Below are 88,385 nucleotides of genomic sequence, written 5' to 3'. Positions count from 1 at the left end.
TCCTCCTCATCCTCATCGTCGGCATCGCCATCGACCTCCTCATCTTCAGCCCCCTCGAACGCCGCGTCCTGCGCACCCGCGGCCTGCTGGTCACGAGCTGACCGAACGACCCGCCGCACCCGCCGGGCGCCCGGCGGCCCCCACCTGACGGAGGCCGTCGGCACGGCGGTGCGCAGCGGGGAACGGGCAGGGCTCATACCGCCCCCGGGTACGGTTCGGGGCGGCTGGTAGCCTCGGGCTTCCCATGCTTTCCTCCCGTATCGACGGCACGGTGTCGGCCCATCTCACACGTTCCCTCATGGGCGCCCTGACCGGTGCCGGTGCGGGCAGGCTCGCCCGTGTGCCGGACCTCGCCGCCGGAGTACTGGGGAACGACCTGGCCAGAATCTCGACGGCGTCGCTGCTGCGGGTGTGGGAGAACCTGGTCCTGCTGGAACCGCACACGCTGATCGGGCCCCTGATCCTCGAAGACGCCCCGATCGGCACCTTCGGCACGTGGGACTACCTGATCACCTCCGGGCCCACGCTGCGCGAGTCGCTCACCCAGGCCGTGGACCTCATAGCCTCCCTCGGCGATCCGGCCGCGGAGAAGCTGATCGTGGAGGAGGACGGGCGTCACTTCACCGTCCGCCACGCGACGGGCACCTGGGGGCCGGACGTGGTGCAGGCGGTCGACCTCTTCGCCCTCTCCATCTTCCTGACGCGGGCCCGCGCCGCGGCCGGCCGCCGGCTCGTCCCCTCCCGCGTCACGATCACCCACCGCCCGCCGCAGCGAGCCCGGGAGCTGGCCCGGCTGTTCGGCACGGCCCGGATCCACTACGACGCGCCCCACAACTCGATCTCGTTCAGCGAGGACGACGTACACGCGCCGCTGCCCAAGGCGCAGCCGGGCATGGACCGGATCCTGGCCCACCACGCGCAGTTGGTCCTGGCGGCGTCCCAGCCCGTCCTCCAGTGGCACGACCACTTCCGGACGGTGCTGACCGCGGCGCTGCGGGAGGACTCCCTGACCCTCGAGACCGTGGCGGACCGTCTCGCGATGAGCCCCCGCACGCTCCAGCGCCGGCTGGCCGCGAACGGCACCACGTGGCGTGCGGAGGTGGAGTCCGTGCGCCACGAGCACACCATGGAGCTGCTGCACACCACCGATCTGCCCTTGCAATCGATCGCGGGCCGGGTCGGGTACAGCGACGTGCGGGCCCTTCGGCGTGCGGTGCACCGCTGGGAGGGGCGGGCGCCCGGCGAGGCGCGCAGGGCCGTGCACCGGGCGCGGTCCGCCGGCTGAGTGTCGCCGGGCGGGGCCCGTCGGCCACCGGTTACGCGAAGACGCCCGGCCGGAGAGGTCCGACCGAGCGTCTTCGTGCGGGGAGCAGCGCTCTCGGCGCGCGTTCCTAGTACCAGTGGTTGGCGGACCAGAACTTCCAGGCGCCGACGGGGCTGCCGTAGCGCTCGTTCATGTAGGTCAGGCCCCACTTGATCTGGGTGGCCGGGTTGGTCTTCCAGTCCGAGCCCGCCGAGGCCATCTTCGAGGCCGGCAGGGCCTGGACCAGGCCGTAGGCGCCGGAGGAGGAGTTCGTGGCGGTGTGGTTCCAGCCGCTCTCGCGCGAGATGATCTTGTCGAATGCGGCGAACTGGGCCGGGTCCTTGATCATCTGCCGGGCGATCGCCTTGGCGCTGGTGGGAGCGGCCTGCGCGGGGACGGCGGCCAGCATGGAGCCGGCGACGCCCAGGGCGAGGGCGCTGCCCGCGAGGGCCTTCTTCGAAGCGGCGATGCGGCGGATGACGGCGTGGGACACGGAGAGACCTTCCGAAGGGGACGGGGGCGGTCGCGGCACGCCGAGGCATGCGTGAGCCACTCACGCGAAGGAGAGGGGTTCGTCGGCGGGGAGTGGAGCACCCCGGCCGCCGTGCGACTCATCCAGTTCTACCGACCGCCCACCCCGCTGGCAACGAGGCCTGTTACTACCCGGCCTCGCAGGAGGGGGCCGATGGCCCCTCGGCGGGGAAGTCGATGCCGGGCAGACGGCGGGGCGTGCGCGGGGCCGGTGAGGGACCTGCCGCGGCTACTACCGCGGCTCGTATGTGACGTGGGTCCTGTGGGGCGGGTCACCGCTAGGCCGCCCCGATCTCACCCTATGTGTCCGGTTAATACCTTTTGTCAGTGTGGTGCGGGCCACCTTCCGCCCCCGAATCGAAGGAATCCGGCGCACGGAGGCGGTCCTCTCCAAGGGGCGCCGACCCGCCCCCGGGACACCGGCATCCCCGCGCAGAGGGACGCCCATGTGCCGGTGGCGCGGCATGGGTGTCAACACCGCGCGACGCCGCTCAGCCTTCCGTCCGATGCGATCCGGCCGGGCGGCCCTGGCCCGGCTGCGCCCTCCCCCACCCCGTGGAATCGGGCCCTGGACAGCCTTCCGGCGCGGACCGCGGGTGGTCCGGGGCCGCCCGGGTGCCGGCACGGGACGGCCCGCGTGTGCGAAGTGGATCTCTTTCGATGCCGGCATGCCTGGCGAAAAGGGGCCCGTGCGGTGCGACCGCACGGCGACGAGAGGGAGCACCGTGACGTCTCAGGTGGTCGAGGAAGCAGTCCCACCCATTCCGGGCCAGACCGGGCCGTCCGTCCGCGCGCTCGACGCCGCCTCCGGCCCCGGACCCGCGGGCGGAGCCGGCCGGGGACCTGACGCGGAGCTCCTGATCGCGGCGTCCGTCCTGCTGGCGGAGGCGGCCCTGACAGCGAAGCGGGCCGGTGCGGAACTGACCGGAGCGGTGAGCGGATGGCGGTTCGGGCTGGCCGCCCTGCGCCGGCCGGGGTGGGCACTGGGCACGGCAGTGTCGTGTGCGAGGGCGCTGACCAGCCCTTCAGGGCTGGGGTTCGGTCCGAACGGCGGACTGGTCGGTGAAGTGGCCCGGATGGCGGGAAACCTCACCTACCGCCGCCCGGCCGCGGTGGCCATGGCGGTGGACGCGCATGACGCACCTGCGCGGTGGCCGGCCCGGGCGACCGGTGCGGATGCGCACGCCGTCCGGGGCTTTCGTCGTACCGCTGACCCGCGCGGCCGCCGAAACCCTGTTGACCTGCGCCGACGGTGCGGGAGCGCTGGGAACCGCGACGCGTCTCGCCGCCGACGGCAGCCGGTACGCCCTGTCGCCGCACGTGGCACCGCCGGACGCGTGGGACGCGGCGACGCAGCACGGACTCGACGGCCCGGCAGGCCAGGTGGCCGAGCACCTGGTCCGGTTGCCGACTGCCCGGCGGCAGGACGGCACCCTGGACCGGGACCTCTGGCGCCACGGCATGCTGCGGCTGAGCCGGCTCGTCGTGCTGGGGGCGGGCGCCGCCGAGGACACCCTGCTGAGCGAACTGGTGACGGCGGCGGGCGCCTCGGGCGGCCGTGCGTACGAGGCGCGGGCGGCGGCGCGCTGCGGCGGCGCCTCGCGCCGTACGTGGCGGCCGCCGAACCCGGCTCGCTGGCCGGCCGGCTGGCGTCCGGGCGCCGGGATGCCGAGGAGACGTACCCGGCCGTCGCCCACGCTCTGGCCCTGGTGTCGACGGCCACCACCGCGTCGGCGCTCGACGCCCTCGCCCCGAGCGGCGCAGCTGCGGCCGAGGAGGCCGTGGAGTCGGCCCTGGACCGGCATCCGCCGCTGTCCGCCGTGGTGTACCCGGTGTGCGTGCCGGTCGAGGCCCACGGCACGGCCCTCGGAGCCGGTGACGAGATCCTCTACCTGCCGCAGCTGCTGGGGCCCCGCGCGGACGGGGAGCGGACGGATCCGTCCTGGTCGTTGTGCGGGAGCCCGTCCGGCTGCGCGGCCGCGCGGTTCGCCGCGCTCGTCTGCGGGGAAGTCGTCCGCTGCGTCACGGCCCACGGCGCGCCGTGGGCGGGCGACCCTGCGGCGGCCGGGCGGCTGGCCGGTCACGGCATGCGCGGGCAGGCCGCCGCGGACCGGCTGGACGGGCACGCGGAGACTCTGTCCGCGTGCCACCGACCCGGGCTGGAACGGCAGCGAGGCCGGCGAACGCTTCCGCATGGTCCTGCTGGCACACGCCGATCGCTGCTCCCGGGCGGCCACGGACGTGCGGCGCGCCGCCCGGCGGTTGTCGGACTGATCCCCGGGGCTGGGCGGGCACTGCCCCGCCCAGCCCCCCGGACGACGAGAATCACGCGGTCGTTTCCGGAACGGCCGTGATCAACAGGCCACGCCGCCGTTGAACCGGCGGAAGACCCGGGTCGCCGACAGCTGGTCGTCGACGTGCGATGTGACAGTGAGGTCCGATCGTGAAGGACAGCGTGGCCGAGATGATCAAAGCGACAGGGGCGGAACTCACGGCCGTCACACGGCTGCTCGGCGAGGCCGGAGGCGTGGCGTGGGACCGCCTCCTCGACTGGCTGGTCGACGACTACTTCCGGGTGGTCGCGCTGGGCCTGGAGAACATCCCCACCGAGGGCCCGGCCGTGATCGCGGTCAACCACTCCGGCGCGTGGGGCCTCGACGCGTTCGTGCTGGACAAGGTCCTGGGCCGGGCCCTGGACCGGCGCGTCCGCTTCCTCGCGGCCCCGTTCGTCTTCCGCACCCCCATCCTCGGGCGGCACGCGCGACGCAACGGCGCCCTCCCCATCGGTCCGACGGCCGGAGTCGACCACCTCAACGCCGGGCAGCTCGTCGGGGTGTACCCGGAGGGCATCGCGGGGCTGGAGAAACCGTTCACCGAGCGGTACCGGCTGCGCTCCTTCAGCCCCGGTTTCGCGGTCGCCGCCATCCGCTCGGGGGCGCCGGTGGTACCCGTGGGGATCGTCGGCGCGGAGGAGGCCTGCCCGAAGCTGGGCGAGGTGCCGACCCTCGCCCGGCTCCTCGGCGTGCCGTACTTCCCCGTGACCACGCCGTTCCCGCTGCCGTCCAACTGGACCATCACCATCGGCGAACCGATCCCGGCGCCCGCCCGTCCCGAGGGCCTGGCCGCCCGCCGGGACGCCGCCCGGGGACTGAGCGAGACCACGCGGACGGCCGTACAGGAGCTGATCGACCGCGAACTGGCCGAACGGGAGAACCTCTTCGACTGACTGCCGGGTCGGCGGTCGGTCACCCGGCTCCAGGTCCGTCGTCCATCCCGGCACGCGGGCCGTCCCCGGGCGGTCACGACGACCGGTCTGCGGTGTCGGTCGTGTCTGCGGTGTCGGTCGTGCCTGCGGTGCCTGTGGTGCCCGGGGTGTCGGTCGCGTCGGTCGTGCGGCAGTCACCGCGCCGGTCTTCGACGCGGAGGTGCAACTGCGGCCAGGCCGTGGCCAGGAGCGGGAGATCGACAACCGCCGGCATGCCCGCCGGCCCCACCGGACCGTCCGGCCTGAAGTGGACGAGCGTGCCGCTGGTGCCGTCGGGCCGGACGGGTTCGAGAGCGGTGACGGGCACTCCGTAACCGTACGTCTGCGTCCAGGCGCCGCCCGCGCGGCGGTTGGTGTGGACGAGCCATTCGCTGAGCGCGGCGACCACGGACATGCCGCGCCGGGGGTGGCCGTCGGGAAGCACCTCGGCGTGCGGGAGGTCGAAGAACCGGAGGTCCTTCGTCGCCATCACCGGCTTCCGCACGTTGCGGCCGTGCTCGTCCGGGCGGGTGTCGGTGCCCCGCCCGTCGTCCCGGACGGACACGGACCCGTCGGGGTGGAGTACGACGACGCACCGTCCCCCGCCGTTGCCCGCGGCTTCGTCGGCGGCGTAGGCGAGGACCTCCAGCACCAGGTGCCAGGGCCCGTCCGGGGCGAACTCCGCGGGGTTCCGCCGGATGTGTGCCAGATGCTCCCCGTCGACGACGGCGGACCAGTCATGGGTCGTGTTGGCCCAGGGGGGCTTCGGTGCGTCCACGGGACCGAGTATCCCAGGCCCCCGCCGCGGCGATCAGTCGTCCCACGGCCCGGGCCGTACGGCCGACCACCGCTCCTCCCCGACCGCCAGGAACTCCCGGAACACCTCCGCGGAGCGCGGGTTGTCGGCACACTGCCACACGCCGTGCGGGCAGTAGTCGGTGATGCTGTGGTATAGGGGCCGGTGGTCGGCGATCCATGCCAGCATGCTGCGCATGTAATCGGGGTTGTCGCCGTTGCGGAACAGCCCCCATTCCGGGTACGAGATGCGCTTGCCGTGCGCCTTCGCGAAGTCGACCTGCTGTTGCAGGCCGTACGGCTGGCTGACCTGCTCCTCGAAGGTGTGGCCGGGCGGCTGGTCGTAGGAGTCCATGCCAATGACGTCGACCACGTCGTCGCCCGGGTAGCACGTGGTCCAGGCGATCGCGTCTGCGCCGCGGTTGGGGGCGAAGTCGAAACGGAACCGCTGGCTGCGCACCGAGCGCATGGCGCCCACGATGCGCCGCCAGTACCGCTTCCAGCTCCCTGGGTCGGGCCGGCACCGGTGGGTGTAGTTGAAGCCGTTCATCTCCCAGCCGAGCACGATCACCGTGTCGGGCACTCCGAGGGCCACCAGACGTGTGGCCAGCCGCTGGAAGTGGTGGTCGTACGTGCCCTTCGCGCCGGAGCGCAGCAGCTCGGCGACCCGGGCGTCGGAGGCGCCGGTCTCGTTGCCCTCCAGCATGGGCACGTTGAGGACGAACAGCCGATCGGCCTCGGCGTTGCGCCACTGAGCCCAGCTGCGCAGGGAGTCGGGTGCCCCTTCTATGTTCGCCCAGGTGTCGCCGGGCAGGTACGTGTGCCCCGCGCGCAGTTCGGTACCGCCGAGCCAGTCCGAGAGTTCCCCCATCCGCTCGACGCCGGGCGAGCCGTAGTGGAGGTAGGCGCCCACCGCGACATCGGCCCCGGCTCCGCCGCCGGCGGTCTGCCGCGGAGGTGGGGCGAGGGCGCTGCCGGTGACGAGCAGGCCGACGGCGACCGTGCTCATACAGGCGCGCGTCAGCCTGCGACCTCGATGGGACATGGTGTCTCCACACGCCTCGCGGACGGATGTGTACGGCAGCGACGGTATGCGTCGCGTGCGGCCCACCGCCTGTTCGGTGTTCCGATCATCGGCCATTCGCGGCAGCGGGCGGCCTGCGCTTGACCCGCCCGGGTGACTCCGGACGGCGCGGCGCACGGGCCGTCGCGTGTCCGCTTGACGCGGCGGACCGGCGCACCCGGCCGGCGGCTCGTGGCGCCCGGCGGTAGCGGTCGGGTCGAGCCAGTCAGGACGCCGGGGCAGGGAGGTCCCTGGTGAGGGCGACATCCCCTATGTAATGTCACATCGCATGTTGCTCTTACGTCGTGCGGCAACGGCCGCCGCCCTCCTCGTCACCGTCCTCCCCTTGGCACTCGCCCCCTCCGCGCACGCCGCCGCCGGCGCCGTCGCCTGCCGGCCTCCGACGTCCGCGGCGCTCGACGCCGAGCAGGCGCGGCTCGCGGACGCGCGCACCACCGCCCTCGTCGAGCGCGCCGGATTCGGGGACTTCGTCCGCCGTCTTCCCGCCGCGCTGTGCGCGACCCGCGGTCCCGCCGAGGCCGGCCGGCTGGTCGACTCCTGGGGCGAGGCGCTGTGGCAGGCCGCCGTGCGACGGGCCCAGGGGCAGCGGCCGGGCGGCGACCTCGCCGTCGGGGACGACCGGCCGCTGTACTGGGCCCGCCTCGGCATGTCCGTCGAACTCGCGCGCTGGAACCCGGACTTCACGGTCGACCGCGCCGCACTGCGCGCCCGCTTCGAGGACGCCTCCCGCGGCCTGACGAACAACGCCTTCCGGACCGCGCCCGGCGTACGACGCGTCTTCATCAGCGGCTTCGACCCCTTCGGGCTCGACGCGGAGATACGCCGCGCCAATCCGTCCGGATCGGCGGCGCTCCAGCTCAACGGACGGCGCGTGACCCTCGCCGACGGCAGCCCGGCCGAGATCCGCGCGGTCGTCCTGCCCGTGCGGTACGCCGATTTCGACGCCGGCATGGTGGAGCGGGCCTTCGCTCCCCACCTGGTCGGTCCCGCCCGGGCCGACGTCATCACCAGCGTCAGCCAGGGCTACCCGGGCCTCTTCACCCTGGAGGACTGGGCGGGGCGGGCCCGTTCCGCCGACCCGTACCCGGACAACGTGCGCGCCCTCGCCGGTGGCACCCGCGAGCGCCCGGTGACGGCGCCCGGCCTCGGCCCGGGCCCGGAGTTCATCCGCACCACGCTGCCCGCCGCCGCGGTCACGGCCGCCGTGCAGACCCCGTACCCCGTCCTCCTCAACCCCGAGGTGACGGAGATCCCGGCGGGCGGCACCGCTCCGGTGGACCGGGCCGACGGCCCGACGCCGGGATCGCGGGCCGTGGCGGGCGGCGGGGGCGGCTACCTGTCCAACGAGGTCGCCTACCGCTCCAACCGGCTGCGCGCCCAACTCGCCCCGCACCTGCCCGGCGGGCACCTCCACACCCCGGTGCTCACCGGCCTGCCGGACGACCCCGGGCAGCTGACCGGGCCGGAGTTCGAACGCAACGAGAGCGCGATCACCTCCGAGGTGCGCGCGGTCCTGGAGCACGCCGCCGCGCGGCGGTGACGGCCGCCCCGCATGCGGTGCGTGCTGCTGCCATGGGGCAGGATGGGCAGCCCGTTACGGATGCGTCCACACGCCCGAACGCGGCCTACAGCACGACGAACTGACAGGTGACAAGGTGACGACACACCTCATACGACGGTCGGCGGCGGCCGCCGCCACTGCCCCGGGGCGGCGCCGAGCAACGGAGGGGGTCCGTTGAACCGGGACCTCGTCCTCCACGACTGGCTGGTCGCCGGGATCGCGCTGGCGGCGGGCGCCCTGGCCGGGCTGCTGCTGCGCGGGCTCCTGCGGTGGCTGGGCCGGCACGCCGAGCGGACGCGGTGGCGGGGGGATGACGTCATCGTCGACGCGCTGCGCACCATCGCCCCGGGTGCCGCCGTGATCGCGGGCGCCGCGGTGGCCGCCACGACACTGCCCCTGACCGCGCGGGTCTCGGGCTTCGTCAACCAGTCGCTGACCGCCGTGCTCGTCCTCATCGCCACGCTCAGCGCCGCACGGGTGGTGGCGGGGCTGGTCCAGTCCGTGGCGGGAGCGCGCACCGGGGTGGCGGGGTCGGCCTCCATCTTCGTCAACATCACGCGGATCGTGGTCCTCGTGATGGGTGTGCTCGTTGCCCTGGAGACCCTCGGCGTGTCCATCGCGCCGCTGGTCACCGCCCTCGGGGTGGGTGGTCTGGCGGTGGCCCTGGCCCTCCAGGACACTCTCGCCAACCTCTTCGCCGGGGTGCACATCCTCGCCTCGAAGACCGTGCAGCCGGGGGACTACATCCGGCTGACCAGCGGCGAGGAGGGGTACGTCGTCGACATCAACTGGCGCAACACGGTGGTGCGCAACCTGTCGAACAACCTGGTCATCATCCCCAACGGGCGCCTCGCGCGGACGAACATGACCAACTTCACCCAGCCGGAGGCCCGGTTCTCGATCCTGGTGCAGGCGGGCGTGGGGTACGAGAGCGATCTGGAGCACGTCGAGCGGGTCACCCTGGACACCGTCGACGGGGTGATGGCCGAGATCAACGGCGCGGTCCCGGATCACGAAGCGGCCGTCCGCTTCCACACGTTCGCCGATTCGCGGATCAACTTCACGGTGATCCTGGGCGTCGGCGAGTTCAGCGACCAGTACCGGATCAAGCACGAGTTCATCAAGCGCCTGCACCGGCGGTTCCGGGAGGAAGGCATCTCGATCCCGGCCCCGACCCGGACGGTCTCCCTCCACCGGGACGAACACCCGCCGTCCCCCTTCCCCCCGGTCCCCCACCAGCGCGAGGGGTCACCGTCCCTCCTCACGGAGAGCGGCCACTAGGCCCTGCCGTCGAAGTCCCGCCCGGCCCGCGGCCGGCGCGGGTCGCGGCCGGGCAGCGGGCTGGGCCCCGGGCCCTGGTCGGCCCCGGGGCGCCCGCGTGATCCCTCCCCGTCCTAGTGGTCGGACAGTCGCTGCCGCACCAGAAATTCGGCGTGGTCGGACAGCTCGGTGCGGCGGCTCTGCGCCCTCGCGATCTCCGCTTCCCGGCGCAGCGCCTGCTCGGTGCGCAGCACCGTGGGCCTGGGGACGGGGACGCGCTGGCCGGGTTTCTCCGTGAACGGCCTCAGCTCCTCGGCGACGGCCTGGGCACCGCCCGATGCCCCGCGCCGCAGGGCGAGGAAGACGCGGACCAGCCAGTCAGCGGGAATCTGCACCATGGAATCAGTCATGCCCGTGCAACGACGGGGCGCGCGTCGCGTGGCGCCGGACAGCTCATCCGGCCCAGCCCGGGTCCCGCCCGCTCAGCCCGACCGCCCGGTCGAGCAGCGGAGCCCCGTCCGGAACCGGCACGACGGGGCCGAAGATCTCGTCGCGTCCCTCGTCCCCCACCGACGCCAGCAGGAACGCGTGCGCGGCACGCAGCGCGGCCGGGTCGGGGGCGTACTCCTGCCCGGTGGCCCGGGCCAGGTCCCAGCCGTGGACGACCAGTTCGTCGAGGGCGACCGCGGCCGCGACGTCGCCGGGCAGGTCCACACCGCCCGCGCGGGTCATGCCGGTCCAGGCGGCCGGATCCTGCCAGGCCCCGGCCAGTTCGCCGAGGACGCGCGGCAGTCGTTCGCGCCAGTCGGCGGGCAGGTCCGGCGCGGCCTCGCCGGGCTCGGTGTCCGTCGTGGGTCCCAGGTCCTTGCGGGCGGCGTCACGGAAGGCGGTGGCCAGGCCGGTGAGGTGGCCCAGCAGATGGCCGACCGTGTAGGCGCGGCAGGGTGTCGGGTCGGAGAGCCGGGCGTCCGGCACGGCCGCCGCGAGACGGGCGACGATCCGGGTCTGCGGACCGAGGTCGAGAGGGGTCGTGTCGGTCATGTTCCGCTCCTCCGGGACGATGGGCCTGAAGGGTAGACCGGCGGCCGCGCCGGTTCTCATCGCCACACGGGCCGGAGATTCGCCCCGGCGGGTGGTCGGATGGCCGGCGGACGGGGGTATCCGCGAGTGGACGACGGACCCGGACGTGCTCGCCGCGTCCGGGCCAACTCGAACGGAGGGCCTACCACCGATGAGCCGGCACACCGCGATCACCGACGAGCCCCACGAGCCCACGCCGGGGGAACGGCGCGCCCGGGACCTGGTCCGCCGACGGGCCGGCGGCATGGCGCACCACGAGGCCGCCGAGGCCCTGGAGGCCGCCGAGGAGACCGCGGGCGACCTGGAGACGGCGGAGGCGGGGGCGCGGGCCGAGGTGGCGGAGTGGCGGCGCATCACCGACCTGCTCTTCGACCACGGCGGCCCGTACACACCGGAGACCGATGCCTACGTACAGGGGCAGCTCACGGCCCGCGAGAACCGGCGGGACCGGGCTGACCGGGGTGACCAGAGCTGAACGGCGGGGGTGAGCAGGGCTGAGCAGCCGGGTGAGCGGGGCTGAACGGCACGGAGCAGAGCGGAGTACCGGCCGGTGGGGCCGCCACCGGCCGGTGACGGCCCCACCCCCGGAAGGCCCTGCGGCACGCGTGACTCCTAGAGTCGGGTCCCCACGGCTCCCGCGGAGCGCTCGGCCGCTTCCGTGGAGCGCTCGGCCGCTTCGGAGGGCGCGGCCGCCTTGCGCAGGTCGTCGGCCTCGGGTCGACCGATGAACCAGGTCAGAAGGGGGCCCGCCATCGCGGTCGTGACCACGGCCATGACAACCATGAGCGAGTAGAGGCCCTGGGACAGGAAGCCCAGTTGCAGACCCACGTTGAGGACGATGAGCTCGGTCAGGCCCCGGGTGTTCATCAGCGCGGCGAGCGCGGCCGACTGCCGCACCGGCATCCGGTTCAACCGGGCGGCGACGAAGGCGCCCGTGAACTTGCCGCCCACGGCCACCAGGAGAATCAGCGCCAGAGCTCCGATGCCGCCCATGTCCAGTTCGGAGAGGTCGACCTTGAGGCCGGCGACAAGGAAGAACACCGGCAGCAACAGGGTGCCGTTCATCTCCCCGAGGCGGTCGTGCACCTCGGAGCGGAGCCGTTCGGTGCCGGTGCGCGGCAGGACCACGCCGAACAGGAACGCGCCGAAGATGTAGTGCAGTCCCACCCACTCGGTGGCGGCGGCGGACAGCAGCAGTCCCGCGACGACGCAGGCGAACACGGTCGGGGTGAGGCGGAGTTCGGGACGGCGGTCCGCATAGCGCTGCAGCAGGGGCCGCAGGACGAAGAGCATGCCGAGCAGGTACGGGAGGGCGAGCAGGATGCGCCACTCGTCCGCGCCGCCCGCGCCGCTGAGCACGACCACTCCGGCGAGCACGGTCCACGCGAGGACGTCGTCGATGGAGGCGCAGGCCAGCGCCACCACGCCCAGCGGGGAGCGCGTCATCTTGCGGTCGGTGAGGATGCGGGCCAGCACGGGGAACGCGGTGATCGACATGGCGATGCCCATGAAGAGCATGAAGCCGGTCTGGTCACCGGTGCCGTAATCCTCCATCAGGTAGAGCGCCAGCACCATGCCGAGGCCGAACGGCACGAGGATCGAGCTGAACGAGACGGAAGTGGCGAGGCTGCCGCTGCCGCGGATCAGCGTGGCGTCCCATTCCAGTCCGACTATGAACATGAAGACCGCGACGCCGACCGCGGCCAGCGCCCCCAGCAGGGGTCTGATGGATCCGGGGAAGAGGGCGTCGGAGATCGCCCCGTGGAAGAGGGTCGGTCCCAGCGCGATACCGGCGACGACCTCACCGATCACCGCGGGCTGGCCCAATCTCCGCGCCAGGGCTCCGAGTACGCGTGCCAGGATCACGATGGCGGCGAGGCCAAGGAGGAGTGAAGTGGTCTGATGCGTGTCCATACGGTCCGTCTCCGTGAGTCAGGGTCTGTCCTGCGACCCCGTGCGGGAAGCGCGGGCGGGCGGCCGGACCCCCGCAACCGCCGGGGCGGTCGCCGGACTCCGGTCGGCGTACCTTAGAGGGGCAGCGGTTCGCGGGACTGCCCGAGACTGTGCACCCTTGCGAAAGAGCCGTGGTGCAGTTCCACCGGAGCATGATCCGGAAGCCTTGCGCCGGACGGGCTCTGACACCGGAAGATCCGCAGGTCACATCGGGCGCGCACGCCCACCGCGAGGGTTTCGTCGGCCCATCGCGGGAGGACCGGGTCAGCCGTCTGGCGCACCCGCGGCGGAGGGGCGTCCGGGGCCCGCTCATGCGGAGCGGGTAGGGACCGCGCTGCGAAAGGAACACCTCGAGGCGGTGGCGCGGGGGAATCCGGGGCGTCCTGACGTCTTCTCAGAACATGAGGGGGAAGACGTTTGACGCAGGACAGCCCGGTTAGACGGGTGGATACCGGAAGCCGCCGCCCACGGGGCGGGGTCTTTCGGGAGCGGGCCTCGGCCGCAGGGCGTTCCTCCCCCGGCGTCGTGCGGCCGGCCCGCCCGCACGAGGGGCTGCCGCCCGGTTCCGTACGGAGCCGGCCGGTCCCGCGTTCCCGGCCCCTCCCGGCCGGGGCGCGGGGCCGTGCCCGGTGATCCCCCGACGACGGCGCTCGTACCGCCGCCCTCGGGCAACGGGCCGACGGCAGCAGCCCCACAGCCCCCCGCCGCGCCGCATCGCAGAGCGCCGGGCAGCACCGCAGAGCACTACGCACCCCATCGCACGACCGCGCGACGGGACTTCAGCGGGCGCGTCGAGGGCCACCGCGGTGCGGGCGGCGGCGGGCGACGACTTCGGGAGCGGCCTCCGGGGAGGAGAAGCCGCCGGCGACGGCCACTCGGCCCGGCGCCGGTGAGGCCGGTACGGGCCCGAGGGGGGCCGCCGCCGCGGAGGCGCGGGCGGACGACGGGTCCTGGGCGCGGCCGAGTACGGCGGTGTGGGAGATCAGGGGCGCGCAGGCCTGGCAGATCTCGGCGAGGGTCCAGACCTGGCCGATGGCCGGATTGTGGATGAGGACGAGCAGCGGGGCGCCCATGCAGGAGGCTCTGGTGTCCTCATGGAATCCGCATTCGGCGGCTCCGCAGGCGCACGTCGCGTGGGGGCGCACGGTGGCGAGCCGACCGTGTGCGCGCGCGTGCTCGGCGGCGAACCGCCGCATCGCCGATGTGTCCTTGGAGCGCGGCGGCATGCGGCACGCCTCGGTGCTGCAGGTGACGGAGACGGTGTGGTCGCCGTGGCCGGTCAGACGGACGGTCCAGGTCCGGCCCGGGACACGGGATCCGGGAATCATGGTCAAGGCAGAGTTGTCCGTTCACATACGCGGTGGTTGCCCGCTGTTCGGCGAGTCTCGGGTAGGGGGCGGTGACGGTCGCGCGACGCCGGCCCCTGGCCCGGCGAGGGCACCGGCAGGTACGGCGGCCCGGTCAAGAGGAGGAGCGCACCTCAGACGAGAGAGCGGGGGCGAACAGGCCCTGCAGTCTTTGTCGCACGCCGTCCAGCGGGTGTCAACAAGGGGCGCAGGCGTCCCCGGCTGTGGTGCGCCCGGGTTGACCGGCGCGGATCGGGGCCGGTGGCTCCCCCGGGCCCGGGTCAGCTCACTCCGTCCGGGTCGGCCCTCCTTCTCGCGCGGTCGAACGCCGCGCCGGGTCGCCTGGCCGGGGTGACCAGGAGGGCGTCCGCTCCTCGCCGCCCGGGACGAGCAACGGCGAACCCCGGCGAGGCGCCGCGAGGCGCCGGGCGGCTCGGCTGCGCAGTGGCCGCCGATCAGGGGGCCCGCGCGGAGCCGTCCGATACCGGACGGATAGGCTCCTCTCGGACGTCCCCGGCCGACACCGCCCCGGGCCGGCCCCGCCCCGGCACCACCCTCGCCCGGCGCTCCCCGCCCCGTCGGCCCGCCGGCCGTCCATCCCCGGAAATGTCGCACATGAGTACCCACGCGGCGCTGCGCCCGCAGCCCACCCCCGCCCCGGTCGACGCCGGCTCCCCGGACCACCCCGAGCCGCGCCGCCGCAAGGGATCCGTCCGGGCCCCGGCCAGGCCCAGCCCGGTCGCCGCCCTGCACAGCACCGGTGCGGCGACCGCCGTCCTGCTGGGCCTCGTCGCGATCGGCGCGATGATCCACGAACCGGTGCTGATACCCCCGCTGGCGGCCAGTGCCGCGCTGGTGCACAGCGCCCCGACCCTGCCGCTGGCCCAGCCGCGCAGCGTCGTCCTCGGCCATCTGGTGGGCAGCGCCGTCGGCTACGCCGTCCTCGCGGCGGCCGGCAGCAGTGCCTGGGCCGCGGCCGTGGCGGCCGGGCTCACGCTCGCGCTGAACATGGTCGCCCGTACCCCGCACTCCCCGGCCGTCGCCACCGCCGTGATCATCGTCCTGCAGACCCCGCTGCCCGGCCGCTTCATCCCGCTGCTCGTCGGTTCGACGGTGCTGCTCGTACTGACCGGCTACGCCGCCTCACGGGTGCGCCGCACGGCTCCGAGGTATCCCGCGTACTGGTGGTGAGGGGTCGGACGGCGCCGTCGCACCTACCCCGGCCGAACGCGCCGCTCCGCGGGAGCACTGCGCTCCCGGCGCCCGGGCCCCGGCGGGCGCCCGACGGTGGCGGCAACGCGGGAACCACGCGGGCCCGCGGGCCCGGACACGCGTCAGGCCGCCACGCGGCGTCGCGGGGCCGGCCGGGGACCGAGGATCGAGTCGTCGAAGGTGCGCGCGCCGGGAAGCCGGTAGCGGGCCGCGGCCAGGGCCGCGTGCACATCCGAGGTGCCGGTCGCGACGCACAGGGTGGCCGCCACGTCCTCCAGCCGGTCACGGGCCTCGGCGGTCCCGTGTTCGGCGCTGAGCACCGACAGGGCCCAGTAGCGGTCGACGAGGCCCGAGAGGACAGCCGGGTGAGCCATGAGCATGAGCGCTTCCTTCCACCGTTCCCGTTGCACGTGACAACCGGCTGCCCCTGATCCGCGCCCGTACACCCGATCGCCGTATCGCGCGCGTCGGCCCGCGCGGTACGGCGATCCGAGCGCGTCGGCCCGCGCGCGTCGGCCCTCGCGTCGATCGTTGCGCGGATGCGCGGCGGTACGGGTGCGCGCACCATGACGTGGGGTACACGCACCATGACCTTGACACCGGCCCCGAGCGCGTACGTCCGCACGGGCGCCCCCGGCAGGAGGAGTCCTCGTATGGCTGTCCGGCATCAGTTGATCCGCCGCCCCCCGCAGGCGGTGTGGGCGGTGCTCGCCGATCCGGGACGGTACGGGGAGTGGGTGGTGGGTCCGTCCGCGTCCGAGCCCCTCGACGACACCTGGCCGGAGGTCGGTTCCCGACTGCGCTACACGGTGGGGCTGGGCCCCTGGTCGACCGACGGGGTGACGACCGTGCGCCACGTGGAACCGGGCCGGGAGCTGGAATTGGAGGCGTACGCCAAGGCGCTGGGCACCGCGCGCATCTTCCTGCAGCTCCGGCCGTGGGGCGAGGAGACCCTCGTCGTCTGCGACGAGCATCCTCTGCGCGGGATCGGCGGGCTCCTGCACGGCCCCCCGACCGAGGTGGTCATCCAGCTCCGGCACCGCGGCATGCTCGCGCGCCTGGCCCGGGTCGTGGAGCAGGACCGCACCGGGGCCCGCCGTGCCTGACGCGGTGGTGATCGGCGCGGGCCCGAACGGGCTGGTGGCCGCCAACGTCCTGGTCGACGCCGGCTGGAGCGTGGAGGTCCTGGAGGCGCAGCCCGAGCCCGGCGGCGCCGTCCGCAGCGACCGGGGCGTCCACCCCGACTTCGTCTCGGACGTCTTCAGCGCCTTCTATCCGCTCGCCGCCGCGTCCCCCGTCCTGGCCGCGCTCGATCTCGCCGCCGAAGGACTGCGGTGGAGCCACGCCCCGGCCGTACTGGCCCACCCGCTGCGGGACGGAACGTGCGCGGTGCTGGAGCGCCGCGTGGAGGAGACGGCGGCCGGTCTGGCCGAGTTCGCCGGCGCGGACGGGGACGCCTGGCGGGACATGTACGACGTGTGGCGCCGGGTCGGCCCGGCCGTGGTGCAGGGCCTGTTCACCCCGTTCCCCCCGGTCCGTGCCGGCCTGCGGCTGGCGGCCCGGCTGCGCACCTCGGGCGGGCTGCGGCTGGCACGGAAACTGGCCCTGCCGGTGCGCCGCCTGGGCGAGGAGACGTTCACCGGTGAGGGCGGGCGGCTCCTGCTGGCCGGCAACGCCCTGCACGCCGACCTGGCACCCGAGGCCGCGGGCAGCGGCGGCTTCGGCTGGCTGATGTCGATGCTCGGGCAGAGCCACGGCTTCCCCGTGCCCGTCGGCGGGGCCGGCGCCCTGACGGATGCTCTTGTGCGCCGGCTGGAGGCGCGGGGCGGTGTCGTGCGCTGTGGGGAACGGGTCGCGTCCGTGGTCGTCCGGGGCGGCGCCGCGGTGGGCGTCCGGACCGCCGGCGGGGAGGGCGTCGCCGCGCGGCGCGCCGTGCTGGCGGACGTGTCGGCGCCGTCCTTGTACGGCGGCCTGGTGGGCGAGGAGCACCTTCCGTCCCGTCTCCTGCGTGACCTGAGGCTCTTTGAGTGGGACTTCGCGACGTTCAAGGTCGACTGGGCCCTGACCGGCCCGGTGCCGTGGTCGGCGCCGCAGGCCGCGGGGGCGGGGACCGTCCACCTGGCCGACGGCATGGACGGCCTGACCCGGTTCGCCGCGCAGATCGCCATGGGGCAGGTGCCCGACGAACCGTTCGTCCTGTTCGGGCAGATGACGACGGCGGACGCCAGCCGCTCACCGGCCGGCACGGAGTCGGCGTGGGCCTACACCCACCTCCCCCAGGACATCGCCTCCGACGCGGGCCCCGACGGCATCACCGGCTGCTGGGACGCGCGGGAGCAGGAGGCGATGGCCGACCGCGTGGAGGCACAGGTGGAACGGTTCGCGCCCGGGTTCCGCACGATGATCGGGGCTCGCCGCATCCTGGCGCCGCCGACGCTCCAGTCGATGGACGAGAACCTCCGCAACGGGGCGATCAACAACGGCACCACCGCCCTGCACCAGCAGTTGTTCTTCCGGCCGGTGCCCGGCACCGGTCGGCCGGAGACTCCCGTCAAGCACCTCTACCTGGCCTCCGCGGCCGCTCACCCCGGAGGCGGGGTCCACGGCGCCCCGGGCGCGAACGCCGCCCGGGCCGCCCTGCGCCGCCACGGGCTGCACACCCTGCTCCACCGCGCCCAGCGCGTCTGAGGACGCGCCGACGCCCCGGCCCGTCGGGGCCGGGGCGTCGGTCTGGGGCGGGGGGGCGGGGCGTCGGCGGCCCGTCCGACTGTCAGTCCTTCGAGGTGACCCGGATCCGCGCCCACAGGGGCAGCACGAACCAGCACAGCAGATACCACGTCAGCACACCGCCCACGAGCCACGGTACGACCGCGTTGTGCGTGGCGACCCTCAGCACGAGGAGCAGGGCCGCGGTGCAGGTGGCCAGCAGCAGGATGAGGCCCGTGAAGGTCAGGCGCGCCGCCCAGGTCACGGCCTGGGGCTTGATGCGGCGGCCCGAGACCATGCGGTGGAACGCGACCGGCCCTATGAGCGCGCCCGTCGCCAGCGAGCCCAGCACGACGGTGATGATGTAGATCGTCTTGTCGGTCTGGGCAAGCCCCTGGAAGGCGGGGGTGAAGGCGACCGTCAGCAGGAAGCCGAAGAGGATCTGGACGCCGGTCTGGGCGACGCGGATCTCCTGGATCAGCTCCACCCACTGCCGGTCCGCGCGTTCGGTCTCGGTCTCGTCCCGCCCGTCGCCGTTGCCGCCGGCAGCCCGCTCGGCACCTCGCCGGACGGGCCGGTCCGCGACCGGCTCCTCGCCTCTGGCGCCGTGCGACTCCGGCATGCTCATCGGGGTGTCCTCTCATTCGGGCCGACTCCGTCGGGTCGACCGGGTCCGTCGAGTCCGTCGGGTCCGTCCGGTGATGGGGACCGGACTCGACGGGGTAGTGGCCGGTTACCCGGCAACGGCCCGATCACGCGTGCGAGGTTCGCCGGCCCGTGCGCCGCCGGCACGTCCGAAAGGACCTAGCCCTCCCGGCTCGGCAGGACCTCCTTGATCTTGGCGATGGCGAAGCCCCAGCCCTGGCTCACGGTCGGCTTGCCGGGCACGGCCACCTCCTCGGGGTTGGTCAGGACGTCCAGCAGGACCGGGCCCGGGGTGTCGAACGCCCTGCGCACGCTGTCGTGCAGGTCGGCCGGGTCGGTGACGCGGATGCCCGTGAGGCCCAGAGCGGTGGCGACCGCCGCGAAATCGGGGTTGTCGAGCTCCGTGCCGAACTCGGGCAGGCCGGCCTGCTCCTGTTCGAGCTTGACCATGCCCAGGCGGCGGTTGTCGAAGACCACGAGTTTGACCGGCAGTTGGTACGTCTTGATCGTCATGAGGTCGCCCAGCAGCATGCTGAGCCCGCCGTCGCCGCAGAAGGCGACGATCTGCCGGTCGGGCGCCCAGAGCTGCGCTCCGAGGGCCTGGGGCATCGCGTTGGCCATCGAGCCGAGGTTGTACGAGCCGATGAGGCGCCGGCTGCCCCGCATGGTGACGAAGCGGGAGAGCCAGACGGTGGCCATACCGGTGTCGGAGGTGAACACCGCGTCGTCGGCGGCGTACTGGTCCACCGCCGCGGCGAGGGCTTCGGGGCGGATCTCGTGGTCCCTGTTGTCGAAAGCCGCCCGCAGCTTGCCGGTCCAGCGGTGTTCGTGCGCCGGGTCGGCGAGCCGCTGCTGGCCCTCCTGCCACTGCGTGAACCGTTCCCGGGCGTCCTCCAGGTGCGCCCGGTCGGGTGTCTCCTCCAGCAGGGGCAGCAGGGCCCGCAGCGTGGCCCCCACGTCGCCGGCCAGGCCCACGTCGACGGGCACCCGGCGGCCCAGGTTCTCCTCCCGGGTGTCGATCTGGACGACCTTGCAGTCCTTCGGGTACCAGTCGCGGTACGGGAAGTCGGTGCCCAGCATCAGCAGCGCCTCGCCGTGCTCCAGCGCGTGCGCGGCCGCGGGGTTGCCGATCAGACCGGTCTGGCCCACCTGGAAGGCGTTCGCGTCCTCGAAGCCCTCCTTCGCCTTGAGGGTGAGCACCATGGGCGCGGCGAGCCGGTCCGCGGTACGGAGCACTTCCGCGCGGGCGTCGCGGGCTCCCCGGCCGACGAGCAGCGTCACGCGGGAGGCGGAGTTGAGGAGTTCGGCGGCCTCGGCGAGGGCCGGGTCGTCGGGGCGGGTCACGGCGCGGTCGAGGGCGAACCGCGTGGGACGGTCGTCGGCCACCTCCTGGTCACCGAGGTCGCCGGGCACGGTCAGGACGGCAACGCCGCCCTGGCTGATGGCCGCGCGCACGGCGGACTCCAGCATCCGCGGCATCTGCTCCGGGGAGGTGACGGTGGCGCGGTAGACGGCCACGTCGCGGAAGAGCAGGTCGTTGTCGACTTCCTGGAAGTAGTCGCTGCCGATCTCGGCCAGGGGCACCTGTCCGCAGATGGCGAGGACGGGGGCGCGGCTCTTGGCCGCGTCGTAGAGCCCGTTGAGGAGGTGGACGGAGCCGGGCCCCACCGTCCCCATGCACACCCCGAGGGTTCCGGAGAGCTGCGACTGCGCCCCGGCGGCGAAGGCCGCCGCCTCCTCGTGCCGGCAGCCGACCCAGTCCACCCCGTCCGTGGTGCGGATCGCGTCGGTCAGCGGGTTCAAGGCGTCTCCGACGACTCCGAAGACGTGCTGGACTCCCAGCTCCTTCAGCGCGTCGACGACGACGTGGGCGACGGTGCGTGCCATGGGAGGGATCCCCTCGGTCGGTGCGGCCCGGCGGTGCGGATGCCAGGTTCAGCGGGTTGAGCGGTCCGGATCGGCCGCCTGCCAGTCGGATGCCCAGTCGGCGGGCGCCGATGCGAGCAATGGTCCGGAGTGGGCCATGTGCGCAGTTCGGCGTGAAAGCGGGCCGGCCGGTGTCACATGCCGAGGTCGAGGAGGGCGTTCTCGACGAGCTCGGTGGGCGCCGGGTGGATCCAGTACGGGGAGGTGGCGAGGGTGGACGCGTCGATGCCCAGCGTCATCGCCAGGACCAGGGGCTGGATGAGGCTGGGGGCCTGCGGGCCCATGATGTGGGCGCCGAGCAGGCGGCCGGTGCCCCGTTCGGCGAGCACCTTGCAGAAGCCGGTGGTGTCCTCCATCGCCCAGCCGTAGGCGACGTCCTCGTACCGGGCGCCGCCCACCACGAAATCCAGCCCGCGGTCGCGGCACTGCTGCTCCGTGGCGCCGACCGAGGCGATCTCCGGGCGGGTGAAGACGGCCGCCGGCACCAGATCGTGGTCGGCCTCGATCAGGTCGTCCGGGTGGCGGAGGTTGTGGGCGACGACCTGTGCCTCCCGGTTCGCGACGTGCTTGAGCGGCACCGGAGTGCAGACGTCCCCGAGTGCGAAGACGCCGTCGGCGGTGGTGCGCTGGTGGGCGTCGACGACGATGCGCCCGTCGTCGCCGGTCGCGATCCCGGCGGCCGCGACGTCCAGCCGGTCGCTGTTGGGCACGCGGCCCGCGGCGACCAGCAGCATGTCCGCCTCGACCGTCGAGCCGTCGTCGAGGCTCAGCCGCAGCGCGCCGGGGCGGCCGCCGACCTCGGTGACCTCGCGGCCCAGCCTGAGGTCGTAGCGGGAGCGGGCCAGTTCGGTGAACCGTTCGGCGACCGTTTCGTCCTGGGGGCCGAGCAGGCGCCGCTCCTTCTCGACGATGACGACGGAGCTGCCGGCCGCGTCGAACACCTCCGCCAGCTCCGCCGCGATGTACCCGCCGCCGAGGACGGCCAGGCGGCGGGGCGGGGCGTCGATCCGCATGACCGTGTCGGACGTTTCGTACGGCAGGCCGGATGCGAGGACGGGCGGGGGCACCGACGGGCGTCCCCCGACGGCGACGACGATTCTACGGGCGGTGATGTCGACGGCCCCGTCGGTGCCGTCGAGGCCCTCGATCCGCAGCTGCCGGGGGCCCGTGAAGCGCGCCGTCCCCTCGTACACGGTGACGGAGTCCGCCTCGCGGCGACTTCGGCGGCCCTCTTCGCGCTCGGCGTCCAGCCGGCCGAACACCCGGTCCCGCATCGCCCGCCAGCGCACGGCCACCAGTTCCGCGTCGATGTCGTAGGTGCCGGCCTCGGCGACCGTGCGGGCGACGCGGGCGGTGTGGACGAGCATCTTGCTCGGGATGCAGCCGGCGTTCAGGCACGTTCCGCCGAACCACCTCTCCTCGACGATCGCCACGTCGAGACCGGCGAAGGACTCGTCGATGACGGCGTTTCCGGACCCGGCTCCGATGACAAGAAGATCGTGTGCACGCATGCCGCCAGGCTACGACGGCAACGGGCGGGCGGGCGGGCGACGTACGCGAAGGCGGCGGTGTCGCGCTCCTTCCACGGAGGAAGGGGCCGGCCCGGCCCGCGCCGTCAGAAGCGGCCGAAGGTGCCGCCGAGACCGTAGTGGGAGCCCAGGAGCGCGCGGTACTCCGGGTCCTCAAGGTGCTTCTCCCGGTCGAACTCGGGCGCGTCCTTGATCTGGCCCCTGGTCTGGTCGACGTGGATCCGCCGCTCTTCGGGGTCGATGCTGACGACCGTGTTCGCGGGCAGCAGGACCTCCTTGCCGAAGATCCAGGTCCCGGTGTCCACCACCAGGTAGGCGTCGGTGACCTCGTTCGAGTGCGCGGCGACCTTGCCGACGCCGCCGTCCGTGGCCTCGACCTCGAAGCCGGTGAGGTCGATCCCGGCCTGCGGGCCGGCCGTCGACCTGTAACTCCACACGTACTCGGTCACGCGAGAACAACTCCTCCGCTGAAACGGTGAATCGGTGAATCGGTGGAACGCAGGACCGGGGACGGGCGAGCCCGCACGGCGGTCCTTGCGGCTGTCCCCGCCGCGCCTGCCCCGCGCGCGCACCGCGAACCGGTGCGCGGCGGCGCGGGGCAGGCGCGGCGGAGCACGGGGCTCAGGCGGGCCAGGTGCCGGTGAGGCGGCGCACGCCGGTGGCGCCGGCCCGGTCCACCGCGGCCTTGACGGCCGCGAAGACGGCGCCCTGGATGGCTGCGGCGATGAGGATCTCCCGCCAGGAGCGGTTCTCGTCCATGGCGTCCGGGGCGTCGCCCTGGTTCCCCACCAGCTTCCACGCCTGCTTGAAGACCAGGCCGGCGGCCATACCGCTGGCGGCGCCCAGGGCGAGCCCCACAGGCCGGTAGGCGAGTTTTGCGGTGTTCATATCAACCTCTTCCTGTGAGTCATCCGTGCTTCTGCCCCGTGAGGCGGCCCGTATGACCCCGACGCCCGCCGAAACCACTCCCCTGGCGCGCCAGGTGGCCGTGTAGGGAGCACCGCGGTCGCGAGGGTGCCGCTCCGCCGGTGCGGGCGTGACCTCGCGCCCCGCCGGTCGTTGGTCCTTGCGGTCAGCGAAGTGACAGTACGAGGCCCCGGGGACCCGTTCCCCGGGGCCTCGTGCTGTCCGCTGCCCGGCGGGACGCCGGCGGCCGGGGGCGGCGCCCGCTGTTCGGGCGCCTGATATTCACGTGCCGTCGCCGACGTGGCCGGGCAGACTCGCAGCATGGTCGACATGCAGGCGTTCCGCGACGAGGTCGTGCTCCAGGCGGCCGGCGGCCCCGGCGGGACGGCGGGGGGCCTGGCCGTGCGGCTGGGGGTACGGACGGCGGTCCTCCTGGAGGGAACGAGCGATCTCGCCGCGGTCGAGGCACTGGCCGCGCTCCGCGGGCGGGATCTCGCCGCCGAGGGCGTGTGCGTGGTGTCGATGGGCGGGGCGATGAGCGTCGGCCGCTACGCCGGCCTGCTCGGGCCGCCCGGTCTCGGCCTGCGGCTGGTCGGCCTGTGCGACGAGCGGGAGCGGCCGTTCTTCGACCGCGGCCTGCGGAGGGCGGGAGCGCCGCACGGGGACGTCTTCGTGTGCGTGGCAGACCTGGAGGAGGAGCTGATCCGTGTGCTGGGCACGGCGCGGGTCGAGGAGGTCATCCGGGCTGAGGGCGACTTCCGTGCGTGGCAGACCTTCCAGCGCCAGCCGGCGCAGCTCGGCCGTCCCGTGCACCAGCAGGTGCGGCGCTTCCTCGGTACGAAGAAGGGGCGCAAGATCCGCTACGGGCGCCTGCTGGTCGAGGCGCTGGACCCCGACACCGTACCGGCGCCCCTCGACGCCCTCTTCGGGAGCCTGTGACCGGTGCCCAGGCCCTCGGCCCCGGGGCCGAGGGCCGGGGTGACCGTCGGCGTCAGCGGCCGGCGCGGTGGTCGTAGACCGTGAGGGACAGGTCCTTCATCGCGGCGCGGGCCCGTTCGGCGTCCAGGCCCTGGTCGAGGGCTTCCAGCGCGGCCGCCGCCGACAGCCGTACCGCGAGGGGCAGGCCCTCGTAGGCGGAGACCCGGTAGGCGACCGTGCGGCGCGCGTCCCGTTCTTCCTCGCTCACGCCCTCCCGGGTCAGGGGGAAGACCGCGGCCTGGTAGGTCGCGATGCTCACGAGGACGGCGTCGGCGATCCCCTCCGCGTAGCCGTCGGCCCGTGCGACGCCCCGCTCGGGCTCGAAGAAGGCCGTCACGTGGCGGCGGGAGAGGAAGGAGCCGATCCCGGCGCCCAGGCCGGCCGCGCCGCCCGCGGCCAGAGCCGTCAGCCTGCCGCCCAGCAGCAGCCCGAAGCAGACCCCGGCGACCGCCCCGCACGTCACCAGGACGAAGGTGATCATCAGGTGCATGCGGGCGGCGATCGAGGACTTCATGCCCAGCAGTATGCACGGAACGGCTGGATGGCCGTGCGCGCCGGATCTTCGACGTGCCGGGGCCGGGCGGTTCCCGCATCATCGGTGCTGTGTGCGACACAGGCTCGGGACGCCGTTCGGAGGGACCGATCACGCTGTCGGTCGTGGTTCCCGTCTTCAACGAGGAGGAGGCCCTTCCCCTGCTGGCCGCGCGGCTGCGGCCGGTCCTCGACGGGGGCGGCGAACCGTACGAGGTCGTCGCGGTCGACGACGGCTCGACCGACGGGAGCGCGCTCCTCCTGGAGGACCTGCGGACCGGCTGGCCCCAGTTGCGGGTCGTGACCCTCCGCAGGAACAGCGGCCACCAGGCCGCCCTCACCGCCGGACTGCACCGCGCCCTCGGCTCGTACGTGGTCAGCATCGACGCGGACCTGCAGGATCCGCCGGAGCTCATCCCCGACATGCTCGCGCTCGCCCGGGCGGACGGCCTCGACATCGTCTACGGCGTCCGTGACGACCGGTCCACGGACAGCGCGTTCAAACGCCGCACGGCGGGCGTCTACTACCGGCTCATGCGCCGCCTGGCCGGCTCCTTCGTCCCCGCTCAGGCCGGCGACTTCCGCCTGCTGTCCCGCGCCGTCGTCGACACCCTCGCCTCGCTCCCCGACCAGCGGCAGGTCTACCGCCTGCTCATCCCGTGGCTGGGGTTCCCCGGCGGCCGGATCACCTACCAGCGCGCGGAACGGGTGGCCGGCCGCACCAAGTACCCGGTGCACAAGATGGTCCTGCTGGCCCTGGACAGCGTGACCAGCTTCTCGGCGCTCCCCCTGCGGCTGGCCACGGCGATCGGCGCGTTCAGTCTCCTCCTCTGCCTGGCCTTCCTCACCTGGGCCCTCACCGTGCACGCCATGGGCAGCGCCCTGCCGGGCTGGACGTCCCTGATCATCACCGTCCTGTTCTTCGGTGCCGTGCAGCTCTTCTGCCTCGGCATGCTCGGCGAGTACGTCGCCCGCATCTACACCGCGGTCCAGGCCCGGCCCACCTACTGCGTCGCCCGCGACACCCGCGAGGAGCGGCGGTAGCGCAGGGAGCCGACCGGGGCGGGACGGGCGCGCCGGCCCGGGCACCGCCTAGACCAGGACTCCGGCGAAGAACATCGCCCCCAGGAGGGCGTACTGCGCGGCGCAGAGGGCCAGCAGCGGTACCTGCACCGACCGGGGCATCCGCCTGACCAGGACGAGCCCGACGAACATCTGGGCGTGGTTGCGGTACCACGACATCTCCGCGCCGGCGAGGAACGGTGCGAGGAAGACCGCCGCCGTCAGGACGAGGGCGGCCCATTCCTCGACGTCGAGCCCGCGGTGGCGCACGAGCCGCACCGCGGCCGTCGCCAGCACCAGCAGCACGAACGCCGCGTTCAGCCAGAGCTGCGGCCGGTGTGCGGCGAGGGCGTGCTCGACCAGCCAGGGCAGCGGCCCCTCAGGCGTGTACCAGTGGCTGAACGGGAAGGCGTAGGCGCTGCGCATCTCGGCGAGGGGTTCGTGCACATCGCCCTGGCGGTAGCTGGACCGCTGGAGGGTCTCGTAGGCGTCCCACTGGCCGGTCGCCCGCCACATGAGCCATCTGGACCACAGCATGCCGCAGCCCGCGAGCGCCGCCGACGTCCCGGCCTTCGCGCACCGGACCGGCCAGGGGTCCGCGCGCCACGCGAAGAGGGCGCTCAGCATGAGCATGCCGACGGCGACGGCCCCGACCGGATGGCACGCGACGGCCACGAAGCCCCCGGCGGCCGCCGTCGCCCAGGAGCCGCGTTTCACTCCGGCGGTGCACAGCAGCAGCCCCAGTGTGCCGGTGGCGATCGGGAACATCGCGTGGAAGTAGACGCCGCCCGGGAACACCGTGCCGATGGCCAGGGTCAGGCCCGTGGCCCAGCTGAGCCGGGCGCCCAGCAGCCACCACAGCACCACGAACGCGGCGAGCAGGGACGCCTCGGTGACGACGACCGCCGCCGTCTCGTAGTCGAGTCCGGTGGCGGAGGTCGCGCGGACCGACATGGGATAGCCGGGGAACCAGGCGACGTTTCCGCACAGCACGTCCCGGAAGTCCGGATAGCGCTCCCGGCACCGGAACATCTCGTAGCCGGACCTGGCGATGGACAGGTAGTGCCCGGAGTCCCAGCGGTGGCGGCTGTCCGTGGACCAGTACGCCACCGCGGATCCGTCGCGGGCCACGGAGGCCCTCGCGACCAGCCAGGTGACGAGGTTGGCGACCAGCCAGGCGACGACCGGCGGCAGCAGCGGGTCCCGGCGCCCGCCTCGGTCCGTACGTGGGCCGAGGCCCGTACCGCCACCGCGGTCCGTGCGGGAGCGCACGGACAGGGGGAATTCCATCATCACCCGCTCCGCGGTCGTCTCGCCGGTGAGCCCCGATGACCGCGGGGCCGTCGTCGGCCTCCGGTACGGCGCCGTGCTTGCCGATCAGTCTGGCGAACGCCTCGCCGGGCTGCATCCGCAGGTGCCCGTCCGGCCGAGTCCGCGTCCCTCAGCCGATGCCCCGGCTGTGGCGGAACCGGCCGAGCCCGTCCGCCAGGTCCACGATCGGGTCCGGGTAGTCGATCGCGGAGCGCTCCGGACCGGACAGTTTCCACGGCTGGTGGACGTACGGGACGGAAAGGCCGGCGAGCTCGGGGACCCAGCGGCGCACGTAGGCGCCGTCCGGGTCGAACCGGCGGGCCTGGATCAGCGGGTTGAGCACCCGGTTGGGGCGGCTGTCGGTGCCGGTTCCGGCGACCCACTGCCAGTTGAGCTGGTTGTTGGCGATGTCGCCGTCGACGAGCAGGTCGAGGAAGTGCCGGGCTCCGATCCGCCAGTCCACGTACAGCGTCTTGGTCAGGAAGCTCGCGGTCAGCAGCCTCGCCCGGTTGTGCATCCAGCCCTCGTGGCGCAGCTGGCGCATGGCCGCGTCGATGACCGGGTAGCCCGTGCGGCCGTCGCGCCACGCCCGGATCTCCTCCTGCGCGTCGCGCTCGGTGCGCCACTGGTCGTGGCGGGTGCGGTAGTCCGCGGCGGCGGCCTCCGGCCGTGCGGCCAGCACCTGGTAGTGGAAGTCGCGCCAGCAGATCTGGCGTACGAACGCGGCGGCTCCGAGGCCGCCCCGCTGCCGGGCGCGCCGGAGGATCTCGGTGGCCGAGACGGTGCCGAAGTGCAGGTGCGGGGAGAGGCGCGAGGTCAGGTCGCCGGCCAGGTCGTCGTGCGTCTCGGCGTACTCCCGGATCCCGCCGTCCAGCCAGCGCGTGAGGAGCTCCCGGCCCTCCACCTCCCCGCCCCGCGCCACCCGCTCCGAGACACCCCGGACGGCGGTGCGCGCGGGCAGGGCCTCGGAGGCGATCCCCGCGGGGACGGGCACCCGGCGCGGCGGGGCGGGAAGCGTGCGCAGCGGCAGCTCCGCCCAGCGCCGGAAGTACGGGGTGAACACCGCGAAGTGGTCGGAGCCGGCCGGTGCCGGATCGCCGGGGGCGGCGACGGTGACGACCGCGTCGTGCACGTACAGCCGGCGGCCCTCGCCCTCCAGGGCGTCGCGCAGGCGTGCCTCGCGGGCGCGGGCGTACGCGCTCACGCCGGCGGCCATGTGGATCTCGTCGGCGTCCGCCTCCTGCGCCACCGCGGCCACCTCGGCCACGGGATCCCCCGAGCGCAGCACCAGCCGGCCCCCGCGGGCGCGGAGCCCGGCGTCGAGGTCGGCGAGGCAGTCGGCGAGGAATGCCCGCCGGTTGGGTGCGTCGAAGCCGGCCGCCGCGATGCGGCTGTCACGGACGAACAGCGGCACCACCTCCGCCGCGGACGAGAGGGCTGCGCGCAGGGGCGGGTGGTCGTGCAGGCGCAGGTCGGAGGTGTAGAGGACGATCGCGACGGACATGGGGGGCGCGCTCCGTATCGGTTGGGCGGATGCCGGCTGAGGGGTCTTCCCCAAGGCGGCCGTTCGCGGATGCGCTATCCGTCACCGGGCGGGGAAGCGGGGGACGGGGAGGAGCCGGGGAACGGGGAGGAGCCGCGGGACGGCGCGGCGGCGGCGTCGCGTTCGGCGGCGCCGTCGCGTTCGGCGGCGCGGGTGATGTTGCGGGCCATGCCGCCGAAGACCACGGCGTGGAAGGGGGCCACGCTCCACCAGTAGAGGTGGCCGAGGAGCCCCCGCGGGTGGAAGAGCGCGCGTTGGCGGTAGGTCGCGCCGCCCGGCCCGGCGGTCCCGGCACGGGGATCGGCGTACATCTCCAGCCAGGCCAGCCCCGGCAGCCGCATCTCCGCGCGCAGCCGCAGCAGGTGGCCGGGCTCGATCTCCTCGACCCGCCAGAAGTCCAGCGAGTCGCCCACCCGCAGCCGCGAGGCGTCGCGGCGGCCGCGCCGGATGCCGACTCCGCCGACGAGCCGGTCGAGCCAGCCCCGGATGGCCCACGCGAGGGGGAAGGAGTACCAGCCGTTGTCACCCCCGACCCCCTCGATGATCTTCCACAGCGCATGCGGGGAGGCGGTGGTGGCCCGGGTCCGGTCGTCGGTGTAGAGGCTGCCGCCGGCCCACGCCGGGTCCGTGGGCAGCGGATCGCTCGGTGCGCCGGGGACGGAGGCGTTGGACCAACGGGTGGTCACGTTGGCCTCGCGCACGCGCTCGAGGGCCAGGGCGAGCGCCCGGTCGAAGGGGACGGGGGTGCCCGGCGGGTCGGGTACGTAGCGGGCCACGTCGTGCTCGTCGCAGACCACCTCGTGGCGCAGCGATTCGGCGAGCGGCCGGGCCAGCCCGCGCGGAACCGGGGTGACCAGGCCGATCCAGTGGCTGGACAGGCGCGGGGTGAGCATGGGCACCCGAAGGATCAGCCGGTGTCGCAGACCCGCCACGGCGGCGTAGCGGCGCATCATCTCCTCGTACGTCAGGACGTCCGGCCCGCCGATGTCGAAGGCCCGGTTCACGTCGGCGGGCATGGTCGCGCTGCCGACGAGGTAGCGCAGCACGTCGCGGACCGCGATCGGCTGGACCCGGCTGCCGACCCAGCTCGGGGTGACCATGACCGGGAGCCGCTCGGTGAGGTAGCGCAGCATCTCGAAGGAGGCGGAGCCGGAACCGATGACGACCGCCGCACGCAGGACCGTCGCCGGCACCTCACCCTCCAGGAAGATCCGGCCGACTTCGGCGCGGGAGCGCAGGTGGGGGGAGAGACGGTGGTCGGGCACGTCGGCGGGCACCAGCCCGCCCAGGTACACGATGCGCCGCACACCCGCGATGCGGGCCTCCTCGGCGAACGTACGGGCCGCCTCCCGGTCGCGTTGCTCGAAGGCGCTGCCGGAGTTCAGCGAGTGCACGAGGTAGTAGGCGACGTCCACCCCGCGCAGCGCGTCGCCGGTCGACGCGGCGTCGGTGACGTCTCCCCGGACGATCTCGGCGCGCCCGGCCCAGGTGTGGTCGCGCAACCGCTCGGGCGACCTGGCCAGGCAGCGGACCGCGTGGCCCGCATCGAGCAGCTCGGGCACCAGACGGCCCCCGATGTAGCCGCCGGCTCCGGTGACCAGGCAGAGCAGCGGACCCCGCGGTTGCGGGGGTTCCGTCGTGGGCCCGGGTTCGTCGCTGGGTGCGGACATGGGTGCCTCCACTTCGAGCGGTTTCGTGCGAGGGAACGGCTGTTACCGCCTTGGATGCCTTCATTGCGGGGAGCCCGGGCGGATGCACCACCCGTACCGGGCAGGGGCGGAGCGGGCGGAGGCTGGCGCGTCGATATCGATGCAGAAACGCTGCAAGTTGCGGGCGGGGAGCGCCGGAAGCCACGCTCGTCGGGCTGCGGCACCACGCCCGCCTGCGTCACCCCGCCCGTTCTCGGCACGAGGAGCCGGACCCATGGTTCTCGCCAGCACCGCGACCCGTACACCGTCCGACGAGACGCGCGAGCTCGTCGAGCTCTCCAGGCGGTTCAAGGAGGGCGACGAGGAATCGTTCACCGACGCCTACCGGCGCTGGGGCGGCATGGTGCACACCATGGCCTGGCGCACGACGGGCGATCGGCACACCGCGGAGGACATCACCCAACAAGTGTTCTTCGACGCCTGGCGGGGCCGCCACCGCTACGACCCGCAGCGCGGCGATCTGGCGGCATGGCTCGCGGGCATCACCCGCCACAAGGCCATGGACGCACTGACCGTACGGACCCGGCTCACAGCCGCCGTACGCGCCGAGTGCACGGAGTCCGGCGACCGGCAGGACACGGCGCCCGGCGGGGGCCCCGAGGCGGCGCTGGACCGGGTGCTCCTTCTGGAGGCCCTGACGGGTCTGCCCGTGCACCAGCGCGAGGTGCTGTGCCTGGCCTTCTACGGAGGTCTGACGCAGGTGGCGATCTCCGAGTGGACCGGCATGCCGCTGGGCACGGTCAAGAGCCACATGCGCAGGGGTCTGCGGTCGCTGCGCCGGAGCCTGGACGGCCCGGGCGGGAACCGGGAGTCCTGAAACGGACCTCTCCGCTCCGCCGACCGGTCGGCCGTCGGAGGTCGACGGTCGGAGGCCGGAGGTCGGAGGCCGGAGGCCGGAGATCGGCGATCGGCGATCGGCCGTCGTGCAGGCGGCAGTCGTCGTCAACCGCCGTACTCCCCGGCGGGCGCGGGACCCACCAGGGCGCGGATCACCTCCAGGCCCGAGCCCAGTCCGGTGAGCCGCCGGCGTCCCGCCGCGCGCACGCCCGCCCAGCCCGGTCCGGCGAGCAGCAGCTCCGGCTGCGACCGCGCGCCCCTGACCCCCCACCGCGCGCCGGAGACGACCTCGACCACCCGGTCGAGGTCCACCCCGGCCGGTTTGACCTGCGCCCACAGCACGACGACCGAGGGGCCCACCCTCCGCACCGCCTCGCGCAGCGCGTCCACCGGCAGCGCCGGGCCGAACATCCGCCGGGGCAGACCGGCCTCCCCGAGGGCGGCGTACAGCGCTTCGAGGGGCAGGCTGTGCTGTTCGCCGGGCGCGCACGCGAGGAGTACGGGCGGCCCGCCGGCGCTCTCGGCACCCTGGCGGGCCTGCCGCAGGGCCGTCGACACGTGCCAGGACAGCAGGTGCTCGACCTCGACGTAGCGCTCCCCCGATGACGCCCACTTGCGGCCCACGGCGTGCAGCGCGGGCGCGATGATCTCCTCCCAGGTGACGACGCAGCCGTAGGTGTCGAGGGCGCGCGCGAGGAGTTCGGCGACGGCCACCGAGTCGAGCCGCACCGCCGCACGGCCCAGCCCGCGGCACTCCTGGCGCACGGCGCCCAGTGGCAGCGCGCCGCGCCCTCCGGGCGTGTGCGAGCCGGTGCCGGCGGGCGCCTGCTCCGCCGCCCGGGCTTGCTCTACGGGGCTCCCGGGGGGAAGGACCGTCGGGCTCGTCGAGCCCATCGCCGCCCGGGCCGCCTCCGCGGGCGGTACGCCCTGCGCGGTGAGCAGACACATCCGTTCGAGTCGGGAGACGTCCGGCGGGAACCACCGCCGGTGCCGGCCGTGCTCCCGGTCCGCCGGCCCGATGCCGTAACGCCGCTCCCAGGAGCGCAGGGTCGTCGGCGAGACCCCGAGCCGCCTCGCCACGGCTCCGGTGCTCAGGCCCACCCCGCCCGCGCGGGCAGCGGGGGTGTGCTCGTGGCCGCTCATCCCGTCAGCGTAATGCGGTGACGTGCCGTGGTCGGTGGCACGGCGGCGCCGGGGCGGCGGGCCGACGTGCTGTGCGCCGCGCGCACGCGATGGTGGTGCGGGCCCCCCACCCCCGTGGGGGGGCTCCGCTCACGATGTCCACACGGCAACTCCGAAGGGCTGGGCCGGGGACGCGCACACGCGTCGGCCGCCACCCGTCGCCAGGTGCTGGACCGTGCCGGCCGCACCGCGTGGGAACGATCACCACGCTACGGCCGGGAGGACCGGTCGCCCAGGACAGCACGCGCCAGCCAGGGGACCGTACGCGCCACGGGGGGACCGTACGCGCCGAGGTGGGGACACCGGGCGCCAGGATCCGGAGCCGGGCCGGCGGCTCACGCTCGTCTATGCTCGGCGCCTGTGGCCGCGCACGAACATCAGGGAACGACTTCCTCCGCTCTCACCCGACTGAGCGTCAAGGCCGCTCGGCTGCTCGATGTACCACCGCAGGACTACGCGCACCTGCCGGGCCTGGCGCCCGAGCACCTCGACGACGACCGGTGCCGGACTCCTTCCGCCACGGGGATCCGCATCGCGGAACTGACCACCGCCCGCGCCCCCTGGACCGAGCTCTCCCTGGTGCTGGCCCGGCAGTCGGACATCGGGACCTTCGGAGTGTGGGACTACCTGATCACCTCCGCGCCCACCCCGCTCGAAGGGATCCGGGACGCCGCCGCGTACATCGCCACCGTCGCCGACACCTCCACCGACACCCTCCGGGTCGCCGAGGACCGCGGACACGTCACGGTCAGCCACCTCAACCAGGCCGACCTGGCCCACGAAGCGGCCTGCGCCATCCGCGGCTACGCGCTCGGCCTCTACCAGCGGCGGCTGAGCGAGGCCGCGCAACGCCGCCTCGTACCCGTCCGGGTCACCCTGGCCGCCGAGGCGCCCCGCCGGCACGACAGGCTGATCGAGCTGTACGGCACGCGCGCCATCGAGTTCGGAGCACCGGACAGCGCGATCACCTTCCGGTCCGCCGATCTCCACGCCCCGGCGCCCCACGCCCAGCCGGGCCTGTCGGCCGTGCTGCGAAGACACGCCGAGCAGACGCTGGCCGCCGCGGTCCCGCTGTACGACTGGCTGGCCCTGTTCCGCGCCGCGTTGGCCTCCGCCCAGCAGGAGGCCACGCCGACGATGGCCCACGTGGCGCGGCGCATGGCCGTCAGTCCGAGGACCCTCCAGCGCCGCCTGGACGAACACGGCACCGGCTGGCACGACGAGCTCGAGGCCCTGCGGCGGGAGCGGATCACGCGGCTGCTCCACGACACCGACCTCGGGGTCGACGCGATCGCTGCGCGCGGCGGGTACGCCGACGCCCGCGCCCTGCGCCGCGCGGTCCGGCGCTGGTACGGCACCACGCCCGGGGCGCTGCGGCGCGCCGGCCGCCCGGTCGGGGAGGGTCGGCGCGCCGCCGCCGTCCGGTGATCGGCAGGTGCCCGGGCGGGCGATCGACAGGCGCGTGTCAGTGCCCGGTGCGACGCTGGGGATCCTGGACGGTCCATGAAAGGCACTCTCATGATCACCACTGACTTCCGCCCCGGTTCCCCCTGCTGGCTCGACCTCGGCGCTCCGGACGTCCGAGCCGCCGCCGCCTTCTACGGCGCGGTGTTCGGCTGGGAGTACGAGTCCATGGGCGGGGCGGGCGACACGGAAGGGGCCATGGCGGGGGGCGCGGACGGGGCCATGGCGGGGGGCGCGGACGGGGACATGGAGGGCGGCATGTTCCGGAAGGACGGCAAGATCGTCGCCGGACTCGGCAAGCTCACCGAGGAGGGCGCCCGCCCGGCCTGGATGATCTACTACAGCGTCGCCGACGCGACCGCCGCGACCCGGGCCGTCGAGAGCGCGGGCGGGACGGTGCGGGTGCCCCCGAGGGACCTCGACGAGTGGGGCCGGATGGCGCAGTACACCGACCCGCAGGGCGGCGAGTTCGCCGTCTGGCAGCCCGGCACCGACCAGGGCGTCGACCTGGTCGACGAACCGGGTTCGCTGTCGTGGACGGAGCTGTACACGACCGACGCCGAGGCCGCGAAGGAGTTCTACGGCGGTGTCTTCGGCTGGACCTTCAGCGGCATGGGGATGCCGGGCGGCTCGGGCACGTACCACCTCATCACCCCGGCCGGCCTGCCGGAGGAGCGCATGCACGGCGGCCTGATGCAACTCCCCGCGGAGCAGCTCGCGTTGACGAACGGACGGGCGTACTGGCACCCCGTGTTCCACGTCACCGACTGCGACGCGGCGGCGGCCCGGGTCACCGAGAGCGGGGGCAGCGTGCAGATGGGCCCGGAGGACGCCGAGGGCGTGGGCCGGCTGGCCGTCTGCCTCGACCCGTCGGGAGCGGACTTCGTGCTGCTGACCCCGGCTTCGCGCTAGGTCCTGTCGTCAGAGCAGGGCCAGGCGGGACTTTGACGACAGGGCCTGGACCGGACCGGCACGGTGGGCGGGGTCGGGAACATGACGAGCCATCACACACCCGGCGTCGTCAACCGGCACCTCGCGACGAACCCGCGGCACGCGGGCCCGATCTGCGAACCGGCCCTGCTGTGACGGACCCCTTCGGTACGGTCGGCACATGAGAGCTATGGCAACGTTCACCGTCAACACCTTCGTCCCGGCCGAGCTGAAGCCCGAACCCGCCGTGTCCACCGGCACACCGGTGGGTGTGGCGACGATGGAGAAACTCTTCCAGGGCGAGGTGGTGGGGCGCGCGGCGACCCTGTTCACCGCCGCGTTCGACGACGCGACCGGCGTCGGCACCTATGTGGCCATGGAGTCGTTCGAGGGCTCGGTGGGCGGTCGGGAGGGGTCCTTCAACTTCGTCCATTCCGCCTCCACGTCCGGCAACGACCGCACGGCGGAGTTCTTCACCATCGTGCCGTCGAGCGGCACCGGCGAGCTGACCGGCATCTCGGGTGCCGGGGGGCTGGCCGTCGACGACGACGGGACGCACCGCATCTGGTTCGACTACGAGATCGGCTGACCGAAGGTCCCCGAGCGGCAAGCACCGGCCCGCCGGCCGCGCCCGGCGGGCCGGTCGCCCGGCGCGAACCCCCCGTTGCTACGTTGCCTTTCTGACCTGAACAAGCAACCCATTGCAATGAACGGTCACCCAACGCTACGCTGGGCCCTCCGTCGACCACCGAAGGAGACCCCGCGATGCCGGGCGGCAGGCTCACCCAGCAGGAACGTCAGCAGATCTCCGCGGGACTGGCCGACGGCCTCGCCTACGCGGAGATCGCCCGACGCCTCGACCGTCCCACCTCGACGGTCACCCGCGAGGTGATGCGCAACGGCGGCCCGGCCTCCTACCGCGCCGACCTGGCCCACCGCGCCACCGAGCAGCGCGCCCACCGGCGCAGGCGCCCCGCCACCAGGGACGCGGACGCGCCGCCGCAGGCGCACGGGCGCGACGCGGAGGCGGTGCGTGCGTACGAAGAGGTGTTCGCCACCGTCTTCATGCAGTCGGGCCTGCCCAGGATGACCGCCAGGGTGCTGGCCTGCCTGTACACCACGGACGCCGGCAGCCTCACCGCCTCCGAACTCGCCGGGCGGCTGCGGATCAGCCCGGCGTCCGTCTCCAAGGCGATCGCGTTCCTCGAGAACCAGGGCCTCATCCGGCGGGAGCGCGACGAGCGCCGGCGCGAGCGCTATGTCGTGGACGACGACGTCCTCTACCAGTCGACGATGGCCGGCGCCCGCGCCACCGCCCACCTCGGCGAGATCGCCCGGCAGGGCGTGGACATCCTCGGCAGCGGCACGCCGGCCGCCGCCCGACTGGAGAACATCGCCCGCTTCGTCGACTTCATCTCCGAGAGCATCGCCCGCGCCGCGGACCAGGCGCGGGAGGTCCTCCACTCGAAGCCCGCGTAGGCGACGGCCCCTCCCGGCCCTCGGTGCCCCCTGCTACACGCGCCCCGTGGCGGAGGCGAAGCCCAGCCACGTGTGGCGGTTGCCCCACCAGCACCAGCCGACCTTCGGGGCGTCGCGCCGGTCGCGGCCGTCCCTCCCCAGGCCGTTGCTGATCCAGATGGCGGCGGTGCGCGCGTCGAGGGAGCCGTTCTCCTTGCGGAGCCGGGAGCCGATCGTCATGAAGCAGCGGTTGCGTTCGAGGACCGCCGGCTGCTGGAGCACCCACTGGATGCCCTCCGTCAGCAGGAGCGGGGTGCGGTGCGCTCCGGCGAGGGCGGGCAGCGCCTCGTCCGGGCTCCAGTTGGCCATGTCGTCGCCCCGGTCCAGGCCGGTGACCAGGTAGAAGGGAGCGTCCGGCAGGTCGACGGCACAGGGGGCGAACCGGTCCACGTCGGGCATGTCGGTGACGACGAAACCGGGCTTGCCCTGGCGGCGCAGCAGCGGCGCGAGGGCGGAGGCGGGGACGCGGTCCGGGTGGAGGGCGAGCAGGGCCCCGTCGTGCCCTCCGCCGGCCTCCTCGGCGCATGCGCGCAGCGCTTCGGCGGACACCCCGGCCAGAGCGTGCACGCCGAGTGCGATCAGGTGTTCCGCCTGGTCGGTCAGCGGCGGGAGGGCGGGAACGACGGCGGGGCACGAGGGCTGGGGCACGGTGGTCATCGGCTCACAATCCGCATCGAATCGGTGGACTCCACAGGAACGAGGCGGCCCGCCTGAGGGTTCCCGGTGTCCGGCGCAAACGCCACCTTGGCCGGGAACAGGGCGTCCAGAGGGGCGACCGCCACAGCCTGCCCGTCCGATGTGGTCACCCTCACCGTGCGTGCGGGACGCGGCGCGCAGCTAACGTCGCAGCCGTCCGGACCAGTGAGCTGTCCCACAGCGGTGGAGGGTGGATGTATCCAGTGATCGGAAGGCTCGGTGGGGCCGTGGCGGCCCTGGTGCTCGGCGTCGGCGCGCTCGTCGGCGGCTCGGGCCCTGCTGCCGCCGGCATCGCAGCGGCTGCCGTCCCGCCCGTGGCCGGCGAACTCAGGGCCTACAACGTCGACGGCGTCTACAGCGCGGGCGTGTCGTCCGGCGGGTACATGGCGACGCAGTTGCACGTGGCCCACTCCGCCACGTTCGACGGCTCGGCCGCCTTCGCCTCGGGGCCCCAGTACTGCGCGCAGAACGACCTGGGCAAGGCCCTGAACGCCTGCATGGAGGTCGTCCAGGACCTCCAGCTCGCCACTTTGAAGCAGATCACGTCGAACTGGTCGGCACAGGGCTCCGTCGACGACGTGGCCGGCCTGCGGGGCGACCCGGTCTACGTGTTCAGCGGGGCCAACGACTCGACCGTGGAACGCCCCGTGACCGCGGCGCTGGACGACTACTACCGGCACTTCGGCGCCGACGTGCTCTACAACAGGAGCACCGCCGCGGGTCACGCCTGGATCAGCCCGCTGGGTCCGAACGGGTGCACGGTCACCGCCACACCGTGGATCAACGACTGCGGGTTCGACGCCGAGCGCGAGTTCCTCGGGCACCTCCTGGGTTCGGTCAGCGAGCCCGCGGCCCGGCCCGGCGGCAGCCTGATCCGGTTCGACCAGAACCGCTACGCGCCCGGGGGCGCGGCGAAGCCGATCTCCATGGACGAGAACGGCTTCGTCTACGTCCCGGCGCCGTGTGCGGGCGGGGCCGCCTGCAAGGTGGTCGTCACGCTCCACGGCTGCAAGCAGGGCTACTCGTACCAGGGGTTCGGCACCCAATTCATCGACAAGGCCTACCTCAACGAGTACGCCGACACCAACGACCTGATCGTCCTGTACCCGCAAGCCGTCCCGACCACGACCCTCGACAACCCCAACGGCTGCTGGAACTGGTGGGGTTACCTCGGCGACTCCGCCTACGCCCGGCACGGCGGCAAGCAGATCGAGACGATCATGGGCATGGTCAAGGCGCTGCGCGGCACCGGCTCGACACCGCCGCCGACGGGCACCCTCACCCTGCCCAGCCTGGACGCCGAGGACGGCTATCTCAAGGCCGCGGGTGACGGCTCGGGGCCGGCCGTCGGCACTTTGGAAGGCGCGTACGGGCTGGCACTGGGGCGGGGCACCGACGGCAAGTACAACCGGGGCGTCCTGTCCTTCGACACCGGCGCCGTTCCCGCCGGGAGGGAGATCACCCGCGCCTGGGTGACCCTGACCAGGAGCAGCGGATCCGGTGACCCCTGGGCCGGGCCGGCCGGGAACCGCCTCCTCGTGGACGTCCACCGGGGCTGCCTCGGCGGTTGCGCGGTCGAGCCCTCCGACTGGGCCGCCGCCGCGACGGCCGCCGGCGCCGCGGACATCGGCCCTTTCACCTCGGGCAGCAAAGCCTCCGCTGACCTGTCCGCGGCGGGCCTGTCCGCGGTCAACCGTTCCGGACGCACCCAGGTCCGCCTTCGGTTCGAACAGAACCAGCCGGCCACGGCGTACCTCTTCGTCAACAGGGACACCCGGGCGACGCTGACGGTCGAGTACCGGTAGCCGGTGGCGGGCGGGCCGCGTCGCGCGGCGGTTCTCAGACCTCGCCGTCCTGTCCCGACCGCGGAGGAGGCTCGGGGGGCGCGGTGCCCGGCGAGCGGTCGGAGCCCGGCGTGCCGCCGGGGTCCAGCCCGGGACCGATGGCCGCCGGTCCCGACGGGTCGGGCCCCGGCCCCGGGAGCGGGTCGAGGCCCTTCTCCGCGCGCAGGTACTCCGCATCCGCCCGGCGGCGGTCGGCCTCCGCCCTGATCACCGCGGCGCGGCCGTCGTACTCGGCTGTGATCTGGGCGGCCCTGCCCTGCGATTCCGCCAGGATCGCCGCCGCCCGGCCCTCGTGCTCGGCCCGCGCGCCCTGCCCCCGAGCATGCCGCTGGGCGCCCTCCGCGCGCAGGATCCGCGACACGGCCAGGCTCACGGCCGTCAGGAACGCCGCCGGAATCCTGAAAGCCTGCAGCAGCGTCGACCGTTCGAGCGTGGGCATGCAGCGAGTATGCCGTCACGTCCACGGCCGGCGCTGCCCGGGCTGCCGGGGCCGGGCCTGGTTTCGGGGGTGCGGATGCCGTTGAATGCGGGCAACGGTCCCGTGCGATGGAGAGGACAGACGGTGGCGACGAAGAAACGGGGCGGCAGGAGGCTCGTCGGGATCCTGGTCCTCGCGACGCTGGCCCTGGGCGCCGGCCTCTACTGGTTCCAGCCCTGGAAGCTGTGGCAGGACGACACGGTCCGCGAAGCGCTCCCGGCAACGGCCCCGGCCGCGCCCCCGGCGGGCCCCTCCCCCGCCCCCGCGGCGCCGAAGACCGTCGCCGAGGGCACCTTCATCAGCCATGAGCACACCACCACGGGCACCGTGAAGCTGATCCGGCTCCCCGACGGCTCCCACACCCTGCGCCTGGAGGACCTGGACACGAGCAACGGACCCGACCTGCGCGTGCTGATCACCGACGCCCCCGTGCGCGAAGGCACCGCCGGATGGCACGTGTTCGACGACGGCAAGCACGTCAGCCTCGGCAAGCTCAAGGGCAACAAGGGGGACCAGAACTACGAGATCCCGGCCGCGGTGGACCCGGCCGCCTACTCCAGCGTCTCCGTCTGGTGCGACCGGTTCGACGTCTCCTTCGGAGCGGCCACCCTCAAGGCGGTCTGACCCGCCGCCCGTGCGGGGCGTGTTGCAAGAAGCACCGGCCGAAGCCGGTCACCGCGAGGACGGGAGTCCCGGAGATGCGCGTGGTGTTGTCGATGTACGGCTCGCGCGGCGATGTCGAGCCGGTGGTGGGGCTCGCCGTGCGGCTGCGGGGCCTCGGCGCGCGGGTGCGGGTCTGCGCGCCGCCGGACGAGGAGTTCGCGCGGCTGCTGGACGGCGCCGGCGTCGAACGGGTGCCTTTCGGCTTTCCGGTACGGGCGCTGGTGACCGGGGCGGTGGCCCCGGCGGCCGGGGACGCGCCCGGGCGTGCGGCCGAGCTGGTCTCCGCGCACTTCGACACCATCGCCGCCGCGGCCGAGGGGTGCGACGTCGTGGTGGCGTCCGGGCCGATGCCCGCCGGTGTGCGGTCGGTGGCCGAGAAGCTGGGGGTCCGCTACGTGTACGCGTGCTCCCACCCCTTCGAACTGCCGTCGCCGCACTACCGCCCGTCGCTGCGGCCCGGTCTGCCGCCCCCGCCCGGGGTGACCGGGCACCGTGACGCGTGGGACCTGGACGCCCGGCGGGTGAAGCGCTGTACGCGGAGCCGCTCAACACCCACCGGGCGTCGCTCGGCCTGCCTCCGGTGGACAACGTCCGCGACCACGTCTTCACCGCCCGGCCGTGGCCGGCGGCCGATCCGGTCCTCGGCCCGCGGCAGGCGATGACCGACCTCGATGTCGTCCGGACCGGGGCGTGGATCCTGCCGGACGAACGCCCCCTGCCGGCCGAGGTGGAGGCGTTCCTGGAGGCCGGCGCGGCGCCGGTGTACGTGGGCTTCGGCAGCTGCCGATGCGCGCCGTGCCGGACATCGCCCGGGTGGCCGTCGAAGCGGTCCGGGCGCGGGGCCGCCGCGTACTCGTCGGGCGCGGCTGGGCCGGGCTCGGTCCGTTCGACGGCCTGGACGACTGCCTCGCCGTCGGCGAGGTCAACCAGCAGGCGCTGTTCGGCCGGGTGGCCGCCGTGGTGCACCACGGCGGGGCGGGCACGACGACGACCGCCCGCGCCGGCGCGCCCCAGGTGGTGGTGCCGCAGATCGTGGACCAGCCGTACTGGGCGGCCCGGGTGGCCGAGCTGGGCATCGGCGCGGCGCACGACGGCCCGGCTCCGACCGTCGCGTCCCTGTCGTCGGCGCTCGGGACGGCGCTGGCGCCCGGCGTCCGCGCCCGGGCGCGGGCCGTGGCCGGCACGATCCGCACCGACGGGGCGGCGGTGGCCGCGCGGCTGCTCCTCGACGCGGTCCGCCGCTAGTGCTGCGGCCGGAAGGGTTTGCCGGGTCGCGGTGTCCGGTGCGGTGCATCGCAAGGCGGAGGGGCGCGGCTCGTACTGGACGTACGTGCGCGGTCCGACAACGCGGCGAGGTGCCGTGCCGGGCGCCGCGACGCGGTGAACCTTTCCGGTCACAGCACCAGGGTCAGGACTGCGGAGACGGCCGGGTGGTGCCGGGGCGGCAGTGCACGGTGGGGTTGTACGTCTCGAAGGTGCCCAGCGGGTTCTTCTTCCACAGCCACAGGTGCAGCGCGTAGTGGACCGGCTGGCCCGGGAAGTGGCCGCGCTGCGGGCCCTTGAACGCGGTGCCGAACAGCGCGGGCCGGTCGTCGTCCGTCGCCAGGTCCTGGTCCCGGTCGTAGACCAGCCACTGGACTCCGACCAGGCGCTTGCCGCCGCGCCCGTCGTCCTCGTAGAACAGCGCGGCCGGCTTCGCCGGGTCCACGGAGTTGTCGAGGGCGTGGTTGAAGTGCGGGTAGCCGAGCGCCCCCGGGCCCTCGCGGTTGACGACGCAGTACCGGTCCGGCACGTAGCCCGCCTCCACCGCGTTGGCGTGCACCTTGTAGCGGGCGGTCGCCTTGTAGGTGATCGCCTGGGCGGCCGCCGGGATCCGGCCGGAGTCGGCTCCCGCCCCGGGGGCGGCGACGAGCCCCAGGGTCAGCGAGGCGGCGATCGTGAGGACCGGGGTGAGGCTTCGGGCCATGTTCGGACTCCTTGGGAGGGCTGACGTCACGAGCAGCCTGTCCGGCGCCGCCCCGGCCCGCCACACGGCGCGACAGGTCGGCTGACCGCCGCCCGGGTGACGGCGGAGCGGGACGCGGGGCCCCGCCGGGCCCGGACGGCTCACCCCATCGACCCAACCGTGGTTTCGCGTCCGGCTCCGTCAGGGAACCGGTGTGTCCGCGGAAGTCGAGCGGCACGGAGGGTGCGGAACATGACGCAGGAGAACGCGGCACCGGGCGACCACGGTGCGCTGCACGACCTCGTGTCGGCCGTGTCCAGAGGCACGCCCGAGTTCCGGGCGTGCCCCCATCCCGTCTACGCGGCGCTGCGTGAGCAGGCGCCGGTGTGCCGGCTGACGCCCGCCCACGGGGTCGACACATACCTGATCACCCGTTACGACGACGCCCGGGACGCGCTTTCGGACCCGCGCTTCAGCAAGGACATGCGCGGCGCGATCGACACCTACCACGCCGTGTACGGCAGCTTCTTCGACGCGCTGGACGACAACGTCCTCAACTCGGACCCGCCGCGGCACACCCGGCTGCGCCGGGTGCTGCGGAGCGGTTTCACGCCCCGGCGGGTGGAGGAGATGCGGCCGAAGGTGACCGCGCTGGCGGAGCGGCTCCTCGGCGCGTGCCCCAAGGGCGACCCGGTCGACCTGATGTCGTCGTTCGCGTTCCCGCTCCCCATCGCGGTCCTGTGCGACCTGATGGGCATCCCCGAGGGGGACCGGCCCGAGATCCTCTCCCACTTCGCGGTGGTCTCGCGCGCCCGGTTCGACCCCCGGATGGGGGCGGAGCTGCAGGCGGCCGAGGAGTGGCTGCGGGACCGGCTGGCCCGGTTGATCGCGGACACCCGCGCACGCCCCTCGGACTCGTTCCTCACCGACCTCATCCGTGCCGAGGAGGGGTTGGACGACGCCGAACTGATCGCCTCGCTGTGGGTCCTGTTCTTCGCCGGCCACAAGACCACCGCGTTCCAGATCGGCAACTCCGTGCTGAACCTGCTCCTCCACCCGGAGCAGCTGGCCGCGCTCCGCCGGGACCCGCTGCTGGTCCCGCGGGCGGTGGAGGAGATCGTCCGCTTCGAGGGATCGGTGGAGTCGTCCACGTTCCGGTACGCGACGCAGGACGTGGAGGTCCGCGGCACGGTGATCCCCCAGGGGTCCCTGGTCCAGATCGCCCTCACCTCGGCCAACCGCGACCCCGGCAGGTTCGACTCCCCCGACGTCCTCGACGTGACGCGCGAGGGGCTCCAGAGCACACACCTGGGCTTCGGCCACGGTACGCACTACTGCCTGGGCGCGCCCTTGGCACGGCTCGAACTCGAGATCGCCCTCGGCTGCCTGCTGCGGGAGTTCCCGGAGATGGAGCTGGTGGACGCGGAGGCGAGCAAGGGGGCCTGGCTCAAGGGGCCGATGCCGGCGTTCCGGGGGCTGCAGGAGCTGCGGCTCGTCCTGGAGCCCTCCCGGCCGGCGGCGCGGGACGGCGTACCCCTGAAGTCCGTGCCCGCCGTGCCCGCCGTGGGGCCCGTCGCGCCCTTGGCTCCCTGACCCGCGCCGCGCCCGCGTGTTCCCGGCTATGCCCGGTCACCCCATCCAGCCCCGACGGACGGTGGATTTCGCATGACGGATTCCCTGAGCACCTCCCGGCTGCCCCTGCTCGGAGCGCCGACGGACGAGCCGCTGGGCTCCGCCCTCGGCGTCGAGGAGGCCGTCGGCGCTGAGGGAACCGTCGGCACGGCGCGCGTCCCGTCGGCCCCGGCCGGCACGGACGACCACGCGGCGACGTCGAAGATCGACATGCACCACCACTACTGCGCGCCGGAATGGAGGGAGTGGGCCGCGCGGCACGGGCTGGTCAAGCCCGAGAAGCTGCCTCCGTGGTCGCGGCTGGACACCGCTGCTGCGATCGCGTTCATGGACCGCGCGGGCATCTCCACGGCCGTGCTCAAGCCCATGCTGCCGGCGCGCTACCGCTCCACCGCGCAGCTGCGCGAGGCGATCAACATCACGCTCCAGTCGATGCTGGACGTGGCCAGCTCGCATCCGGGACGGTTCTCGTTCTACGTGCCGCTCTTCCTCGACGACCCCGACGCGTCGTCCTGGGCGGTACGCCGCGGGCTCGGCCGGCTCGGGGCGGTCGGTGTGAACGTGACGGCCAACCACGGTGGCGTCTACCTGGGCGATCCCTCCTACGACCGGGTGTTCCACGAGCTGAACGAGCACGCCGCCGTGGTCGACACCCACCCGCACAACCTGCCGGACGGCGCGCCGGGCGCGATGTCCGTTCCGGGGATCCCCAACTTCCTGTGCGACTTCCTGCTGGACACGACGCGGGCCGCAGTGAACATGATCGCCCATCGCACCCTCGACCGTTTCCCGGACATCTCGGTCATCCTGCCGCACGCCGGCGGCTTCGTCCCCTACATCGCGGGACGGCTGGAGGCGCTGGGCCGCTTCTGCGACCCGGCCGTCGAGCCCGCCGCGGTCCGCGACCACCTGCGCCGCTTCTACTACGACACCGCCGGTCCCATGGCCGGCGCCGCGACGCTCCTGGAGCACGTGCCCGCCGACCACCTCCTGTTCGGCACCGACTGGCCCGCGGCCCCCGCCGACACCGTGATGGACCTGGCGCTGCCCGCTCTGGAGGCGGATCCCGCCTTCACCCCGGACCAGCTGCGGGGCATCCACCACGACAACGCCCTGCGGCTGATCCCGCAGCTGGCGAGCGTCTGACCGGGGCCCCCGCACGGCCCGGAAGATGACCGGACCCCGCGCCACACGGTACGAAGTGTCCTGTGAACGCACAGAACCAGTCCGCGACCGTCCGGATATTCATCGCCCTCGCCCCGCCCGACGACGCGAAGGAGGAGCTCGCGAGGGAACTGCGCCCCGCCTACGAGGCGTACCCCGGCATGCGGTGGAACCGCATCGAGGACTGGCACATCACCCTGGCGTTCCTCGGGGAGCTCCCGGTCGGGACCGTTCCGCTGCTGCGGCCGCCGCTCGCGGCCCTCGCGGCCGCGCACCGGCCCGTACACCTGGCGCTGCACGGCGGCGGGCACTTCGACGACCGGGTGCTGTGGAGCGGGATCGGCGGGGATCTCGACGGGCTGCACCGGCTCGCCGGCGCGGTGCGGACGGTGGTCAGGGAGTGCGGCGTGCCCTTCGAGGACCGGCCGCTGCGCCCCCACCTGACGTTGGCACGGTCGCGCCGGACCGAACCGTCCTGCGCCGTGGAGGCGGCCGAGGCGCTCGACTCGTTCACCGGCCGCACCTGGCCGGCCGAGCGCCTGCACCTGGTCGGCAGCAACATCGGCCGCGGGCCGGGGCCGATCCACTACCGCGACATCGAGGCGTGGCGCTTCGGCGGCGGGGGCTGAGGCGCGTCGTACGGAGGGCTCCGCCGGTGCGCCGCACCGGCGGCGCCCGGAGTTCACCCGCGGGCACCGGCCGGGCCGGGCCCCTCGGGCGACGGGTGCGTCAGAGCGCGTTCTTCGAGGCGCTGGAGACGACGCATTCCTTGTACTCGCTGCCGTCGCCCTTGCCGGTGTACGTCGTGGTGGCCTCGGCCTGCTGGGAGGCGCCCGCCTTGACGGTGAGCCCGGTCACCCTGGCCGTGGCGGGGGTCGCGGTCGAGGCGGCGTCCCCGCGGAACTTCATGGTGATGTTGTAGGTGTAGCCGACCGAACCGCTGTTGGTGACGGTGATGCGGGCGACCAGGTTCTTGCGGGAGTCGTCCAGCTTGCAGCTTTCGATCTTGATGTCGCGCTCGGCCTTGTTGCTGCTGGAACCGCCGGTGGCGGAACCGCCGCTCGAACTGCCTCCGCTGCTCGTGCTGGAGCTGCCACCGTCGTTGCTGCCTCCGCCGGAGCTGCTCGAACTCGAGCCGGAACTGCTGCTGCTGTCGCAGCTGCCGCCGTGGGAGCCACGGGCTCCGGTGAGTGCGAACACGGCGATGCCGAAGACGGCGACTGCGCGGACATGGCGAAGCTTCACGTTCAACCCCGTTGGAATATCAGAGACCGAGACCGCCCATCTTGACGGGCGCACGTCACCCTAACAGCGAACTCCGCGTGCCCCGTCCGCCTTTGTCCTCCCCGCCGTGTCGCACTCGGCCGGGACCGGTGGGCGAAGGCGACGCCGCTCATCCCCCGTCGAGGACGAGGTCGGCCCGGTGGCGGCCGGCGGCGACGAGGCGGGCGTTCGGTTCGTCCGAGCGGGCCACCCAGGCCCGCGCGCGGGCCGGGTCCTTGCCGTGGCGGACGTGCCGGTCGACCAGGCGCCGCACCCGCTGCTCCTCGTCCGGGGCGAGGTACCAGACCTCGTCCAGCAGGGGCCGGACGGCCGCCCACTCCCCCGCGTCGTGCAGCAGGTAGTTGCCTTCGGTGATCACCAGCGGAACGGCCGGGGACACGGGGATGCTGCCCGCGACGGGTTCCTCGAGGGCGCGGTCGAAGGCGGGTGCGTACACCGTGCCGGCTGCGCATCCGCGCAGGCGGCGCAGCAGGCAGACGTACCCCGCGGCGTCGAAGGTGTCCGGGGCGCCCTTGCGGTCGGCCAGCCCCAGCCGGACCAGCTCGGCCTGGGCGAGGTGGAACCCGTCCATCGGGACCACCACGGCCGTCCGCGGCCCGAGGGCTGCGGCGAGCCGGGCGGCCAGCGTCGACTTCCCGGCCCCCGGCGGCCCGGCGATGCCGAGGATCCGCCGCCCGTCACCGGCGGCCAGCGCGGCCGCCCTCGCCACCAGTTCCGTCGTCGTGTGCACCCCGCCATCCTGCCCCGGCCTCCCCCGCCGCACGCGCGGGCCCGGGCCTGGCCGTCGTCAGCGGTGTGGCAGGGCGCCCTTCAGTTTGGCGTGCAGGTCCCGCGCGAGGCGGGCGTCCGTCGGCGGCTTGTCGGCGTACAGGCGGCGCAGTTCCGCGGTGAAGGTCTGGGTGAAGGCGCCGTACAGCGGGGTACGGGGGCGCTGGACGGCGTTCTCCAGCGCGGGCAGCAGCGTGTCGCGCGCGTACTTCGGCCGGCCCTGCCCGTCGCGCGGCATGCGGTCGGTGCCCTCGGCGTGGGGAGTGGCCGGGGCGGCGGCCTTGGCGACGCGGCACGTCAGGCCGTTCTCCTCGTACGCGGACCGTCTGGTGGCCGCGAAACCGGCGTCGAGCAGGCAGCGCTCGCTCTCCTTGCCGGTGAGGAACCTGATCAGCTCCTGCGCGGCCGGGCCGCGGTTCGATGCCCGGGTCACGGCGAGGTTCTGGCCGCCGAGGACGGCCCGGCCGGGCAGCGGGACCACCCCCAACTGCTCGGCGGCCAGGCTCTGGTGGAGGCTGCCGTAGGCGTAGGGCCAGTGGCGCAGGAACGCGGTGCGTCCGTCGGCGAAGTCACCGAGGGATCCGGCTTCGTCGGAGCGGGCCGCGTCGGCGAGCGTCAACGGGGCCTGGGTGCGGTTGCGCAGCTCCCCGATGCCCGCCGCCAGGGCCGCCTCGGAACCGGTGTACCGGCCGGCGCCGTCGGTGAGCGCCACCCCCTCACCGGCGGAGGCGAACGCCTCGATGCCGTTCACGGTCAGCCCCTCGTACGGGGCGAGTTGGGTGGTCCATCCCTTCTCGTAGCCGTCCGCCGCGCTCCGGCCGGTGTCCCCCACGGTGCCCATCAGCTGCTGGACGGTGGCCCAGTCGGTGTCCTTGCCGAGTTCGGTCTCCGTGACGCCCGCCTTCTTCAGGTAGTCACGGCGGTAGAAGAGCAGCCCGACGTCGCTGTTGAACGGGATGGCGTACAGCTTCCCCGCCCAGCGGGCGGTGGCCGCGACCGACGGGATCACATCCGCCTCCAGCAGCTCTTCGGGAAGGGACCGGACCAGGCCCGCGTCGGCGAACTCCGGTACCCAGGTGACGTCGAGGTTGACCACGTCGTACTCCGCGCTGCCGGACTGCAGCGCCCCCAGCAGCTGGCTGCGCTGCTGGTCCGCCGAACCGGGGAGTTCGACGAGCCGGGCGCGGAATGCGGTGCCCTTCTCCTCCTGCTGCCGGTTCCACTGCTCGATGAGCTGCTGCCGGATGCCGCCCTTGCCGGTGACATCCCGCCCGCTGGCCACCACGATCTCGCCCTCCGCGACGGCCGTGCCCGCGGGCCCGGCCGGGGGCCCGGAGGCCCGGCCGCCGCTCCCGCTGCACCCTCCCAGCGTGAGGCCCGCCACCAGCAGCGCGGCGCCGAGCCGGAGCCGGGCCCGGACGCGCCGGCCGGACCCCCCGCGCGGCACGGTGCCCCGTCTCATCCCTCGTCCCCCGTTCCCGCTCGGGCGACCTCGTCGCGCAGTCCGGCCACGAGATCGGTCCTGGTGTCGAGGCAGCGACCGCCGCTCGTCTCGGAGACGGCCGCCGCCGGCTTGCCCTGCTCGCAGCCACCGCCGTCCAGCATGGCCATGACCACCGGGACGCCCTTGTCCCGCGCGAGGGCGCGCAGGCCGTCGAGCCGTCCGCCCTCGGTCAGCCGGTCGTCGTCCTCGCCGTCGGTGATGAAGACGATCAGCTGCGGACGATCGTCGTCGGCGCCCCGCCGGGCCATGTCGTCCAGGGCGGCGGTCAGGGCCCGGTGCGGATCCGCCTCCACGTCCTTGACCTGGGCACGCTGGTCGACGGCGCGCTCGGCCTCCTCACGCCGGTAGCGGCCGAAGGGCAGCAGCTCCTGGTGGGCGAGCGTCGCACCGGGGGCGGCTCCCACCGCCCAGACGCCGTACTCGTCCTGCTCCCCCAGGCCGCCGAGCGACTGCTTGAGGATGCCGGGCGCTCCGCCGGGGCCCGCCCACAGGTCGCCCATGGAGCCGGAACTGTCGAGCAGGAACAGCACCCGGCCGGGTCCGTTCGCGTCGCGGTACTCCTTCAGGGCCTCGGCCATCGCGGTCTGGCGGGCCGGCGCGGGGAGGGCGCCGGGACCGGCGACGGCGCCGAACTCGCTGAAGGTGAGGTCGGGGGCGAGGGGCCGGTGTTCGCCCGTGGGGCTGCGGAAACCGTCCTTGCCGAACTCGGCCGGCCCGCCCTGGACCGCCTCCTCGTCGTTCCCCGTGCCGTTTCCTCCGGCCGTCCCGTCACCGCTACCGGTCAGCCAGGTGCGGAACCGCTCGACCGCGCCCTGCCGCGCGCCCTCGTCGCGCACGGCTCCGCTCCAGCGCACCCGTACGAAGGTGGGGTCCAGGCCCGGCACGTCGTCGGGGTAGGCGGCCAGCCGCACGGCGCGCGTCGTGCTGTCGCAGCCGACCCCGGACTTCAGCAGGAACTCCGGGACCAGGGCGGCGGTCCGGTCGTCGACGGCGTCGTCGTCCGGCAGGCTGCACAGCAGGCTGCCGCCGGTGGGCGAGGGCGGTCCGGGTTGCGCGACGCGGCCCTCGGCGCCGGCCGCGTTCGGCGTTCCGGCGCCGTACAGCCCGACGGTCGCGGCCAAGCCCGTGTCCGTGTGCTCCGGGTCCGGACGCCGTACCTCGGCCTTCGGCTCGCGGGTGCGCAGGGCGTCGATCAGCCGGGTGAGGCTCCCGGTCCGGTCGGCGACCGCTTCCGCCGCGAGTTGCTGCGGGACGGCGAGCACGAGGGGCGAGTAGGCGAACGGCGTCGGATCGATGAGGAGTTCCGCGTAGCTGCGCTGGTTGTGCGGCGGCCGGGCGCGGGCCGCGCTGGCCGAGGTCGCGGGAATCCAGATGTCCGGCTGGGGGCCGATGTCCCGCTGCGGGTTGACCGCCTCGGAGGTGGGCCGCTGCCAGGGATCGGACCGGTCGTGGAACGCGGCGACGACGTCCGCGGCCCCGGCGCTGTACACGGTGATGCCGCTGCGCCGGCAGCCGTCGTCGGTCCGGTTGTCGGCCGACACCAGGTACACCTCGGTCGCCTTGCGTACGGTGGGCTCGATCTCGGGGTCGGTGAGCAGCCGGAGTTCGATCGGCGGGGTGCAGGGCCCGTCGTCGGCGAAGAGGCCGCCGGCGAGGAGGCGGCCGGCGGGGACGAGCCCGGCGAGCAGGACGAGCACGCCGGCGGCGACCGCCACCAGGCGGGTCCTGCCGGTCAGGTGCCGGCGCAGGCTCCGGCCGGGGCCGCCGGCCGGGCGCGGACGACGGGTCCGGGGTCGTGCCCCCAGCGGCCACCGGCGCGGTGACGGCGGGCGGGGCGCGGGGTGGTGCGGCTCGGGCCGGTGCGGGATGTCCGGGGGGCCCGGCACGGTCTCCGCTCCCGGCGCCTCCGCCCCGGATCCGGCGGCCAGCACGACGTCCGTGCCGGAGCCGGCCGGACGGGCCTGCGGCTCCCACGGCTCGGCGGGCTCGCGCAGCGTCGTGTGGTGTGCGGACATGTGGGCCCGCAGCCCCTCCGCCAGCGCCCTGAAGCCCACGGGGGCACCGTCCGCGCCGACGCGCAGGCGGCGGATCAGCTCAGCGGTGAAGGGCGTCGCCGTGGCGTCGTCCCCCGCGTCGATCCGGTTGTTGGCCTGCACGCTCATCAGGAGGGAGATCCGGTGCCGCTGTGCGGTGTCGAGCGCGTCCCAGGCAGCCGAGGCGTTGCCCGCGTAGCAGCAGTCGAGCACGACGACCACGTGCTCGGCCCTGGTGCGGGTCAGCACGGTGAGGACGCTCTTCCAGGGCACGGCGCCCCGGAACACCGACTCGGTGCCCGCCACGATCGTCGCCGCGCGCATCAGCAGCCACAGCTCGTCGCCGGTGCTGGGCACGGCGCCGTGCCCGGAGAAGTAGAGCAGGAGCAGGCCCTCGGCCTCGTCGACGGCGTCGTCCAGACGGCGGTCGAACTCGTCGACGTTGCGCGGCCGGACGACGCCGATCTCGTGCTCGTGGAAGACCGCCCCCTCGGCCAGGGCCGCCGCGAGGCCGACGAGGTTGTGCTCGACGGCACCGAGGTCGCCGGGCACGCCGAAGGGATGGCCGGGCCGGGTGAACTCGTAGGAGGGCACGCCGACGAGCAGAGCCCGGTTCACCCTCCCGCGCGGGTCGAAGCGCGCCACCGCCCTACCTCGCGTCGCCGTCCGGGACGACCTCGACCTCCGGGGGCTCGCCCCGCTCCACGGCGCGACGGTTCTCCCGCCAGGCCCGTACCCCGCTCTTGACCTGCTCGTACACCTCGTCGAAGACCTTGGGGCCGGCAATGCCGACCAGGACCAGCACGATCTCCAGCCCGACGCCCATCGGAGTGCCCGGGCGCTCCTCGGCCCCGGCGCGCTCCCGGATCTCCAGGGCGCCGCTGTTTCTCAGCGCCTCCAGCTTGTGTTCGCGTTCCAACCACGCCTTCAGGGCTCCGACGTCGTTCGCGCTCGCACCCTGTCCCAGGCGTATGCTGACCAGCCTGTTCGCCACACCCTCCCCCTCGGTCATAACTCAGCATCATTGCATGCGAGTTGGGGGTGCGGGCAGATATCGGTCCGATGCGGTTCCCCGGTCCGCCCGCACCGGGGCGGCGGAGGGCGGACCCGCCGGGCAGGGCACGGGGTTCCCGGTCGGCGCCCGGCGCGGCGGCGCACCCCCGGCCGCCGTGCATGGCGGGGACGAACCGGGGCAGGTGCCGCAGGACAGCCCGGCCGGCCGGCCCGGTCGGCACCGCGCGGTGAGGCAGGAGGAGGACGGCCATGGACGAGCAGGGCGGCGCGGGGGGAATCCCCCACCAGGACGAGCAGGCGCAGGCGATGCAGCACACGCCGCATGCCGACCGCCACGGCGAGGACAAGACCGCGGAGAAGAAGACCGCGGCGGCGGACACCGACGAGGCGAGCCGCATGGACCGGCCCCAGCAGCCGGAGAAGCCGGACGGCAAGGGCACGCGCTGGACGGGCCCGCGGGACGAGTGACCGGGCGCCCGGCCCGGTGACCCGACCGCCGGCGCCGGTCGATGCCGTCAGTGGATGTGGTCCGACGGCACCGACCGGCGCCGGCGGCTGCGGGCGCCGGCGGCTGCTCGTCTGCTCGTGATGGCTCGCTCAGGCGGCGAGCGGGGCGGTGTCCATTCCCGCGCCCTCGCGCAGACCGGCCAGGAACTCCTCGACCGCCTGCACCGCCGTGTACGCGGGCTGCCACTCCAACTCGGCGCGGGCCCGGGTGGAATCCAGCAGCGGCAGCCGCAGGACGGCGTCGAACAGGTCCGGTGAGGCGGGCACGAGGTGCAGGCGCCAGGCGGCGGCCAGGGCCGCCCGCACCGGGGTGCTCGGCAGCGGGAAGCGGCGGGCGTGCAGGATGCCCGCCAGCACCTCGGCGTCGAGGACCGGGTCGGCCGCCAGGTTGAAGGGCCCGCGTACGGGACGGGTGATCGCCGCCAGGTACGCGGCGGCCGCGTCATCGGTGTGCAGCGCCTGCAGGGTCAGACCGGGCAGGTCCGGGACGGCGGGGATCAGACCCGGCCGGACGAGCCGCCCGGGCAGGAGGCGTCCGGCGAAGATCCTGCGCTGTTCGGAGGCCGAGGTCCGCTTGAACAGGAACGCCGGGCGCATGCGCACCACCCGGACCTGCGGATGCTCCTGCTCGTAGGCGTCGAGGACGCGCTCCAGGTAGGACTTCTCCCGGGTGTACGCCGCCTGCGGCCAGCCGTGCGTCGGCCAGGACTCGTCGACGGTGCGGTCCTTGGGGCCCGGCGAGTACGCGCCGACGGAGGAGGCGTGGATGAGCGCGGGCACCCCGGCCCGCGCCGCGGCCTCGAACACGCGCACGCTGCCGAGGACGTTGCTCTGCCAGGTCCGTGCGGGATGGTGGGTCGGCTGGAAGCGCCAGGCGAGGTGGACCACCGCGTCGGCCCCGGCGAACAGCGGGACGAGGTCCGGCCCGTCCGGTCCGACGTCCGCGGCGGCCCACGCCGTCTTGGCGGGCGCCCACCGCGGCACCCTGCGGGCCAGGCCCAGGACCGAGGCGACGGCCGCGCTGTCCGCGCAGGCCCGGACCACGCTGGTGCCCACGTTTCCGGTGGCTCCGGTGACCACGACCCGCAGGCCGCCGTCAGCGGGCTCCATGGGGTGGGGGCGAGTCATCGTGTCGGCGTCCTTCCTCGAAGTGGAGCCCGCCGCGGGGACCGTTTCGGACCCGCGCGCGAGCCCGGCTGCGAAGCCGCTCGTACGAGGCGCCTAACCCGCACCGGGCGGGACAAACCTCGCCGGCCGCCCGTACCGTGCGGGTGCCGCCCGGCGGCCGTCGCCGGGCGGGCACCCGCACCTGCTCAGCTCAGCGGTCCTGCGCCAGTTCGTAGAGCTCCCGGAACCGGCCGCCGTCCAGGGTGACGAGCTGGTCGAAGGGCCCCTGCTCCACGATGCGGCCGCGGTCCAGCACGATGATGCGGTCGGCGAGGCGGCAGTTCTCCATCCGGTGGGTGACGATCACCGTGATCCGGTCGTCCTTCATGCCCCGCAGACCGGAGAAGACCATGTGCTCGCCGCGCGGATCCATGGCGCTCGTCGGCTCGTCCATGACCAGCAGGCCCGGCCTGCGATGGAAGGCGCGGCCGCAGGCGATGCGCTGCCACTGGCCGCCGGAGGGCTCGTGGCCGCCCCAGATCGAGCGCGCGAGGAGGGTGTCCAGGCCGTCGGGGAACGCCTCGACGGTCGTCCGCATGCCGACGGCGTCCAGCGCCTCCCACACGGCCTCCTCGCCTCGGGGATCGGGCTGCCCGAGGGTGATGTTCTCCCGGGCGGAGAACGGCCAGTACCCGTACGACTGGGTGACCAGGCCGACATGGGCCCAGGCGGAGCGCTGGTCGGCGTCCGAGGTCGGGACGCCGTCCCAGGAGACGGTGCCGGACGTCGGGGCGGTCAGCGAGGTGAGCAGCCGGATGAGCGTGGACTTGCCGGCGCCGTTCTCCCCGATGACGGCGACCACCTCGCCCCTGGACAGGGTGAGGGAGACCGGCCCGAGGGCGGGGGTGTCCTTGCCGGGATAGGTGTAGGTGGCCTCCTCCAGCCGGATCTTCTCCGGCGCGGTCCGCACCACCTGCGGACCGCGCGGACCGGATTTCTGCGCGGCCTCCTCGACGAAGGCGGTGTAGTCGCCGAGGTAGAGGGCGTGCTGGAACATGGCCGCCCCGTAGACGACGAGCTGGGACAGGGCGGCCGTGGAGGTCCTCATGGCCACGATGGCCGTGCCGGCGGCGGCGAGGGCCATGTAGCCGCCGACGACCAGCCCGGCGAGGGCCCCGTACGTCGCGACGACGAACACCCCGGAGGCGGTGGCGGCCACCAGGTACACCGTGAGGTAGCGGGGCGCGGAGCCGACCATCCTGGAGTCGATCCGCTCGCAGACCGCCGCGTACCAGTGGTGGGCGTAGGGCCGCATGCTGTTGCCGCGCAGCTCGTCGGCGAGCTTGGGCGTGGTCAGGTGCCAGCGCATCATGTGCTTGATGTTGCGGGCGGCGATCGTCTGGTTGTGGAGCCGGTAGTCGAGGCGGGCCGCGTACACCGACCCGAGGCCCCGGGGGATGACCGACAGCAGGAGCAGCGGCAGGAGCACGGGGTGGACCACGGCGAGCACGGACGCGACCGCGACCATGTCGATCACCCCGCCGGTGAAGCCCAGCGCGTCCTGCAGGAGCATCGCGGAGCGGGCGGAGCCGGTTTCGGCCGCCTCCGAGCGCTCGGTGAAGTCGGGGGCGTCGTAGGCGGCGAGTTCCACGTCCATGTGGGCGTCGACCATGGCGAGGTCGGCGAGGGTGGCCATGCCGGGGTTGAGCCGGCGGGCCGCACTGCCGGCGGCGATGGAGGCGAGCGCGCCGAGGGCGGTCATCACCGCCGCGACGACCAGCGGCCAGGCGGCGGCCGAAACCCGTTCCCGTACGTCGTCGCCGGTCAGGAGCGGGACCATCGCCCGGGAGACCGCCGCGAGGGCGCCCGCCGTGCAGATCCCGCCGAGGATCTGGGCGGTGACCAGCACGTGGAAGGCGGTGCGGTTGACGGCGAGGGCGAGTCGCGCGGTCTGCCGCAGGGCGGAGGGCACGCGTCGGGCCATCTGCCCGAGCGAGAGCGCCTCCATGGTCTCGTTGTGCTGGCCCCAGGTGTACGTGAGCTCGGGAGGGGCGGGTGGCACGACGGGGTCGTGCCCGGCCACCCGCTCCTGTTCCGGTCCCTGCCCCTGCCCCTGCCCCTGCCCCTGCCCTTGTTCCTGCCCCTGCCCCTGTTCCTGTTCCCGCTTGCGTTCGGGGTTCTGCGCGGACTGCTCGGACATGCTCACCGTCTCCTTCAACTGGGTTGTCGTGGAGGCCAGTTCAGGTGATTTCGCGCAGCCCGAGGACGCCCGTGTCCGCGTGGGCGGAGGGGCGGCTGCGGGGTCGCCGGAACTGGAGGCAGTGAGTAGAGCGCAGTCGCGGGGAGGGAGCAGCGGGATCTGGCCGACCTCCCGGCGGCGGCCCACCGGGCGTGGCCGCTGATCGTGTCGGGGCGCCGCCCGGATCCCGGAACGGCCGGCGGGCGAGGTTGGCCGGAACCGGCCGGTGCCGGGGGCGGCCCGGCGGAAACCGGTTGCGGAGCACGGGCGGAGGGGTCGGGTCGGGGGGCGGGCCGGGCGGTGGGCCGGCTCAGCCTCCGGTCGCCGAGAAGTGCTGGTAGTCGGGGTGGGACCAGCCGCCGCCCCAGACCCACCCCACCTCCTCGAAGGCCCTGGTGATGGCGTCCCCGGGGCGGATCATGCCGGGGGTGCCGGGGTCGCGCCGCAGGTGGGGGCGGCCGGCGGCCGGATGGGGGGTGCCGCCGCGGTCCACGTACGGGTTCTCCACCGGGTTGATGTCCACGGCGTCCCCGTAGGCGTGCCGGGAGAGGCGGGCCGGGTCGCCGGTGACGCGCCGGCAGTTGAAGGCGGAGGTGTTGTCGTCGGCCATCGACCGCTCGTCGTCGCCGCCGTACGCGGCCGTCGGCCGCATGCGGCGGATGGGGAACTTCGCCTCGAAGGCCGCGCCGAAGACCTTGAGGAGGGGTTGGACCGCCCTCTCGTGGGCGACGAGTTCACCCCGGTGGACCTTGCCGTCGAACCCCCAGTGGTTCATGCGGACCAGCCGCAGCCGGTCCGGACCGACCGGGCAGCCCGGCCGGTAGCCGGCCCCCAGCGCCGCCTGGGGCACTGCCGAAACCTCGGCCGCCAGGCCCGTCTGCCCCGCGACCTGCACCCGGCTCACGGGCGGGGGCGCGGCCGTGGGTGCCGCCGTACAGCCGAGCGCCGCGCCGCACAGCACGACGAACGCCGTGCCGGCGGTGGAGGCGAGGCGTACGGCGCTCCGGCGCGGGGTCCGGCGGGCCGGAGCGCGCGCCCCGCGGGCCGGGTTCAGTCCGCGCCCCGGGGGGTCGGGCGGACCTCGAAGCCGCGCAACGGCTCGGGCGCCTGCTCCTCGCGGACCTCCACGGCGCGGACCTCGGCCTCCGGCGGCCCCGTGTGCGCCCAGCGCACCATCGCCTCGACCGGGCCCTCATCCCCGTCGAACAGCGCCTCCACCTCGCCTCCGGGCAGGTTCCGCACCCAGCCGGAGACACCGTGCGCACACGCCTCGCGGCGGCAGGTGTCCCGGAAGAACACCCCCTGCACGGTGCCCGACACGATCACGCGCTTGCGTACCATGCTTCGACCATAGGACGAGGCTGGGAGTCATGGTGCACGTGCTGAGCGGCAGGACCCTGCTCACCCCCACGGACCCGGAGCGCTCCCGCGCCTTCTACGGCGGCACGCTCGGGCTGTCCGTCCACCGCGAGTTCGGTACCGGCCCCGAGCGCGGGACCGTCTACTTCCTGGGCGGCGGCTTCCTGGAGCTGTCGGGCCGCGCCGAGGAGCCGCCGGCTCCCGGGATGCGGCTGTGGCTCCAGGTCGAGGATGCGGCCGCGGCGCACGAGGAACTGTGCGCCCGGGGCGCCGAGATCCTGCGGCCCCCGGTGCGCGAGCCCTGGGGCCTAATCGAGATGTGGCTCGCGGACCCCGACGGCGTACGCATCGCCGTGGTGGAGGTACCGGCGGACCACCCCTTGCGCTTCCGCCCCTGACCCCGCGGACCCCCCCCCGACACCCTTGGGCCGTTCGAGTGACCTCCCCCGGTCCCCGGGCCGTCGGGGCAGGTCCCTGGGGAGCCGGTGGTCTGTGTGACCATGGCTCGTCGATACATCCGCGCCTCATGGGGGGACCATGCGCACCCGTACCACCACCGCCACGACCGGCCTCGTCGCCGTAGCCGCGGCGCTGCTCGTCCTGGCCGGCTGCACCGCACCGGCGGGAAGCCCCCGCGGGGCGGCGAGCTCCGGGTTGCCGGCGCCCGGAGCCTCGGCTCCCGGAACCCCGGTGCCGGCGCCGGGCGCGGGTTCCGGGTTCGAGGGGCCGCGGCCGCAGGACCAGAACCTGCTGGCGTGGACCGGCGACCCCAACGACGCGGGCCACGTCACCGCGCAGTCCGCAGCGGGGGTCGGCGGCCGGGTCACCCTCGTACGGATCGTCCTGCGCGAGCAGATCACCTGGTCGAACATCTGGCTGGGGCTGGCCGGCATCGACCCGAACGCGCAGCTCTCGAACTGCCACCTCGGCGTGTACGACGCCCAGGGCACCCTGCTCGCGGCCACCCCGGACGTCTCGCCCCAGTTGATGACGGACGCGATCGCCAAGCCGTTCCCCCTGGCCAAGCCGTTCACCGCCGCGCCCGGCACCTACTTCATCGCCCTCCTCCTCAACGGCAGTTGGGCCACCAACGCCCTCACGCTGAAGTCCACCGGGGCCGGCATCTCGGTCAACGCCGGCCTGACGCCGCCAAACCTGCGGTACAGCACCATCCTGACCGGGCAGACGTCGCTGCCCGCGAAGGTGGACCTCGCCGAGCAGTCGATCAGCACCATCAACACCGGCTGGGCCAGCCAGTGGTACGCGGTCTCCTGAAGCCCGGTGGCCGGGCGGCCGCACGCACGCGTCCGGCCGCCCGGACCTCCCGAGCCGTCCCGACTGCCCGAGCCGTCCCGACTGCCCGAACTACCCGAACTGGCCGGGCTGGTAGTCGCCGGCCGGGGTCTGGACCATCACGTTCAACCGGTTGAAGGCGTTGATGAGGGCGATCTGGGCGACCAGCGCGGTCAGTTGCTCCTCGTCGAAGTGCCTGGCCGCGTTCTCCCAGACCTCGTCGCTGACTCCGCCGGCCGCGTCCGCGATCCGGGTCCCCTGCTCGGCCAGTTCGAGTGCGGCCCGCTCGGCCTCGGTGAAGACCGTGGCCTCCCGCCATGTCGCCACCAGGTGGAGGCGGGTCGCCGTCTCACCGGCGGCGGCGGCCTCCTTGGTGTGCATGTCGGTGCAGAAGCCGCAGCCGTTGATCTGGCTCGCGCGGATCTTCACCAGCTCCTGCGTCGCGGCGGGCAGCGGCGAATCCGCGAGCGCCTTGCCGGCCGAGACGAACTGCTTGAGCAACCGGCCGGCGGTCGGACTGCCGAGGATGTTCAGACGGGCGTTCATGCTGCCTCCTGTGTCGCTGTCAGTGCATACGCACCCCAGACACGGCGGAGCGGCCGGATGTGACAAGCCCGTGCCCCCGTGTGACCCACCTCACCCCGCCCCGGCCGCCCCGCCTCCGGCCCGGACCGGCGGCCCCACGGCGCGCCCGCGCCGGGTGCCGGACGGCCGGGACCGGGGGATGCTGGTTCCATGGCCGGCGTTCCCAGGGCACGGCTGCCCGCCGCCTACCGGGCGGCGGCCCGGCGGTCGGTGCGGGTCACGCTGGCCGGCGGCGCCGCGTTCTACCTGTTCCTGTACGGCTTCGGCTCGGCCGTCGCCGCGACCTACGCGGTGTTCGCCGCCGTGGCCCTGGCCGGTCTGTCGCGCATCCCCGGCACCGGCCGGCAGCGCGCCGCCGTCGTCCTGCGCCTGGTGCCCGTCTGCTGGGTGCTGCTCACGATCGGCACCTGCCTGGCCGTACGGACCTGGAGCGCGGTCCTGGGCATGCTGCTGGTCGGTTTCGCGCTGGCCTTCGCCGCGGTGGGCGGGCCGCGTCCGGCGGGGGCCGCGCCGGGACTCCAGCTCATGTACATCCTGCCGTCCTTCCCGCCCTACGATCCCGGATCGCTCGGCGAGCGGCTGACGGGTGCGACGACCGGCCTTGTGCTCCTGGTCCTCGCGGAGGCCTTCGTACTGCCCGAACCACCGACCATCCCCTACCGGGAGCTGGCCGCCCGGGCCGCCGACACCGCGTGGAGCTGCGCCGACGAGCTGACGCGGGGCTCGTTCACGCTGTCCGCACCGACGGCCGCGGCGGCGCTGGCGGCGGGCACCGGCCTGCGGCCCTCGCGCGTCCCGGAAGCCGAGCGGCCGGCGGGCGCGGGCGTACGGGACCGGGCACTGGCCCAGACCGGGCTGTCCCTGCGCACCCTGCTGAGCAGACTCCCGCTGCTGCCAACCCTCCCCGGCGGGGCGCGCCCGGACCCGGCCGGACTGGACGGGCTGCGGGCGGTACGGGACGCGGCGGAGGAGACGGCCGCCCTCCTGCGCGGCCGGGCGCCCACCGGGGACGCGCACGCCGAGCTGCTGCGGGCCCGCTCGGCTCTCGCGGCGGGTCCGGCCGCCGGCTCGTCCCCGGTGGTGCTGCGCCGGCGCGCGGCGGTACTGGAGGCGGCGGACGCCGCCCTGGCCGTGTCGACGGCCGCGTGGATCGCGGTACGGGGCCGGGCGGCGGCCGCTCGGGCGGCACCGGGACGCTTCTGGTACGCGCGGCGGCCCGCGCCGGAGCTGTGGTGGCGGCGACTGGAGGGCCACGCCGGCGGTCGATCGGTGTTCTTCCAGAACGCGGTGCGAATCAGTCTGGCGCTGGCGGCCGCCCGGGTGATCGCGGGCGTGGACTCGCTGCCGCACGGCTTCTGGGTGCTGCTGGCGACCCTGACCCTGACCAGGACGACCGTGCGGCAGACGCGGGCGACGGTACGGGTGGCACTCACCGGGACCCTGGTGGGCGCCCTGGTGGTGGCCGGGCTGCTGGCGCTGGTGGGCACCGACATCGCGGTGTACGCGGCGGCGCTGCCGCCGCTGATGCTGGTCGCCTTCACCCTGGGGCCGGTCAAGGGCGTGGGCTGGGCGCAGGCGCTCTTCACGCTGGTGGTCGCGCTGGTCTTCGCCCAGGTGGCGCCCGCGACCTGGCAGCTGGCGGAGTTCCGGTTGCTGGACGTCCTGACCGGCAGCGCCATCGGGGCCGTGTTCGGGCTGCTGGCCTGGCCCCGCGGCGCGCAGGACGAGCTGCGGCGATCGGCGGCGGTGATGTTGCGGGGTGCGGCGGAGACCGTGGTGGCCACGACCGCCCAGCTCGCGGCGGGCGGTGTGCGCGGGCCGGTGACCGCGGCGCCGAAGCAGCGGTCGCTGCAGCATGCGGTGATCATGGCGGAGTCGGCGTACGCGCAGTTCCAGAGCGAGCCGACGGAGTCGGCAACGTCCCCGGGGCAGGACTGGCACGCGACGCTGATGGCCGGCCACCACACGCTGTGGGGCTCCGACCGGCTGCTGGCACCGCCCGAGCGGGTCGCCGTACCGCCCCTGGCGCGGGAGTCCGCGAGGGCCGTGACCCGGCTCGGGGACCGGGTGGCCGGGCGGATGCTGCTGGTCGCGGCGCGCCTGGACCCGAGCGGCGACACCCCGGAGGGGCCGGTGCCGCTGCGGGACCCGTACTTCGACGGCTTCTCGGCGCAGCCGCCCGGCGCGCCGATGCCGTACTACGCGGCCGCGGAGTGGCTGGACTCGCTGATGACGGACCTGGAGCGCATCACCGGGCAGTCCGGGGACGGGCCGGCGGCGCAGCGGGGCGGGAGCGGGACGGCAGCGCAGGGGGGCGGGACCGGAGCGCAGGGGCACCCGCCCTCCCCGGGCTGAGTCGCGTCAGGTCACCAGCGCACGGGCAGTTCGCGTACGCCCCGGATGAGCATGCCGGGCACCCACGACAGTTTCGCCTCGTCGGCGTCGGAGGTGAGGTCCGGGAAGCGCTCGAGCAGCGAGCGCAGGGCGATGCGCCCCTCCATCCTGGCCAGCGGCGCGCCCAGGCAGTGGTGCAGTCCGTGCCCGAAGGCCATGTGGCCGCGGGCGTCGCGGCGGATGTCGAACCGGTCCGGGTCGGGGAAGCGCGCCGGGTCGCGGTCGGCGTCGGCCATGGCGATGAGGACGGCCGAGCCCGCCGGAATGAGCACCCCGCCCATCTCCACGTCCTCCAGGGCGAGCCGCTCGGTGCAGGTCTCGACCGGGCCGTCGTAGCGGAGCATCTCCTCGATCGCGCCGTCGAGCAGGCCCGGGTCCGCCCGCAGGTCGGCGAGCTGGTCCGGGTGGGCGAACAGGGCGCGCATCCCGTTGCCGATCATATTGACGGTCGTCTCGTGGCCGGCGATGAGCAACAGGACGCACATGCCGATCAGCTCCTCCGGCGAAAGCCGGTCCCCGCCCTCGTCCACGGCGTGGATCATTCCGCTGAGCAGGTCGTCACCGGGAGCGGCGCGCTTGGCCTCGACGAGCTCGGACAGGTAGCGGGGCATCTCCGCGTAGGCGGCGGCCTCGGCCTCCGGGCTGGTACGGGCCACCATTTCGCCGGACCACCTGCGGAACGCCTCGCGGTCCAGCTCCGGTACGCCGAGCAGCTCGCAGATGACGGTCATCGGCAGCGGGAACGCGAAGGAATTCACCAGGTCGCCCCGGCGCTCGGGATTCGCCTCCATGGCGTCCAGCAGTTCGTCGGTCACCTCCTGGACGCGCGGCCCCAGTGCCTCGATGCGGCGCGGGGTGAACTCCCGGGCCACCAGGCGGCGCAGCCGGGTGTGGTCCGGTGGGTCGGACATCAACATGTGGGCGAGCGCCGGGTGGTCCTGGTCGGCGTTGATGATCTGGGCCATGTCGCCGGAGCCGCGCCAGTCCCGGCTCAACCGCGGGTCGGTGAACGCCGTGCGGCAGGCGTCGTATCCGACGACCAGCCACATCTCCTCGTCGTCCGGGGTGCGCACGTGGTGCACGGGTCCCTTCGCGCGCAAGCTCGCGTAGACGGGATACGGGTCACGTGTGAAGTCCGCGCTGAGCTCCAGCAGATCGACCACGTCCGGTCGCACCACCATGTCATCTCCCCCTGAATCGAACGACTCGTCAGATCATACGCCGGTGGGTGTATGTGCCAACAGGTTTTTGGCAGAGGCTGCCGACGGCAGGTGCGGCGTCGGCCGCCCGGGCCCGCCGACTCGAGGCGTCGGGCCCGGGGACAACCGGTTTCAGGCAGTCGGCGACAGCAGGCCGCTGCCCAACCCGGCAGGGCCGTTCCCGCCCTCCGGTGCCGTCATCCGCGGTCCGGGGTGGGCGCCGCCGGCGACGATCAGGGCGATGAGGACGGCCGCGGCCTCGCTCTGCAGGATCCGCGCCGCCTGGCGCAGGCGGCGCGGGTCGGTGGCGGGGATGGACAGGGCCACGCACTCGGCGTTGGGACCGGCCGTGATCGGCACCGCGGCGCAGAGCGTCCCCAGCGCGTACTCCTGGAGGTCGAGCAGGGGGGCGCTCGGCATGCGGCCGTCGAGCTGCTGGAAGAGGGCCCCCGGGGTGCCGAGGGTGTGGGCGGTGAAGCGGGTGAGCCGGTGCCGGGAGAGGTGGTCCCTGCGCTGGTCGTCGTCGAGCTGGGCGAGCAGGGCCTTGCCCACGGCGGAGGCGTGCGCGGCCGCCCGGAAGTCCACCCACTCGTCGACGAGCGGGGTGGCGGGCCCGTCGGCGTACTGGGTGATCGAGACCTCTCCGTCGGTGTAGCGGGCCACGTAGACGGCGGCGCCCACCGCATCCCGCACCCAGGCGAGCGTCTCCCGCAGGTGTCCGCGGCCGTCCTCCCCGGGGCCGAGCCGCAGGGCGCTGCCGGCCGCGTAGGCGTCGGGTCCGACGGGCGTGACCAGGGCGGCGCGGGTCAGTTGCTCCACGGCACGGGCCAGCGCCAGTTGGTGAAGTCCGGTCTCGCGAGCGATCTGGGTGAGGCTCACGCCCCCGGCGTAGCGGTTGACGACCTCGAGGACGCGCAGGGCGCGGTGGACGGATTCCATCGCGGCCGGCACGGGGCGCCGGCCCGGTGCGCCGCGGGGGGCCGGGCCCGGCCGAGGGGCCTCCGGGAGGTCAAGCGCCCAGCCGTGTGCCGCCTCCTCCGTCAGGTGCAGGGGGTCGAGGCGCGCGTGCTGCGCCACGGCGGCGGCGACCAGGGGGCCGGGGATCGGTACCTCTCCCAGATCCGGGTCCTCGGCCCAGACGTGTGCGGTGATGGCCCGCCGCAGCCGCGGGGGCAGGCGGTAGGACGGGCGGGCGGAGCGGCCCGCGTCGCAGAGGCCGATGAGGTCCTGGGTGGTGATGGGCGGGGAGGTCCAGATGATCGAGGCCCGCAGGGCCTCCTCGAGGGTCTCCGGGATCTCCGGCAGGGCCGGCAGGTGGTCGTCGGGCGGCAGGGCCTGCGCCTGGCGCTTCCAGTGGCGGGCCGTCTCCACCTCCGCACGGGCCAGGTGGTGGAGGTAGAGGCAGCGGGCCGCGGTCCGCGACCCGGCGCCGGCCGCGTACTGGAACCAGAACCGGGCGCCCTCCTCGTCGCCCAGGTGCAGCAGGCAGGCGAACAGCAGGGCCGAGTCCGCTCCGTGGGGCCACGATCCGGTGCCCAGCGCCGTCTCGGCGAAGTCCCGGCTCTCGGCCAGCGCCCAGGCGATCTCCTCCAGGGTCCTGGCCGCCCGCACGTGGCAGGTGGCGTCGAGCACCAGGTCGTCGACCGCGGGCGCGGGCGGGGGGACGGCGCCGCCGTCGCCGCCGGTCGGCGTCCTGGCGCGGTCGGCCACGATCCGGCGGGCGATCCGGCGGCGTGCCGCGCCCTCGTCGTAGCCGGCGTACTCCTCGACCAGGACCTCCGCTTCCTTCAGTGCCGCGTCCAGTCCGCCCCACGTCACGGGATCACGGTCGCGAGTCACATCGCTCACTGGTCCTTCTCCTCTCCGGGGACCCAGTCCACCCCGAGTTTCCGGGACAGGGTTCGGCGCGCGCCTCGGATGTGCGAACGGACGGTCGCGGGGGAGATGCCCATCATCCGGGCGACCGTGTCGTTGTCGTTGCCCAGCAGGAAGACGAGCAGCACGACGTCGTACTGCCGCTCGGACAGGTCCGCGATCGCCGCGTACAGGCCGAGTTTCGACTCGAGCAGTTCCATCCGCTCCCGCGAGGCGCGGCGCAGCGCCGCGAACCACGCGGTCTGCACCATCGCCACCGAGCGGGCCGAGACGGCGAGCCTGCGCTCGACGTGCTCGCGGAGCACCGCCCACGCGAACGCGTGCAGGCTCGCCTCCTTCAGGGCGTGCGGCCATACCTTGAGCAGGAAGGTGAACACGTCGTCGACGACGTACTCGGCGTCCTTGCGGGAGCCCAGCTGCAGATGGGCGTAGCGCAGGTAGGCGCGATGCTGCTGCGAGTGGAAGGCGGTGTAGTCCACCGGCAGGACACCGGCCAGTTCGCTGGAGACCGCCCGGTCCCCGGATGGGTCGAACTCGCCCTCACTCATGCACTCTCCCTCGGCTGCTCGTCGCCGACCACCGGGCCGGCGACACCCTGACCACGTCAAAACCGGTACTGCGCACCGCGGTAACGGCTATCTGCACGAGGGCAACCACCTCGACGTCCACGTCTGTGCGAAACCTTCCCCGGAGCGGGTTGAGCGCGGCTGCCTCCCCCGTGGCGGCGGCCGGGAGCACCGGGTGCTCCTCCTCACCACCCCATCGGAAAGCAGGGCCGATCGTGCAGGGCGGTCTGCGGGAATCTCGCGGAGCTAGCGCACCCGCTCCCCCGTGCGCCCCCGGGGCGCGCGCGCACGCCCCCGGCTTTCCTTAGCGGCACGTTAGATCTGGGTGGCGGACCTTGTCGGCGGGCGGCGGTGGCCGCATGCTCTGGGCACTTCCCCGCCACCGGGGCTTCCCGGGGCACTCCCCCGTCCCCGCCGGGGACTTCCCTCTGGAGCCGCCATGTCCGCGTCCACCGCCGTGCCCGCCCCGCCGCCGTCCGGGGACGAGCGCGGGAAGCGCCGCCTCGCCCTGGTCGGCGGATCGCTCGGCAACCTCGTCGAGTGGTACGACTGGTTCGTCTACGCCAGTTTCGCGATCTACTTCGCCGACTCCTTCTTCCCCGGCGACAATCCGACCACCCAGCTGATGAACACCGCGGGCATCTTCGCGGTCGGCTTCCTGATGCGGCCCGTGGGCGGCTGGGTCCTCGGCCGCGCCGCCGACCGGCACGGCCGCAAGAGCGCGCTGACGCTGACCGTCACCATGATGTCGGTGGCCGCCCTGCTGATCGCCGTCGCCCCGACGTACGGGCAGGCCGGGTACTTCGGGGCGCTGGTGCTGCTGCTCGCGCGGCTGCTCCAGGGAATGAGCATCGGCGGCGAGTACGCGGCCAGCGCCACCTACCTCACCGAGGCGTCGGCCCGCGACCGGCGCGGCCTGGGCTCGTCCTTCCAGTACGTGTCGATGACCTGCGGGCAGCTCCTGGGCCTGGGCATCCTCATCACGCTGCAGCACACGCTCACCACCGCGCAGTTGGAGAGCTGGGGCTGGCGGATCCCGTTCGTCATCGGGGCGTTGTTCGCGGTGGTCGTCTTCTGGCTCCGGCGGCGGCTCCAGGAGACCGACGCCTTCCAGGAGGAGAGCACCGGCGAGGGGGCGCACGACGAGAGCACCCGCGGCACGCTGAAGGTGCTGTGGCAGCACCGGCGCCAGGCCGGTCTGGTCATGGCCCTCACCCTGGGCGGCACCGTGGCCTACTACACCTACACCACCTACCTGACCAAGTACCTGATCGGCAGCGCCGGCATGGCGAAGACCACCGCCACGCTGGTCAGTTTCACCGCGCTGGCCCTGTTCGCGGTGCTCCAGCCCTTCGCCGGGATGCTGTCCGACCGGATCGGCCGCCGCCCGCTGCTGATCACCTTCGCGGTGGGCTGCACCGTCGGCACGTACCCGATCATGACCGCCCTCGGGTCGGCCTCGTCGTACTGGTCCGCGCTGGGCCTGTCGCTGCTCGCCCTGGTCATCGTCACCGGCTACACCTCGATCAACGCGGCGGTCAAGGCCGAGCTGTTCCCGACCCGGGTCCGCGCCCTCGGCGTGGCGCTGCCGTACGCGATCGCCAACGCCCTGTTCGGCGGCACGGCGGAGTACGTGGCGCTGTGGTTCAAGAGCAACGGGCACGAGCCCCTGTTCTTCTGGTACGTGTCCGGGTGCGCGCTCGTCTCCCTCGTGACGTACGTGCTCATGCCGGACACCCGCAACGCCGCACTCAGCCGGGCCGAGGAGCGGGCCGACGCCGAGGCGAAGGGCCGCGGACCGGACCGGCCGGCGGCGGCTCCCGTAAGCTACTGACCCCGCATCCCGGTCACCGCTCGCGAGGCAACGGTCCATGCACGCACTTCTCGTCGAGGACGACGACCGCATGGCCCAGGCCCTCGGCACGGCCCTCGCCCAGCGCGGGCACAGCGTCCGCAGGGTGGGCCGTGCCGTCGACGCCCTGCGGCACGTCCACGAGGCGGACTTCGTCCTGCTCGACCTGGGACTGCCCGATCTGGACGGGCTCGAGCTGCTGCGGCGGCTGCGCACCGTCTGCGACGCGCCGCTGATCGTGGTGACGGCGCGCTGCGAGGAGCGCGACATCGTGCAGGGCCTGCGGGCGGGCGCCGACGACTACGTGGTCAAGCCCTTCCGGATGACCGAGTTGATGGCCCGGATCGACACGGTGCGCCGCCGGACGGGCGCTCCGCCGGGACGGCCGGGGGCCGCCAGCGGGCGGGTGCGCAGCGGGGACGTCGACATCGATCCGGCGGGGCGAACGGTGACGGTGGCGGGCGTCGACGTGCGGCTCACCCGGCGGGAGTTCGACGTACTGGCCTTCCTCGCGGCCCGTCCCGACCAGGTGCACTCACGGGAGGAGATCCTGGACCGGATCTGGGGAGACGCCTTCCTCGCCGCCTCGCGCTCCCTGGACGTCCACGTGGCGGGCATCCGCGCCAAGACCGGCCGCTCCGGGCTGGTGCGCACGGTCCGCGGCTTCGGCTACCAGCTCGGCTCCCCGGCCGCTCGGGACGAGCGGGCCGGTGAGCGGTGAGGCGCCGGCTGCTGGTCGTGCTGACCGTGCTCATGGGCGTGGCGGCGCTGCTGCTCTGCGCGCCGCTGGCCGACACCTACGCCCGGGGCCGCACCGAGCACCTGCTGCTGCAACGGCGGTCCGAGGCGGTACGGTTCGCCGATCTCGCCGACCGGATGCGCACGGGCGCCGACCGGCTGGAGCTGTCCGCCGAGATCGACCGGTACGCGCAGCTGTACGGAGCCGGGGTGGTCGTGGTCGACACGGCGGGGGCCACGGTCGCGCGGGCCGGGGCGGGGCCGGCCCGGGAGGACGCCGGGGAGGCGGCCGCCGCCCGGCGCCGCGCCCTCACCGGCCGCTCCACGGACCGGCTGCCCACCATCCGCCCGTGGGGTCCCGGGACGGTGGTGCTCGCCGAGCCGGTGGGCCGGGACGAGCGGGTGAGCGGCGCGGTCCTGATGGCCGTGCCCACCGGCGCCGCCCGCCGGGACGTCGCGGTCCGCTGGTCCGTCATCGCCGCGGGAGCCGTCGCCGCCTTCGCGGCGGCCGCCCTGGTCGCGGCGGGCATCGCGCGGTGGCTGCTGCGCCCGGTCCGTGATCTGGACCGGGCGGTGGAGGGGCTGGCCGCCGGCAGCCTCCAGGCTCGGGCGGTGTCCGGCACCGGGCCGCCCGAACTGCGGCGCCTGCGGCAGCACTTCAACCTCATGGCGGAGGCCGTGGCCGGGTCCATCGGTCGCCAGCGCGACTTCGTCGCCGACGCCTCCCACCAGCTGCGCAACCCGCTGGCCACCCTGGTCCTGCAACTGGAGAACATCGAACCGCACATCGCGCCGGGGCCCGGCCGGACCGAGCACACCCGGGCACTGGACGAGGCGGAGCGCCTGGAGGAGCTCCTCGACGGGCTGCTGGCGCTGGCCCGGGTGGAGTCCGGCGGCGCGGAGCCCGCGGAGCAGGACGTGTCGCGGGCCGTACGGGAACGGGTGGGGGCCTGGGCCCCGGTGTTCCGCGCCGCCGGGCTGGAGCTGGCGGCCCGCGGCGTGGCGGACGGCCTGCGCTCACGCGCCCTGCCGGACGCGGCGGGCCGGATCCTGGACGCGCTCCTCGACAACGCCGTCAAGTTCGTGCCGCCCGGCGGCCGGGTCGAGGTGTCCGCCACGCGCGGCGCGGACGGGACGGCCGTCGTGCGCGTGCGCGACGACGGCCCCGGTGTACCGGAGGGCCAACTGGCGCTGCTGGTGCGCCGCTTCGCCCGCGCCCCGGAGCACCAGAACGTGCCCGGCAGCGGGCTGGGACTGGCCATCGCCGACGAGCTCGCCCGCCTCAGCGGCGGCCGGCTCGGTGTGAGCGGCAGCACGCCGCACGGCCTGACCGTCGAGTTCCGGCTGCCGGCCGCCCCGTAGCCGGTCAGCCGTAGACGGACCGGTAGTAGGCGACCGCGCCCGGATGGAGCGGCAGGGACCCGGTCGAGATCGCGAACCGGGGTTCCAGGCGGGCGCCCGCGGTGACGTCCCGCAGGAGGTCGCTCCACCGCTCGAACACCACCCGGAGCAGGTCGTGCACGGCGCTCCTCGGCACGTCGTCGCGGGCGAGCAGGTAGTTGCCGACGCCCAGGGTGCCGACCGGCTCCGCCAGTCCGTACACCCCGGCGGGCAGGGTGACCGTCGTGTAGACGGGGCCGTGGCTCTCGCGCAGTGCGCCCACGTAGCCGTCCAACGCCAGGAACCGCAAGGGGAACGCGCGCGCAAGGCCGGAGATCGCGGGGGTGGGGACGCCGCCGGACCACAGCAGCGCGTCGACCGACCCGCTCCGCAGCGCCGCCGCCGACGCGGCGAGCCCCAGTCGTCGCTCGTCGGCGGCCGGAGAGCCGTCGCCCAGTCCGGCGGCCCGCAGGACCCGTCCGGCCACCACCTGCACGCCCGAGCCCGCCGCCCCCGCCGCGACGGGACGCCCGGCGAGCTGCCGCACCGACCGGACGGGGCCGTCCGCCGCGACGAGCAGGTGCGTGTAGTTCACGTAGATCCGGGCCAGTGCCGTGACGGCCGCCGGACGGGTGAACGACTCGCGTCCCAAGGCCGCGTCCTCGGCCGCGTCCGCCATCGCCAGGGACAGCTCCACGGAGCCGTCGTCCAGCTTCCGCAGGTTGTCCACGCTGGCCGAGGTGCTCACCGGGACGATCTCGAGCCGGCTGCCGCTCGCGGCGACCGCCCCGGCCAGGGCCTCGCCGAAGGCGTTGTACGGGCCGCCCGGCGGACCCGTCGCCAGCCGCAGCCGCCGGACCGGCCCGGAGCCCCCCGAGCATCCGGTGAGCGCCGCCGCGAGCATGCCGAGCCCGGCCCCCGCCACCCGTCGGCGGGTCATCCCTGCAGTGGTCACGGCCCGAGGCTATCCCCCACCGGTCTCCACGCCGTCCTCCTCCCGCGGGGGCCGGCCGGACGTCGCCTTTCCCGGCGCGAGCCGCTCCACCACCTCGGCGAGGTCCTGGCAGGCCTGCTCGATGCGGGCGCGGACGGTGTTCTGCTCCGTGACGATGGCCGACAGGAGCAGCGAGGTCAGCGCCGCCGAGCCGTTGAGCGCCTGGAGGTTGACCATGGCCTCGACGAGCGTGTGGCGGTCGAAGGGGCCGATCTGGTTGATCGCCGCGGCGTTCGCGATGACGGAGACGATCAGCATGCAGGGTGCGCTGCCCTCCAGCTGGAACCGCAGGGCCGCCCAGACCAGCAGCGGGAAGACGAGGAACAGCAGCGCGAGGTCGGTGCGGGTCACCAGCAGGCTGACGGCGAAGGCCGAGGCCAGCAGGGCCGCCGCCTCCGCCCACCGGTAGGGGTCCGGGGAGAACCGGGCCCGGCGCAGGACCAGGAGCAGGGGCGTGATCACGAGCACGCCCATGGCGTCGCCCGCCCACCACGTCCACCACACGATCCAAAATCCGCTCGGAGGCATGCTGTCGGTGAGGAGGAGCAGTCCGGCGCCGAGGGTGGCGCTGATCAGCATCGGTGCCAGCCCGCCCAGGAAGACCAGCGCCAGGCCGTCGCGGAGCCGCTCCAGACCGACGTGGAACCGGACCCGCCGGAGCAGGAGGAAGGCGCACACCGGGGCGAGGGTGTTGCCGGCGGCGATCCCGAAGCCGACGGGGTCGATCGAGCCGCCGATCGAGAGGATGACCAGGCAGGCGCCGAGGGCGATCCCGGGCCAGACGCGCAGCCCCTGCCACAGCAGGCAGGCGAGGGCGATGCCGGTGGGCGGCCACAGGGGCGTGACGACCGCACCCTGGATCACCACCTGCTGGAGCAGCCCGATGCGCCCGCCGGCGAAGTAGGCGGCGGCGACGGCCAGGATGGCGAGCACCGTCATGCCCGGTCGTCGGAGGTCCTGGGTGCGCATCGCCTCATCAGACAACAGCCCGCACCCGCCCTCGGAGCATGACACGCGCTACCGCGTCCTCCGCGTCAAGCGCTTCCTCTCGTCATCCGCCTGGTCCGCGTCCGTCGCCGACGGCCTCATGGCGCAGCACGAGGACGGCGGCGTCGTCCTGGTGGCCGGTGGAGTCCGCCACCTTCATCACGGCCGCGGCGAGCTCGCCCGGTTCCGCACGCGCGTTCGCCCGGACCACTTCGGCCACCCGCTCCAGACCAGCGTCGATCGGGAACGACGGGCCCTCCACGACCCCGTCGGTGACCAGGACGAACGACCCCGCGGCCGCCAGCCGGCGGCGCGTCACCGGGTACCGCGAACCCGGCAGCACGCCCAGGGGCAGGCCGCCCTCGTCCCGTACGATGCCGTGCTCTCCGTCGGCCGTCGCCCAGACGCCGGGCACGTGGCCGGCGCGCGCGCTCTGGACCTCCCAGGTGACCGGGTCGAAACGGATGAAGGTGCAGGTCGCGAAGAGGTCGCAGTCCACAGAGAGCAGCAGGTCGTTCGCCCGGCTGAGCACCTCGCCCGGGTCGGCCGCGGACGCGGCGACGGCCCGTACGGCGATGCGGACCTGCCCCATGAAGGCGGCGGCCTCGACGTCGTGCCCCTCCACGTCGCCTATGGAGAAGCCCAGTGCGCCGCCGGGGAGCGGGAAGCCGTCGTACCAGTCGCCGCCGATGCTCAGACCGTGGCGGGCCGGGGCGTACCGGGCCGCGGTGCGCAGGCCGGGTACGCCCGGCAGGGAGGCCGGAAGGATCTCCCGTTGCAGGGCTTCCGCGAGCTCGACCCGGGCCTGCTGGAGCTCGGCGCCTTCCCGTGCCTGGGCCGTCAGTCGTCCGAGCCTGGTCAGCAAGTCGTCCGCGGTCGCCGACCGCGTGGACCTATGGGGGCTCATGGACCGCTCCTGGACCGCTCCGACGTACGTCCGTCTGGGCTCTGACACACATGACCAGGTTCATGGTATTTCGAACCCCCGTTGATCACATCACGAACCGGGAGCCGGGCCGGGCCGGCCGGCCCGGCTCCCGGTTCGCGTCCGGTCACCGGCTCACCCCCGCCACCGGGTCACCGGCTCACCCCCGCCACCGGGTCACCGGGTCACCGGGTCACCGTCCACTTCTGGTGCGCGGCTCCCGTGCAGGTCCAGATCCGCAGGCGGGTGCCGTTGGCCGAACTGCCGCCGGTGGCGTCCAGACACTTGTTCGCCTGGGGGTTGACGATGTCGCGGGCCGCGGGGACGGCCCACTGCTGGGCGGGGGTCCCGTTGCAGTCGTAGAGCTGGACCGGCGTGCCGTCCGCGGTGCCTCCCGAGGTCACGTCCAGGCACTTGCCGAGCGCGCGGATCGTGCCGTCGGAGCCGACGGTCCACTGCTGCGCGCCGGTCCCGTTGCAGTCGTAGAGCTGCACGGGCGTGCCGTTGGCACTGTTGGCGCCGGCCACGTCGACGCACTTGCCGCCGATGCCGGTGATCGGGCCGCCCGCCGGCTGGCCGCCGCTGCTGGTGACACGGACGTAGTCGACCAGGAGCCGGGCGGGGAAGGCCGTGCTGCCGTCCGGGTCTCCGGGCCAGTAGCCGCCGACCGCGAGGTTGAGGATCAGGAAGAAGGGCTTGTCGAAGACCCACAGGCGGCCGCCGAGGTCGGCGGGGGTGCGCCGCTGGTAGACGGTGCCGTCGACCGACCAGGTGATCGAGTTCGGGCTCCAGTCGACGGCGAAGGTGTGGAACGCGTCGGCGAACGCCTGACCGCCGGGCAGGGTGTAGCCGGCGCCGATGCCGCCCGACCCGGAGTACCCGGGGCCGTGCAGGGTGCCGTGGACCGTGGACGGCTCGAAGCCCACGTTCTCCATGACGTCGATCTCACCCGAGGCGGGCCAGCCCACCTGGCCGATGTCCTGGCCGAGCATCCAGAAGGCCGGCCACATGCCCTGGCCGCGCGGCACCTTCATCCGCGCCTCGACCCGCCCGTACGTCGTGGTGAAGCGGCCGGAGGTGTTCAGGCGGGCCGAGGTGTACTCGCACCTGCCGTACCAGCACTGGTAGTCGGCTGGATTCTCCCGGCGGGCGGTGATCACCAGGTGGCCCTGGCCGTCGAGGGCGGCGTTGCGGTTGCCCGCGGTGTAGAACTGCCGCTCGTGGTTGTTGACGTTGTCGCCCGTCTCGATCTGCCACTTCCCGCCGTCGACCGCGGAGCCGGCGGGCCCGTCGAACTCGTCGGCGAACGTGACGGCTTGCGCCGAGAGCCCTTCGGCCGGGTGGGCCTCGGCCGAGACGGCGGCGGGCGTGGGGGCCCGCTCCGGAGCCGCCCCCTGAGCCAGGCCGGTGGACAGGGACGCGAGGGCCAGGACCGAGACGGCGGACAGCAGCAGACGCCGGGATAAACGCGCGGAGTTCATGGCTCTCCCTTCCGGGAGTGTGGGGGGAGGACCTGGCTGTACGTCATGCTCATGCCAGAGCCCTTTGTTCACTACGTGATTTAAGAAGTGACCAAATCCCCTGTCAAGAGCTTGGCCTGGACCTCATAACTCTCCTGTCCAGCATGTGAGTTACCAAAGAGGAATATGGAACCGAGCCGTCACTCTCAGGTACCTTCCATCACGTCGTCGCCACACCCGGGGCACAGGGCCCCACGGGACTCGCGACGGCCAAAGGAACCGACGTCTGTTGACGACAGCCACAGAAGTCTTCATGGTCCGGCCTTTCACCCCTCACTGCGAGGTGATCCACTCCGAGGGCGACCACGCGGTCATAGGCATCTCCCCCGGGAACAGTTATTTCTCCGCACAACGCGTCACCGATCTCGCCCACTGGGGCATGCGCAACTTCCGCCAGGTCGACCTCATTTACACCGACCTGCACGTGGCCGAGATGTACGAGGCACTCGGCTACGCACCGGACGAGGCGCGGCGCAAGGCGGTCAAGAACCTGCGCGGGGTCCGCGCGAAGGTCAACAACGCCGCGGCCGACGCCGATCCGACCGGAGCCCGCCTGCGGGCCCGCCCCATGTCGTCGCTCACCGACATCCCCGCGTACCGCAGGCTCCACAACCACCTGAACAACCTCCTCGACACCGACCCGGAGTTCCGCGAGACCTGCAACTCCCTGGTCGACGCGTTCCTCTCCTCGAAGGTGCTCGGCGGGGAGACCGCCACGCTGCGCCAGCGCGAGGTCTGCCTGGAGTACGTCTGCGCCGAGGCTCCGCTCTTCCTGGACACCCCGGCCATTCTCGGCGTGCCGTCGTCACTCAACTGCTACCACCAACTCCTGCCGATGGCCGAGCTGCTGTACTCCCGCGGCTCGGGTCTGCGAGCCTCGCGCAACCAGGGCCACGCCGTCATCACCCCCGCCGATGGAGGCCCCGATGCCCACTGACACGCTCCTCGACTTCCCGTTCTCCGCGCGCGGTGACCAGCTCCCCCCCGAGGTGGAGCGGCTGCGGGACGAACCGGTCAAGCGGGTCCGCACGATCGCCGGGGACGAAGCCTGGCTCGTCTCCTCCCATGCCCTGTGCAAGCAGGTGCTGGAGGATCCGAGGTTCAGCCTGAAGGACACTTCCGCTCCGGGGGTGCCGCGCCAGTACGCCCTGACGATCCCGCCCGAAGTCGTCAACAACATGGGCAACATCACCGGCGCGGGGCTGCGCAAAGCCGTCCTGAAGGCCATCAACCCCAAGACGGCCGGGATGACCGACTGGATGCGGCAGGAGGCCCACTCCCTCGTCGACTCCATGCTGACCGCGGGCGCCCCGGTCGACCTGCGCGCCCAGTTCACCAGCCCCTACGCCGAGCAGCTCCACTGCCGCATCCTCGGCATTCCCGGGGCGGACGCCCCCCGCCTGGCGGCCAGTCTCGACATCGCGTTCATGAACTCGGCCTGCCCGATCACCGGAGCCAAGCTCAACTGGGACCGCGACATGGCCTATATGGTCGAACGCCTCGACGACCCGGCCGTCACCGGGCTGATGGCCGAACTCGCGGCCCTGCGCAAGGACCCCGACTACGCCCACCTGACGGACGAGATGCTCGCCACCGTCGGAGTCACCCTCTTCGGCGCGGGTGTCATCTCCACGATGGGCTTCCTCACCATGGCCCTGGTCTCGCTCATCCAGCACCCGGAGGTCTGGCAGCAGATCCGCCAGGACCCCTCCAGGATCCCCGCCGCGGTCGATGAGCTCCTGCGCATCAACCTCTCGATCGCGGACGGCCTGCCGCGTCTCGCCCTCGAGGACGTCACCCTCGGGGACGTGGAGGTGAAGAAGGGTGAACTGCTGCTCGTCCTGGTCGAAGCCGCCAACACCGACCCGGACGTGTACCCCGACCCGCACACCGTGGAGATCGACCGGCCGAACGCCGCCACCCACCTGTCGTTCGGCGGCGGTCAGCACTACTGCCCCGCCACGGCCCTCGGCAAGCGGCACACCGAGATCGCCCTGGAGGTGCTCGTGGAGAAGATGCCCGGCCTCCAGCTCGCGGTGCCGGTCGACCAGCTCGTCTGGCGCACCCGCTTCATGAAGCGGCTGCCGGAGCGGCTGCCGGTGCTCTGGTAGCAGCCGGACGGCCGGCGGCGCGGGGTGCGGGAACCCGTCTGCGGCTCACCCACCGCGCGCCGCCGGCCGCGGACCGGCTACCGGTGCGGCGCCCCGGCCGGCCGGCGCAGCAGGTAGACGCCCGCGCTCGAGACGAGCACGGCCATGCAGGCGACGAACACCAGGCCCGCCCCCTCCAGACCCATCGGTCCGGACAGGAGGCCGACGCCGATCACCGGCACCGAGATGCCCGTGTAGGCGACCACGAAGAGCGTCGAGATCACCGCCGCGCGCCCGTCCGCGGGAGACGCCTCGGCCACCGCCGACATCGCCCCGCGGAAGGCGAGCCCCTGGCCCGCCCCGCCGACGAGGGCGCTGAGGACCACCAGCGCCGGCAGCTCCCGGACCAGGGCGCCCGCGAGCAGCGCCAGTCCGGCGAGGAGTGCGGCGCAGCCGAGGGGCAGCGAGCGGGGCGCCCCCACCCGGCCGGCGACCAGTTGTCCGGCGACCGACGCGAAGAAGGCCAGCGCGACGACCAGCCCGCTGACGGCGTGGTGGTGCACGCCCAGGGACTGCGCGAGGAACGCCGGGCTGACCGAGGTGAAGAGCCCGAGCAGGGCGAAGCCGACGAACGAGGCGATCGCGGCGGGTCCGAAGACCGCTCGTACCTGCGCCGGCAGGCCGGGCCGCTGCGGGCGCACGGTACGCAGCGGCCGCCGCTCCTCCACCGTCTCCGCGAGCCGCAGCAGTACGGCGGCCGAGCCGGCGACCAGGACGAGGTGGACGGCGAACGGCAGCTCCAACGGCCGGGCGGCGTACTGGGCGAGCACCCCGGCGAGCAGCGGACCGCAGCCCAGGCCGCCCATGTTGGCGGCGGTCGCCACGAACGTGGCCCGGGAGGCGCCGCCCCGCGGGGCCAGTTCCCTCACATACACCGTGGCGGCGCCGGTGAACAGGCCCGCGGACACTCCCGAGAGCAGCCGGCCCGCGTAGAGCCAGCCGAGTCCACCGGCGCACAGGAAGCAGACGGCGCTCGCCGCCGCGCAGCCCAGCCCGACGAGCAGGACCGGCCGCCGGCCCACGGCGTCCGAGGCGTTGCCGGCGAGCAACAGCACGCCGATGACCCCGAAGGCGTAGACGGCGTACACAACGGTCACGATCAGCGCGGAGAAGCCGAATTCCTCCTGGTAGAGGCCGTAGAGCGGGGTGGGCAGCGTCGTGCCGGCCATGCACACGGCGAAGACCGCCCCGCTCAGAAGGCACGGGCGCCAGCCCCCGCGTTCACCGTCCATGCCGCCGACGGTAGCGCCCTGCCCGGTCCCGCCCCGGCGCGCCGTGCCCGGCGCGCGGCGGGCGCGGCCGGATCGGAGGACCAGTGGGCCGGCCGTCGCTCAGGCGTCGCCGCGCAGCCGGTCCCGCTGGATCCGGCGGGCGAGGGCGCGGCGTACCGAGGGCGATCCGGTAGCGGGGGCGGGCGGTGCCTTCGGCGGAACGTCGAGGGCGCGGCTGATGGCGTCGTACGCGGCCTGGTGGGCGGCGGGCAACCGGGCCCGGTGCACCCGCAGGTCCGCTTCGAGCAGGCGGCGCAGTTCGTCGACGCCGCGGGGCGTGAAACGCTTCCCGCCGCGGGCGAGGGCGTCGACGGTGCGGGTGCAGTGGGCGGTGTCCCCCAGGGTGTCCGACACCTCCTCGGCCAGGCCCCACAGGCGTCCTTCGAGCCACGGGGTGTCGTCCTGCCCGAGGCGGAGCCCGACCGGCGCCGGGGGCCCGTCCTCCTTGTGCTTGGCGACCTGCTTGGACACGGCGGGCTGGCTCATGTCGGTGAGCCGGGCGATCCGTTCCTGGGTCCAGCCGAAGCCGACGAACACCTTGATCATCTCGGTGCGCAGCCGGCGCATCTCCTCGCCGGCGCGGATGACCTCGTTCATACCGGCGAGCATCCGCTCGGCCTGTTCCTCGGTCAGCACCTCGGGGTTCCGGGACTCTTGCCCTCCATCAGCCATCCCTCGGTTATACACCGGGAACCGCCCGTCCATAACCGAGTTGTATAACCTGGTTGAGGCCGGCAGGCAGGGCATCTGCCAGACTCCCCGCATGCCGCCCTTCACCTCGGTCGCCGCCTACGCCCCGCCCGGCGTCGGCCTGCTCGCCGTGGGTGTCGTCAGCGAGGTGTTCGGCCCGCGCGAGGGGCTGCCGCGCTTCGACCTGGCGCTGTGCGCCGACCGGCCCGGCCCCGTCCCCACCGACATCGGCGTGCCGCTCGCCGTCGCGCACGGGCTGGAGCGGATGGCCACCGCCGATCTGGTCGTCGTCCTGCCCTGGGCGGACTTTCGCACCCCGCCCGCGCCGGCCGTGCTCGCCGCACTGTCCGCCGCCCACGCACGCGGCGCCCTGGTCGCGGCCCACTGCGTCGGGACCTACGCGCTCGCCGCCGCCGGGCTGCTCGACGGCCGGCGCGCGACGACCCACTGGCGGTTCGCGGACCTGCTGGCCGCCCGCCACCCGGAGGTCAGTGTCGACCCGCACGCGCTCTACGTCGACGAGGGCCGCGTCGTCACCGGAGCGGGCGCGGCCGCGGGCTTCGACCTCTGCCTGCACCTGATCCGGCGCGAACACGGCGCCGCGACCGCCAACGCCATCGCGCGCGACCTCGTCCTGCCCTCGCACCGGGAGGGCGGGCAGGCCCAGTACCTGACCGCGCCCGTCGCCGAGGACGCCCAGGACACCCGCCTCGCCGACGTCCTCGCCTGGGCCCGCGAGCACCTCCACGAGCCGCTGCCCGTCGCGGAACTGGCCCGGCGCGCCGTGATGAGCAAGCGCTCTTTCTCCCGCCGCTTCGCCGCGGCCACCGGCACCACTCCGCACGCCTGGCTGGTCGGCCTGCGGCTGACCCGCGCCGAGGAGCTCCTGGAGACCAGCGACCTCCCGGTCGAGGAGATCGCCCGGGCCGTGGGTTTCGCGAGCGCGGCCGTCCTGCGCGAGCAGTTCGTCCGCCGGCGCGGTGTGCCCCCGCGCTCCTACCGGCGCTCCTTCACCCGGACGCCGTAGCGTGCCTCGAAGGGGGAGGTCCGCGGCGCTAGTGTGAGCCGGACCCGGCCATAGGCGAACGCGGACAAGGTGGGCTGCTGTGTCGACATCCAGTCACGAGATGTGCGGCGCGCCCTGCTGGGTCAGCCTGTTGACGGGGGACCTCGCCTCGGCCCAGCGGTTCTACGGCGCCGTCATGGGCTGGCACTTCCGCGCCACCCGGCTCGGGGAGGGGTTCTCGATCGCGTTCCGCGAGGGCGCCCCGGTTGCCGGGCTCGGCGCGCTGGCCCACCGGTTGGCCATGCCGGCCGCCTGGACCCCGTACTTCGCCGTCGACGACGCCGACGTCGCGGCGGCTCGGATCGTCGAACGCGGCGCGACCATGGCGGTGGGACCCCTCGCCTTCGGCACCGGACGCGCCGCGCTGGCCGCCGACCCGGACGGAGCGGTCTTCGGCTTCTGGCAGGGAGAGGTCATCCCGGACTGGACCGTCGGCCGCGGCGACGCCCCCGTCTGGCTCGAACTGCGCACCCGCGACGCGTTCGCGGCGGCCGTCTTCTACGGAGAGGTCCTGGACTGGGCCGGGGAACGGGCGGGCTGCTGCACGGTCTCCTACGAACACGAGTACGTCGTCCTGCGCCACGGGAGGGACACCACGGCGCGCATCGTGGGCGGAGCCCTCGAGGAGGCCCCCGACCCCCAGGTCCGACCGCGCTGGCACATCCACTTCCGCGTCGCCGACCTCGAGGCGGCCGTGGAGACCGCCACCGGGCTCGGCGGCCGCGTCGTGACGCCCGTGGAGAACACGAGCACCACCCGCTCGGTCACGCTGGCCGATCCGGACGGCGCGTCGTTCACCGTCGTGGCCCCGCAGGACCACTGAGCCCGCGGCGGGCCCGCCCGCCGCGGGCCTCGGGTTGAGGCTTCGCCGCTCCGGCGTAGCGTGGAACGTGCCGGACATTCGGCGGCACGACCCCACACGAGGAGCGATGGCCATGGGCAGGCCCTCGATCGACGAGTTGCGCGCACGGGTACGCGGGGCGGTCATCGCCCCCCAGGACGAGGGCTACGACGAAGCCCGCAGGGTCAACAACGCCATGATCGACAAGCGGCCGGCCGCCGTCGTGCGCTGCGCCAACGCGGGCGACGTCATGGCCACGGTGGGCTTCGCCCGCGACAACGGGCTGGACCTCGCGGTCCGCGGCGGCGGGCACAGCGTGCCCGGCTTCGGGACCTGCGAGGACGGCGTGGTCGCCGACCTGTCCGGGATGCGGTCCGTCCGGGTCGATCCCGGCCGCCGGACGGCCCGCGCGGACGGCGGGGCGACCTGGGGCGACTTCAACGCGGCGACGTACGCCTTCGGCCTGGCCACCACCGGCGGGATCATCTCGACCACCGGTGTCGGCGGTCTCACCCTCGGCGGCGGCATCGGATACCTCGCCCGCGGCCTGGGCCTGAGCTGCGACAACCTGCTGTCGGCCGATGTGGTGACCGCGGACGGCCGACTGCTCGTGGCGAGCCAGGAGGAGAACCAGGACCTGTTCTGGGCCCTGCGCGGCGGCGGCGGCAACTTCGGCGCGGTGACCTCCTTCGAGTTCGCGCTCAGCCCCGTCAAGGACGTGTACGGCGGGCCGATCCTGTACGAACTGGCCGACGCGGCCACCGTCCTGCGCTCCTTCCGGGAGATCATCGCCGACGCCCCCGAGCAGCTCGGCGGCTTCCCGGCCTTCCAGATCGCCCCACCGCTCCCCTTCATCCCGCCGGACCGGCACGGCGAGCCCTTCGCCCTGATCGTGGCCTGCTGGTCCGGGCCCGTCGAAGAGGGCGAAAGCGCCCTCCAGCCCTTCCACGACATCGCGCCGGTGGTCGCCGAGCACGTCGGTCCCATGCCGTACCCGGCGCTCAACAGCGCCTTCGACGCGCTCGTGCCGCCCGGCCTCCAGCACTACTGGAAGGCCAACTTCGTGACGGAGCTGACCGACGAGGCGATCGAGGCGCACCTGCGGTTCGCGCCGGACCTGCCCGCCGTCAACTCCACCGTGCACATCTATCCCATCAACGGCGCCTGCCACCGCGTCGCACCGGACGCGACGGCCTTCGCCTACCGCGACGCCGCGTTCGCCACCGTCATCGCCGGGATGTGGCCCGACCCCGCGGACAACGAGGCCAACACCGCGTGGGTCCGCGACTACTACGAGGCGACCGCCCCGCACTCCGAGGAGGGCGGTTACATCAACTTCATGGCCGACGACGACCAGAACCGGATCCGGGCCAACTACAAGGGGAACTACGACCGGTTGGTGGAGGTCAAGCGGGCTTGCGACCCGGGGAACCTGTTCCACGTCAACCAGAACATCAAGCCGTAGCCGCAGCCGTGGCGGAAGGCCCCGTCCGGCACGGAGGGCGGCCGCCGGGCGGCGGCCGCCCCCGCTCAGCGCTCCGAGAGGTCCGACGGCGCCTCCTGCACCACCCAGCCGTTGCCGTCCGGGTCCTCGAAGGTCATGAACGAGTTCCAGGTCCCGCCCTTGCCGTCCGCCCAGCCCGAGGCGCCGAGATGGCGGACCGGGGACACGTCCACACCCCGGTCGACCAGCTCCGCGCGGGCCGCCTCGATGTCCGTCACGCAGATCTGGAGTCCCTGGAGCGCGCCCGGCGCCATCGGCTTCGTACCGGGCGCCGGGGGCATCCCCTGGAGCATCGCGATCGAACAGCGGGAGCCGGCCGGGGTCATCTGGATGATGCGCACACCGGGGGCGACCTCGTCGTCGAGGTCGACCGCGAAACCGACCTTGTCGGCGTAGAACTCCTTCGAGCGGTCCATGTCGCTGACGGGCACCGGCACGACCTCGAGTGTCCACTTCACGAAAAACGTCTCCTCACGAACGAGCGGATGGGGCCGGTCCCACCCTCGCCCACGCGGCAGCGGCCCCGCGCCCCGAAACGCCGAACCCGGCCCGGTCCCTCGACGCCCCCGCCCCCGCCCACCGCCGATTTGCGGTGCGCCGCGAGGTGGGGTTGGTTCGAAGGAGGCGCGTACCGTCGCTTGACGTCTCCGCGCCCGCCCGCCTCCCCGCGCTTCGGAGGTGAACCACAGTGATCTTCGCCGACCGTGAGGACGCCGGACGGCGCCTCGCCGGCGTCCTCGGACACCTGCGACAGGAACGCCCGGTCGTGCTGGGGCTGCCGCGCGGCGGGGTCCCCGTCGCCTTCGAGGTGGCGCGGGCGCTCGGCGCCCCGCTCGATGTGATCGTCGTCCGCAAGCTCGGGGTCCCCCACCACCGCGAGCTGGGCTTCGGTGCCATCGGCGAGGGCGGGGTACGGGTGGTCAGCGAGGAGATCGTGCGCCGCAGCCGGGCCTCGGCCGCGGATCTCGCCGCGGTCGAGCGCGCCGAGGAGGCGGAGCTCGCCCGGCGGGCCGCGGCGTTCCGCGCCGGCCGGCCACGGCTGGAGCTCGGCGGGCGGACGGTGGTCGTCGTCGACGACGGGATCGCCACCGGGGCCACCGCCGCGGCCGCCTGCCGGGTGGTACGGGCGATGGGCGCGGCCCGCGTGGTACTGGCGGCTCCCGTGGCCCCGCCGGACGCGGCCGCGCGACTGGGCTCCGAGGCGGACGACGTGGTGTTCCTGTCCACGCCGAGCGGATTCTCGGCCGTCGGCCAGTGGTACCGGGACTTCTCCCAGACTCCCGACGAGCAGGTCGTCCGCCTGCTGGCCCGGGCGGCGGGGAGCGGGCCCGAAGCGGCGCCCGAGGAGCAGGTCCGGGTGGACGCCGGGGGCGTCGCGCTGGCCGGTGACCTGGCCCTGCCACCGGGCGCCGCAGCGGTGGTGGTGTTCGCGCACGGCTCCGGCAGCGGCCGGCGCAGCCCGCGCAACCGGTCGGTGGCCGCGGGGCTGCGCCGCGCGGGCCTGGGCACCCTGCTCTTCGACCTGCTCACCCCGGAGGAGGAGGCCGACCGCGCGAACGTCTTCGACATCGAGACGCTCGCCGGACGGCTGACGGACGCCACGCACTGGCTGCGGCGCCGTACGCCCCTCGCCGTCGGCTACTTCGGGGCGAGCACCGGAGCGGCGGCGGCCCTGTGGGCAGCGGCGGACGCCGGACCGGAGGTCGGCGCCGTCGTCTCCCGCGGCGGCCGCCCCGACCTCGCCGGGGCCCGGCTCGCCGCGGTACGGGCGCCGACCCTGCTCATCGTGGGTGGGCGCGACACCACCGTCCTCGACCTGAACCGGCGGGCGCAGGCACGGCTGCGCTGCGAGAGCCGCCTCGACGTCGTCCCCGGCGCCACGCACCTCTTCGAGGAGCCGGGAACCCTCGACGAGGCAGCCGCTCTCGCCCGCGACTGGTTCACACGGTTCCTGGGGCCGGCGGACCGGTAGCCCCGGCCGGCGCGGCACGCGCCGCGGCCCCGGCGGGCAGGTGCTCCACGGCGAGCGGTCCGAAGGTGATCCGGGTCATCGATCCGTCGTCGGTCCACTGCGCTCACGGTTGTGGGCGGGGAGTCCGGAAGGGGCCGTGAAAGCATGCTGTGCGTGCCGTCGCGCCGGGTCAACGGGCAGGTCCGGACCGGTGGTTGGGCGGCAGACCGGTTGGAGAGCCCTGCGCCCCGTCAGGGCCGGGCGCGGCGCTCCCCGTACGGCCGAGCAGTTCGGCCAGGCCCCGGCGGGTGGCCGCGAGCACCACGCGGTCCTCGGGCTTCAGGACGTACCCCGGGTGCGGCTGCCACGCCAGTCCCGGTCCCGGGACCGTCCCCTCGCGGGGAACCATGGCCAGGTCGGGGCGGCGCTCCGCAGGCGAGGCGGTGTCGAGGGCCACGACCCGCCAGGCGCCCGGACGGAAGCACTCGGTGACGGTCCGGCCCTCGAGCGCGGCGTGCCCCGCCACGTCGACGACGGCGAAGAGCAGCACCCGGCGCTCCACCGCTATGGCTCCGAGGATCTGCCGGCCCATCATCGCCCCGGCGAAGGCGGGGGCGGCGAGGTGGGTGACGCTCCGGCTGCGGGTGAGCGCGCCGGGGTGGGCGGCCCGCAGGGTGCGGTAGACGGCGGTGGCGAAGTCGTCCTCGTACAGCCGCATCACGACCCGGAGGTCGGGTTTCACGCCGCGCGCGTACAGAGCGGCCTCCAGGTTGGTGGTGTCCGAGCTGGTGAGGGCCAGCAGGGCGTGGGCCCGGTGGACGCGGGCGGCTTCCAGCACGCCCTCGTCGGTGACGTCCCCGACGACGACGGGCACCCGCAGGCGGCGCGCCAGGGCCAGTCCGCGGGCACGCGGGTCGGACTCCACGCACACGACCGGAATCTGCAGCTCCCGCAGACGCGCCAGCACCCGGGTACCGATCTTGCCCAGGCCCAGCAGCACCACGTGCCCGGACAGGCCGCGCGGCGGGCGGCGCAGCACCGTGGCCGTGCGGAAGGCGCCCAGCGCCTCGAGCGCGGCCGCGACCAGGACGGGCAGCAGCAGGAGGCCGACGAACCCGGTCAGGATCTGGAGCACCTGCCGCTGCGTCGGGGCGCCGACCGCCGGTTCGTTGATCGCGAACAGGTCGAGCAGCGTCACGTACGCCGCGTGCAGCGGGTGGTCGCCCGTGGTCACCCAGGAGGCCACGGCCAGTGCGGTGACGGCTGCCACGATGCCGGCCAGCGACCAGCGCAGCCTTCGGGAGAAGAGCGAGGCCACCGGCAGCGAGGCGGCGCTGAGGCGCGCCGCCGACGGAGCGGGCCCCGTGTGCGTCACCGTTTCCAGGGCCACGGTGCCGCGCCCCGTCGCGGCCGCCACCGCGCGGTCGTCGGGCAGCAGTTGGAGCCCGCGTTCGCCGCCGAGCACCGAACTCTCGCTGCCGGCCGGGTCGGTGGACGTCGCGGACAGCAGCGCGAGCGTGCACAGACCCGGATCGGCCGTCTCGCCGCGTCCCGAGGGCATGCGTTCCACCGCGCGCAGCAGCAGCCCGTCCGCCTGGACCACCTTGCTCGTACCGGCGACCGCGCTGGCGGCCAGTGCGGGGGCGGCCGTGTCGGCGTCGGACAGGACGGTCGTGGCGGAGTCGTGGTCGCGCGGTTCGGTCCCCGGCTCGGCGACGATCGCCGCCTGGTCCAGGAGGTCTTCCAGGTGCTCGCCGAGCTTGCGGTTGTAGAGCCGGATCACGAGCCGCAGCCCGGGATTGAGCCGGCGCGCCACCAGGGCGGCCCGTACGTTGCGGTCGTCGTCCTCGTAGACCAGCGCGAGCGCGGCCGCCCCGGCCACGGCGGCGCCCAGCACCTCCTCGTCCGGCTCGGCCGCCTCCACGATCCGCGGCTCCTCCGGCGGCCCCTCCCCCGCCGGGACGCGGGACGCTCCGGGCGGGGGGACCCGCCCCCGCCGCCCGCGCCGGGCCGTTCGGCCCACGGCGAGCGGCGCCTCCCTGGTGGGCGGCACGACGAGCGTGACCCGCTCCCCGTACACCTCGGCGAGTTCGACCGCCAGCCTGCGGGCCAGTCCGTCGTCCCCGCACACCACCATCCGGCCGGTGGCGTCCGGGACTTGATGCATCTGCTGCGGAATCTGCACGGGCCCAGCATGCCGTGCGCCGGTGACACCGGACGGGGCGGGCCGGGCCGGCGCCGGCCCGGCGGCTACTTCGCCAGGGCGGTGCGCACGTCGTCGCGGTGGGCGGCCAGCCAGGTCCCGAAGTCCTGGAGCTCGGGGTTGAGTTCGCGGATGGCGGCGAGGTCCCGGGCGGCCGTGAAACGGTCCTCGCAGTCGGCGTAGTACTGGAACATGTTCCCCGCCTCGTCCGCCCCCGGGGTGCCCAGCGCACGGAACGCGTCCGCGCTCAGAGGGCGGTAGCGCACGGTCTCGCCGAGCGTCCCGGTGAGGGCCGCCGCCATGTCGGCCACCGTGAGGTGCTCGCCGGCGATGCTGACGGTGGCGGCGATCAGGTCGGTGTCGCGCTTGAAGACGGCCAGGGCGGTCCTGCCGACGTCCGCCACGGCGATGCCGGAGAGCCTGCTGTCGCCCATCGGGAAGACCAGCTCGAGCACGCCGTCCTCGCCGCGCCGCGGGGCGAAGGTGGTGAGCAGGTTCTCCCAGAAGAACGTGGTCCGCAGGAAGGTGGTGGGTACGCCCTCCTCGGCGAAGTAGTGGTCCGCCTCCGCCTTGCCGTCGAAGTGCGGCACCTTGTACCGCTCCTGGAGGGTGGGCATCCGCGGGTCCTCGAGCGGGATGCAGGTGCGCGTGTCCTCCAGCGTGGACCAGATCGCGTGCTGGACCCCGGCGTGGGAGGCGGCGCGGGCGAGGGCCAGGGCCTGGGCCTTCTCGCGCTCGGCGGACATGTGCTCCCAGAAGTTGGTGACCAGGAACGCCCCGTAGGCGTGCTCGAAGGCGGGCGCCAGGCTCGCCTCGTCGTCCATGTCGGCCTGGACCACCTCCGCTCCGAGCCGCGCCAGCTCGCCCGCCTGCGGCGAGTCGGCACGCCGGGTCACGGCGCGCACCGCGAATTCGCTCCCGGGGTCCGCCAGGATCGCCCGCACCAGGCCGCCGCCCTGCGAGCCGGTGGCACCGAACACTGTGATGGTCTTCTTCTCAGCCATGCCCCCTTCATCGCACACTCCGCGCACCGCGGGGCGTCACGCCACGCCACCCGTACGGGGGTCGAGGGCCCTGGCGCCGTGATCCGGACGGCACGACGCGGCGGAGCCGGGGGCGTAACCCTTCGCGCGGCGGATCGTTTCTCCGTACGTCGCAGATACACACCCGCGTCCCCCGCGGTGTCCGCGGCCCAGGGTCCGGGGAGCACCATCTCTCCCCGGGCCCTCGGTCATCCCCCGCGCCGGGCCTTTCCCGCCCCGGGCCATTCGCCCTCGCGCCGCAGCGAGAAAATGCGATGCCCGGGCATGATCCGGTTACCTACACTCGCCCTACGCGCCGCCGATGCGACGGGGCGCGCCCGACACCGAGCGGAGAGAAGGGAGCAGGGCCATGTGTGTTCACCGCACCGCGTGCGCCTTCGCCGCCCCCTCCCGGTACGACGTGATCCCGGTGTCCCACGCCTGACGGTGCCGGCCGCGCGGCCGCCACCGTTCCCCGTGACGCCTCCTGAGTTCCTCACGCCCCTGCCTCCCCCGCCGCGCCGCGCCCCCACGGGCGTCGTCGCAGACGGGCCGGCCGCGGGGGCCGCGCCGTCCGGGAATCGCGCGCCCTCCTCCACCACGTTCGACCTCATGCGAAAGGCCTCGGGCCATGCGCGCCAACAGGCGATCCGCCGTCACCGCACCCCCTGCCACCACCGTCCGGAACCTGGGCATCCTCGCCCATGTCGACGCGGGCAAGACCACTCTCACGGAGCGCGTCCTGTTCGCGACCGGCGCCGTCCACAAGCGGGGCGAGGTGCACGACGGCACGACCGTCACCGACTACGACGCCCAGGAACGCGACCGCGGCATCACCATCTTCGCCGCGGCCGTCAGCTGCACCTGGGACGGACACCGCGTCAACCTCATCGACACCCCCGGCCACGTCGACTTCTCCGACGAGGTCGAACGCTCGCTGCGCGTGCTGGACGGGGCCGTCGCGGTGTTCGACGCCGTCGCCGGCGTCGAACCGCAGAGCGAGTCGGTGTGGCGGCAGGCGGACCGGCACGGTGTGCCGCGGATCGCGTTCGTCAACAAGCTGGACCGGGCGGGCGCCGACCTCGACACGGCGGTCGCGTCGATCCGCGAACGGCTGGGCGCCGTACCGCTGGTGGTGCAGTTGCCCATCGGCCGCGAGGAGGCGTTCACCGGCGTCGTCGACCTGCTGGCGATGCGCGCGCTGGTCTGGCCCGCCGGCTGCGACACGTACGAGACGGGACCGGTACCCGAGTCGCTGCGCGAGGAGGCCGGACGCCGTCGCCGGCTGCTCGAGGAGACGGTGGCCGAACTCGACGCCGACGCCCTGGAGGAGTTCTGCGCGACCTCGGCGCTGACCGGGCGGACCCTGGCCCGCGCCCTGCGCGCGCTGACGCTGCGCGGTGCCGGCGTCGTCGTGCTGTGCGGCTCGGCGTACAAGAACCGCGGGGTCGAGCCGCTGCTGGACGCGGTCCTCGCCTACCTGCCGTCGCCGGCCGACATGCCGCCGGTGCGCGGGACGGCGGACGGCGCGGAGGTGGAGCGCGCCCCCGACCCGGCGGAGCCGTTCGCGGCCCTCGTCTTCAAGGTGACCTCGACGGCGACCGGACGCCTCACCCACCTGCGCGTCTACGCGGGCACGCTGCGCAAGGGCGAGTCCGTCCTGGACGGGGGCACGGGCCGTACGGAGCGGGTCGGCCGGATCCTGCGGGTGCAGGCCGACCGCCACGAGGAACGGGAGGAGGCGGTGGCCGGTGACATCGTCGCCGTGGTCGGGGTGAAGGCCGCCCGGGCCGGGGCGACCCTGTGCGCGCCGGGGGCTCCGCTGCTGCTCGAACCGCCGTCGGTGGCCGAGCCGGTGGTGTCGGTGGCCGTCGAGGCCCGGCGCGGCGGGAACACCGGCCGGCTCTCGTCGGCCCTGGCCAGGCTCGCCGAGGAGGATCCGTCCCTGGTGGTGCGGACCGACGCGGAGACAGGCCAGACCGTGCTGTCGGGTCTGGGCGAACTCCACCTGGAGGTCGCCGTGGAGAAGATCCGCAGCGGGCACGGGGTGGAGGTCGTCGTCGGGCGCCCGCAGGTCTCCTACCGGGAGACCGTGGTGCGCGGGGTCGCCGGCCTGGTGTACCGGCACGTCAAACAGGACGGCGGTGCCGGGCAGTTCGCGCACGTCGTCATCGACGTCGAGCCGCTGGAGGAGGGCATGACGGGCTTCGCGTTCCGCTCGGCGGTCGTCGGCGGCCGGGTTCCGCAGGAGTACGCGCGGGCCGTGGAGGCCGGCTGCCGGGACGCCCTCGCCGAGGGCCCCCTCGGCGGGTTCCCGGTGACCGGGCTGCGTGTCACGCTCACCGACGGGGCGACCCACTCCAAGGACTCCTCGGAGCTCGCCTTCCGGGCGGCGGGCCGGTTCGCGCTGCGTGAGGCGCTGCGCCGGAGCCGGGTGGAACTCCTGGAGCCGGTCGTGGAGGTGACGGTGACGGTGCCGCAGGACGGCGTGGGGGCGGTGCTCGGTGATCTCGCGGCCCGCCGCGGGCGGGTCGGCGCGTCCACCTCCCGGGGCGGGACCGCGGTGGTCACGGCTACCGTTCCGCTGGCCGAACTGTTCGGCTACGCGTCGCGGTTGCGCAGCCGTACGCAGGGCCGGGGCACCTTCACCACCCGCCAGGCGGGCCTGGCACCGGTCCCGCCCTCGGTCGCGACCACCGTCCTGACCCGCTAGCCAGGGCTCGGGCCGCCGGGCCCTGCGGGGCTTGGCGGGGCCGGGGTGTGGGGCGGTGCCCCGCCGGAGGATCTCCTCGGCCGGGCCCTGCGGGGCTTGGCGGGGCCGGGGTGTGGGGCGGTGCCCCGCCGGAGGATCTCCTCGGCTCGCGCACGAAGCCACGGCTGCGCGGGCCGGACCCGGGTGGCGCGCTCGTCCTGCGGGGACCCTCCGCCGTGCCCCCACCCCACGGTGCGGCTTCGGAAGCTGCGGGGCGGTGCCCCGCCGGAGGATCTCCTCGGCT

The 88,385-nt window shown here is 74.1% G+C and carries 78 protein-coding genes and 2 pseudogenes; 37 read left to right on the top strand and 43 right to left on the bottom strand.

Features of this window, described 5'->3' with window-relative positions; translation table 11 throughout:
• Together AC07FY_RS30690 and AC07FY_RS30685 are read left to right on the top strand one after the other, a co-directional pair.
• Window positions 1-101 (top strand): annotated as a pseudogene (locus AC07FY_RS30690) (ABC transporter permease); the annotation flags it as partial.
• A gap of 143 nt (window positions 102-244) precedes the next feature.
• On the top strand, window positions 245-1,285 hold the full coding sequence (locus AC07FY_RS30685; RefSeq protein WP_479012936.1) for an AraC family transcriptional regulator ligand-binding domain-containing protein: 1,041 nt from the start codon (window positions 245-247) through the stop codon (window positions 1,283-1,285).
• Between the two features lie 106 nt (window positions 1,286-1,391).
• Here AC07FY_RS30685 and AC07FY_RS30680 read toward each other — a convergent pair whose 3' ends face one another.
• The gene (locus AC07FY_RS30680; protein ID WP_478999116.1) at window positions 1,392-1,796 is read right to left on the bottom strand and encodes an aggregation-promoting factor C-terminal-like domain-containing protein; all 405 of its coding nucleotides are present in this window, start codon (window positions 1,794-1,796) and stop codon (window positions 1,392-1,394) included.
• A 1,648-nt stretch (window positions 1,797-3,444) separates the two neighbouring features.
• Here AC07FY_RS30680 and AC07FY_RS30675 point away from each other — a divergent pair.
• Both AC07FY_RS30675 and AC07FY_RS30670 read left to right on the top strand, forming a co-directional pair.
• Complete coding sequence (locus tag AC07FY_RS30675; protein ID WP_479012934.1) at window positions 3,445-4,188, top strand: hypothetical protein; 744 nt, start codon at window positions 3,445-3,447, stop codon at window positions 4,186-4,188.
• Between the two features lie 110 nt (window positions 4,189-4,298).
• Window positions 4,299-5,060, top strand: coding sequence for a lysophospholipid acyltransferase family protein (locus tag AC07FY_RS30670; RefSeq protein ID WP_479012931.1), 762 nt, complete (start codon window positions 4,299-4,301; stop codon window positions 5,058-5,060).
• Between the two features lie 73 nt (window positions 5,061-5,133).
• On the opposite strand, the gene AC07FY_RS30665 is transcribed toward AC07FY_RS30670, so the two are convergent.
• Together AC07FY_RS30665 and AC07FY_RS30660 are read right to left on the bottom strand one after the other, a co-directional pair.
• On the bottom strand, window positions 5,134-5,856 hold the full coding sequence (locus AC07FY_RS30665; RefSeq protein WP_479012929.1) for an ATP-binding protein: 723 nt from the start codon (window positions 5,854-5,856) through the stop codon (window positions 5,134-5,136).
• A gap of 33 nt (window positions 5,857-5,889) precedes the next feature.
• Complete coding sequence (locus AC07FY_RS30660) at window positions 5,890-6,882, bottom strand: glycoside hydrolase family 26 protein (protein WP_479012927.1); 993 nt, start codon at window positions 6,880-6,882, stop codon at window positions 5,890-5,892.
• 343 nt (window positions 6,883-7,225) lie between these two features.
• Here AC07FY_RS30660 and AC07FY_RS30655 point away from each other — a divergent pair, with 343 nt between their 5' ends.
• Complete coding sequence (locus AC07FY_RS30655; protein ID WP_479012924.1) at window positions 7,226-8,497, top strand: pyroglutamyl peptidase; 1,272 nt, start codon at window positions 7,226-7,228, stop codon at window positions 8,495-8,497.
• Window positions 8,498-8,692: 195 nt separating this feature from the next.
• On the top strand, window positions 8,693-9,799 hold the full coding sequence (locus AC07FY_RS30650) for a mechanosensitive ion channel family protein (protein ID WP_479012921.1): 1,107 nt from the start codon (window positions 8,693-8,695) through the stop codon (window positions 9,797-9,799).
• A gap of 113 nt (window positions 9,800-9,912) precedes the next feature.
• Here AC07FY_RS30650 and AC07FY_RS30645 read toward each other — a convergent pair whose 3' ends face one another.
• Both AC07FY_RS30645 and AC07FY_RS30640 read right to left on the bottom strand, forming a co-directional pair.
• Window positions 9,913-10,176: a hypothetical protein gene (locus tag AC07FY_RS30645; protein WP_479012919.1), complete on the bottom strand. Its 264-nt coding sequence runs from the start codon at window positions 10,174-10,176 to the stop codon at window positions 9,913-9,915.
• A 55-nt stretch (window positions 10,177-10,231) separates the two neighbouring features.
• Window positions 10,232-10,819: a TIGR03086 family metal-binding protein gene (locus tag AC07FY_RS30640; RefSeq protein ID WP_479012916.1), complete on the bottom strand. Its 588-nt coding sequence runs from the start codon at window positions 10,817-10,819 to the stop codon at window positions 10,232-10,234.
• Window positions 10,820-11,009: 190 nt separating this feature from the next.
• Here AC07FY_RS30640 and AC07FY_RS30635 point away from each other — a divergent pair, with 190 nt between their 5' ends.
• Window positions 11,010-11,333 (top strand): hypothetical protein, encoded by a 324-nt coding sequence (locus tag AC07FY_RS30635; RefSeq protein ID WP_479012913.1) that lies wholly within the window; start codon window positions 11,010-11,012, stop codon window positions 11,331-11,333.
• Between the two features lie 137 nt (window positions 11,334-11,470).
• Here AC07FY_RS30635 and AC07FY_RS30630 read toward each other — a convergent pair whose 3' ends face one another.
• Window positions 11,471-12,772, bottom strand: coding sequence for a cation:proton antiporter (locus AC07FY_RS30630; protein ID WP_479012910.1), 1,302 nt, complete (start codon window positions 12,770-12,772; stop codon window positions 11,471-11,473).
• Between the two features lie 818 nt (window positions 12,773-13,590).
• The gene (locus tag AC07FY_RS30625) at window positions 13,591-14,139 is read right to left on the bottom strand and encodes a hypothetical protein (protein WP_479012946.1); all 549 of its coding nucleotides are present in this window, start codon (window positions 14,137-14,139) and stop codon (window positions 13,591-13,593) included.
• A gap of 633 nt (window positions 14,140-14,772) precedes the next feature.
• On the opposite strand from AC07FY_RS30625, the gene AC07FY_RS30620 reads away from it, so the two are divergent.
• Window positions 14,773-15,348 (top strand): HPP family protein, encoded by a 576-nt coding sequence (locus tag AC07FY_RS30620; RefSeq protein WP_479012907.1) that lies wholly within the window; start codon window positions 14,773-14,775, stop codon window positions 15,346-15,348.
• Between the two features lie 143 nt (window positions 15,349-15,491).
• Here the strand turns inward: AC07FY_RS30620 and AC07FY_RS30615 are convergent, their stop codons facing one another.
• Complete coding sequence (locus tag AC07FY_RS30615; protein WP_479012904.1) at window positions 15,492-15,749, bottom strand: DUF5133 domain-containing protein; 258 nt, start codon at window positions 15,747-15,749, stop codon at window positions 15,492-15,494.
• Between the two features lie 273 nt (window positions 15,750-16,022).
• Here AC07FY_RS30615 and AC07FY_RS30610 point away from each other — a divergent pair, with 273 nt between their 5' ends.
• Both AC07FY_RS30610 and AC07FY_RS30605 read left to right on the top strand, forming a co-directional pair.
• On the top strand, window positions 16,023-16,475 hold the full coding sequence (locus AC07FY_RS30610) for an SRPBCC family protein (protein WP_479012901.1): 453 nt from the start codon (window positions 16,023-16,025) through the stop codon (window positions 16,473-16,475).
• Window positions 16,468-18,057 (top strand): phytoene desaturase family protein, encoded by a 1,590-nt coding sequence (locus AC07FY_RS30605; protein ID WP_479012898.1) that lies wholly within the window; start codon window positions 16,468-16,470, stop codon window positions 18,055-18,057. The genes AC07FY_RS30610 and AC07FY_RS30605 overlap by 8 nt, the downstream gene beginning before the upstream one ends.
• A gap of 82 nt (window positions 18,058-18,139) precedes the next feature.
• Here the strand turns inward: AC07FY_RS30605 and AC07FY_RS30600 are convergent, their stop codons facing one another.
• From AC07FY_RS30600 to AC07FY_RS30580, 5 genes are all read right to left on the bottom strand, one after another.
• A complete protein-coding gene (locus tag AC07FY_RS30600) occupies window positions 18,140-18,703 on the bottom strand; it encodes a DUF6328 family protein (RefSeq protein ID WP_479012896.1) in 564 nt (187 codons plus the stop codon).
• A 176-nt stretch (window positions 18,704-18,879) separates the two neighbouring features.
• Window positions 18,880-20,607, bottom strand: a complete 1,728-nt coding sequence (locus tag AC07FY_RS30595) for a thiamine pyrophosphate-dependent enzyme (protein WP_479012893.1) — start codon at window positions 20,605-20,607, stop codon at window positions 18,880-18,882.
• Window positions 20,608-20,780: 173 nt separating this feature from the next.
• Complete coding sequence (locus AC07FY_RS30590) at window positions 20,781-22,157, bottom strand: mycothione reductase (RefSeq protein ID WP_479012890.1); 1,377 nt, start codon at window positions 22,155-22,157, stop codon at window positions 20,781-20,783.
• Window positions 22,158-22,261: 104 nt separating this feature from the next.
• On the bottom strand, window positions 22,262-22,624 hold the full coding sequence (locus AC07FY_RS30585) for a PRC-barrel domain containing protein (RefSeq protein ID WP_479012887.1): 363 nt from the start codon (window positions 22,622-22,624) through the stop codon (window positions 22,262-22,264).
• Window positions 22,625-22,796: 172 nt separating this feature from the next.
• Window positions 22,797-23,063, bottom strand: coding sequence for a DUF4235 domain-containing protein (locus AC07FY_RS30580; RefSeq protein WP_479012884.1), 267 nt, complete (start codon window positions 23,061-23,063; stop codon window positions 22,797-22,799).
• A gap of 339 nt (window positions 23,064-23,402) precedes the next feature.
• On the opposite strand from AC07FY_RS30580, the gene AC07FY_RS30575 reads away from it, so the two are divergent.
• Window positions 23,403-24,020, top strand: coding sequence for a TOPRIM nucleotidyl transferase/hydrolase domain-containing protein (locus tag AC07FY_RS30575; protein ID WP_479012881.1), 618 nt, complete (start codon window positions 23,403-23,405; stop codon window positions 24,018-24,020).
• Between the two features lie 52 nt (window positions 24,021-24,072).
• On the opposite strand, the gene AC07FY_RS30570 is transcribed toward AC07FY_RS30575, so the two are convergent.
• On the bottom strand, window positions 24,073-24,573 hold the full coding sequence (locus AC07FY_RS30570; protein ID WP_479012878.1) for a hypothetical protein: 501 nt from the start codon (window positions 24,571-24,573) through the stop codon (window positions 24,073-24,075).
• A 143-nt stretch (window positions 24,574-24,716) separates the two neighbouring features.
• Here AC07FY_RS30570 and AC07FY_RS30565 point away from each other — a divergent pair, with 143 nt between their 5' ends.
• Entirely contained in the window at window positions 24,717-25,634 is a 918-nt protein-coding gene (locus AC07FY_RS30565; RefSeq protein WP_479012876.1) for a glycosyltransferase family 2 protein, read from the top strand.
• 48 nt (window positions 25,635-25,682) lie between these two features.
• On the opposite strand, the gene AC07FY_RS30560 is transcribed toward AC07FY_RS30565, so the two are convergent.
• From AC07FY_RS30560 to AC07FY_RS30550, 3 genes are all read right to left on the bottom strand, one after another.
• On the bottom strand, window positions 25,683-26,945 hold the full coding sequence (locus tag AC07FY_RS30560; protein ID WP_479012873.1) for a hypothetical protein: 1,263 nt from the start codon (window positions 26,943-26,945) through the stop codon (window positions 25,683-25,685).
• Between the two features lie 148 nt (window positions 26,946-27,093).
• Complete coding sequence (locus AC07FY_RS30555; RefSeq protein WP_479012870.1) at window positions 27,094-28,467, bottom strand: cryptochrome/photolyase family protein; 1,374 nt, start codon at window positions 28,465-28,467, stop codon at window positions 27,094-27,096.
• A 74-nt stretch (window positions 28,468-28,541) separates the two neighbouring features.
• Complete coding sequence (locus AC07FY_RS30550) at window positions 28,542-30,176, bottom strand: SDR family oxidoreductase (protein ID WP_479012867.1); 1,635 nt, start codon at window positions 30,174-30,176, stop codon at window positions 28,542-28,544.
• A 253-nt stretch (window positions 30,177-30,429) separates the two neighbouring features.
• On the opposite strand from AC07FY_RS30550, the gene AC07FY_RS30545 reads away from it, so the two are divergent.
• Window positions 30,430-31,032, top strand: coding sequence for an RNA polymerase sigma factor (locus tag AC07FY_RS30545; RefSeq protein ID WP_479012864.1), 603 nt, complete (start codon window positions 30,430-30,432; stop codon window positions 31,030-31,032).
• 125 nt (window positions 31,033-31,157) lie between these two features.
• On the opposite strand, the gene AC07FY_RS30540 is transcribed toward AC07FY_RS30545, so the two are convergent.
• Window positions 31,158-32,195: a MerR family transcriptional regulator gene (locus AC07FY_RS30540; protein ID WP_479012861.1), complete on the bottom strand. Its 1,038-nt coding sequence runs from the start codon at window positions 32,193-32,195 to the stop codon at window positions 31,158-31,160.
• Window positions 32,196-32,594: 399 nt separating this feature from the next.
• Here AC07FY_RS30540 and AC07FY_RS30535 point away from each other — a divergent pair, with 399 nt between their 5' ends.
• The 4 genes from AC07FY_RS30535 (at window position 32,595) to AC07FY_RS30520 (ending at window position 36,107) form a co-directional block, all read left to right on the top strand.
• Window positions 32,595-33,662: an AraC family transcriptional regulator gene (locus AC07FY_RS30535; RefSeq protein WP_479012858.1), complete on the top strand. Its 1,068-nt coding sequence runs from the start codon at window positions 32,595-32,597 to the stop codon at window positions 33,660-33,662.
• Between the two features lie 90 nt (window positions 33,663-33,752).
• Complete coding sequence (locus tag AC07FY_RS30530) at window positions 33,753-34,610, top strand: VOC family protein (protein ID WP_479012855.1); 858 nt, start codon at window positions 33,753-33,755, stop codon at window positions 34,608-34,610.
• A 199-nt stretch (window positions 34,611-34,809) separates the two neighbouring features.
• Window positions 34,810-35,217, top strand: a complete 408-nt coding sequence (locus AC07FY_RS30525; protein WP_479012852.1) for a DUF3224 domain-containing protein — start codon at window positions 34,810-34,812, stop codon at window positions 35,215-35,217.
• A gap of 176 nt (window positions 35,218-35,393) precedes the next feature.
• Complete coding sequence (locus AC07FY_RS30520; protein ID WP_479012849.1) at window positions 35,394-36,107, top strand: GbsR/MarR family transcriptional regulator; 714 nt, start codon at window positions 35,394-35,396, stop codon at window positions 36,105-36,107.
• A gap of 33 nt (window positions 36,108-36,140) precedes the next feature.
• On the opposite strand, the gene AC07FY_RS30515 is transcribed toward AC07FY_RS30520, so the two are convergent.
• On the bottom strand, window positions 36,141-36,803 hold the full coding sequence (locus tag AC07FY_RS30515; RefSeq protein WP_479012846.1) for a DUF5701 family protein: 663 nt from the start codon (window positions 36,801-36,803) through the stop codon (window positions 36,141-36,143).
• A 233-nt stretch (window positions 36,804-37,036) separates the two neighbouring features.
• Between AC07FY_RS30515 and AC07FY_RS30510 the strand changes: the two genes are divergently transcribed.
• Window positions 37,037-38,647: an extracellular catalytic domain type 2 short-chain-length polyhydroxyalkanoate depolymerase gene (locus AC07FY_RS30510; protein ID WP_479012843.1), complete on the top strand. Its 1,611-nt coding sequence runs from the start codon at window positions 37,037-37,039 to the stop codon at window positions 38,645-38,647.
• 34 nt (window positions 38,648-38,681) lie between these two features.
• Here AC07FY_RS30510 and AC07FY_RS30505 read toward each other — a convergent pair whose 3' ends face one another.
• Window positions 38,682-39,125 (bottom strand): hypothetical protein, encoded by a 444-nt coding sequence (locus AC07FY_RS30505; RefSeq protein ID WP_479012840.1) that lies wholly within the window; start codon window positions 39,123-39,125, stop codon window positions 38,682-38,684.
• 123 nt (window positions 39,126-39,248) lie between these two features.
• Here AC07FY_RS30505 and AC07FY_RS30500 point away from each other — a divergent pair, with 123 nt between their 5' ends.
• Both AC07FY_RS30500 and AC07FY_RS30495 read left to right on the top strand, forming a co-directional pair.
• A complete protein-coding gene (locus AC07FY_RS30500; RefSeq protein ID WP_479012837.1) occupies window positions 39,249-39,788 on the top strand; it encodes a DM13 domain-containing protein in 540 nt (179 codons plus the stop codon).
• Between the two features lie 74 nt (window positions 39,789-39,862).
• A pseudogene (locus AC07FY_RS30495) lies at window positions 39,863-41,072 on the top strand (glycosyltransferase).
• 163 nt (window positions 41,073-41,235) lie between these two features.
• On the opposite strand, the gene AC07FY_RS30490 reads toward AC07FY_RS30495, so the two are convergent.
• A complete protein-coding gene (locus tag AC07FY_RS30490) occupies window positions 41,236-41,793 on the bottom strand; it encodes a hypothetical protein (protein ID WP_479012834.1) in 558 nt (185 codons plus the stop codon).
• Window positions 41,794-42,024: 231 nt separating this feature from the next.
• On the opposite strand from AC07FY_RS30490, the gene AC07FY_RS30485 reads away from it, so the two are divergent.
• The 3 genes from AC07FY_RS30485 (at window position 42,025) to thpR (ending at window position 45,197) form a co-directional block, all read left to right on the top strand.
• Complete coding sequence (locus AC07FY_RS30485; protein ID WP_479012831.1) at window positions 42,025-43,365, top strand: cytochrome P450 family protein; 1,341 nt, start codon at window positions 42,025-42,027, stop codon at window positions 43,363-43,365.
• Window positions 43,366-43,437: 72 nt separating this feature from the next.
• On the top strand, window positions 43,438-44,550 hold the full coding sequence (locus tag AC07FY_RS30480; protein WP_479012828.1) for an amidohydrolase family protein: 1,113 nt from the start codon (window positions 43,438-43,440) through the stop codon (window positions 44,548-44,550).
• 62 nt (window positions 44,551-44,612) lie between these two features.
• Window positions 44,613-45,197: an RNA 2',3'-cyclic phosphodiesterase gene (gene thpR, locus AC07FY_RS30475; RefSeq protein WP_479012825.1), complete on the top strand. Its 585-nt coding sequence runs from the start codon at window positions 44,613-44,615 to the stop codon at window positions 45,195-45,197.
• A 100-nt stretch (window positions 45,198-45,297) separates the two neighbouring features.
• Here the strand turns inward: thpR and AC07FY_RS30470 are convergent, their stop codons facing one another.
• From AC07FY_RS30470 to AC07FY_RS30450, 5 genes are all read right to left on the bottom strand, one after another.
• The gene (locus AC07FY_RS30470) at window positions 45,298-45,813 is read right to left on the bottom strand and encodes a hypothetical protein (RefSeq protein ID WP_479012822.1); all 516 of its coding nucleotides are present in this window, start codon (window positions 45,811-45,813) and stop codon (window positions 45,298-45,300) included.
• Between the two features lie 148 nt (window positions 45,814-45,961).
• A complete protein-coding gene (locus tag AC07FY_RS30465) occupies window positions 45,962-46,582 on the bottom strand; it encodes a nucleoside/nucleotide kinase family protein (RefSeq protein ID WP_479012820.1) in 621 nt (206 codons plus the stop codon).
• A gap of 57 nt (window positions 46,583-46,639) precedes the next feature.
• Window positions 46,640-48,082, bottom strand: coding sequence for an extracellular solute-binding protein (locus AC07FY_RS30460; protein WP_479012817.1), 1,443 nt, complete (start codon window positions 48,080-48,082; stop codon window positions 46,640-46,642).
• The gene (locus AC07FY_RS30455) at window positions 48,079-50,802 is read right to left on the bottom strand and encodes a VWA domain-containing protein (RefSeq protein WP_479012814.1); all 2,724 of its coding nucleotides are present in this window, start codon (window positions 50,800-50,802) and stop codon (window positions 48,079-48,081) included. The genes AC07FY_RS30460 and AC07FY_RS30455 overlap by 4 nt, the downstream gene beginning before the upstream one ends.
• Before the next feature lie 4 nt (window positions 50,803-50,806).
• On the bottom strand, window positions 50,807-51,169 hold the full coding sequence (locus AC07FY_RS30450; protein ID WP_479012812.1) for a hypothetical protein: 363 nt from the start codon (window positions 51,167-51,169) through the stop codon (window positions 50,807-50,809).
• A gap of 251 nt (window positions 51,170-51,420) precedes the next feature.
• On the opposite strand from AC07FY_RS30450, the gene AC07FY_RS30445 reads away from it, so the two are divergent.
• Window positions 51,421-51,639 carry a hypothetical protein gene (locus tag AC07FY_RS30445; RefSeq protein ID WP_479012809.1) on the top strand — a complete coding sequence of 73 codons (219 nt, stop codon included), beginning with the start codon at window positions 51,421-51,423 and terminating at the stop codon, window positions 51,637-51,639.
• Window positions 51,640-51,768: 129 nt separating this feature from the next.
• On the opposite strand, the gene AC07FY_RS30440 is transcribed toward AC07FY_RS30445, so the two are convergent.
• From AC07FY_RS30440 to AC07FY_RS30425, 4 genes are all read right to left on the bottom strand, one after another.
• Window positions 51,769-52,806: an NAD-dependent epimerase/dehydratase family protein gene (locus AC07FY_RS30440; RefSeq protein WP_479012806.1), complete on the bottom strand. Its 1,038-nt coding sequence runs from the start codon at window positions 52,804-52,806 to the stop codon at window positions 51,769-51,771.
• A gap of 190 nt (window positions 52,807-52,996) precedes the next feature.
• Window positions 52,997-54,985, bottom strand: a complete 1,989-nt coding sequence (locus AC07FY_RS30435; protein ID WP_479012803.1) for an ATP-binding cassette domain-containing protein — start codon at window positions 54,983-54,985, stop codon at window positions 52,997-52,999.
• Between the two features lie 349 nt (window positions 54,986-55,334).
• A complete protein-coding gene (locus AC07FY_RS30430; RefSeq protein WP_479012800.1) occupies window positions 55,335-55,928 on the bottom strand; it encodes a M15 family metallopeptidase in 594 nt (197 codons plus the stop codon).
• A gap of 146 nt (window positions 55,929-56,074) precedes the next feature.
• Window positions 56,075-56,365 (bottom strand): acylphosphatase, encoded by a 291-nt coding sequence (locus AC07FY_RS30425; protein WP_479012797.1) that lies wholly within the window; start codon window positions 56,363-56,365, stop codon window positions 56,075-56,077.
• A 29-nt stretch (window positions 56,366-56,394) separates the two neighbouring features.
• Between AC07FY_RS30425 and AC07FY_RS30420 the strand changes: the two genes are divergently transcribed.
• Window positions 56,395-56,781, top strand: coding sequence for a VOC family protein (locus AC07FY_RS30420; RefSeq protein ID WP_479012794.1), 387 nt, complete (start codon window positions 56,395-56,397; stop codon window positions 56,779-56,781).
• A 139-nt stretch (window positions 56,782-56,920) separates the two neighbouring features.
• Window positions 56,921-57,658 (top strand): hypothetical protein, encoded by a 738-nt coding sequence (locus AC07FY_RS30415; RefSeq protein ID WP_479012791.1) that lies wholly within the window; start codon window positions 56,921-56,923, stop codon window positions 57,656-57,658.
• A 90-nt stretch (window positions 57,659-57,748) separates the two neighbouring features.
• Here the strand turns inward: AC07FY_RS30415 and AC07FY_RS30410 are convergent, their stop codons facing one another.
• Window positions 57,749-58,222 (bottom strand): carboxymuconolactone decarboxylase family protein, encoded by a 474-nt coding sequence (locus tag AC07FY_RS30410; RefSeq protein WP_479012788.1) that lies wholly within the window; start codon window positions 58,220-58,222, stop codon window positions 57,749-57,751.
• A gap of 189 nt (window positions 58,223-58,411) precedes the next feature.
• Here AC07FY_RS30410 and AC07FY_RS30405 point away from each other — a divergent pair, with 189 nt between their 5' ends.
• Window positions 58,412-60,616 (top strand): FUSC family protein, encoded by a 2,205-nt coding sequence (locus AC07FY_RS30405; RefSeq protein WP_479012786.1) that lies wholly within the window; start codon window positions 58,412-58,414, stop codon window positions 60,614-60,616.
• 11 nt (window positions 60,617-60,627) lie between these two features.
• On the opposite strand, the gene AC07FY_RS30400 is transcribed toward AC07FY_RS30405, so the two are convergent.
• The 3 genes from AC07FY_RS30400 to AC07FY_RS30390 form a co-directional block, all read right to left on the bottom strand.
• Window positions 60,628-61,836: a cytochrome P450 family protein gene (locus AC07FY_RS30400; protein WP_479012783.1), complete on the bottom strand. Its 1,209-nt coding sequence runs from the start codon at window positions 61,834-61,836 to the stop codon at window positions 60,628-60,630.
• A gap of 150 nt (window positions 61,837-61,986) precedes the next feature.
• Window positions 61,987-62,793 carry an IclR family transcriptional regulator gene (locus AC07FY_RS30395; protein WP_479012943.1) on the bottom strand — a complete coding sequence of 269 codons (807 nt, stop codon included), beginning with the start codon at window positions 62,791-62,793 and terminating at the stop codon, window positions 61,987-61,989.
• A gap of 905 nt (window positions 62,794-63,698) precedes the next feature.
• Entirely contained in the window at window positions 63,699-64,277 is a 579-nt protein-coding gene (locus AC07FY_RS30390) for an RNA polymerase sigma factor (protein ID WP_479012780.1), read from the bottom strand.
• Window positions 64,278-64,734: 457 nt separating this feature from the next.
• On the opposite strand from AC07FY_RS30390, the gene AC07FY_RS30385 reads away from it, so the two are divergent.
• From AC07FY_RS30385 to AC07FY_RS30375, 3 genes are read left to right on the top strand one after another with little or no spacing between them, the layout of a single operon-like run.
• Complete coding sequence (locus AC07FY_RS30385) at window positions 64,735-66,129, top strand: MFS transporter (RefSeq protein WP_479012777.1); 1,395 nt, start codon at window positions 64,735-64,737, stop codon at window positions 66,127-66,129.
• Window positions 66,130-66,166: 37 nt separating this feature from the next.
• Window positions 66,167-66,868 (top strand): response regulator transcription factor, encoded by a 702-nt coding sequence (locus AC07FY_RS30380; protein WP_479012774.1) that lies wholly within the window; start codon window positions 66,167-66,169, stop codon window positions 66,866-66,868.
• Window positions 66,865-68,247: a sensor histidine kinase gene (locus AC07FY_RS30375; protein ID WP_479012771.1), complete on the top strand. Its 1,383-nt coding sequence runs from the start codon at window positions 66,865-66,867 to the stop codon at window positions 68,245-68,247. The genes AC07FY_RS30380 and AC07FY_RS30375 overlap by 4 nt, the downstream gene beginning before the upstream one ends.
• Window positions 68,248-68,251: 4 nt before the next feature.
• On the opposite strand, the gene AC07FY_RS30370 is transcribed toward AC07FY_RS30375, so the two are convergent.
• From AC07FY_RS30370 to AC07FY_RS30355, 4 genes are all read right to left on the bottom strand, one after another.
• Window positions 68,252-69,220, bottom strand: coding sequence for a TAXI family TRAP transporter solute-binding subunit (locus AC07FY_RS30370; RefSeq protein WP_479012768.1), 969 nt, complete (start codon window positions 69,218-69,220; stop codon window positions 68,252-68,254).
• Window positions 69,221-69,229: 9 nt separating this feature from the next.
• Complete coding sequence (locus tag AC07FY_RS30365) at window positions 69,230-70,228, bottom strand: MASE1 domain-containing protein (RefSeq protein WP_479012765.1); 999 nt, start codon at window positions 70,226-70,228, stop codon at window positions 69,230-69,232.
• An 82-nt stretch (window positions 70,229-70,310) separates the two neighbouring features.
• On the bottom strand, window positions 70,311-71,153 hold the full coding sequence (locus tag AC07FY_RS30360; protein WP_479012762.1) for a PP2C family protein-serine/threonine phosphatase: 843 nt from the start codon (window positions 71,151-71,153) through the stop codon (window positions 70,311-70,313).
• Between the two features lie 203 nt (window positions 71,154-71,356).
• The gene (locus tag AC07FY_RS30355) at window positions 71,357-72,652 is read right to left on the bottom strand and encodes a ricin-type beta-trefoil lectin domain protein (protein WP_479012759.1); all 1,296 of its coding nucleotides are present in this window, start codon (window positions 72,650-72,652) and stop codon (window positions 71,357-71,359) included.
• Window positions 72,653-72,920: 268 nt separating this feature from the next.
• On the opposite strand from AC07FY_RS30355, the gene AC07FY_RS30350 reads away from it, so the two are divergent.
• Window positions 72,921-73,628, top strand: coding sequence for a cyclodityrosine synthase (locus AC07FY_RS30350; protein WP_479012756.1), 708 nt, complete (start codon window positions 72,921-72,923; stop codon window positions 73,626-73,628).
• Window positions 73,618-74,802 (top strand): cytochrome P450, encoded by a 1,185-nt coding sequence (locus AC07FY_RS30345; RefSeq protein WP_479012753.1) that lies wholly within the window; start codon window positions 73,618-73,620, stop codon window positions 74,800-74,802. The genes AC07FY_RS30350 and AC07FY_RS30345 overlap by 11 nt, the downstream gene beginning before the upstream one ends.
• A gap of 77 nt (window positions 74,803-74,879) precedes the next feature.
• Here the strand turns inward: AC07FY_RS30345 and AC07FY_RS30340 are convergent, their stop codons facing one another.
• A complete protein-coding gene (locus tag AC07FY_RS30340) occupies window positions 74,880-76,073 on the bottom strand; it encodes an MFS transporter (protein ID WP_479012750.1) in 1,194 nt (397 codons plus the stop codon).
• A 99-nt stretch (window positions 76,074-76,172) separates the two neighbouring features.
• A complete protein-coding gene (locus tag AC07FY_RS30335; RefSeq protein ID WP_479012748.1) occupies window positions 76,173-76,784 on the bottom strand; it encodes a sigma-70 family RNA polymerase sigma factor in 612 nt (203 codons plus the stop codon).
• 91 nt (window positions 76,785-76,875) lie between these two features.
• Between AC07FY_RS30335 and AC07FY_RS30330 the strand changes: the two genes are divergently transcribed.
• The 3 genes from AC07FY_RS30330 (at window position 76,876) to AC07FY_RS30320 (ending at window position 80,174) form a co-directional block, all read left to right on the top strand.
• On the top strand, window positions 76,876-77,829 hold the full coding sequence (locus AC07FY_RS30330) for a GlxA family transcriptional regulator (RefSeq protein ID WP_479012745.1): 954 nt from the start codon (window positions 76,876-76,878) through the stop codon (window positions 77,827-77,829).
• A gap of 100 nt (window positions 77,830-77,929) precedes the next feature.
• Window positions 77,930-78,691, top strand: coding sequence for a VOC family protein (locus AC07FY_RS30325; RefSeq protein WP_479012940.1), 762 nt, complete (start codon window positions 77,930-77,932; stop codon window positions 78,689-78,691).
• 112 nt (window positions 78,692-78,803) lie between these two features.
• Window positions 78,804-80,174 (top strand): FAD-binding oxidoreductase, encoded by a 1,371-nt coding sequence (locus AC07FY_RS30320; RefSeq protein ID WP_479012742.1) that lies wholly within the window; start codon window positions 78,804-78,806, stop codon window positions 80,172-80,174.
• A 65-nt stretch (window positions 80,175-80,239) separates the two neighbouring features.
• On the opposite strand, the gene AC07FY_RS30315 is transcribed toward AC07FY_RS30320, so the two are convergent.
• Entirely contained in the window at window positions 80,240-80,671 is a 432-nt protein-coding gene (locus tag AC07FY_RS30315) for a VOC family protein (RefSeq protein WP_479012739.1), read from the bottom strand.
• A gap of 230 nt (window positions 80,672-80,901) precedes the next feature.
• Between AC07FY_RS30315 and AC07FY_RS30310 the strand changes: the two genes are divergently transcribed.
• A complete protein-coding gene (locus AC07FY_RS30310) occupies window positions 80,902-82,185 on the top strand; it encodes a phosphoribosyltransferase family protein (protein WP_479012736.1) in 1,284 nt (427 codons plus the stop codon).
• A 169-nt stretch (window positions 82,186-82,354) separates the two neighbouring features.
• On the opposite strand, the gene AC07FY_RS30305 is transcribed toward AC07FY_RS30310, so the two are convergent.
• On the bottom strand, window positions 82,355-84,301 hold the full coding sequence (locus AC07FY_RS30305) for a potassium channel family protein (RefSeq protein ID WP_479012939.1): 1,947 nt from the start codon (window positions 84,299-84,301) through the stop codon (window positions 82,355-82,357).
• Between the two features lie 113 nt (window positions 84,302-84,414).
• The gene (locus AC07FY_RS30300; protein ID WP_479012733.1) at window positions 84,415-85,371 is read right to left on the bottom strand and encodes an NmrA/HSCARG family protein; all 957 of its coding nucleotides are present in this window, start codon (window positions 85,369-85,371) and stop codon (window positions 84,415-84,417) included.
• A 649-nt stretch (window positions 85,372-86,020) separates the two neighbouring features.
• Between AC07FY_RS30300 and fusA the strand changes: the two genes are divergently transcribed.
• Entirely contained in the window at window positions 86,021-88,102 is a 2,082-nt protein-coding gene (fusA, locus tag AC07FY_RS30295) for an elongation factor G (protein ID WP_479012730.1), read from the top strand.
• Window positions 88,103-88,385 lie beyond the last annotated feature (283 nt).

The organism is Streptomyces sp. NPDC045967 (assembly GCF_056430495.1).
This window is presented reverse-complemented; position numbering and strand designations above follow the sequence as displayed.

Excerpts from the sequence above, each read along its gene's own strand:
- AC07FY_RS30360 (WP_479012762.1), bottom strand. The coding sequence starts at position 71,153 with ATGAGCCCCCATAGGTCCACGCGGTCGGCGACCGCGGACGACTTGCTG.
- AC07FY_RS30610 (WP_479012901.1), top strand. The coding sequence starts at position 16,023 with ATGGCTGTCCGGCATCAGTTGATCCGCCGCCCCCCGCAGGCGGTGTGG.
- AC07FY_RS30660 (WP_479012927.1), bottom strand. The coding sequence starts at position 6,882 with ATGAGCACGGTCGCCGTCGGCCTGCTCGTCACCGGCAGCGCCCTCGCC.
- AC07FY_RS30400 (WP_479012783.1), bottom strand. The coding sequence starts at position 61,836 with ATGGTGGTGCGACCGGACGTGGTCGATCTGCTGGAGCTCAGCGCGGAC.
- AC07FY_RS30460 (WP_479012817.1), bottom strand. The coding sequence starts at position 48,082 with ATGAGACGGGGCACCGTGCCGCGCGGGGGGTCCGGCCGGCGCGTCCGG.
- AC07FY_RS30385 (WP_479012777.1), top strand. The coding sequence starts at position 64,735 with ATGTCCGCGTCCACCGCCGTGCCCGCCCCGCCGCCGTCCGGGGACGAG.
- AC07FY_RS30300 (WP_479012733.1), bottom strand. The coding sequence starts at position 85,371 with ATGGCTGAGAAGAAGACCATCACAGTGTTCGGTGCCACCGGCTCGCAG.
- AC07FY_RS30670 (WP_479012931.1), top strand. The coding sequence starts at position 4,299 with ATGATCAAAGCGACAGGGGCGGAACTCACGGCCGTCACACGGCTGCTC.
- AC07FY_RS30620 (WP_479012907.1), top strand. The coding sequence starts at position 14,773 with ATGAGTACCCACGCGGCGCTGCGCCCGCAGCCCACCCCCGCCCCGGTC.
- AC07FY_RS30485 (WP_479012831.1), top strand. The coding sequence starts at position 42,025 with ATGACGCAGGAGAACGCGGCACCGGGCGACCACGGTGCGCTGCACGAC.
- AC07FY_RS30555 (WP_479012870.1), bottom strand. The coding sequence starts at position 28,467 with ATGTCCGTCGCGATCGTCCTCTACACCTCCGACCTGCGCCTGCACGAC.
- AC07FY_RS30395 (WP_479012943.1), bottom strand. The coding sequence starts at position 62,793 with ATGGAATCCGTCCACCGCGCCCTGCGCGTCCTCGAGGTCGTCAACCGC.
- AC07FY_RS30545 (WP_479012864.1), top strand. The coding sequence starts at position 30,430 with ATGGTTCTCGCCAGCACCGCGACCCGTACACCGTCCGACGAGACGCGC.
- AC07FY_RS30560 (WP_479012873.1), bottom strand. The coding sequence starts at position 26,945 with ATGATGGAATTCCCCCTGTCCGTGCGCTCCCGCACGGACCGCGGTGGC.
- AC07FY_RS30510 (WP_479012843.1), top strand. The coding sequence starts at position 37,037 with ATGTATCCAGTGATCGGAAGGCTCGGTGGGGCCGTGGCGGCCCTGGTG.
- AC07FY_RS30415 (WP_479012791.1), top strand. The coding sequence starts at position 56,921 with ATGCGCACCCGTACCACCACCGCCACGACCGGCCTCGTCGCCGTAGCC.
- AC07FY_RS30435 (WP_479012803.1), bottom strand. The coding sequence starts at position 54,985 with ATGTCCGAGCAGTCCGCGCAGAACCCCGAACGCAAGCGGGAACAGGAA.
- AC07FY_RS30580 (WP_479012884.1), bottom strand. The coding sequence starts at position 23,063 with ATGAACACCGCAAAACTCGCCTACCGGCCTGTGGGGCTCGCCCTGGGC.
- AC07FY_RS30520 (WP_479012849.1), top strand. The coding sequence starts at position 35,394 with ATGCCGGGCGGCAGGCTCACCCAGCAGGAACGTCAGCAGATCTCCGCG.
- AC07FY_RS30450 (WP_479012812.1), bottom strand. The coding sequence starts at position 51,169 with ATGACCGAGGGGGAGGGTGTGGCGAACAGGCTGGTCAGCATACGCCTG.
- AC07FY_RS30440 (WP_479012806.1), bottom strand. The coding sequence starts at position 52,806 with ATGACTCGCCCCCACCCCATGGAGCCCGCTGACGGCGGCCTGCGGGTC.
- AC07FY_RS30630 (WP_479012910.1), bottom strand. The coding sequence starts at position 12,772 with ATGGACACGCATCAGACCACTTCACTCCTCCTTGGCCTCGCCGCCATC.
- AC07FY_RS30645 (WP_479012919.1), bottom strand. The coding sequence starts at position 10,176 with ATGGTGCAGATTCCCGCTGACTGGCTGGTCCGCGTCTTCCTCGCCCTG.
- AC07FY_RS30330 (WP_479012745.1), top strand. The coding sequence starts at position 76,876 with ATGCCGCCCTTCACCTCGGTCGCCGCCTACGCCCCGCCCGGCGTCGGC.
- AC07FY_RS30410 (WP_479012788.1), bottom strand. The coding sequence starts at position 58,222 with ATGAACGCCCGTCTGAACATCCTCGGCAGTCCGACCGCCGGCCGGTTG.
- AC07FY_RS30365 (WP_479012765.1), bottom strand. The coding sequence starts at position 70,228 with ATGCGCACCCAGGACCTCCGACGACCGGGCATGACGGTGCTCGCCATC.
- AC07FY_RS30515 (WP_479012846.1), bottom strand. The coding sequence starts at position 36,803 with ATGACCACCGTGCCCCAGCCCTCGTGCCCCGCCGTCGTTCCCGCCCTC.
- AC07FY_RS30305 (WP_479012939.1), bottom strand. The coding sequence starts at position 84,301 with ATGGTGGTGTGCGGGGACGACGGACTGGCCCGCAGGCTGGCGGTCGAA.
- AC07FY_RS30505 (WP_479012840.1), bottom strand. The coding sequence starts at position 39,125 with ATGCCCACGCTCGAACGGTCGACGCTGCTGCAGGCTTTCAGGATTCCG.
- AC07FY_RS30570 (WP_479012878.1), bottom strand. The coding sequence starts at position 24,573 with ATGAAGTCCTCGATCGCCGCCCGCATGCACCTGATGATCACCTTCGTC.
- fusA (WP_479012730.1), top strand. The coding sequence starts at position 86,021 with ATGCGCGCCAACAGGCGATCCGCCGTCACCGCACCCCCTGCCACCACC.
- AC07FY_RS30335 (WP_479012748.1), bottom strand. The coding sequence starts at position 76,784 with ATGGCTGATGGAGGGCAAGAGTCCCGGAACCCCGAGGTGCTGACCGAG.
- AC07FY_RS30320 (WP_479012742.1), top strand. The coding sequence starts at position 78,804 with ATGGGCAGGCCCTCGATCGACGAGTTGCGCGCACGGGTACGCGGGGCG.
- AC07FY_RS30340 (WP_479012750.1), bottom strand. The coding sequence starts at position 76,073 with ATGGACGGTGAACGCGGGGGCTGGCGCCCGTGCCTTCTGAGCGGGGCG.
- AC07FY_RS30445 (WP_479012809.1), top strand. The coding sequence starts at position 51,421 with ATGGACGAGCAGGGCGGCGCGGGGGGAATCCCCCACCAGGACGAGCAG.
- AC07FY_RS30590 (WP_479012890.1), bottom strand. The coding sequence starts at position 22,157 with ATGCGTGCACACGATCTTCTTGTCATCGGAGCCGGGTCCGGAAACGCC.
- AC07FY_RS30575 (WP_479012881.1), top strand. The coding sequence starts at position 23,403 with ATGGTCGACATGCAGGCGTTCCGCGACGAGGTCGTGCTCCAGGCGGCC.
- AC07FY_RS30640 (WP_479012916.1), bottom strand. The coding sequence starts at position 10,819 with ATGACCGACACGACCCCTCTCGACCTCGGTCCGCAGACCCGGATCGTC.
- AC07FY_RS30490 (WP_479012834.1), bottom strand. The coding sequence starts at position 41,793 with ATGGCCCGAAGCCTCACCCCGGTCCTCACGATCGCCGCCTCGCTGACC.
- AC07FY_RS30425 (WP_479012797.1), bottom strand. The coding sequence starts at position 56,365 with ATGGTACGCAAGCGCGTGATCGTGTCGGGCACCGTGCAGGGGGTGTTC.
- AC07FY_RS30480 (WP_479012828.1), top strand. The coding sequence starts at position 43,438 with ATGACGGATTCCCTGAGCACCTCCCGGCTGCCCCTGCTCGGAGCGCCG.
- AC07FY_RS30530 (WP_479012855.1), top strand. The coding sequence starts at position 33,753 with ATGATCACCACTGACTTCCGCCCCGGTTCCCCCTGCTGGCTCGACCTC.
- AC07FY_RS30540 (WP_479012861.1), bottom strand. The coding sequence starts at position 32,195 with ATGAGCGGCCACGAGCACACCCCCGCTGCCCGCGCGGGCGGGGTGGGC.
- AC07FY_RS30345 (WP_479012753.1), top strand. The coding sequence starts at position 73,618 with ATGCCCACTGACACGCTCCTCGACTTCCCGTTCTCCGCGCGCGGTGAC.
- AC07FY_RS30380 (WP_479012774.1), top strand. The coding sequence starts at position 66,167 with ATGCACGCACTTCTCGTCGAGGACGACGACCGCATGGCCCAGGCCCTC.
- AC07FY_RS30625 (WP_479012946.1), bottom strand. The coding sequence starts at position 14,139 with ATGATTCCCGGATCCCGTGTCCCGGGCCGGACCTGGACCGTCCGTCTG.
- AC07FY_RS30405 (WP_479012786.1), top strand. The coding sequence starts at position 58,412 with ATGGCCGGCGTTCCCAGGGCACGGCTGCCCGCCGCCTACCGGGCGGCG.
- AC07FY_RS30525 (WP_479012852.1), top strand. The coding sequence starts at position 34,810 with ATGAGAGCTATGGCAACGTTCACCGTCAACACCTTCGTCCCGGCCGAG.
- AC07FY_RS30420 (WP_479012794.1), top strand. The coding sequence starts at position 56,395 with ATGGTGCACGTGCTGAGCGGCAGGACCCTGCTCACCCCCACGGACCCG.
- AC07FY_RS30685 (WP_479012936.1), top strand. The coding sequence starts at position 245 with ATGCTTTCCTCCCGTATCGACGGCACGGTGTCGGCCCATCTCACACGT.
- AC07FY_RS30390 (WP_479012780.1), bottom strand. The coding sequence starts at position 64,277 with ATGAGTGAGGGCGAGTTCGACCCATCCGGGGACCGGGCGGTCTCCAGC.
- AC07FY_RS30595 (WP_479012893.1), bottom strand. The coding sequence starts at position 20,607 with ATGGCACGCACCGTCGCCCACGTCGTCGTCGACGCGCTGAAGGAGCTG.
- AC07FY_RS30635 (WP_479012913.1), top strand. The coding sequence starts at position 11,010 with ATGAGCCGGCACACCGCGATCACCGACGAGCCCCACGAGCCCACGCCG.
- AC07FY_RS30655 (WP_479012924.1), top strand. The coding sequence starts at position 7,226 with ATGTTGCTCTTACGTCGTGCGGCAACGGCCGCCGCCCTCCTCGTCACC.
- AC07FY_RS30355 (WP_479012759.1), bottom strand. The coding sequence starts at position 72,652 with ATGAACTCCGCGCGTTTATCCCGGCGTCTGCTGCTGTCCGCCGTCTCG.
- AC07FY_RS30615 (WP_479012904.1), bottom strand. The coding sequence starts at position 15,749 with ATGCTCATGGCTCACCCGGCTGTCCTCTCGGGCCTCGTCGACCGCTAC.
- AC07FY_RS30550 (WP_479012867.1), bottom strand. The coding sequence starts at position 30,176 with ATGTCCGCACCCAGCGACGAACCCGGGCCCACGACGGAACCCCCGCAA.
- AC07FY_RS30600 (WP_479012896.1), bottom strand. The coding sequence starts at position 18,703 with ATGAGCATGCCGGAGTCGCACGGCGCCAGAGGCGAGGAGCCGGTCGCG.
- AC07FY_RS30325 (WP_479012940.1), top strand. The coding sequence starts at position 77,930 with ATGTGCGGCGCGCCCTGCTGGGTCAGCCTGTTGACGGGGGACCTCGCC.